The organism is Gimesia sp. (assembly GCF_048260065.1).
Taxonomy (GTDB): domain Bacteria; phylum Planctomycetota; class Planctomycetia; order Planctomycetales; family Planctomycetaceae; genus Gimesia.
This window is the reverse complement of record NZ_JBLXHC010000014.1, coordinates 115,343-219,835: the sequence shown is the minus strand read 5'-3', so window position 1 is coordinate 219,835 and position 104,493 is coordinate 115,343. Positions and strand designations below refer to the sequence as shown.

The 104,493-nt window shown below is 52.3% G+C and carries 64 protein-coding genes (1 of these 64 running past the window's edge); 25 read left to right on the top strand and 39 right to left on the bottom strand.

The window, feature by feature from the left end; all coding sequences use genetic code 11:
* On the bottom strand, window positions 1-13,608 hold a 13,608-nt coding region (locus ACN0YN_RS23630; RefSeq protein ID WP_417387493.1), incomplete at its 3' end, for a choice-of-anchor D domain-containing protein.
* 607 nt (window positions 13,609-14,215) lie between these two features.
* A complete protein-coding gene (locus ACN0YN_RS23625; RefSeq protein WP_417387492.1) occupies window positions 14,216-15,655 on the bottom strand; it encodes a sulfatase in 1,440 nt (479 codons plus the stop codon).
* 340 nt (window positions 15,656-15,995) lie between these two features.
* Here ACN0YN_RS23625 and ACN0YN_RS23620 point away from each other — a divergent pair, with 340 nt between their 5' ends.
* The 5 genes from ACN0YN_RS23620 to ACN0YN_RS23600 all read left to right on the top strand — a co-directional run bounded on the left by ACN0YN_RS23620 (window position 15,996) and on the right by ACN0YN_RS23600 (window position 25,637).
* Complete coding sequence (locus tag ACN0YN_RS23620) at window positions 15,996-18,110, top strand: DUF1592 domain-containing protein (protein WP_417387491.1); 2,115 nt, start codon at window positions 15,996-15,998, stop codon at window positions 18,108-18,110.
* 30 nt (window positions 18,111-18,140) lie between these two features.
* Window positions 18,141-19,490: a DUF1552 domain-containing protein gene (locus tag ACN0YN_RS23615; protein WP_417387490.1), complete on the top strand. Its 1,350-nt coding sequence runs from the start codon at window positions 18,141-18,143 to the stop codon at window positions 19,488-19,490.
* A 175-nt stretch (window positions 19,491-19,665) separates the two neighbouring features.
* Window positions 19,666-21,591 carry a DUF1592 domain-containing protein gene (locus tag ACN0YN_RS23610; protein ID WP_417387489.1) on the top strand — a complete coding sequence of 642 codons (1,926 nt, stop codon included), beginning with the start codon at window positions 19,666-19,668 and terminating at the stop codon, window positions 21,589-21,591.
* Between the two features lie 96 nt (window positions 21,592-21,687).
* Entirely contained in the window at window positions 21,688-23,073 is a 1,386-nt protein-coding gene (locus ACN0YN_RS23605) for a DUF1552 domain-containing protein (RefSeq protein ID WP_417387488.1), read from the top strand.
* 272 nt (window positions 23,074-23,345) lie between these two features.
* Window positions 23,346-25,637: a glycerophosphodiester phosphodiesterase family protein gene (locus ACN0YN_RS23600; protein WP_417387487.1), complete on the top strand. Its 2,292-nt coding sequence runs from the start codon at window positions 23,346-23,348 to the stop codon at window positions 25,635-25,637.
* On the opposite strand, the gene ACN0YN_RS23595 is transcribed toward ACN0YN_RS23600, so the two are convergent.
* From ACN0YN_RS23595 to ACN0YN_RS23560, 8 genes are all read right to left on the bottom strand, one after another.
* The gene (locus ACN0YN_RS23595; RefSeq protein WP_417387486.1) at window positions 25,634-27,067 is read right to left on the bottom strand and encodes a DUF1501 domain-containing protein; all 1,434 of its coding nucleotides are present in this window, start codon (window positions 27,065-27,067) and stop codon (window positions 25,634-25,636) included. The two genes, ACN0YN_RS23600 and ACN0YN_RS23595, sit on opposite strands and share 4 nt — an antisense overlap.
* Window positions 27,068-27,075: 8 nt before the next feature.
* Window positions 27,076-30,288 carry a DUF1549 domain-containing protein gene (locus ACN0YN_RS23590; RefSeq protein ID WP_417387485.1) on the bottom strand — a complete coding sequence of 1,071 codons (3,213 nt, stop codon included), beginning with the start codon at window positions 30,286-30,288 and terminating at the stop codon, window positions 27,076-27,078.
* A gap of 18 nt (window positions 30,289-30,306) precedes the next feature.
* Window positions 30,307-31,947: a FecR domain-containing protein gene (locus ACN0YN_RS23585; protein ID WP_417387484.1), complete on the bottom strand. Its 1,641-nt coding sequence runs from the start codon at window positions 31,945-31,947 to the stop codon at window positions 30,307-30,309.
* Window positions 31,940-32,464: a sigma-70 family RNA polymerase sigma factor gene (locus tag ACN0YN_RS23580; RefSeq protein ID WP_417387483.1), complete on the bottom strand. Its 525-nt coding sequence runs from the start codon at window positions 32,462-32,464 to the stop codon at window positions 31,940-31,942. Before ACN0YN_RS23580 ends, ACN0YN_RS23585 begins: the two co-directional genes overlap by 8 nt.
* 461 nt (window positions 32,465-32,925) lie before the next feature.
* Window positions 32,926-40,119: a hypothetical protein gene (locus ACN0YN_RS23575; protein ID WP_417387482.1), complete on the bottom strand. Its 7,194-nt coding sequence runs from the start codon at window positions 40,117-40,119 to the stop codon at window positions 32,926-32,928.
* Window positions 40,120-40,413: 294 nt separating this feature from the next.
* Window positions 40,414-42,861, bottom strand: coding sequence for a DUF1588 domain-containing protein (locus tag ACN0YN_RS23570; RefSeq protein ID WP_417387481.1), 2,448 nt, complete (start codon window positions 42,859-42,861; stop codon window positions 40,414-40,416).
* Window positions 42,858-44,177, bottom strand: a complete 1,320-nt coding sequence (locus ACN0YN_RS23565) for a DUF1552 domain-containing protein (protein ID WP_417387480.1) — start codon at window positions 44,175-44,177, stop codon at window positions 42,858-42,860. Before ACN0YN_RS23565 ends, ACN0YN_RS23570 begins: the two co-directional genes overlap by 4 nt.
* 333 nt (window positions 44,178-44,510) lie before the next feature.
* Window positions 44,511-45,485, bottom strand: a complete 975-nt coding sequence (locus ACN0YN_RS23560) for a Gfo/Idh/MocA family protein (protein WP_417387479.1) — start codon at window positions 45,483-45,485, stop codon at window positions 44,511-44,513.
* Window positions 45,486-45,765: 280 nt separating this feature from the next.
* Between ACN0YN_RS23560 and ACN0YN_RS23555 the strand changes: the two genes are divergently transcribed.
* Complete coding sequence (locus ACN0YN_RS23555; RefSeq protein WP_417387497.1) at window positions 45,766-46,893, top strand: SGNH/GDSL hydrolase family protein; 1,128 nt, start codon at window positions 45,766-45,768, stop codon at window positions 46,891-46,893.
* A 112-nt stretch (window positions 46,894-47,005) separates the two neighbouring features.
* On the opposite strand, the gene ACN0YN_RS23550 is transcribed toward ACN0YN_RS23555, so the two are convergent.
* From ACN0YN_RS23550 to ppsA, 9 genes are all read right to left on the bottom strand, one after another.
* Window positions 47,006-47,368 carry a hypothetical protein gene (locus ACN0YN_RS23550; RefSeq protein WP_417387478.1) on the bottom strand — a complete coding sequence of 121 codons (363 nt, stop codon included), beginning with the start codon at window positions 47,366-47,368 and terminating at the stop codon, window positions 47,006-47,008.
* A 549-nt stretch (window positions 47,369-47,917) separates the two neighbouring features.
* Entirely contained in the window at window positions 47,918-50,437 is a 2,520-nt protein-coding gene (locus tag ACN0YN_RS23545) for a DUF1592 domain-containing protein (RefSeq protein WP_417387477.1), read from the bottom strand.
* A 2-nt stretch (window positions 50,438-50,439) separates the two neighbouring features.
* On the bottom strand, window positions 50,440-51,723 hold the full coding sequence (locus tag ACN0YN_RS23540; RefSeq protein WP_417387476.1) for a DUF1552 domain-containing protein: 1,284 nt from the start codon (window positions 51,721-51,723) through the stop codon (window positions 50,440-50,442).
* Window positions 51,724-52,192: 469 nt separating this feature from the next.
* A complete protein-coding gene (locus ACN0YN_RS23535) occupies window positions 52,193-52,888 on the bottom strand; it encodes a class I SAM-dependent methyltransferase (RefSeq protein ID WP_417387475.1) in 696 nt (231 codons plus the stop codon).
* Window positions 52,885-53,346: an Rrf2 family transcriptional regulator gene (locus ACN0YN_RS23530; protein WP_417387474.1), complete on the bottom strand. Its 462-nt coding sequence runs from the start codon at window positions 53,344-53,346 to the stop codon at window positions 52,885-52,887. Before ACN0YN_RS23530 ends, ACN0YN_RS23535 begins: the two co-directional genes overlap by 4 nt.
* A gap of 146 nt (window positions 53,347-53,492) precedes the next feature.
* Window positions 53,493-56,192, bottom strand: a complete 2,700-nt coding sequence (acs, locus tag ACN0YN_RS23525; protein WP_417387473.1) for an acetate--CoA ligase alpha subunit — start codon at window positions 56,190-56,192, stop codon at window positions 53,493-53,495.
* Window positions 56,193-56,254: 62 nt separating this feature from the next.
* A complete protein-coding gene (locus ACN0YN_RS23520; RefSeq protein ID WP_417387472.1) occupies window positions 56,255-57,187 on the bottom strand; it encodes a histone deacetylase in 933 nt (310 codons plus the stop codon).
* Window positions 57,188-57,418: 231 nt separating this feature from the next.
* Entirely contained in the window at window positions 57,419-57,910 is a 492-nt protein-coding gene (locus ACN0YN_RS23515; RefSeq protein ID WP_417387471.1) for a hemerythrin domain-containing protein, read from the bottom strand.
* Between the two features lie 32 nt (window positions 57,911-57,942).
* Entirely contained in the window at window positions 57,943-60,354 is a 2,412-nt protein-coding gene (gene ppsA / locus ACN0YN_RS23510) for a phosphoenolpyruvate synthase (protein WP_417387470.1), read from the bottom strand.
* Window positions 60,355-60,722: 368 nt separating this feature from the next.
* On the opposite strand from ppsA, the gene atpD reads away from it, so the two are divergent.
* From atpD to ACN0YN_RS23460, 10 genes are read left to right on the top strand one after another with little or no spacing between them, the layout of a single operon-like run.
* Complete coding sequence (gene atpD / locus ACN0YN_RS23505) at window positions 60,723-62,126, top strand: F0F1 ATP synthase subunit beta (RefSeq protein ID WP_417387496.1); 1,404 nt, start codon at window positions 60,723-60,725, stop codon at window positions 62,124-62,126.
* Window positions 62,123-62,518 (top strand): F0F1 ATP synthase subunit epsilon, encoded by a 396-nt coding sequence (locus ACN0YN_RS23500; protein ID WP_417387469.1) that lies wholly within the window; start codon window positions 62,123-62,125, stop codon window positions 62,516-62,518. Before atpD ends, ACN0YN_RS23500 begins: the two co-directional genes overlap by 4 nt.
* Entirely contained in the window at window positions 62,508-62,867 is a 360-nt protein-coding gene (locus ACN0YN_RS23495; RefSeq protein ID WP_417387468.1) for an AtpZ/AtpI family protein, read from the top strand. The genes ACN0YN_RS23500 and ACN0YN_RS23495 overlap by 11 nt, the downstream gene beginning before the upstream one ends.
* Entirely contained in the window at window positions 62,864-63,181 is a 318-nt protein-coding gene (locus ACN0YN_RS23490; RefSeq protein WP_417387467.1) for an ATP synthase subunit I, read from the top strand. The genes ACN0YN_RS23495 and ACN0YN_RS23490 overlap by 4 nt, the downstream gene beginning before the upstream one ends.
* A complete protein-coding gene (locus ACN0YN_RS23485) occupies window positions 63,182-63,898 on the top strand; it encodes a F0F1 ATP synthase subunit A (RefSeq protein WP_417387466.1) in 717 nt (238 codons plus the stop codon).
* A gap of 11 nt (window positions 63,899-63,909) precedes the next feature.
* Window positions 63,910-64,188, top strand: a complete 279-nt coding sequence (locus ACN0YN_RS23480; RefSeq protein WP_417387465.1) for a F0F1 ATP synthase subunit C — start codon at window positions 63,910-63,912, stop codon at window positions 64,186-64,188.
* 30 nt (window positions 64,189-64,218) lie between these two features.
* Window positions 64,219-65,016 carry a hypothetical protein gene (locus ACN0YN_RS23475; RefSeq protein WP_417387464.1) on the top strand — a complete coding sequence of 266 codons (798 nt, stop codon included), beginning with the start codon at window positions 64,219-64,221 and terminating at the stop codon, window positions 65,014-65,016.
* A gap of 34 nt (window positions 65,017-65,050) precedes the next feature.
* Window positions 65,051-66,595, top strand: coding sequence for an alternate F1F0 ATPase, F1 subunit alpha (locus ACN0YN_RS23470; protein ID WP_417387463.1), 1,545 nt, complete (start codon window positions 65,051-65,053; stop codon window positions 66,593-66,595).
* A gap of 4 nt (window positions 66,596-66,599) precedes the next feature.
* Window positions 66,600-67,487 (top strand): F0F1 ATP synthase subunit gamma, encoded by an 888-nt coding sequence (locus tag ACN0YN_RS23465; protein WP_417387462.1) that lies wholly within the window; start codon window positions 66,600-66,602, stop codon window positions 67,485-67,487.
* Between the two features lie 45 nt (window positions 67,488-67,532).
* Window positions 67,533-68,039: a CBS domain-containing protein gene (locus ACN0YN_RS23460; protein ID WP_417387461.1), complete on the top strand. Its 507-nt coding sequence runs from the start codon at window positions 67,533-67,535 to the stop codon at window positions 68,037-68,039.
* A gap of 19 nt (window positions 68,040-68,058) precedes the next feature.
* On the opposite strand, the gene hypE is transcribed toward ACN0YN_RS23460, so the two are convergent.
* The 12 genes from hypE to ACN0YN_RS23400 are packed head-to-tail and all read right to left on the bottom strand — an operon-like array spanning window position 68,059 to window position 78,924.
* Window positions 68,059-69,135 (bottom strand): hydrogenase expression/formation protein HypE, encoded by a 1,077-nt coding sequence (gene hypE / locus ACN0YN_RS23455; RefSeq protein WP_417387460.1) that lies wholly within the window; start codon window positions 69,133-69,135, stop codon window positions 68,059-68,061.
* A gap of 38 nt (window positions 69,136-69,173) precedes the next feature.
* Window positions 69,174-70,259 (bottom strand): hydrogenase formation protein HypD, encoded by a 1,086-nt coding sequence (hypD, locus tag ACN0YN_RS23450; RefSeq protein ID WP_417387459.1) that lies wholly within the window; start codon window positions 70,257-70,259, stop codon window positions 69,174-69,176.
* Complete coding sequence (locus tag ACN0YN_RS23445; RefSeq protein ID WP_417387458.1) at window positions 70,256-70,531, bottom strand: HypC/HybG/HupF family hydrogenase formation chaperone; 276 nt, start codon at window positions 70,529-70,531, stop codon at window positions 70,256-70,258. Before ACN0YN_RS23445 ends, hypD begins: the two co-directional genes overlap by 4 nt.
* Window positions 70,522-72,864: a carbamoyltransferase HypF gene (gene hypF / locus ACN0YN_RS23440; RefSeq protein ID WP_417387457.1), complete on the bottom strand. Its 2,343-nt coding sequence runs from the start codon at window positions 72,862-72,864 to the stop codon at window positions 70,522-70,524. Before hypF ends, ACN0YN_RS23445 begins: the two co-directional genes overlap by 10 nt.
* Window positions 72,797-73,486 carry a hydrogenase nickel incorporation protein HypB gene (hypB, locus tag ACN0YN_RS23435; protein ID WP_417387456.1) on the bottom strand — a complete coding sequence of 230 codons (690 nt, stop codon included), beginning with the start codon at window positions 73,484-73,486 and terminating at the stop codon, window positions 72,797-72,799. The genes hypF and hypB overlap by 68 nt, the downstream gene beginning before the upstream one ends.
* A complete protein-coding gene (locus ACN0YN_RS23430; RefSeq protein WP_417387455.1) occupies window positions 73,483-73,854 on the bottom strand; it encodes a hydrogenase maturation nickel metallochaperone HypA in 372 nt (123 codons plus the stop codon). Before ACN0YN_RS23430 ends, hypB begins: the two co-directional genes overlap by 4 nt.
* Window positions 73,847-74,329 carry a hydrogenase maturation protease gene (locus ACN0YN_RS23425; RefSeq protein WP_417387454.1) on the bottom strand — a complete coding sequence of 161 codons (483 nt, stop codon included), beginning with the start codon at window positions 74,327-74,329 and terminating at the stop codon, window positions 73,847-73,849. The genes ACN0YN_RS23430 and ACN0YN_RS23425 overlap by 8 nt, the downstream gene beginning before the upstream one ends.
* A gap of 23 nt (window positions 74,330-74,352) precedes the next feature.
* Window positions 74,353-75,645 carry a Ni/Fe hydrogenase subunit alpha gene (locus ACN0YN_RS23420; RefSeq protein WP_417387453.1) on the bottom strand — a complete coding sequence of 431 codons (1,293 nt, stop codon included), beginning with the start codon at window positions 75,643-75,645 and terminating at the stop codon, window positions 74,353-74,355.
* Window positions 75,638-76,438, bottom strand: a complete 801-nt coding sequence (locus ACN0YN_RS23415; protein WP_417387452.1) for an oxidoreductase — start codon at window positions 76,436-76,438, stop codon at window positions 75,638-75,640. The genes ACN0YN_RS23420 and ACN0YN_RS23415 overlap by 8 nt, the downstream gene beginning before the upstream one ends.
* A 2-nt stretch (window positions 76,439-76,440) precedes the next feature.
* On the bottom strand, window positions 76,441-77,307 hold the full coding sequence (locus tag ACN0YN_RS23410) for an FAD/NAD(P)-binding protein (RefSeq protein ID WP_278469109.1): 867 nt from the start codon (window positions 77,305-77,307) through the stop codon (window positions 76,441-76,443).
* Window positions 77,304-78,428, bottom strand: a complete 1,125-nt coding sequence (locus ACN0YN_RS23405) for a 4Fe-4S dicluster domain-containing protein (RefSeq protein WP_417387451.1) — start codon at window positions 78,426-78,428, stop codon at window positions 77,304-77,306. The genes ACN0YN_RS23410 and ACN0YN_RS23405 overlap by 4 nt, the downstream gene beginning before the upstream one ends.
* Entirely contained in the window at window positions 78,421-78,924 is a 504-nt protein-coding gene (locus tag ACN0YN_RS23400; RefSeq protein WP_417387450.1) for a Crp/Fnr family transcriptional regulator, read from the bottom strand. The genes ACN0YN_RS23405 and ACN0YN_RS23400 overlap by 8 nt, the downstream gene beginning before the upstream one ends.
* Window positions 78,925-79,247: 323 nt before the next feature.
* On the opposite strand from ACN0YN_RS23400, the gene ACN0YN_RS23395 reads away from it, so the two are divergent.
* A complete protein-coding gene (locus tag ACN0YN_RS23395) occupies window positions 79,248-80,408 on the top strand; it encodes a hypothetical protein (protein WP_417387449.1) in 1,161 nt (386 codons plus the stop codon).
* Window positions 80,409-80,538: 130 nt separating this feature from the next.
* Here the strand turns inward: ACN0YN_RS23395 and ACN0YN_RS23390 are convergent, their stop codons facing one another.
* The 4 genes from ACN0YN_RS23390 to ACN0YN_RS23375 form a co-directional block, all read right to left on the bottom strand.
* On the bottom strand, window positions 80,539-81,282 hold the full coding sequence (locus ACN0YN_RS23390) for a Sir2 family NAD-dependent protein deacetylase (protein WP_417387448.1): 744 nt from the start codon (window positions 81,280-81,282) through the stop codon (window positions 80,539-80,541).
* Between the two features lie 64 nt (window positions 81,283-81,346).
* On the bottom strand, window positions 81,347-81,760 hold the full coding sequence (locus tag ACN0YN_RS23385) for a hypothetical protein (protein ID WP_417387447.1): 414 nt from the start codon (window positions 81,758-81,760) through the stop codon (window positions 81,347-81,349).
* Between the two features lie 9 nt (window positions 81,761-81,769).
* Window positions 81,770-84,391 carry a right-handed parallel beta-helix repeat-containing protein gene (locus tag ACN0YN_RS23380; protein ID WP_417387446.1) on the bottom strand — a complete coding sequence of 874 codons (2,622 nt, stop codon included), beginning with the start codon at window positions 84,389-84,391 and terminating at the stop codon, window positions 81,770-81,772.
* A gap of 263 nt (window positions 84,392-84,654) precedes the next feature.
* Entirely contained in the window at window positions 84,655-85,185 is a 531-nt protein-coding gene (locus tag ACN0YN_RS23375; RefSeq protein WP_417387445.1) for a hypothetical protein, read from the bottom strand.
* A 291-nt stretch (window positions 85,186-85,476) separates the two neighbouring features.
* Here ACN0YN_RS23375 and ACN0YN_RS23370 point away from each other — a divergent pair, with 291 nt between their 5' ends.
* Both ACN0YN_RS23370 and ACN0YN_RS23365 read left to right on the top strand, forming a co-directional pair.
* Window positions 85,477-86,022, top strand: coding sequence for an ECF-type sigma factor (locus tag ACN0YN_RS23370; protein WP_417387444.1), 546 nt, complete (start codon window positions 85,477-85,479; stop codon window positions 86,020-86,022).
* A complete protein-coding gene (locus ACN0YN_RS23365; protein ID WP_417387443.1) occupies window positions 86,015-88,549 on the top strand; it encodes a serine/threonine protein kinase in 2,535 nt (844 codons plus the stop codon). Before ACN0YN_RS23370 ends, ACN0YN_RS23365 begins: the two co-directional genes overlap by 8 nt.
* A 157-nt stretch (window positions 88,550-88,706) precedes the next feature.
* Here ACN0YN_RS23365 and ACN0YN_RS23360 read toward each other — a convergent pair whose 3' ends face one another.
* A complete protein-coding gene (locus ACN0YN_RS23360; RefSeq protein ID WP_417387442.1) occupies window positions 88,707-89,021 on the bottom strand; it encodes a hypothetical protein in 315 nt (104 codons plus the stop codon).
* Window positions 89,022-89,406: 385 nt separating this feature from the next.
* Between ACN0YN_RS23360 and ACN0YN_RS23355 the strand changes: the two genes are divergently transcribed.
* The 4 genes from ACN0YN_RS23355 to ACN0YN_RS23340 all read left to right on the top strand — a co-directional run bounded on the left by ACN0YN_RS23355 (window position 89,407) and on the right by ACN0YN_RS23340 (window position 95,884).
* Window positions 89,407-89,970 (top strand): RNA polymerase sigma factor, encoded by a 564-nt coding sequence (locus ACN0YN_RS23355; protein ID WP_417387441.1) that lies wholly within the window; start codon window positions 89,407-89,409, stop codon window positions 89,968-89,970.
* Between the two features lie 100 nt (window positions 89,971-90,070).
* Entirely contained in the window at window positions 90,071-94,183 is a 4,113-nt protein-coding gene (locus ACN0YN_RS23350; RefSeq protein WP_417387440.1) for a protein kinase domain-containing protein, read from the top strand.
* A 201-nt stretch (window positions 94,184-94,384) separates the two neighbouring features.
* Window positions 94,385-94,756, top strand: a complete 372-nt coding sequence (locus ACN0YN_RS23345) for an STAS domain-containing protein (RefSeq protein ID WP_417387439.1) — start codon at window positions 94,385-94,387, stop codon at window positions 94,754-94,756.
* A gap of 189 nt (window positions 94,757-94,945) precedes the next feature.
* Window positions 94,946-95,884: an SMP-30/gluconolactonase/LRE family protein gene (locus ACN0YN_RS23340; protein WP_417387438.1), complete on the top strand. Its 939-nt coding sequence runs from the start codon at window positions 94,946-94,948 to the stop codon at window positions 95,882-95,884.
* Window positions 95,885-96,027: 143 nt separating this feature from the next.
* On the opposite strand, the gene ACN0YN_RS23335 is transcribed toward ACN0YN_RS23340, so the two are convergent.
* Both ACN0YN_RS23335 and ACN0YN_RS23330 read right to left on the bottom strand, forming a co-directional pair.
* Window positions 96,028-96,480: a DUF5958 family protein gene (locus tag ACN0YN_RS23335; RefSeq protein WP_417387437.1), complete on the bottom strand. Its 453-nt coding sequence runs from the start codon at window positions 96,478-96,480 to the stop codon at window positions 96,028-96,030.
* Between the two features lie 83 nt (window positions 96,481-96,563).
* Window positions 96,564-97,814, bottom strand: coding sequence for a mandelate racemase/muconate lactonizing enzyme family protein (locus tag ACN0YN_RS23330; RefSeq protein ID WP_417387436.1), 1,251 nt, complete (start codon window positions 97,812-97,814; stop codon window positions 96,564-96,566).
* Window positions 97,815-98,386: 572 nt separating this feature from the next.
* Between ACN0YN_RS23330 and ACN0YN_RS23325 the strand changes: the two genes are divergently transcribed.
* Window positions 98,387-99,652 (top strand): endonuclease/exonuclease/phosphatase, encoded by a 1,266-nt coding sequence (locus ACN0YN_RS23325; protein WP_417387435.1) that lies wholly within the window; start codon window positions 98,387-98,389, stop codon window positions 99,650-99,652.
* A 131-nt stretch (window positions 99,653-99,783) separates the two neighbouring features.
* Window positions 99,784-101,622, top strand: coding sequence for a C1 family peptidase (locus ACN0YN_RS23320; protein WP_417387434.1), 1,839 nt, complete (start codon window positions 99,784-99,786; stop codon window positions 101,620-101,622).
* 128 nt (window positions 101,623-101,750) lie between these two features.
* Here ACN0YN_RS23320 and ACN0YN_RS23315 read toward each other — a convergent pair whose 3' ends face one another.
* Window positions 101,751-104,493: the 3' portion of a choice-of-anchor tandem repeat NxxGxxAF-containing protein gene (locus tag ACN0YN_RS23315; RefSeq protein ID WP_417387433.1), read on the bottom strand. It continues 134 nt past the right edge of the window; only the last 2,743 of its 2,877 coding nucleotides appear in the window; its start codon lies beyond the right edge, outside the window; the stop codon is at window positions 101,751-101,753.

Below are 104,493 nucleotides of genomic sequence, written 5' to 3'. Positions count from 1 at the left end.
GGCGGCTACCTGGAACGTACCGAATGTTTCCCAGTCCACACCAGCGGCTGTAGTATCGTTGGCCGCAAAACGCTGATCCAGGGTGACCGTGATATCGCCCCCCTCGATTCCGGAAATCACATACTGAGCATTGGAAGCCAGACCGCTGTGGGCAGCCCAGTGAGCAGAGACCGTGTAGCTGCCTGCTGCCAGATTGGTGAATTCCCAGCTGGCCGTATTCGTACCGGGCTGATCTCCGCCGTAGAGCTCATCCTGATCATTTTCGTAGTAATCGTAGATCGTCGTCGCAGATCGTGTAAGCCAGTCACCACTGGTAGTGTAACCCAGATCGCCATTGTCGATAATCATGGACCCCGCTGCCGAACCGGAAACGGTAAAGTTGAACGGATTCGCATCGGCAGAATCGACGCCGAAGGAGACCATCCCGCTGAAGCTGGCTTCGGAACCGGCATTCATCTGCAGCGTAAAGGTCGTGGAGGCCCCTGGTGGCAGGTTCGTTGATCCAAATCCACTGACGACACTGAATCCGGAAGGAACATTGATCGTCGGGCTCAGGGCCATGTTTCGTTCACCGTAATTGGTCACAGTGAATGTTTTAATGACGGGAGCACCCACGATCGTATCATCAAAGTTGACAGTCCCGCCATCTTCCACCGTGCCGCCGTCCACCTCGACTTTGACCACAGGGTCCACAACGCGATAGATGCGGACTTCATCAGCGTAAATGATCCCATTTGCCAGATCAGATAACTGCACGGTCAGTGTTGTATTGGGGTCTGAGACCACATAGGGATCGCCAATGTATTCCCAGAAGAGTCCATCATCCAGGAAATCATTGGAACTGATCGATTGATTGATCAGGACCGTGACTGGAGAAACTCCGTCTGAGATGACATAGGGAGCGTTGGTGGCGGCACCCTTCCCGTTCACGGTGATGTCGGGATTGACATCCCAGTGAGCGACAACCTGATAGCGGCCCGGTTCTACATCAAAAGTCCAGGTCGCGGCGTTCGCACCGGTTCCGGTCTGGAACAATTCACCGGTATGCAGGAACAGAGGGTCGCCCACATTCCCTGGAGTATAGCCTTCCCAGGTTCCGGTTGTGGAGAAATTGGTAGCATCGTTCACTCCCACAGTCGCCGGTCCCGCTTCTCCACGAACCGTGAAGTTATACGGGTTCTCATCAGCATCACCGGTCGTAAAGGAGACTTTACCAAATGCGGTGCCGTTGGTTCCTCCGTCAAACTGAATACTGAAGGTAATACTGTCACCCACGCTGCCGTTGGGGGCCAGGACGTGTGTCGACGTATCCGTACCAAAGTCTGAACCGGGCAGGATACTGAATCCTGGTGGGAATTCCACCAGTCCCGTCACACTGACCGTTTCCGTTGTCGACAGGTTGGTAATCGTAAATGTTTTGATCACAGGGATGCCCGGCAGTGTGCTGCCGAAGTCCACCACGCCGGTGTCGTCATCGACGACCGTGCCACCATCAACGGTAATTTCAATATCCGGTTCCGGCAGATATTCGATGCGAATGGCATCTGCAATCACACCGTTTGACAGTGAGAAGTGATCGCGAATGAAGTTGCTGGCTTCGTTAGTCAACGTGACCACAAGCTGGCCGGAACCATCGACGGCGAACGAGGTGCTCAGATCAAACCAGGCCGTTCCATCTTCGATGAAGCTGGAAGGGGCGACACTCTGATCGACGACAACGTCAAACGGGCCCCCTCCGCCGTCCAGCGAGTAAGGAGCATCCGTCACGCGATTGTAAAACTGAGACCAGGTCGTCGAGACACGGTAGTTTCCTGCTGCCAGGCCGGTAAAGGTCCAGGTTGCCGAACCCGCTCCCGGTGGGGTCGTACTGCCGGGAGCATTGGGAATCCCTGCTGTGATATCACCTTCGTAACCGAGTGAACCCCCATTGACCGGGTCGGAGAAGCTCACAAAACTGCCTGTGGCAATAAATTCTCCGACGTCCCCATCGTCAATGATGACGACATTGGAAACCTGACCGTCCAGCAGAATATTGAAGGTCGCTTCATCCACATCGTCCGTATCGAATGAGAGAATACCGGACCGGTCACCAAAGGTATCAGAGCCCATGGTAATCGTAAATGTGGCAGAACTGTTCGCGGCGACAGAAGCGGGGAAACCCGACACGATATAGCCAGTGGGAACCACCAGATTACTGAGAGTCAGTGAATCCGTTAAGCTGGTATTTCTGATCTCAAACGTACGCACCACATCGGTCTTCAGTTCCGTTGGTCCGAACTGAATTCCGTCGGGATCACCGTCTACGATCTGTGCCGGAGGAGCCAGGGCGTCCGTTATATCCACCAGTTCAACCTCAGGGCCCACAGAAACGCGTTCAATCCGGATCGCGTCGGCGGTAATCACTCCGTCGGCCAGGTTTGTCAGCATTACGGTCAGCGTTCTACTGCTCACATTGAAGGTACCCAGGATCTCCCAGGTGGCGCCGTCGGCTGAATAATCATCCGGCTCCAGCTGCTGATTCACATCAAAGGTTCCCAGATCAGCGGCTGTGGTACCGATATCGTTTCGCGAGCCATCATAGACGGTATACGGAGCATCCGTTGCCGCATGCTGCACGCCTGACGGATTCGTAAAGACGGGCCAGGTAACGGAAACCCGATACGCGCCCGGAGTCAGTCCATAGAATTCCCAGAAGGCCTGAGCAGGACCGGTCGTATATTGAGACAGCTGGTTCACACTGTAGAAGTCGTCTTCATAGCCTGCACCGGTAGTCAGATAAAGGTTGCTGAGCGTATAGTAAGGCCAGTCGCCTGTGAAAGTGAATCCGGGATCACCGTTGTCCACGATGAAGGCAGGATTGTCTTCGAAAGGCGTCACATTTTCGAAATTCAGATACTGGACCGTTCCCACGCCGTCTGCCGTCAGGGAGAAACCGGTATCGATGACTTCCTGTCCCTTGGAGTCGAAGTCCAGGAAGTCTGTGCCCCCCAGACCATCGGCTGAACGCAGTACGGGAGGTCCGTCGATCGGGTAGTTCCCATCCTGGGACAGCGGATCAATGTAGATATAGTCGTCGTACTGGCTGCCGACCACATTTTCCATGAAGCTGGGGTTCGTAGAAGGCTGCTCGGGCTGAATCTGTCGCAGTTCGACCGTGCTCGTGCCGAAGACAGTCTGTGCTGCGTTGATGATATCCACGTCAAACGTGACACCGGCACCGGCAAAGCGGAAGTCGATGGTATCATTACCGTGAATGTCGGTAATCACATCGGCACTGCCGGCATTTCCGGGTTCGATCAGGAACACGTCGTTGCCGCCGTTACCGGAACCACCAGCTCCGCTACCACCGCCTGCACCAAATCCACCCCCATCCAGGTTATCACTGCCGAAACCGTCACCCAGGATGTTGTTGTCATTGTCGCCGGTGATGTTGTCATTCCCGTTACCGCCGAAGACGTTCTCGATGCTGTTATCATCGTCGACACCACCGGTGCCGACCACCAGACCGCCAATATTGGTCGCTGTTCCCTGGAACAGGTTGACGGTCACACCTGTCGTGTAGTCCCGGTAATCCAGGCTGTCATTCCCCAAACCGCCGTCCAGAGTGCCCGTCAGGCCTGCTCCGTCCGACAGATCGAAGCGATCATCCTGCGAACCACCAATCAGGTTCTGGAAGTCAGTGAAATCCAGACGCTGTTCGGGAGGTGTTGCCACCCCATCCTGGAACGGACCAGAGACGATCGTCGGACGACCACTGTTCAGATTGACCCGGTCGGCAATGATCAGGCCTTCATTGGTGGAAGTGATGCCCCAGTAGTTCCTCAGATCGGGGCCTTCCAGGATATCATCATCACTGAGAGTACCCACCAGATTGTCGATATTATCGAATCCCGTGGCCAGCAGTGTCTCCAGAATACTCGTGGCTTCGGTTCCCCGGAAACCGTCATCCGTACCCAGGGCATTTAAGACGACATGAACCGGCACGGCATAGCCACTGTAATCAATCGTGTCGTAATCCAGGCCACCGTCGATGACCCCCGTCAGCACGCTGCCGGGCGAGAAGATGAAATGATCCAGCCCCGCATTACCATTCAGGCGGGTATCAACGCCCGCTGGCGTACTGTTCTGCAGATTGAAGATATCATCTCCACCCGCACCATTGATGGTGACCTCATTCAGATCTTCCTGTGCGCCCAGATTCACGTTGATGGTGTCATTGCCGCCAGACGCCGTTACGATCAGCTCATCAATGTCCGTAAACGTCACATCGACAACAGGACTGCTGGTGGTATCTTCAATGGTCGTGGATGTCACTTCATAAGTATGACCACCGACAAGATCACCCGAGTCAATGAACGTCAAAGTATCAACGTCTGTGTCACCGAAGCCTTCACCGAAGACCTGTATCGCGGCGTTAATATTATCCACGGTATTACCGGCATCATAAATCTGGAAGAAATCATTGCCGGCTCCGCCCAGTAATGTGACATTGGCCACAGTTCCCGCAGGTGTGGACCGCACGCGAATCGTATCGCTGGCGGTATCCGTACCATTCACATCATTGGCATTCAGTTCCACATCGGTCAGGCTGGTGGTCGTGTCCAGACCGATCAGATCCAGCAGTTCTCCCCCCGTTCCGGAAACGACCTGTAGTTCATTAAACCCTCTGAACAGCATGTCGGTAAACTGCATGTTACCGTCGATCAGTGAAACCCCGTCGTTATTGGGTCCGACGTCGCTGATCGAGATATTGTTAGTGAGTGGAGTAGAAGAGGCATCCACGCGTAATCCACCGCCGGTCGTCGTACCATTGATCCCCACCCCTTCCAGGTGAACGAACGACAGCCCCAGATCGATGTCAGCCCCCGCGGTAGTCGCTGCGAAAATATTACCACTCCCCTGTTGACCAGCATTGACGTCGGCAAAATAACCCGCATCATGATCGGTCGAGAAATTCACGTTGACTCTATCGGATCCCAGACCGCCATCAAAGTGCATCGTGACGTCGTCAACGGTAAACGGAGCCGCTGGTGCGACATATTTACCATCCAGGAATGTCTTGGCGGATGCATTCAGGTGCGAACCGTTGGAACCAGCGATGCTCGCGGGCGCGGCTAACTGGAAGAACGGCAAAAAACCGTTCGCATTCTCGTTGATGTTCAGCGTGTCCGCATCTTCGGAACCGAGTACCGTGAAGGACAGGATGTCGGCTACCGCTCCGGTAAAGAAGTTGTTTCCATTGATGTCCAGCAGCAGATCGGTGTTTGTGGCATTATCGACTGAAGCGTCGATTGTATCGGCACTCCCGTCCTGGAACCCGGATGTGAGCATGTTGAGCACCAGGTGATAAGCGCCGGTGCTGGTATTGACGTTTTCGATCCCCGTGTAATCGACAGACTGTTCGCTATCAGAAGGGAAGTCAAACGTTCCCGAGCCGGGAGCTGCTCCCAGTGTCAGCAGGGGATTTGTGATGGCGTTGAAATCCATGTTCAACACATCACCAGGCCCCGGGAATGTGGGAAGACCACCGTTCACGGTAATCGGCGAATCATCTGTCGGCAGAATGTTGAACGTGTCAGCATCGGAACCACCATTGATGGTTGTCTGCGTCGCATCCACATTCCCCAGCAGGTCGACGGTAGCCCCGGCTCCATCGGTAATCGGATCAACGTTGATGGTAATCGTTGTAGCTGCGATCACTTCGCCCGTCAGTGCGAGCAGGAAGTCATCACCGGAGTTCAGCACGACGTCCGCGCCGGTTGACTCGACGGTCACACCCGCGTTGATCGTCAGGTTGTCCCCGGGACCGGCAGCGTCCGTTGAGGTCAGCGTCACATTACCAGCACCGGTCACATTACTGGCGACCGTCAACGGACTGGCAGTGGTCACAAGCACCCGGTCTCCGGCATCAAGGCCGACTAGACCATTCACCGTGCCCAGTTCCAAGGCTCCTGTGTTAATGAGGACGATATTGCCAGTGGCAGCTACTGCTGCAATTCGACTGACTGCCAGATCGATGTCATTTGCACCTCCGCTGACTCCAGTACCAATGTTCGTGTCTGCACGCAGTTCGACTTCAGTACCCGCACCACCACTAATCAATGCTGCCTCACTAGCCGTGTTGTCGAGGATCCCCTGACTGGAAGAAGTCACGCGAATCGTACCGCCGGCACTTCTCAGGTCGGCAAGCCGCACATTGCCAGTAGCCGTCACATTCAGAGCACCACTCTGGGCATTGACCAGCGAACCTTCTGTTTGTGTGAAAGAACCACCGCCGCTGGTGTCACTGTCGGCTGTCAACGTCACCACTGCTGCAATGGTAGTATCGATGAGAGAAGTCGCCCCCAGATTCAGGTCATTATCAGCCAGCAGGTCGATGGCTCCGCCATTGGAGATCACACTGTCATTCACATTGATATCGACTGACGAATCAATCAGCACCGTAGCGGCGGCTCCCGTCGCTTCGACTTTGTCATTGATCGTCACAGTACCGCCGGTCACCACGGAAATATTTCCGGATGCTGTAATACCTTCGAGGAGATTAACCGTGCCTACCGCAAACCCGGCAGCACTTTCAAGGAAAATAGTACCGGCCGTTGTGACTGCGGACACTGTTCCGACCGCCAGATCGAGGTCATTACCAGATTCACCAATGTGGCCAGCCGCACTCAGAGCCACAGTGTCAGCGGTGATGACTGCCGCCTCACTAAGAAAGGTATTGTCATCAATCTGACCACCGGCTGCTGTAACCTGGACTTCCCCACCTGTATTCACATTCGTGAGCAGAATATGGACGGCCGCATCGAGGTCAATCGTACCGTTACCACTGCTGGTAATCTGGGTGCCAGTATCGGTCATGACAATCAAACCAGCGGAATTGATCTGAATCAGATTACTTCCATTGTTTGAAATGATAGCTCCAAAACCGACGTCGAAATTGCCAGCCGCATTGGACAGCTGCAATGTCCCGCCGGTGACAGCGAGGTTTTCATTCACAACGAAACCACCGCCTGACGCAATCGTAGTATTGCCGCTGACTGTGAGCCCGTTGATGACGCTGACATCCCCAATGATAATCCCATTAAGCTCAGCCAGTTCCAGGCCGCCGCTGATATTTCCTTCGAGATTTGAAATAGCCGTTTCCAGCGCATCCCCTACTCCGGCACCAGTGCCTGCAGTCAGGATCGCGCTGGCCGCGGTAATGTTATTCCCGGTAACGGTATCCCCGGCATTCGCATCGCTGATCGCACCCGCAGTCGCGGTGACCGTAACGCTGCCAGACGTGGTGATCTGTCCCAACTGGATATTGTTCCCGGCAGTCAGATCGATGGTATTCGCAGTTGCATCGATGACACCTGCTGCTGCAAACGTAATCTGGTTGCTGGCATCGACGTCGACTGAGCCAGTCGTCGTAAAGGTACCATTCACGTTGATCTGGCCTGCATTCAGGTTCAGAGCTCCCGATCCGATATCTACGGTTCCCGTGTTGATCGTATCATCGGCACCGGCGATCACTGTCAGATTTGCTGTAAAGCCAGCATCGACGCCTACAAGGTTAATGGTATCTGCACCAGTCCCCAGCGGTAACACAGCCGGATTTTCCGTATGAATCGTAACGGTTCCCGAGGGATTAACAAAATTGACTGATTCTCCCAGTGTCGAACTGATCAATGTTTCACCGGGAGTAGCATAATTGGAAAGCGTGATAACCTCATCGGCTCCTGTGAAACTGAAGATACGATCTGTGGCAGAAATCTGATCATCAATAGGCTCCAGGCCGGTATAGGTGATCGTTGCTGTTGCTTCCCCATCCAGGAAAATACTGCCATCACTGGCGTTGGTGAAAACGTGTTCTACCGAGTTGATAGTTCCCGAGCGTTCCAGAATGAGTGTGTCATTTCCGCCGGCTCCGCCTCGGAACTCGATCTGAATGTCCGTAGTATGATCGATAGTGTCCAGATCAATGGTCAGTGTATCGTCTTCACCATCTTCGCCGATAATTACCAGCGGACCGTTTATGGCAGCTACGGGAAATGTCGAGATGATCGTGCCCGAAACGGTTTCGCTCAGAACAAAATTCCCTCCGACAATACTCAGCGTATACTGGTCTGCCACGTTATTGTCAGGTACTGTGATTTCCGGCGTGGAGTCGACCATATGAATGACAACATCGTTGCCGTCCCCCCCCACGTAGGTGAGGTAGGCATTTAACCCGCTACCCAGGAAATTTGTGAACTCATGACCTTCAGGGTAGCCAATGAACTCTCCTGTGATTCCGTCGGCAGCGTCATTGTCGATCAATGTGAACTTATCACCATCGACTGGAGTATAAGTATTGGTCAGATTCAGAGCGGCATCGTTCAACACAACAGCTCCGTTGACGATAAACTGATCGTAACCGGAACCAACAGTTTGCCCGTTAATTTCGAAATCAAAAGTATCATCACTATTTAAAATCAGATCGCCGTTAATCACGACCTGACCGGGACTGTTGCCAGTAGCCAGGGTTACACTCTTATCGATGCCCGTGGCTGTTGTATTCACATTTTCGTTATAGGTTCCGCTGTTGATTTTGACTGTACCACCGGGAGTGACGGCTGCAAGGGCTTCAGCGATTCGGTCAGGAGAACCAGTCTGGGCCCCCAGTGCAGTCACATGCAGTATCGAAAAATCTCCCTGAAAGCCCGCGGTGATTCCATCTGTGTCTGTGCCATTATCCAGGTAGAAAGTGAAGTCGACTGCCCCAGCACCAGCACCATCCAGTTTGAGAACTACAGCGTCATCGTCATACGTGGCCCACCAGTTGCCGCTGAAGTCGACAACTTCTCCGGACGTCTCATTATTAAACACGGCAACAGTACTGCCGAAGCTGTTGTTGAAAAATGTGTTCGTCGAAATTGTGCCGTCAAACTGGTCGTCCAGACGCACATCCCCATACCCGGCAGCAGACGTTCCCGCACCATTGTTGAGGAATATATTTTCTTCGACGATATTGCCTTGCGCGCCGCGGGTTGCGTCACCAGTACCGCCAAATCCGGTGAACCGCAGTCCGGCACGGTCATTGGTATCGAATGTGTTCATTGTGATCAATGAATTCTGAATACCGCCCTGCAGGCCATCGAAGTCATTATTGCTGAAGACGTTGTTCTGGACGACGGCATTTTCGACACCGAAGCGGCCGAAGTTCGCACCGGCACCGTTCCCATCGAACAGGTTGTCTTCAAACAGCGGGTCTCGGCTGGCACTACTGCTGACGTTCCGCGTCCCGTCGACGAAAAACCCTGTGGCACCATTGAGTACCCAGTTGGAGGTAAAGTGGAAACCGTCGAACGTATCCTGGTCAAGGTGGAAGATACCGCCACTGCCAGTCTGGCTCATGCCGTCGATCACGTTTTGGTGCACGGTGATATCGTCACCAGAGTTATCTAAAAAGACCCCGGAACTGGTAAAGCCGACGAACTGGTTGTTCAAAATCTGCAGGTCATCGATCGATCCGGATGTGGAGACAATTCCTGTCGTTCCGCCTGAAAAAGTGAACCCATCGATCGTAGTTCCCGCTGAACCGCTCTGTAAATCCAATGCTGTACCAGCAGCGGGGGCGATGATTGACGAGAGCGCATCGTCCAATGTGCCGCCACGACCACGCGCGTCGACTCCGGACTGAGCTCCCAGCAGATCAACCTGCTTGGAAAGCGTGATATTTTCCGCATACGTGCCAGCCGCAACATTAATAGTTGCCCCTGAGGCAGCCAGATCAATGGCGTCCTGAATCTCGGCGCCACCGGCAGAACCTGTGATATTCACAGTTGCCGCCGTTCCTGTAATCGCATCTGCAGTCACGTCACCCGTCAACTCGACAACTTCCGCGTTAAACTGGATCGTCTTTCCTGCAGCCAGAGAAACGGAAGAGTTTACGTTTATCGTATCAGTTTCATCATCGCCGTTGATGATAATGTCGGCGGTGTAGCCGGCAGCGAGCGAATTGATATTAATCGTATCTGCACCAGTCCCGGCATTGATGGTCAGTGTTCCCGTCGGGTTGAGAAAGTCAGTCATTTCTCCGAGAGAAGAATTAACACGGGTCTGTCCGCCACCCAGATCGGAGATATTGATGATCTCAGCGCCCCCGGTGAAGGTCAGCGTCACGTTGGTGACGTTAACAGTGGATGTAACCGGCTCCAGACCGGTATAGGAAATGAAATCTGAGCCTGAGCCATTCAGCCTGATGCTTCCGGTACTGGGATCCACATAGCGAAACTCCATGGAATTCAGGTTACCATTGACCAGTTCTAAAGTATCATGTCCACCAGCCCCGCCATTAAAGATTATCTGGAGATCAGTCGTTTCATCGATGCCGGTCATGTCGATCGTCAGTTGATCGTCCACACCAGCCTCGCCATTGATAACCAGTGGGCCTTCCAAAGCAGCAAGGTGATAAGTGGAAATTACATTTCCTGAACCCACTTCAGTAATAACGACGTTACTGCCTATGATCTGGAGGGTATATTCATCCGCAGCACCATCATTGGGGATTGTCACAACAGGATTGGGGACCTCAGTATAAATCGCAACATCATTACCATCTCCGCCTGAATAAGTCAGAAAAGCAGAAAGCCCGCCAACTCCCAGGAAATCTGTAAATTCGTGTCCTTCAGGATATCCATTAAAGGTTCCAGTAACAGGATTAGGCCCATCATTTTTGATCAGGATATACGACTCTGCAACATCTGGGGTATGACCATCAATCAGGTTCAGCATCGCACCACCCAGTGCCAAATCTCCGTTGACGATAAACTGGTCGTATTCTGTTCCGGCAATAGTTCCATTGACTTCAATATCAACAATGTCGTTGCCGTCCAGTTTCAGATCACCATCAATCACCACCTGCCCCGGGCTGCTGCCGGGGGCCAGCCTCACATTTTTATCAATTCCCGTTGCTGTGGCATCAACGTTACCTGCATAGGTTCCACTGGCAATATTAATCGTTCCGCCGGGATTTACAGCCTCAACCGCTTCCTGAATCCGACTCAAAGGCCCGGTCTGTGCTCCCCAAGCAGTTACATTCACGATATTGAAATCACCTTGAAATCCAGCGGTTCCACCGTCTGTATCTGTGCCGTCACTCAAGAATGAAGTGAAGTCAACCTTCGAAGCGTTGCCATCAAAACCGTCGCTCTTCATGGAATTGGCAATTTGTGTTTCGTCCGTGATGCCCCACCAGTTGCCGGAAGCGTCGACAGTATCTCCACCGTAATGAGCGATGAGGTTAGTGATCGTTAAGGAGTCAAAAGAGTTGTCATGAGCGGCTACATCGGGCGTGCCATCGGAAATGTTATTGAAGACGCCGATACCTTCCAATGAGTTGCTGAAGGCGTTGCCTACGATACTGACATCAGTAACGAAATCATTGGCGACGCCTGCGACCACGTCATGGATGTTGTTGCCGAAAATGTTTACATTCGTGTTGCCCTGGTTATGAATACCGGCGGCCCAATAGGAAATTTCGTTGTTCTGGATCGTGATGTTGTCGTTATTTCCATTAAATGTGGAGAGCACACCACGACTTGCGACTCCCGTTCCCGGGCCTTCCAGAATATTGTTCTCGATCGTATGCCCCGTGGTGTTGGCGGCCATAAAGACGGCAGATTTATCGCCAATGCCGGCCGGACCGGCCCCATCGACGATCTTGAATCCGTCAATCACGACATCGTTCGCAAAGAGACGGAACCCGCCGGTCAGTTCACTTTCCGAGCCGCGGACACCAGAGCCAACCCCCGCAGCAATCCCGGCATTGGCACCCTGAAGAATCACGGAAGTATTCACGATCACATCTTCGGCATAAGTTCCTGCGGCCACGTTGATAGTTGCCCCTGATGTTGCCAGATTAATCGCTTCCTGAATTCGCCCCACAGGTCCGGTCTGCGCTCCCAGAGCAGTAACATTTACTATTGAGAAATCACCCTGAAAACCTGCGGTTCCACCGTCTGTATCTGTATCGCTATTGAGGTAAGAAGAAAAGTCAACCCCCCCGGTCATCAGAGCAGCGACATCCCCCTCATCAAAGCTCCCCCACCAGTTGCCGGAAGCATTTACGATTTCTCCTGTACCGCTGGTGACACCTGCTGCGTTACCTGCCAGCGAATTATTTGTGACATTCACTTGAGCGCCAGTAGTCAACCCGCCTGGAGTGGATGCCTGCAAATCATAGAGACCGATGGCAGCGTCGAAGCCAGAGATGAAATTGTTTGAGATATTAATAACGGCTGTCGGTGAGATGGCACCCGAATATGCATTGTCTGTGGCGATGAATATTCCTGTTGTTTCATAACCGACAAGGGTCGTGTTGTCTGTCAGCGTATTCCCACTTATCGTGATTGCATCCGAACCACCCGAAAGCGAAATGGCAGAGGTACCTGTCGATCCAGCACTCGCGCTGCCGGTGAAAGTGATGGAGTTGTTATTAATTGTAACCGGTGCATGGGAGTAACTCGAATTCAGGTTCACATCAATTCGAGTCCACGAATATGTCAGCGTTCCAATATCACTGTCGAATGTGTTATCGCTGATTGTAACGGCGCCTGTTATTGCTTCTGCTCTGCTGTCTAGTTGAATCGCTGGTCTGTCGGAATTTGAGAATGAGTTATTGGTGATCTGAATGTTGCCGAAAGCCATGCCATTGGCGGAATACTTGTTATTCAATACGATGTCACGTTCAGAATCACCCGCCGGGTTTCCAAAAAAATCATTGCCGCTGATGTTGGAATCGCGCATGTCTTCTGCATAGATACTGACATCACTGATATTCTGGAATGTCGAATTAGTGACCTGTAGATCGCGAAGATGGCCGCCTGTCACAGTATTATTGCTGGCCTCATTGATGGCATTCTTCATCCCATCAAACTCAGTATTATTGACATGAATGCCATCAGCGACCGCAGTCGACGCCATTCTAATCCCAGTGCCACCGGTACCTGAGAAGAAACTATTAGCAACACTCAGATTCGTTAATACAGCATTATTATGGATCTCAATACCATAGGTACCGGATACAATGCCCTCGAAACTGACATTATCAACCTGCAAATTGTCTACAACAGAATTGACCCGAATCCCCTGGGTTGCATTCTCTAGAGTCATATCTTGAAAACGGACATCATCGGCAGCCACGGTAAACAGAATTCCGCTTCCAGTGACAGTAGTAACGGCTGTCCCTGCACCAATAAATTCGATTGATGTCCCAACGGTGACATTCTCATTGTATGTACCGTCTGCAATATAAATGATGTCACTCAAATCGCCACTGGATGCAGCAGCAGTAACCGCGTCCTGAATAGTCGCGAATGCATGAGTTCCAAAAACTCCTTCTTGATCTCCGACCGTTACAGGATCAATGTCCGCAATGGTAGCCCCATTAGTCAGTCCAGAAAAGTTGTCATCCACAAGGAACGTTGTCAGCAGCGTGCGGTCTTCGAGCGCTTCTGTTGTGGAGATCTGATTCTTGACGATTGACTGCCAGCGTCTGCGGATGTCGCGGCGGTCGCGGGAACGAAATACTTGGCGTTTGCGGATACGGGAAGTGAGTGTGTTGAGCCAGTTCGTCAGTAGCATCCTGTCATTCCTTCGTAAGTGAATCAATTGTCGCTGGGGATGAGCCTAATTCGTCTCAGTCACGCTTCGTTGCTGAATGTCCAATTCACACAGGTCAACCTGGCATTTTGAACAATCAAACCAGTCAGATATAACTCAGTTCAAACCTTAATTTCCTCTAACTGCGCATTTGTTGCAAATTCGCACCAGTTTTCGGATTTCATGTGAACATAAACAACTTAGATAAAGATTTCCAATACATAATGGATTAATTATACAAGTTTTATCAATTTAGGCATTTTTGCCAATCTAACGAATTTGTGGAATATTCGCCACACCTGCTCATCAAGACCGTGATTAAACCGAGAGTAGTCCAGGCCGAAAGTGTCATGAAAATAAACACGCACTTCCTCACTGGCGCGAGATGGGGATCAAGCATTTCATTAAAAGCTGAGCCAGGTAAATCCAAAACAGAAATCGTCTGGTTTTGTCAGCTCATCCTGGAAATCGATTCCTGGAACTTCATGTTCTTTGCTGAGAACGATTTAACGCCCTGATCTGGTGCTGCTTGAACCTGGCTGGATTCAGCAAATGAGATGTAGAAAAAAGCTATATTTGAAAATCACGGTTACCGGTAATCTTCCCAGAGGTCGGCGTTTTCATAACTGTCGCGAATCCGCCATTCGCGGAGGATCGCCAGAAGTTCCTCCTTCTGTTCGGCGTATTCGGGTGCATCCCAGAGGTTGTTGACTTCCAGAGGATCGGCTGTGAGATCAAACAGTTGTCCCCACGGTTCGTCCAGAAAATGAACCAGTTTCCAATCATGTGTCCGCACCATGGTCATAAACTTGCTGGTCGTCAGAATACCGTCTTTGGCCTGCTCCGCGAACACAACGTCACGTAAACAGGCTGCAGCTTCAGCGTCTGATTCAAGTAACGGCAACAGGCTGCGGGCCGCCATTGGTTCTGGAATGGGGATGTCAGCCAGGTCCATCAAGGTGGGCCCCAGATCCATCTGCTGCACCAGACCGTCAATCGCACGCGCTGCTCCAAAACGGTTGGGAGCCCACATGATCATCGGCACTCGGGTAATGATGTCATACATGGTCCATTTCTGGCTGTGCCCATGATCTGTCAGGCAGTCGCCATGATCGGACGTGAAGATCACTATCGAGTTGTCCAGCAGCCCCTTCTCTTCCAGCGCCGTCATGATCTCTCCCACCTTTTCGTCAATCATTGTGACGTTCGCCAGATAATAGGCGCGCTGCCGGTGTCGCTGTGCTTCCGTGGGTTCCAGCAGATGCACGACCGAATCGTGATCGACCTCGTTATTATGAATGCGCATCGCCTTTAACGGTTCCGGCTGGTTTGCCAGATCACTTTCGAGCACGGGAGCGATGTTGAGATCTTTCTTCAGATACGACTCGGTATACCGGGGAATTGGATCATAGGGAGGATGCGGGCCGGGAAAACCAATTTCCAGAAACAGAGGTTCGCTGACGGGGTAGTTCCGGATCCAGTCGACCGCCATGTTCCCCACAAACATGTCGGGATGCATGTCTTCATCCAGCAGCCATTCAAAGGCGCCCAGGCTTTCTTTGTAATCGGGTAACTGGCGGTAGAGTTCCCGCTGCTGTTTGACCAGGCCGCGCGCACGTAATGCTTTATCCCACTCATCGTAAAAGTAGCGCCCTTCCAGGTAGCGATCTTTGTTCTCCACCACGTACCGTTGATCGAAGCCCAGCGGAGTCGTGTAAGGCCAGCTGTGCATCTTGCCGATATTGACGGTCTGATATCCACCGTCATGCAGATTTTCGATCCAGCCATGCTTCCACGTATCGGCATTTTTCAGAATCCCCGTCGTATGCGGATAATGACCTGTAAAGAGGGATGCTCTGGCCGGCGCACAGGAGGCGGCTGTGATGAAACAGTTGTTGAAAACTATTCCCTCACGATGCAAACGATCCAGGTGTGGCGTTTCCATGTAATCATAGCCGGCCGCATGAATCGTATCGAAACGCTGCTGATCGGTGATAATGAGAATGATGTTGGGTCGTTGATCTGTCATTGGAATGCCCTGCGCCCTGCTCCATGATTGTTATCTGTATTCAGTTGAAGACGTTCATTATCTCACCTCGGTATTATTTATCTACCAGATCAACGCCGACAGAAGCAAGTACGACACTGGGATGGGGCAGGTATCACACGGAAATTCGTTGTGATCACTGTGTGTTCAGCCCGCAATCTGATTTTGAGAACTCCTTTAAAAGAACTCCCTTAAAATCTGAGGAATGACAGACCGTAATAGACACAGTGGGGGTGATTGAGTTAATATATAAACGACAGATTATACATACAGCGATCTCTGACTCACCCCGCCCATTGTAGAACACAGGTAAGAATCCACTTTGATCTCCCGATTCTGGTACATCATCGGTTTTGCGGCTGTCTGTCTGACTCCCCTGTTGAGTCCGGGAACTGAGCGTACGCCCGCTTCGCAGGCAGATGTTTTCTCAACCGTCATCCTGCCCGTCTTTCAACAGAATTGTGTGAAGTGTCACGGCAAGCAGGAAAAGGTGGCCGGTGAACTCAATCTGCTCCAACTGGAAAATGCCGATCAGCTGCTCAGCACTCCGGAAACGTTGAAAAATATGATCGAAGCGGTCGACTCAGGTTACATGCCCCCCGAGAGCGAAACGCCACTTTCTGAAAAAACGCGCCAGCAACTGGTCGCCAGTCTGCAGGTGTATCTGAAGAAATCAATTGCATCAGCGAAATCCTTGCCGGCGACGCCGATTCGTAGAATGAATCGCTTTCAATACAACAATGCCGTTCAGGATCTGTTCCAGCTGAAAGTGGAAGTCTTTTCGCTTCCCGAGCGGATGATGCGGGAGCACGACAATTACTTTCAGCCACAAACCGGAAAAATGCCTCAGCAGGTAACCGTCGGCAGTCGTCCGCTGGGCAAGTCCCAGTTGATTGAAAAACGACTGGGCGGAGTCGCTGCCTTCCCCCAGGACCTGCGTGCCGAGAACGGGTTCGACAATCGAGCCGATCACCTTTCACTTTCCCCGTTACTGCTGGAATCATTTCTCAGACTGAGTCGTTCCATTGTCACCAGTTCAGACTTCAACAAAAAAACCTGTGGGATCTGGAAGGAGTTTTTTGCGTCTCCGTCAAAAGGAACAACGAAAGCAGAAACGCAGGCGATCGTTGCAGCTCGCTTAAGAAAATTTCTGACACGCGCCTTTCGACGTCCCGCCAGCGACGAACTGGTAGAACGCTACACCGCCTACGTCATGCAGCAGATTCAACAACAAAGGCCGTTTACGGAAAGTATGCAGGACGCGGCAGCCGCGGCACTCGCTTCGCCTCAGTTTTTCTATCTGTATGACCAGTCAGCTGACAGTGAGATTCCACACAGCAATGGCATTGATGATTTCGCTCTGGCTTCGCGGCTTTCCTTTTTCCTCTGGGGAAGTATTCCTGACGAGACACTCCTCGATCTGGCGGCAGCCGGAAAACTGCATGAGCCAGACGTTTTAACCGAGCAGGTTTCCCGCATGCTGCATGACGATCGTCTCAAGCGATTCTGCGACAGCTTCCCTGTCCAATGGCTGCAACTGGAACGGATCATCTCTTCCACTCCGGATCGTCAGCGGTATCCGCAATTCTACTTTTCCAAGTACCGTGCCAGCATGCATATGATGCTGGAGCCGTTACTCCTGTTTGAGACGTTGCTGATTGAAGATCAGTCCGTGCTGAAGTTGATTGATTCCGATTTCAGTTATCGAAGTGATCTGCTGGAGGCCTGGTATCGCGATGGTAAGCAAGGCAATGCAGGCTCTCCTGTAACCGTGAACTTTCGCCGCGTGCCAGTGGAAGACCGGCGACAAGGTGGCGTGATCACCAATGCTGCGGTCATGACGATGACCTCCAATGCGACCCGGACGCAGCCGATTACGCGCGGTGCCTGGATCGCAGGCGTCATTCTGAATGATCCTCCCAAGCCGCCCCCTGCTGATGTCCCCGTACTCGAAGACAAACCGAAGGCCGGCGAAGAAAACCTGACGTTGCGTGAGCGGTTCGCTGCCCATAGAGAGCATGCCAGTTGTGCAGGCTGTCACCAGCGAATTGATCCCTTAGGGTTTGCGTTGGAAAATTATGATGCCGCAGGCCTGTGGCGTGAAACCTACCCCAACGGGCGAACCGTCGACGCGAGTGGCAAGCTGTTCAGCAAACATGAATTCGCGAATATTGTCGAATTCAAAGATGTATTACTGGTTGAAAAGGACCGGTTTACCCGTGCCTTTGCAGCGCATCTGCTTTCATTCGCTTTGGGACGCGAAATGGGAGTTGCAGATTCACTGGCGCTGGAAAAGATTGTGGAAGAAACAGCAGCGGCAGATTACCGGTTCCAGTCGCTCATCAAAGAAATTGTGTTGAGCCCCCCTTTTTTACAGAGCAGAGTCAGACAGGAAAACGAATCCGTTACTGAAACCTCAAACGCGACCTCAAAATAAATCCATAACACGTCAGCTTGGAATGGCAGAATGATGATTGAAATCAATCGGCGATCTTTTCTCCGTGGAGCAGCAGGAGCAACACTGGCATTGCCCTGGATGGAAAGTCTCGCGAACTCGGAAGTCCCTCCGCAACCGGCACAGCGCATGGCGATCTTTTATGTGCCCATTGGTGTGGTGCGTCGCGGTTTCTTTCCGGGTGAACAGAATGCAGAGATCCCCAAATTCACCAGCAGCCAGAAAGAGATTACCCGGGAAACCGGTCTGAAAGTCGGGATGCGGCCTCTGGAACAACTGACGCCCACTCAGCAACCTCTCGAAAAAGTAAAACAGAAAGTCACGCTGATCACCGGCATGGACCGGTTCTACAAACATGGAAGTGACGTTCATGCGCAATGTGCCTCCTGCTTTTTAAGCAGCGCCACTGCCCACGCAGTCAAGTCGTCGGTCTACCCTCTGGCCCGGACGCTCGATCATATCATTGCCGACCACGTCGGAGAGAAAACGCCGTTCCGCACTCTGGAACTGAGTTGTAACAGCCATCGGGACAACAAAGAGTCAATCTATTTCGACAATATCTCCTGGTACGGAACGGGACATGTGGCCCCCTCGATGCGTGACCCGCGTAAAGTCTATCGCCGCATGTTTGGCACTCAGGAGAATCAGGAATTTCGCGAGATCACGGGACTGGTTCTTGAAGATGCACGTTCATTAAACAGACGACTCGGCCGTGCAGACCGTGAGAAATTTGCAGAGTACTTCGATGGCATCAGGACAATCGAAGAACAGATGGACAAGCTCGATCTGATCAAAAATGAAATTGGCAAAGCCTCAGTCAAAGAACCAGATAACTCACAACTTCCCCGCGGCCAATATATTCGACTGATGGGAGATCTGATGGTCGCCGCACTTCACGTCGGTCTGACCAATGTCGCCACGTTGATGATTGGCCCCGAACGCTGGGACACCCCCATGCGTTACGAATCGCTGTTCGACAAACCGATGAGCCATCATCAGATGTCACATAATCAAAATAAGTTTATGAAAGAACTGCTGCAGGTGGATCGATTCCATATGGAACAGTTTGTTTATCTCGTACAAAAGATGGATGCGATTCGCGAAGCAGACGGAACCACATTACTCGATCACACCATCTTCACTTACGGCTCCGGACTGGGGGATGGTGCCACGCATCAATATACCGACCTGCCCATTGTCGTCGCCGGTTCGGGAGGAGGACGCTTAAAAACGGGGCAACATCTGCACTGCTCAGACGGCACCGCTCTGGCAAACCTCTGGCTCACCCACGCACAAGCCATGGGAATCAGGCTCGATCGATTCGCCGACAGCACCGGCCCCGTGCAGCAACTGTTGACCTGATACCATCGCCAGCTTGTTCGATCGATGGGAGAAGTTTGCCCCCCTGTTTGACATCATATTTAGAGCGGAAAATCCCCACCCCGGCAGATCCATCCTTCCCTGCCCCTTATTTACACTGACACAGGCAGAAACTATAATACGTTAGTATATGAATTGCTGTCAGAGGAGTTTTTGAATGTCTATTACAGAGACGCGTTTTATACGCGCCGCGATTACCATACTGCTGTGGTGCGTCCTGTTAATCAGCCCGAATATTGGTATCGCTGCGTCAAAAGAGAGCGATACCCAGGCTGTTCAAAAAGCCGAAGCGGAGAAGTTTTTCAAAAAACGGGTCACCCCCTTCATCAAAAAATACTGTATCGACTGCCACCAGAACCGACGACCGACAGAAGCCGGGCTCAGCTTTGACCCGGCACTGCAGACTCCTGGTCATGCGGCTTTCAGTGAGAAGTGGAAGAAATCAGCCGCCCGGGTGAAAGCACACGACATGCCGCCGGACGGACTGGACCAGCCGACCGATGAAGAACGTCAGATGTTCGCAGAATGGCTGGAGAAGGTGAAATATCTCAGCCCGAAAGATCCGGGCACCTTTGTCATTCGGCGGTTGACCAAAACGGAATATGGCAACACGCTGCACGATCTGTTAGGCGTCGATCCCAACATCGTCGCCAGCCTGCCCGACGAAGTCAGCGGCGAAGGATATCTCAATTCGCTCTCTCCGCTGCAACTCGAACAGTATCTGTCAATCTCCCAGCAGGCGCTGGATCAGGCGCTGGCGCCGGAAGGCAAGCCCCCCACGAAAATTCAAAAGCAACTGTTTGGTGAACCGCCGGCCTCCGGAACTGATATCCAGGCAACCGCACGCAAGATGGCCGGGACACTGGCGCGGAAAGCCTATCGACGACCTCCCTCCGCTGCGGAACTGGAAGTCCTGCTGAACGTGTTTGATCTGGGGCAACAGAACGACCTCAGCTACTTCGCCTCCAGTCGCCTGATGCTCAAAGCGATTCTGGTCTCTCCCCAGTTCCTCTTTATCACTCCGGCGAAGGAGATCAAGTCGGAGAAAGGGATTGTACCGCTCGATGATTATCAGCTCGCCTCGCGCCTGTCATACCTGCTGTGGGCGACCATGCCCGATGCTGAGTTGATGGCGTTGGCTGATCAGGGAAAACTCCACGAGCCTCCAGTCCTCAAAGCACAGGTCACGCGCATGCTGCAGGATCCCCGATCGCGAGCCCTGTTTGATGGTTTTGGTGCGCAGTGGCTGAAGCTGGGCAATCTGCACGAGCGCACTTTTGATCTTGAGAAATTCCCACAGATGACTGACGACATGCGGACGGCGATGTACGACGAAGCCCGCCTCTTTTTCGAAAGTATCGTGCGTGAGAACCGCAGCGTTGCCGGCTTTATCGACAGCGACTACACCTTCCTCAACGGAGACCTGGCTACGCTTTATGGTCTGGAAAAAACGGTCACCGGCCCCGAGATGCGTAAAGTCAAACTGACGAATGGCAATCGAGGCGGGATCCTGGGAATGCCTGGCGTGCTCGCTGCAACCTCCTTCCCCAACCGTACCAGTCCTGTCAATCGAGGCGTCTGGGTTCTGGAACAGGTACTCGGAGACGAAGTGCCAGCGGCTCCGCCTAATGTTCCGGCATTGGAGAAACAGGACCAGAAGCAGGTCAAAAATCTATCGCTCCGCGAACGCACGGAACTGCACCGCGCCGATCCTGTCTGTGCCAACTGTCATCGCTTGCTCGACCCGATCGGGTTCGGCCTGGAGAACTTCGATGCGATTGGACGCTGGCGTGACAAGGACGATAACGGTCAGGCCATCGACGCCTCCGGCGAGCTTCCGGGGGGCAAGCATTTTACCAACCCGCAGGAATTAAAAAATATTATCGCCGGGCACAACGCAGAGTTTTCTCGCAATCTGGTCGAACGCCTGTTAGCCTATGCATTATGCCGACGCCTGGAAGGTTATGACGAAATTGTGGTAGATCAGTTGATGCAGAAGATTGCCCAGGATGGCTACCGCATGCAGACCCTCATCACTGAGGTCGTTACCAGTTATCCCTTTACACATAGACGAATCGAGTAACACACGAACAAAATATTTTACGATTATGCATGACGGAATTGCAGCCCGTCCTGCCTCCCACTTACTTTCCTCTGCAACCCACCCAAAGGCCCACCCATGACCAAATACACAACAATCAATCGTCGTACCTGTCTGAAAGGATTAGGAGCCGCACTGGCTCTCCCCCTGCTGGATGTCATGGGCTGGGCAGAAGCCAGCGAGAAAAAAGAGTTCAAGCCACCGGTCCGGCTCGGGTTCATGTACATGCCTCACGGCGTGATCATGGATCAGTTCTGGCCTAAAGATGCGGAGAGCTTCCTGACTTCGCCTCCCCCGGCTCTTGAGTCACTGCGGCCCGTGCTCGATCAGTGTCTGCTGATGAAGGGCATCGCCGGCGTTTCCAACGGCCCCTATCGGGGCGCACCGCACGCCCTCGAACTCTCAACGTGGCTCACCGCCGCTTTGCCCGACCCGGACAAACGGGATAAGATCAGCATCTCGATCTCCGCCGATCAGATTGCCGCGAATTCTCTGGGAGCGTTCACCGCATTGCCCTCACTGGAACTCGCCACGATGCCCCAAACGTGGAAGGAAAACCAGGCCGGGCTCAACGAAGCCTACTATTCGCACTGCAGCTTTCGTTCTCCCACCCAGGCGGTTCCTGCCGAGACCAATCCCCGCAACGTGCTGAATCGCCTGTTCAACAAAAAGGAACAGGAGGACGGACTGACATCAAACGGGATGAGCGGCTTAGACCGCAGCATGCTGGACCTGGTGATCGGCGGTGCCCGCGATCTCAGACGCACCCTCTCGCAGACTGACCAGAAGAAACTGGATCAGTACCTGGACAGTGTTCGCTCGGTGGAACGCCGGATTGCCGCCATTGAAATGCGCCAGAAAGATGCGGCTCTGGAAAAAGCGGGAGTCCGCCCCAGCCGCAGTCACAAGACTGCTCCGCCCATCGAAATCAAGATTCCGGAAGGTGACAAACGCAGCGAGTACATGCAGGTGATGTGTGACCTCAACGTGCTGGCCTTCCAGACCGACACGACCCGCGTCTGCACCTACATTGGTTCGACCCCGAACGGCGTCTCCTATCCGGAACTCGGATTCAAAGACCAGCATCATTCCCAGACCCACCATAACGGCGAGAAGAAGAAGGTCGACAAAGTCGCCGCGATCACGAAATTCAATATCGACCAGTTCGCCTACATGGTCAACAAAATGCACAGCCTGCAGGAAGGGGACGGCACGCTGCTGGATAACTGTATCATGATGTGGGGCTCCGGCCTGGAAGACGGCGACAGGCACACCCGTGCCAACCTGCCCTTCATTCTTGCGGGTAGCGGAGGTGGTGCCATCAACACGGGACGTTTCCTGCCCGATGTCAAAGGCAACCAGGGGGACCTGCTCACCACCCTGCTGACATGCGTCGGCATTCCACTCGACCGCCCCGTCGGGATCGCCACAAAACAGATCAAAGAGATTCCCGCCCGATCCTGAAACAGGGTCTGGATTCATCCTTCTCAGTAATTCATTCGGCTGCTGACACCTGCGTGAGCAGCCGCTTTGATTTAACTCTCCTGCGCCCTTCGTCAAAATCGCTGTGTATCCCGCATGCTACAGCATGAAGACTCTGTGAATACCACACGTGAAAGTCAGGTCCTGATTTGCTCAAAAGCAAGATCTTCGGTACCGTATTAAGAACGCAAACGCTCACCAGACACTGCAGCAGAGATCTCGATCAGCAGCTTATCAATATAAAGGTCATCCCAATGCGACTTCATTCTGTGTTTGTCATAGTAGCCTGCCTGACCACCATTCAGTCAGCGTTGGTTTGTGCATTCGAAAACGAAACTGCCTCCCCCAAAACGACCGGCAAACTGGAACAGATCATTGCCCATCGGGGTGCCAGCAGCGACCGGCCCGAGAACACACTCTCTGCATTCAGGCAGGCGATTCAACTGCAAGCGACCGCCGTCGAAATCGATGTGCGTACCAGTAAAGATGGTGAGCTCTTTCTGCTGCACGATGCGAAACTCGATCGGACAACGAATGGAAAAGGGGTCGCCTCAGAGCTGACCATGTCTCAATTAAAACAGCTCGACGCCGGCTCCCGCTTCAGGGAAGAGTACCGTGGCGAACGAATCCCCACGCTCAGCGAAGCCCTGGAAGTCTGTCGGGGGAAAATTGACGTCCTGCTGGACCTTAAGGAACAGGGCACTACTTACGCAGAGGCAGTCGCAAAGACGGTTCGCGAGCATGGTGACCGGCTGCACACAATCGTCGGCGTCAGAACGGTAGAACAGGCGCGTCTGTTTCGGAAACTGCTGCCTCAGTCGCCTCAACTGGGCTTCATTCCCAGTCCCGAAACAATCGATGCCTTTGCCAAAGCGGGCGTGGAAACCATCCGTCTCTGGCCCCGCTGGCTCGTTGATAAATCACTCGTCCCCAAAATCAGGAATCTGGGTCTCAAACTGCATCTGAACGGCTCCACGGGAACGCCCCAGGAAATCTTACCCTTGCTGCAGCACAACCCCGACTGGCTGCTGGTAGATGACGTCGCCACATTAATGACCACTCTGCAGGAACATCAGCACAACGGGAAGATCTCTACGAAACTGGACCAGTTGATTGACAAGACAGCTGGTCCGGCCCTGGTTCCGGGCATCAGCCGCCCGGATGCTGTCACGTTTCTGAATCGTGATTACAGGATGCTGGAATTACCAAAAGAACTGGAGGGGCAGCCCCGATATCTGTTTGATGGCGGCAGCGGGAATCAAGTCGAGATCACATTCAAAAAACCGGCAGTGATCTTTGCGGCGTTCGAATACAACAATACGGGCGCCTGGTCTTTCCCTCAGGGACGCTCCCCCGTGGATCATGGCTGGCAACTCCTCAGCAAAAACGCCTATCGTGGTTCGAGCAATGACAGGCAGAAAGACAAACCGCATTTCGCTTCGATCTATTTCTGTGAGTTCCAGGCCGGGCAAAAACTCTCCGGGCTTCCCCCCTGGTGGGTGTGCCTGGCGATCACCGATCCGGATTCTGCTACACAGATCCCCGGTTTCAAAGTGGGAACCTCAGGGCAGGTCCATTTCCCGCCCACTTTCTCATACGAAGCAGAAGCCACACGCGCCCGACCGCTGCAGGTTCCTGAATTCAAAAATGCACAGCAATGGAGCGATTGGCAGGCGGAACAACGCCGCACATTTCAAGAGCAGCTTGTCTTTCCTTATCAAGGGAAGATCGAGATCACACCAGTGGGCGCAGCCGTAGATCGGGAAACGTTCCAGCAGCGCGAATTTGCCGTGACCAATGATGGCCAGAGAATTTTCCGTTTCTTTCGGCTGACTCCCCGGTTGGCTCCTCCCGAAAAAGTTTTGCCGACCATTGTCTGTTTCATGGGCCATGGGAAAGTCCGTCAGATCCTCGAAGATCGCAACAGCTATCAGCATGCCTGTGCCGCCCGCTTCGCTGAGCAGGGATACCTGGTCTATGCGATGGAAAACGTCGGCATGGAACCGGGCAGTGACCGGCATCATGAGCTGGACCATCTATTGCGTTTAGATGGATATAGCTGGTACGGCCTGCTGTTTGCCCATCAGCAAATCCTGCTGCAGCACGTTTTTGCAGATCCACAGGTGAACACAAAAAAAGTGGGCGTCACCGGTGTCTCCACCGGAGGTTTACTTGCCCTTTCGGCGGCTGCCTTTGAACCACGCATCGCTGCCACTTCCGTGCAGGGAATTTTCGGGAGCATGCGTGTCTCCTTCATTCGCGACCGTCACCGACACTGTCATTGTGGTGCCATCCCTGGCCTGCTACCTCAGTTCGATCTGCCCGAGATGGCGCTGCTGGTCACACCCCGCAACATGCATATTTCGAATGCCGTCTCTGATGGTTTCAGTCCTGCCGAAGCCAAACGCTGCATCAATCTCATCGCCCCCATTTACGAACAGGCGGGGGGAGAGACTCCCGAGTTCAGTGAACCGCCGGGCAACCATGAGTACGCCTTCGAAGCAGCGTTGAAGTTTTTCACGAAGACGATCGGAAAGCCCGATTAACCGGTCACCAGTTTCTGGAGAAATTCGCCTTCATTGACAGTGGGACGTTCGGGGCGGCCGTTGTATTCGTACGTGAGTTTCATCCGATCCAGGCCCAGCAGATGCAGAATCGAGGCGTGCAGATCGTGAACGTGCATCCGGTCTTCAATCGCCCGCAGCCCCAGTTCATCGGTGGCCCCGATGGTTTGTCCCCCTTTGATCCCACCGCCGGCCATCCACATGGTGAACCCGGTCGGGTTGTGATCGCGTCCGTCTCCTTTTTCCGACATGGGCGTCCGGCCGAACTCGCCTCCCCACACCACGAGCGTCTCATCCAGCAATCCCCGTTGTTTCAAATCCCTGATCAGTCCGGCTACGGGCAAATCCATCGCCTTACAGTGCTGGGTGTGATTCTTCTCAATCCCCGAATGCGCATCCCACTTACTGCCGGCGCCATGATACAGCTGCACGAAACGGACGCCCCGCTCCACCAGTCGGCGTGACATCAGACAGAGTCGACCGAAAGACGATGTTTCCTGCTGATCCATCCCGTACAGCTGGCGGGTGGCAGCGGTCTCCTGGCTCAGGTCGACCGCCTCGGGTGCTTCGGACTGCATCCGAAAGGCGAGTTCGTAACTGGCGATGCGTGCGTCGAGCTCTGTCTGCCGGGCATGCTGACGGGCATACCCCTGGTTCAACGATTTCAAGAATGACAGTTTTTCGCGCTGCCGGGCTTCTGTTACACCTTCCGGATTATTCAGGTTCGGAATCGGCTGTTTTCCCTCCTGCAAGCGAATTCCCTGGTACACCGCCGGCATGAATCCGGTCCCCCAGTTCCGCGGACCATTTGTAACCGAGGAGCGGTTATCCTGCATGACCACGAACGAGGGGAGGTTCCTGTTTTCCGAACCGAGCCCGTACGTCACCCAGCTCCCCAGCGAAGGCCGCCCGCCGATCAGCGAGCACGTATTCATCTGGCAGACACTGGAGGAATGATTCAGCCCATCCGCCCAGCAGGAGCGAATGACGGCAATATCGTCGACGCAGGTCGCAATTTCGGGCAACCAGTCCGAGACCCAGGTTCCCGCTTCGCCATGCTGTTTCCACTTCCGCTTCGAGATCAGCAAGGGAGACCGGGATTCCCCGGCGGCGGTCAGAATCTCACCGAAGCTGTCGGGCAGAGTCTGTCCTGCCAGCTTGTTCAACAGCGGCTTGGGATCGAACAGATCGATGTGGCTCGGTCCCCCCTCCATGAACAGGAAGATGATATTCTTCGCCGTCGGCTTGTGGTGGGGCACCGGCCCTGCAGTGGTCGCAGGCCGACTGGCTGCAGATGCCGCGTCCGCCTGCGCCAGCAGACTGGCCAAGGCAACGGAACCAAAGCCAAGCCCACTGCGTTCCAGAAACTCGCGTCGGGTACGTGGTGTTTCAATATGTGGTGTAGAGAACATGGAGCGCCTCAATCAACGTATAAAAATTCATTCGAGTTCAACAGAATGTGACAAAGATCAGCAAACGCCGCACGACGGGGATCACTGGCTGCTGTCGGCCGGTCATCCCGCGTGATGTCATACTGATGGGACGAACTGTCCTCAAACATGCCCGGTACGGGATCGAACCTCCAGTACCCCAGCGTCTGCTCAGTAATGGATTCCTGCGTATACAGAAGGGACGGAACATCCAGAGCCGCCGATGACAGGCGGACCTCGTCAATCAACCCGTCAAACAGGCTGTTCTTATTCTGGACCATGCGGCCGATGGCCAGCGCCAGACGATTGTCGTGCACCTCGACAGTCTGGTGTTGTTTCGTAATCTTCCCCAGCTGCTCATCGTCATTCGAGAGGTCCTTCAGGAAGAAGTCGATCGAGCCGGCCCGTTCGCCCGTCACATGAAAACTGACTGCGGCATAATAGGGCGTATTGAATTCAATATGCTGATCTGAAAAGACAATCTCATCGCCCAGCTTTCCGTTCCGCTTTTTACCGTAAGTCCGAAAGACCAGCGTTTGCGGCTTGCGGCGCGAACCACGGCCCGTCACGCCGAACAGCCAGCCCGGCTCAGAGACCTTACCGCTCCACTTCGAAACGATCGTCCGCACCGCCCCGGAGTCATAGATCGACTTAATCTGGAAGTAGGCTTCAATGGTAAAATCATGCGGCGTCAGCTGCTTATTATCGGCGACGTAGAACGAAGAAGGCTTATCGGCGTGAAACACTACCGACTGCCCATTGCGGTAAGGCATCGTCGCGGTTTCGAACTGCTGCAGATCGACGGTCGGTTTCTGTTCCGCCAGCAGTCTGGATTCACGATCGAGAAACTCCCGGGCCTGTGACAGTTCACCGGAGGTCACCGGTCTCCCGAAGGCGATTTGCCACGCGCGCCTCAGAGCCAACTCTTCCTGATCGGCTGAGGGAACTGTGGCCGCTTCCTGTTCGGCTCGTTGCGCGAGTTGATCGGCGAACCGCAGCATCTGCTGGCTGTTGAACAGCTGCAGTGACTGCACGGGAGAGGTTGTCGTATCGCGGGCCGACACGCTGGTGAAGAACCGGGGCAGGTCGAACACCTGCAGTAATGGATCACGGCTGTTGCGCATCATCCGCAAATAGATGGAGCGGCGGGGGACGCTGGGAGTCACACCGGGACCGCCCGCCTTGAGATCCAGTTGGCCGGTCACCGCCAGGATCGAATCGCGAATCTGTTCCGCATCCAGGCGGCGTGTCTCTGCACACCAGTATAATTTGTTGGCAGGATCGAGGGCGAACATCGACGCTTCCTGAGGATGCTGAGTCGACTGTCGATAGGTGGCTGAAGTGACGATCAGACGATGCAGACTCTTGAACCGCCAGCCTCCATCCAGAAACTGCTGTGTCAGCCAGTCCAGTAATTCGGGATGCGAAGGTGGGCCACCCAGTCGACCTAAATCGCTGCTGTGTGGCGCCAGCCCTTTGCCAAAGTGATATTGCCAGATCCGATTGACGATCACCCGCGTCGACAGCGGATTACTGTCCTGCGTGAGCCAGCGGGCTAACGCGGTTCTGCGACTGGTGGTCCCCTGTTGTGGCGAACCATAATAATCGTCCGCCGGTGTCTCCAGAATCGTCAGGAAACCAGGGTCGCATTCGGTCCGTTTCTTAGGGATCCTGGTCTGTGGTGCCTGCGCCCCGACATCCCGGACCTGCTGTGCCAGCGGCAGCGGTTCCGGCTTCAGTTGATCGAACTTCGCCAGCTTACGCCTCAATGCCAGAATCTTTTCTTTCGTTTCTCCCTTCAACTGTTTGTCGAGATTCCGGTAGTTGTGCTCTACCTGCCGCCATGCCAGTTCGACAAGTTGCTGTTCCCGCGGAGTCCGTTTCTCTTCCGGTTTGTGAATCATCGCCTGGATGTCAGGCGGAAAGGAGATGATGACAGCCCGGGCTTTCTTCCGATACGGGGCTTCCAGCTCCGCAAGCTCCTCGCGAATCGCTTTGGTCGCCTGCTCCCAGGCACTCAGTTCACTATGGTATTGTTCCAGTTGCTCCGGCGTCCCCACTTCCTGGGCAGTCTCAATCAGAATTGGTTCAAAGAACGCACGTAACTGGAAATAGTCCTTCTGCAGGACGGGATCAAACTTGTGATCGTGACAACGGGCACATTGCATCCCCACGCCGAGGAAGACATCGCCGACCGTGTCCGTCAATTCATTCAACATAATATCCCACTGACCGGCGACATCACGGCTGTTCCACTCATAAATCCCGTGCGTCAGAAAGCCGGTTGCAATCTGGGCGTCGACGTCACCAGGAAACAGCTCGTCTCCCGCCAGCTGTTCCTGCACGAACTGACTGTAAGGCTTATCCTCATTCAGCGACCGGATTACATAATCGCGATAGCGCCAGGCATTCGAACGATAGCCATCAGCCCGGTAACCGTCGGAATCCGCATAGCGGACCACATCGAGCCAGTGCCGGGCCCAGCGTTCGCCATAACGGGGACTGGCCAGCAGACGATCGACCAGCCGCTCATAAGCATCGGGACGCTGATCCTGCACAAACTCCTGCACTTCCTGTGGCGTGGGAGGCAGGCCGTGCAGATCGAAATAGACCCGCCGGATTAACGACTCCCGATCTGCCTCCGGTGCCGGCGTTAACCCCTGCTGTTTTAAACGAGCGAGGATAAACCGGTCGATTTCGTTTTTGCTCCAATCGCCGGTCGCGGCAGGGACCGTCACAGACTGCAGAGGCTGAATCGCCCACCAGGCACGGTCTTCTGCGGTAAACCGGGGGCCCTGCTCTTTGCGGAGCGGAACCGTATCGTCGGCACCAGGCCAGGGCGCACCCAGCGCAACCCATTTTTCGAGGATCTTGATCTGCTGCTCGGGCAGTCTTCCCGCGGGCGGCATCTCGTACGATTCATAACGCACGGCCTCAATCAGCAGACTTTTCTCCGGCTTACCCAGAACCATAGAAGTGCCCGACTCGCCTCCCAGCAGAATGTGGCCGCGTGTATCGAGCCGCAGGTCGCCCTTTTGTTCCTTCTCTCCATGGCAGGACCAGCAATGTTCCGCCAGCAGTGGACGGACTTCGTTCTCGAAGAACTTCATCATTTCCGGCGAGATATCAGCAGCGTTCGCCGCAGACATCGTCAGCAGAGTCATGAGAAGCCAGCATACGGTTGTTGTGAATCGATGAAGCATAATATTCCAGGGTGAAAATTATTTAATGGGAGGAAGTCCAACAATGACCACCGGGTCAATCCGGTCGGCGTCGTCCTGGGCATCCTGCAGGAACAGTCCGGTAATCGATTCGCCCGGCGGAATCTGCATGTCATCCAGATCAATCCCGACGGCAAACAGCCGCGAAGGAACCTGATGCACCAGCTGCGAACGCGCCACGATCGGCAGCGGCGTTCCATCGTCGGCGAAATCGGGACTCAACTGGGTCAAACGGCAGCCGGTCATAATCTGTGCCTGCTCGGAATGACCGTCGATGTCATATGTCCGGACCGTCATCGGCCGGGCAGTCGGGTGATCGGTCTGCGGGTACAAATGGAACACGTCCCCCTCCAGCGAGTGGGCGATCGACTGGGCATCGAAAATAATCAGGTCAGGGCCAGGTCCGTTCACCACCGGTTGTTCGAAAACCAGGTTCATGCCGGGAGTGCCGTTGCGTCCCAGTTGAAATTCGCCCTGGTGCACTGCTTTTTCTCCGCCCGGGTTGATGAAACCCGAAGCAAACAACAGATTCATCGGACCGAAGCGGTTCAATTCCTCAGCGGGCGCCTCGGCGGGAACGACCCCGAACGCATGGGAGCCGGGCCGATAATGATTCACGACAGGCAGAATGAAATCGTCAGCCTGATAAATGCGTTGTGCTCCCGCCCGCTGCACGGAGACAGACGCCAGCGACTTCGCCCGCCCCTGTTCGTCCGGAATCGATTCATAAGCAATCAGATGGTCGGGGATGGCGTCGATATAGTCTTGAGTCGACTGATCGCGGTCTCCATCCATTACATTCAGGTCGGTGCCCACATAAGCGGTCTCCCCTTTGAGCAGACGCTTTTTGCGGGGATCACTCAGTGAGGAGACTTCCGCCTCCCCATCCACGACGGCCACATTCGAGGCACCGTCTTCCGCAACCGTCACGGAAAAACGCGTCCCCAGGTCAACCACATTACTGGTCGGCGTGCTGACTTTAAAACCTTCTGCTCCGTCGGGTGCATAGACCGAGCATTTGCCGAGGTTCACCACCAGTTCCTCTTCTTGTGCCACCTGGAACAGTGCGGGTGCCTGGAGAATCACTTCCGCTCCCGAGGCAAACCGGATTTTGACCATGCCGTCCTGCAGCATATAGTTCTCAGCGAACCGCAGGCGACTGCCCGTCAGCGTGGGAGAACGTGTTCCCCGAAAGACCGCCCGGTGTCCTGCGATCAATGTCGCTTTAGAAAACTGTTCCTGTGGCGATTGATTGTTCGCGGTCTGATTTTTTTCTTCCTGTACTGCCGGGGCTTTCTGTTGTACTACCAGCTGCCGTTCATTACCCGTAGAAACAAAGAGGACTGCCGCCACGACCAGGCAGGCCACAGCACAGACTGTCAGCATCCACACGCCCCAGGGAACCGATTTCTTCTCTTGCGGGTGACTGATGTGATAGTCGGGAACACTTCTGCTGATTTCCCCCAGTTCCATCAGGGATGCATCGAGACACATCAGTACCAGGTACTGTGTCTGCCGTTCCGGCTGATCCAGCAGCAACGACTCCAACTGCTCTGTTTCCGTCTGATCGAGCGGACCATCGGCGAGCCGGTGTAACAGCCGCTGAAATTCCGCGTCGTCCCGTTGATCTTTTTCAGGCATGTTCCACCTCCGACACACGTCGCAGCACACAGTCTCTCAATTGACCGCGGATGCGGCCCACCCGGTCATAGAGGGCGTTGATTTTCATTCCCATCTCCTCCGCCACAGACGCACATTTTCGTCGTTCCCAGTAAACCTGCTGCACCAGCCACAGATCTTTCTGACGCAGAGACTTTAAACATTTCTCCAGCGATGAGAGTTGCACATTGGGAGCACTGCTGCCCTGCATCCGCTCAAAGAGCTGGTTGAGCAACTGTTCGGAGAAATGGTGCCGATCACGGGACGAGACGCGCAGGAAGTTTTTCACTTCATAATAGGCGATGCCCATGGCCCAGGGCAGAAAATCGCATTCCGCGTCAAATTGATCGAACTTGTCCCACAGGATCATGCTGCAGCGCTGGTAGACATCTTCCGCGTCCGTATGGTCGGTCAGCAGCGAGTAAATAAACGCATACAACTGACGACGATGAGCCGTCAGCAATGTTGTGAACTGCAGTTCCTGTTTTTTCTGTTCCATGAATTATGTCAACGATCATTCGAGGCAAGCCAACTCGCGATGTTTCGGTTCTATAAGTAATCGTACACTCAATGTGGATTTCAGGTCGCGTTTTGAAAAGAATCTGCAGATTTCTTCGCAATTACCTTAGACTGTGTCCAGTATTACTGCAGCGTCTCCAGTTCCATTTGGATCGAGTATACCAGATTGACAGAGGCGATGATTAAATGTGATGCGCTCTGGAATCGACGTGCCCGCACTTTAAAAAGCCCATATCCCATTCCCAGGATACAACTTACAGCAAACAGCACTACCGCGTGACGGTTTGGAGAAAGACCTGAGTTCACTTCATCCTCAACTGGTCCAGAATCCGGATAAATATCAATTTCTGGATGAGGTTCAGCGACAGGTCGAAGATGATTGAAATGTCGTTTTTCGCAGTGATACAAAAAACTCACTCGCAATTACTGTAGAATACGACCTCAGAAAGAGAGTAGTTCGGTATCTTCCTGCAATGAGGCAAAAAATCCATCTGCATCCTCACTCCAGTCAGCCAACTTGCGTTCGCCTGGATCCAGAACGTCTTCCATCAACCCAGAGTCTGCATGTTCGTACCCCAGCAGATGCCCCAGTTCATGGTTGATCACCGTCCATAGATCGACCAGCCCTTCAGCCTCACTGCCTGGCAATGCGATGAGACTTAACTCGCTGTTGTACTGAAATTCGCTGAAATCAAGGGGTGTCTCATCGATGAACCAACCAAAGCCAGCAGCATTCACATCCAGATAGATCGTGCCAACAGCAGCCCTGCCCAGTGTCGCACCTGCCAAATCAACGACTTTGACTTTGACATTTGCCAGCAATTCACTCTGCTCAGATGTAAGCTGCTCACCAATCTGACTGACTGCTGTCTCTAAAACCTCATCTGCCACATCCTGTGTGAGCTTACCGGGGCGTGGTTCAGATTGCGGCTGGGTAGAAACCTGCAGTAAATTGCCCCAGGAATCAGGATAACTGGCGGGATAATTCACATTCGGATCAGTTGTTTTATTTTTACCGTAATTCGAAACAAATGCGATTAAATCCCGATAATTGACCAGATCATCCTGATTCAGGTCAGCAGCCCAGGCATAGTTTGAATCTGACTGACTCGGAATCACTCCGTAAACGCTGACCAGAAGAATCAGATCTCGATAATTCAATAAGCCATCATCGTTCAGATCCAAAGGATTGGCATAAATACCGGTGCTCTCGGGTGGATTGAGTACCGTACTGACCAGGTTATCAGAAACTGCATCTGCCAGTGGTGAGCTGACTGAAAGCCCCAGATCATAGGGACCGATTTGTTCATTTACCTTATCGATATCAACTTCATCTCCGGTTTTTGACTCGAATTTGATGCGAGCGAAAAGGAGATAGTCGGAGATGCCCAGACCAGTTGTATTCGTTTCTGCATAAAGGTTCTCCACAACTCCGGTAGAGTCTTGAATCGTGCCTGCCTGATTGAGAGAAAACGCGGCACCATATTGAATTGCCGTTGCAGAGGTATATTGCGTCAGATAATTCAGATCCAGACTGACTGAAGAAATCCCCTGGCTGGAAGTGCTGTCAGTAGTGACCCAGAGTTCCACCCAGTAAGTGGCCCATTCTGAAACCCAGTCCTGATGATCAGCTAACTGAGAAACTTCTCCATTCGAATCAGGAACCGTAGGATTATTTACAACCCGCATCTCGATATCGACCCGAGTACTGACCGTCACAGTAAATGTTCGCTGGATGATGTCATTGTCTTCTGTGGTATCCAGATCACCGTCAAGCCCACCTCCTTCAATTGTCACCGTAATCGTGGCAATGCCGGTCAGGTCTGCCACCGGAGTAAATGTCAAGCTTCCGGTAGAACCCGGTGATGTATAGGACACGACTGGATCAGGAATTAAATCGGTATTACTACTTGTCGCTGTCACACGCAGTGGAACAACCTCTTCGTAATCAGCGCTGATCCCGGTCAGGCTAACCGTTTGCTCTGCAGCGTTCTCATAGAGAGCGAGATTACTTAAATGATCAATATGTAAGAGAGGTAATTCTGCACTGTCCGAGAAGACCCGAACCGATTCCTCATTCCGAAATACGACCAGAACCTGACTGTTAATTTCATCATGGATGATATCGTGAATATTGGCAGGACCTGTTACCCCGGTGACACTGTTATAAAATGAAACACGTCCGCTGACACCGTTGTCTCCATCTCCGATCGTGACTGCCCCGGCATCGGCAGCCGTACCATTATCCCAGGCAGAACTGATTACCAGATAGTTCCCGTTGGACAGCAATCTGATCCCATCAATGCCGAGATTGTCATACCTGGTAATCCCAATCAGGCTGTTCGTTTCAGTTATAATGCCAGTGATTCCTGTAGTCCCGTCTCCAAACGTGACAGCGCCAGCATCTAAAACGCTGCCGTTGTCCCAGTAAGAACTGGTCACGACGTAATTCCCATTCGAGAGAGGAGTCACTCCCTGAAAACCCAGATTGTCATAGGGAGATGATCCAACCAGGCTGTTAGAAGCTGAAATCACACCCACTACACCTGAAGTCCCGTCTCCGAACGTGACCGCACCAGCGTCTTCTATCGCACCATTATCCCAGTAAAAAGAAGTGACAACGTAGTTCCCGTTAGCAAGCGCAGTCACAGCGGACGTACCAAATTCACTGGTCCCCAGATTGTCATCTATCGTTTCTCCTACAAGACTGTTGGCCGCCGACACAACCCCGGTCACTCCGGTCGTACCATTTCCAAATGTCACTGCACCGGCGTTGTATGCATATCCATTTATCCATCTGGAGCTGCTGACCACATAATTACCGTTGGTAAGAGCTACCACACCATCGGAACCAATCTGGTCAAAAGAGGACAATCCAATAAGGCTGTTCGTTTCTGTCACAGCACCGGTTACACCGCTGGTACCGCTTCCCCATGTCACAGCCCCCGCTTCAATTATCGTGCCATTATCCCAACCAGCACTGATGACAACATAGTTTCCGTTCGAGAGTTCTGTAATACCTCCATAACCGACCTGATCGTAGTAGGATGTCCCGACAAGACTGTTGGAAGAGGACACCTCCCCTGTCACTCCGGTCGTGCCATTTCCAAAAGTCACAGCTCCGGCATCAGAGATTGTGTTATTGTCCCAGTTGGAACTGTTAACCACATAGTTTCCGTTAGCGAGTGCTGTAACTCCAGAGGCACCGTAAGCAGTATACCCCAGGGAGTCGCCGCTGGATGATCCCACCAGACTGTTCGCAGTGGAGATGACTCCTGTCACACCAGTAGTACCGTTACCAAATGTCACTGCTCCAGCATCTTCTACAGAGCCGTTATCCCAGACAGGACTGCTCACTACATAGTTGCCGTTTGTGAGTTCCGTCACACCAGAAACACCGACAAAGTCTCCAATACTGGGATCATAGATTTCCTTATACCCCACGCGGTCATAGTCGGATGAACCAACGAGACTGTTGGTTTCTGAAATCACACCAGTCACCCCGGAGTCACCATCACCAAACGTCACTGCCCCCGCATTGATCATAGAGCCATTGTCCCATTGCGCACTGGTAACCAGATAATTCCCATTCGCGAGCGCCGTGATACCAGAAGAGGTACTATCCGTATCGAGCAACCCTAACTGGTCATAGAAGGATGATCCGACGAGACTGTTCGTCGACGAAATGACTCCACTCACTCCAGTGGTACCATCTCCGAACGTCACTGCCCCGGCATCTATGATTCCACCATTGTCCCAGTAAAAACTGGTGACGACATAGTTGCCGTTGGCGAGCGCGGTCACTGCTGAATAACCGTAATCATTGAAACCGACATAATCGTCGGTGGTTTCTCCAATCAGACTGTTGGCCGCGGAAACAACTCCAGTGACACCGGTAGTGCCATTTCCGAATGTCACAGCCCCGGCTTCCGTCTCCGAACCGTTATTCCATTCAGAACTGCTCACTACGTAGTTCCCGTTGGTAAGGATCGTCACACCGTCAACACCGACATAATCGAAGTTTGATGATCCCACGAGACTGTTCGTTTCGGACACCACACCGCTGACGCCAACAGAACCGTCTCCAAACGTGACCGCTCCGGCGTCGATGATCGAACCGTTGTTCCAGTCAGAACTGATTACCAGATAATTACCGTTAGGGAGCGCTGTAATACCAGAGACGATGCTGTGATCATACTCTTCTCTTAAGCCCAGATTATCACTGTCGCTTGATCCAACGAGACTGTTAGATGCCGAGATCACCCCGCTCACACCAACAGAACCGTCTCCGAATGTGACTGCACCCGCGTCAACGATTGAACCGTTATCCCAGTCTGGACTGCTCACAACATAGTTGCCATTGGAGAGTGCGGTGACACCAGAGACACCGTAATCACTGGTGCCCACATAGTCACCGCTCTTTGATCCGACGAGACTGTTGGCCGCGGAAACAACACCACTCACACCGGTGATTCCATTCCCAAACGTCACTGCCCCGGCTTCGGTAGCCGCACCGTTATTCCACTCGGAACTGCTCACCACGAAGTTGCCGTTAGAGAGTGCGGTCACGCCATCCATCCCCACGTGGTCATAATCCGTGGAACCGGTAAGGGTGCTAATCAATTCTCCCGTGACACCGTTAAAGAGATACACTGCCCCGGTATCAGTACCGCCAATGTCGGCATAAGGAGAAGTGATCACAACATTGCCGGTACTCAGCAGTACAACGGTATCACCAAATCCATTTCCGGCACTTTCATGCGGATCAACAAATCCCGGGAATCCTGCAGGAAGTAAAGTCTGATTGTCCTCTACCAGTGGATAGACAGTCACCTCAAACGTGCGCTGGATGGTGTTGTTGTCTCCTGTTGTAGCAAGGTTACCATCCAGACCACCATCTTCCACGGTGACTGTAATAGTGGCGACACCGGTCTGGTTTGCCACAGGAGTGAATGTCAGGCTGCCGGTGCTGTCCGGCGAAGAATAGGACACGACCGGATCAGGGATCAGACTGGTATTACTGCTCGTAGCAGTCACCTGCAGTTCGTTGGGCACAAGGCCACTGGCGGAAATACCAGTCAGATTCACAGTTTGCACTGATGCGTTCTCATTCAAGCCGAGATCACTGATCTCTGCGAGAGTGACGGAAGGGCTGGGATTGCCTTGTGAGAAGACGTGGACTTTTCCCTCATCTGAAAAAACAACAAAAAAGGTGTTATTGACATCATCTGGAATGAGGTCAGGAAAAATGGTCGATGCCATCTGCCCGAGTTCGCTGTTCGTTTCAGAAATAACTCCTGTCACTCCAACAAAGCCATCCCCTAACGTCACTGCTCCCGCGTCGTAGATTAAATCGTTATCCCAATACGGACTGACCACCACATAGTTACCGTTGGAGAGTGTAAGAATCGCAGAAGATTCATAATAACCCGACCCCACATTGTCAAATTCACTCCCACCGATCAGGCTGTTGAGTTCCGACACGATCCCTGTAATGCCGATGGTACCATTTCCGTAGGTCACGGCACCGGCATCATATGTCATACCATTATCCCAATAAGGAGTATTGACAATATAATTCCCATTGGAGAGCGCCACCACTCCAGGGGTACCACCGCCGTAATTTCCGGAACCCACATTGTCATATTCAGAGTTTCCGATGAGGCTGTTAATCGCCGAGACAAAACCGGTCACACCAGTCATACCATTTCCAAACGTGACTGCACCGACATTATATTTCGTACCGATACTCCACTGAGGACTGCTCACGACATAGTTGCCGTTGGAGAGCGCGATCACACCTCCGTCACCAATCACATCACCCTGGGAGCCCCCGACCAGACTGTTGGCAGCAGAAATGTAACCACTCACTCCGGTAGTCCCGTTTGCGAATGTAACAGCTCCAGCACTTTCTATTGAGCCGTTGCTCCAGAAAGGAGTAGAAACCACATAATTGCCGTTGGAGAGCGCCACCACAGCAGGGGTACCAGCGTTATAACTGGCGTAGCCCAGATTGTCATAGGTAGATGAACCGACAAGACTGTTCGCAGCAGACACGGCCCCAGTTACTCCTGTGGTACCATTTCCGAACGTCACCGCACCCGCTTCAGCGATATTGTTATTATCCCATTGCGAACTGCTCACCACATAGTTTCCGTTCGTCAGTGCGATCACACCATCACTGCCCACAGAGTCGTAATAGTTTGACCCGACAAGACTATTGGCAGTCGACACTTCCCCTGTGATACCTGTCGTTCCATTCCCAAACGTCACTGCTCCTGCGGAATCGATATCACCATTCTTCCATTGCGAACTGATCACCACATAGTTGCCATTGGAAAGCGCAGTGACACCATCATATCCCACATAGTCAGATTCCTGTGTCCCGACAAGACTGTTTCCAGCCGATACTTCCCCTGTGACGCCTGTCGTACCATTCCCAAATGTCACTGCACCTGCGGAATAGAAATCACCATTCATCCACTGCGAACTACTCACCACGTAGTTGCCATTGGAAAGCGCAGTGACACCATCACTGCCAATAGAGTCATATTGCTTCGCCCCCACAAGACTGTTGGCAGCCGACACTTCCCCTGTCACACCTGTCGTTCCGTTTCCAAACGTCACCGCACCTGCGGAATATAAACCACCATTCCTCCATTGCGAAGTGACTACCACATAATTGCCATTAGAGAGCGCAGTGACACCACCATATCCCACGAAGTCATAATCCTGAGACCCGACAAGACTGTTGCCTGAAGAGATACTGCCAGTGATTCCTGAACTTCCATTTCCAAACGTAACTGCGCCTGCATCAGTTACATCTGCTTTGTCCCAAGAGGGACTGATTACCACGTAGTTCCCATTGGTAAGTGCCGTAACACCATTCACACCTACGAGGTCATGCTCGGTTTCTCCGACGAGACTGTTCGTCGACGAAATGACTCCACTCACACCAGTGGTGCCATCTCCGAATGTCACTGCCCCGGCGTCAGTTAAAGAACCATTATCCCAGTACGCACTGTTCACGACATAATTGCCGTTAGTAAGCGCTGTAACTGCGGAGTATCCATAATCGCTGGCCCCTACATAGTCGCTACTGGTCGATCCGACGAGGCTGTTCGCTGCTGAAACAACGCCGCTTACGCCAGTAATCCCGCTTCCGAATGTGACAGCTCCCGCTTCCGATTCTGAACCGTTGCTCCATTCAGAACTGCTCACCACGAAATTGCCATTGGAGAGGGCTGTCACTCCATCGATGCCTACATAATCATAATCCGATGAACCGGTAAGGGTGCTGATCAAGTCTCCTGTAGCACCGTTAAAGAGGTACACTGCCCCGGTATCAGTACCACCGATATCAGCATAAGGAGAAGTGATCACAACATTGCCTGTGCTCAGTACGACTACAGTCTCACCAAAACCATTGTAATCGCTCTGATTCGGATCGACGAATTCCGAAAATGCAGCTGTCAGCAGCGTCCGATCCTCAAGCAGTTCGATCTGATTTGCTACAGGCCACGTTCGATGTTTTACAGCCGGAGAAGGATAACATCGCCACAATTGGAAAAACTTATCTTGAATGCTTCGAGAGAAACAGAAAACACGCTCTTCCAACCGCTCTTTGATTCGCATTTGACCTGGCCCTGAATGGAAACATCGAAACAGAATAAGATATTCACATCAGTCTAGCGGTATCATACTTGAGTTCAAAGAAACAAAGATATCCAATTTAGAGAATAAAATTAATCTATGACAATGCGGTATTTTTGGTTGATATTTCGATTCTGACTTGCTCTGACGAAATTCAAAGCAGGCAATAGCGCTGTGTATGACAGGTCTTTGCGCCCCATGAATTCTGCTTTGACAGGCACCTGGAATTCAATGTGAAGAGCCAGAACACGCTTATTTTGATTCAATAAACGCGGCTCAATTTCTGGTGCGGTAGAGAAATGCATCCGAGGTCAGCAGCGAAACGAGCAGCGCATTCATGCTGCCGCCGTTGTCTTTGTAGGCGCGATAGGCATCCTGAAGAACGGGGGCATCGTTGAGCGTTTCATTGCGGCCCATCCAGAATCGGAACGCATGACGGACGAAAACCTGTTCGGACCGCTGGCTCTCTGCGAGCTTTTCGATCATTTCGATTGCGTTGGCAACTTTGCCATCCAGAGTGGGGTCACCAGAATCAATGATCTCGCCCGTGGTATCAACGGGCTTCTCAAGTTCCAGTTCGCGATACAGGCCGGCATGATTAAACATTTCAAAAGGCAGTCCCAGCGGATCCATTTTCTTGTGACAGGTCCAGCAATATTCCTGCCTGGTAACCCGCATCCGTTCGCGGAGCGTATTTTGCGGCTCGTCCGGCAGCATGGCATCCACGGTGATCGGCACATCGGGAATGCCGCCTCCCAATAATCGCTCCCGAATCCAGCGTCCGCGGCGGATCGCGTGATTATCCATGGCATCGGAATGCGAAACGAGCCAGCTGGGATGCGTTAGAATTCCCAGTCGTTCCCCTGCGGGTACCGTCGCGAGAATACGCTCCGGCTCCATCGATCCGGTACCGAAGCTGCGACGACTCACGCGGGCATAAACTTCGGGGCCAGACAGTTCCGCCGGGGTGACACTGTGATTCACTTTATCCTGATTTCTTTTGGCAGGCTTATCAGGCTTCTTACCAGACTTTTCCGCCTCTTTACGGGCAAGTTCCTCAGCGGCTTTGCGGGCGGCCACTTCTTCCGCACGGGAGCGTCGCTTGCCAAAATAGATCTTATCGGCTTCCGTGGCGACAACACGATCCGTTGTCAGTAACTGCTTTAATACATCCCGATCTTCTTTCAGAATCTGCTCGATCAACCTGTCCGTACTCGCCGTTGAGTCGAACATCGCCCGATAATGAGACTGCCCCCGATTACTCACACCGGTTTGTGCCAATGCCCGGGCGTCTTTGCAGATGTAACCGCCCAGGTCATAATCAAAGTAATCGCGGAAGAAACGCAGCACACGAGGTTTACGGATACTGTCGTCCGCCAGCATGCGTTCCACTTCCCGTTTCACATCGGCCCGGGTCCGCATCCGCCCTTCGACAATCGCTGTGCGTAATTCATCATCGGGCTTAATGTAGCGCAGTGCATGATTGACGGCCAGCCCCAGTTCCCAGTCCTGCAGCATGACACGCCCATCCTGATCGGGTTGTCCGGCTTCTGCCAGTTCGGGTCTGAAGAGGGCATCGCGTTCGAGAAAAATGGACGACAATCCAAGAACCACACCATCTTCTTTACCGAGCTTCTCGATAGACTGTTTCACGATCGCCGTGTAGTCGTTCGACTCTTTTTGACTCGGCGGACGGAACGTCAGCATTTCAAACAGATAATTGACGGCCGCCTGCAAATCCTGATCGGTATATTCTTCCTGCCGCATGAGTTCATAGACCGGCGTCAGGGGGCGCACAACTTTTGTGCTGTAAACGATACTCGTAGGCAATCCGCGAATGTCGCCTTTCATTTTGTCAGCGATGGATCTGGGATTATCCGTGATCTGATAAGGCTTGGCAATGCTCAATGGACCATACGCCATATAGCGCAGAATGTCTTCGGAAATCCCCAGGATCTGCGTCGCTTCTGCACTGTTGACTGAGTAGAAATCGGGATAGTTTTCCAGACCATGAGTCCGGGACGATGAGAGCACAGCGGGAACACTCTTGACCGCCGTCGCATAAGCCACGGTCCCCCCCTGCCACTTGATGATCCGATCCGTGCCGAAATAAAGCTTGAGTTCGCCGCCGTGGTTTGTAGGAACGTCGTCACCATGCGTTCGCAGGCCAGGCTTTGCCGGATCGTACTTCGGCTCTGTGTTGATCAGTTCATTCAGACGTGTGATGTGTTCCTGTGGCGTCAATCGCCAGAGGCGGGCCGGCGATGAGGTTGGCTTGAGCTTGATGTTCTCCGGCAATCGACCGAACAGCAGCTCATGGTCAACATAGTTCCCTTTATTCGGATCAAGATGATCATGAAAGCCCCCCTTGTCGTGCATCACGCGTGTCAGTTCACCGACAATCAGATCAGAGAACTGCAGACGTTCTACCACGTCAGGCTGATCCATGTCCCGGGGAGGCATCTCTTTCAGAGTAACCTGAGCCCAGACACTTCGCCAGGTGGCGGCATTCACTTCATCTACGGGTCCCAGATCATGCAGCGAAAGATTGCCTTCCGGGTCTGTCTCACCGTGACAGTCGATGCAATGTGTCTTCAAAAACGTCTTGGCAAAGCTTTTAAAGTCTTTGGAGACAGTATGCCCGGGCGTGTATGTCTCCCCCCTTGCTGCAGAGAGCAAGCTGCCGAACAAGGTGAGAACCAGAAGGAATCTACAGCAGGTCATACCAGCAGATCCTGCAGAGGGCCTGTGCCGGAATCGAACTTCCTGGCGAGCTTCTCATTCATATTAAAGTGATCGCAGGGGACTCCTGCGATCTCCAGGAGCGTTGCATAGAGCGAGTTGATGGGGCGTTTCCCGTCCAGTTGCGTAAAGCAACCCGTTTTGATTGCCCCATCGAAATTCCCCAGCAGCATCACCGGCCAGTTGGCACCGCTGGTGTGCTGCTTGTCGGCATTGTTGCTGGTGTAAACGATCAGGGTGTGATCCATCATTGTACCACTCCCTTCCGGGACGCTTTCCAGTGTTTCCATGATTCTCACCAGCATGCGGCTGTTGTACTGACGAATCTTGATCCAGATGGGATTTCCAGGCTGCGCCATGTGTCCCAGGTTGTGCCCCTGTTGATCGATGCCCAGTCCCTTCCAGGCACCAAAGATTTCGCCGCGCCCCGAACCAATGGTCAGCGTATTGGTGATGCCCGAGGTGAGGGATGAAATTCCCAGATCAAGCAGAACATCATGCCAGTCTGTTTCGAACTCGGGGCTGGTATAGCGCGCGTCTACTTTGGGAGCGAATTTCCGCAGGTGATCTGCAACCGAATCAAGACGATCGCGCAGGCCATTGACTTCTTTGAAACCATCAACGAATTGACCGTAGCGCTGCTGATCGGCCTGAGGAAGTGCTTGCCCTTTTGAGGCAGCCAGTTTTTCAATCTGATTCAGCACATTGGAACGGGCTTCATGCTGCTGACGAATCTCTCCGGTTGAAATACCGCCATACAGCATCTGGTAGAGATGATTCGGATTGGAATGCATAAAGATTGGCTGACCGGCACCGCTGGCTGACAGTGTTGCAATCGTGGGTTTGGTCCGCATGTTCTCAATCGAGTCCATGCCGATACACAAGTGAGGCAACAGTGTTTGAGGCAGAACCTTACTCAACTCGTAATCGATGGTTGAGGCGCTGGGGGGCACTCCGTCACTGCCACGATAGCCCCCCAGAGCACCGAAGAAAGCGCTATGCGACGGACTGGTGTGGATACCATGCAGACCATTGATGATGTGCAGTCTATCCTTATAAGGTTCCAGCGGACTGATTGGCTCGGGGAGCTTAACTTTCGCCAGAGAGCCACTCCGTTTCATGCCTTCCGGAATACAGGTCGCCGGATCGAAACCCTGGTTCTGCATAAAGAAAATGATACGCTTAGGCGTCTCTTTAACAGCAGGCATTGCCAGCAGTCGTTCGGGATTCAGCGAGAGGCCGAATGCGGCTCCAGCGCCGGCGGCTAAACCTTGAAGCATTTCTCTACGGTTAAGCATGATCGTTCTTTCAGTGAATGAAATTAACTGTGGTTCACGAATCAGGCGGGATTGATTCCATCCGTCATGGCGAGCAGCGAACTCTGTGTCACAGGTATGGTGGTTGTGGCAGGTAACCTCGCACCAAAACCGGGTGGTATCATGAGCTAAGATCGCTTAATGATGCGCTTGAGGATATTGATCTATTTTAACTGATTTTGGAGAGACCGCAAGCGAATTTCAGGCAGGCAGGCCACAATTGACTGGTCCTACCCAATGGAAATGGAACGATCAGTGTAAGGGAACTGGATTGTTAAAATGGGAACACAGGTAGATTCATCCCCGTTATACGAATCAGACAAACGCGTTGAGCTTCTCCATCCAGCGTTGTACCTGCATCGCATCTGTATAGGTCGCTCCCACAGGGACCGCTTCCAGGTTCCGCACAACCCGACAGAAGCAACGTAACTCCTCAGCCATCATGCCACTGGGCGGATTCGCACGCACTTCCAATGCCAGCGGCCAGGAAGCGGCATCCTCCCAGACCGAGATCGGTCGCGGGTTCGGTTCAATCCGGGCCGACCAGCCCTCACCAAACACTTCAGTTCTGTCAAAACCACGTGGCGGCATTCCTGCGGGCGTTAAATACGAGGCAGCAAACGATGCCAGCGGACCACCGTTCCACTGCAATTGTGCCACAGCCAGATCAATGGCGCCTGAGGCAGTCCGATGAAACTGGGCACTGAAATGATCCGGCTCCGCACAGTCAAGCAATACCTGTGTCGAGTACAGGTCATGCACCATGGCAGCATGGAGCGGGTTCTCACCAGGAAAGTCCTGCACGATGCTCGCCGGTCGATGTCGTACACAATCAATAAAGGAAATCGGACCGCGTGCACGGGCCACCTCCCGCAGCTCCTGAAACTCGCTGTTAAACAGCAGGATGTGTCCCAGCATCAGGTTACTGGAATCCGGCTTCACCAGGGGCGCCAGGCTTTCCGCCTCCGTGAGACTCTCCGCGATCGGCTTTTCCAACAGCACTGCTTTGTCCCGTGCGAGCAGTTCTCGCGCGACGGCCACATGCGACTCTGTCGTACAGGCGACAACCCACGCTTCTGCGCCAGACCCCTCAATCGCCTGAGTCAGATTCGTCCAGCCTGGGACATCGGGAAGTTCTTTGCTGAGGGCAGCAAGACTCTCCTGACGGCGCGCCACCACTCCCACCAGTTCTGCTTCGGCCAGGCGAGATAACGTCAAAGCATGCAATCGCCCGAACCGCCCCAGGCCAATGACGCCTGTTTTCACGGGCTTATAACTCTTCGCAGTCATCGGTTTTCCTTAAGTATCTCTGATAGTTTCTCCGCAGCGCGCCGCAGGTTTTGTGGAAAGATCCATCATAGCGAAACCTTGATTTCACCAGCAAGGCTTAAAGAGACTGACCAGGATCATGAAAACAGCGCGTCAGAAATTGCCAGAAATATCGCGAGGCACTGGACGCAGAGGGGGGGAACGATGTTACGATAGGATTCTGGTGATGCCTGATGTGGTTTCAGGATCAACCCGAATGGGAATACCCGACTAGTACCAGAAGAAGTACCCCGTGCAAAACATGAACTCTCCCCGCCTGTTGAACCGTTTCTCTCTCCTCATTCTGCTGCTTCTGTCGTCATTGCCTGCAACTGCTGCAGAGAAAACAGAAGCTCTGGAACTGACATTGCCGCCTACCTTTTATGCAGTGCCCGGCGTGGAGATAAATATCTACTTTGACAACATCGTTTTGACAGAAACACCTGAAAAATATCAGTTTGAAGTCAGTTGCAAACTTGGTAAGACAGAACAGAATCGCTGGACACTCACACCGTCAGCATCCGATGCAGGCGAACATCCGCTAGCGGTCAAAGTGACTGACGCCAACGGTAAGATGCTGGGGAAAGCAAAAACCACACTGCATGTATCAGCGGCGAATGCAGGTTCTGAGCGTAACACCGTCTGTCGACTCTTAATTATCGGCGACAGCTTAACCAACGCGACGACATACTCTAACGAAATTGCCCGGCTCCTCTCCGCTCCCGGCAATCCAGACTGGCAAATGCTGGGAACTCATAAGCCGAAGTCAGCCGCTGAGGGTGTCGCCCATGAAGGTTACGGCGGCTGGACCTGGCAACGGTTCGTTTCGCAGTATGAACCGGAACCCGATGGCACCAATCGCAAACGCAGCAGCCCGTTCGTTTATCTCGGTGAGGATGGCAAGCCGGCACTCGATTTACCTCGCTATTTCAAGAAAGAATGCAACGGTAAGACACCCGACTTTGTGATCATTATGCTGGGCATTAACGATTGTTTCTCAGCGAAGCAGGACGCCATTGATGAAAAGATCGACGGCATGTTTACTCAGGCTGATATTCTGATTAAAGCCCTGCAGGCAGCTGCACCGCATGCCGAAATCGGAATCTGTCTGACTACCCCCGGAAATTCGCGTCAGGAAGCATTTTATGCCAACTACAAAGACCGTTACAGCCGCTGGGGATGGAAGAAAATTCAACACCGTCTTGTACAACGGCAGATTGAAAAATTCACAGACCGCGAAAAGCAGAACCTGTTTATCATTCCGACTGAGTTAAATCTCGACATCGTGGACGGCTACCCTGTCAACAACGGAGTTCACCCGAATAAGGTCGGCTACGATCAAATCGGAGCGAGTATTTATTCGTGGTTGAAGTACCGGTTGGAGAATTGAAATCAGGTACTCTCCCCCGGTACAAGTACCTGTCACCCCAGTTATTGATTGATTCAATCTGACTCAGAACTTTTATTTGCTGAATTTAACTGTCAGGCAGGAAGCGATCTGTTCAAGATGGCACATTCAGCTCGCGTTCCACAGACCAGAATTCATCTATCGACTGGATTGGTTGAGTCTCGTATTTTCCAGGCAGCAGAATCACTTCCCGACCAGAGTGCTTCGAGACTATCTGGCTGATTTCTCCAGGAGAAATATGATCCGCTGCTATTGGAACGGATTTCAGCTTTGCGTTCCGATATTTTTGTTCCGCTTTACCATACTCCTGTGGCGGCAGATAAATTGTGCCGTTGATAAAATCAACAGCAAATGCGATCACTCCCGGTACAAAGAAAAATAACAGACCGATTGAATTCAGGCCAACAACTCTCCAGTCAAGATCCCCTGCAGGCTGTCCTCTGCGCTCAGGGTACATGATTGTTCCGCAGCCAGTCAAAGAACCAGTCAGCACACTGTTGATCCCATAAAATAGTAAACGACGCCGAGATATCCTAAGCAATGTTTAAGGCCTCCAAATACATCACTGCCGCTCGGCCCGATAAAAGCAGACAGCGCATATCTTCGGTAAAGATGAGGGGGAAATAAAATGATGTGAAAGGAAGATTCAGGTAGGAGGCAATAAACTACTGGATTCAGCGATTGAGGAAAAGATTGATTTTTTTCATCGACGTGACTTTCTGTCTCGTATAGTTCTCAATTAGTTAAGAGCTGACCTGCTCCAGTTGAATTGCAGCTGCCGGCTAACGGCAAATGTCCAGCACGAACGAACCTGGACTGCCTGCTGAAGCGAATGATTATTCTCCAGGCTAAGCCGGGACAGAAGTAAATGTCTACTATTTTTCAGACAGGTGAATACCAGAGATAACCCGGAAGATCGCTTCAGAATTCTCTGATTCAATCTCCCCTGCTCTCAGCCCGGACAACAGCTTCGTGCCAGCAATTCCATTTGATCTATTGAAGCATTTCAACGCGAGCGGAAGATCCGGGAGGTCAAAACTTCGATCACGATAGTCTGCAGGCCGTTGTCTTCAGCTTTGACACGCTGCTGGATGTCTTCGATCTCGTACTGGTCGGACCGTTCCATCTGACGTCCCGTTGAGTAGGTGAGCAGCTTTTCAATCAGACAGTGCGTGAACTTATCAAGGCGGCTTTCGAGCAGTACATGCTTAAAGCTGTCGAAATCTTTGAATGTTTCACCAGAAGGGAGTTTGCCTGTCGGATCGACCTTCGGGCCGCTCCCTTTTCCTTTCGGATGCGGATACTTTTCCCTCCAGCGGCCGATCGGGTCAAATGATTCCAGCGCGTGACCGTGTGGATCGATGTTGCGATGACATACGTAACAGGTCTGGTCTGTGCTGTGTTTTAACAGTTTCTCACGAATGGTGGTTGCTCCACTGACGTCCGCTTCGATGGCAGGCACTTCGTCAGGCGGAGGCGGTGGTGGAGTGCCGAGCAGATTTTCAAGAACGTACACACCGCGTGTAACCGGCGATGTATCAACGCCATTGGCGCTGACGGTCAGTACGCCGGCCATGCCTAACAACCCGCCGCGCCGTTTCGTGCCAGAGAGCTTGACTCGCTGAAAACCATCCTTCAGACGCAACTTGTCTTTTTCGGGCAGGTCGTAGAGATGGGCCAGTTTCTTGTCGACGAAGGTAAAGTCAGCGTCCAGAAAATTCTCGACCGATCCATTCTCATCCAGCAGGGAACGGAAAAACAGACGTGCTTCCTGCTTCATCGATTCCGGCAGATTCTGTGCATAGTATTCCCATGCCGCTTTTCGCGGTGGTGGCAGATCCCCCATGGCACGCAGATTCAGCCAGCTGTCAAGAAAACCGTTGACGAATTCATCCGAACGCGGATCTTTCAACAATCGTCGAATCTGCTTCTGTAATTCCTCTTTTTTCGTCAGTTGACCGGAAGCAGCCGCAGCGAACAATTCTGCATCAGGCGGCGCGGTCCAGAGGGCATAGGAAAGTCGTGACGCCAGATCGTACGGGTGTAATTCGAGTTTATCCTCGGGAGTGATTTCGCTGAGGTATAAAAACGAGGGAGAGCAAATAATCATCTTCACGGCATCGAGAGCTGCCTGGCGTGGCGTCGCCTGCTCAGACAATCGCTGTTCGTAAAGCGTTTTAATCCGACGCTGGTCAGCTTCGTTCAACGGACGCCGATAGGCTTTTTTCGCAAAGTCAAACAGCTGTACCAGAGCCCGGTCTTTCTGAAAACCCTCTTTCCCAAAGACAGCAAGTTCTTCTTTACTGCCGCCAGGCTCTGCAATCGGACCATGGATTTTGATTTCACTGATCCTGATGTGAGGCAGCTCTCCTTCGCGAAGCAGCGCACTACGTCTGACTCCCGTCTCCGGTTTTTTAAATTCGTCTTTGTAGCGTTTATTCAGCGTGATGACGGACGCCCGTGACTCATAAGGCCCGTTAGGAAAAATAAAGCGGGGTGTCTGCCCGGCTTCCAGCCAGACGCGAAACTTGAGCCACTCTGGTTTGTCATCCGGAACAACGGTGCTCGCCAGAATCGGTTCGATCGCCTGCGGATAATGGATATGGCCTTTGGTCACATCGCCGGGCACAACCGCCAGTTGAAATGGTTCGGAAAAGTCGATACGGAATATCTTCGGATCATAGTGCGTGTCGCGATGCAGCGCCTGGGCCTGCACCTGAATGTCATACAGCCCTGAGACCGGCACACCTGCCAGAAAATCTTCAATGTGTCCATAACCACCCTGTCGCGTGTCAGTATTAGGCTGTTCGTAGAGACAGAGATACCGATATTTGAACACACTTTTATGAGCCCCAGAGAGTTCTTCGTACTGTTTGAAATTGTCTTTAAAGTGCCACGACTTTGGTTTCATCTCAGGTTTACCCAGACGGGCTTCTACCAGTCGGGAGGCTGCCTGGAAATACTGATCCAGCAGAAACCCGGATGTCACCAGCGACTCACCGATATTGTCCATATGCTGGCTGGTCTCTTCCTTCGGGAAGTCCGCCGTCAAACCCAATGTATCGACACGACGGTCAAACAGGGTGGCCAGGGTGTTTTCATACTCCCGATTAGAAAGGCGACGCATGATGGTGCGCGACCCGGTACTTTCAAACTGGCTCCGCGCTTCCTGAATACTGTCGCGCAAGGCACCGATTAAAGCGAGTCGCTCTTTGTCGGTCGGCTGCTCCGAGTCTTCGGGTGGCATTTTCCGCAGTGTCATCTGGTCGATGATCCCATCAGCGGTGATCAGCTGCTGCTCCGATTTGAGCGGCAGTGAAAATGTTTCAAACTCACGTTCACCATCAGCGGTCGCCACGTCATGGCAATCCAGACAGTATTTTTTCAACAGCCTGGTGACTGTGGGAGCGTGTTTGTGCTGCGGCTCCGCTGCAGCACAAGGCAGCAGCAGTGAAGTACAGAGAGCGATTCCACAGACGGTGCGAAATGCACGCCTGCTGAGAGTCTTGATGGGCCGCGTATTCATCTTCAGGAGAACCTTCCGGTGCTCGTTCCGAATGCTTCCTTCTCCACACCCATCTTCTGAGCGATATCCAGGAAGAGATTACACAACGGGACCTTGCCCGGGCCTTTTGAGGGAGCCTTTCGGAATTCACCAGTCGCATATCCACCACCAGCCATGATAATGGGTAAGTCAGAGTTGGTGTGTGAATTGGCATTTCCCATACCGCTCCCGAACAGGACAGCGGTTGAATCGAGCAGTGTCTGCTCGCCGTCAGGAATCCCAGCGAGTCGGGTCAGGAATTTTCCAAACTGCTCGATCTGATATTTCTCCAGAGTGACCAGATACCCGATCGTTTCTTCATTATTACCGTGATGTGACAGACCATGATAGGACTTATCGATACCCAGATGTTGCGGCAAAAAGCTGCCGCCAATTTCCAGCGTGGCAATCCGTGTGGAATCGGTCTGCAACGCCAACGCGATCAATTCGTAGAGCATAGGCAGGTCTTCCACAGTGTTCTTATCGGCCGGCTTGTCGAATGGTGCTTTCGGCTTGGGCTGATCAGACCAGACCTGGCGGAGCTTCAGACGTTTTTCGACATCGCGAATCGAGCTGAAATACTCATCGAGTTTTGCCTTGTCTTCACTGTTGACTCGTTTCGAAAGCGAACGGGCTTCATCGTGAATCGAATCCAGAATCGATGCCTGCAGCGAGTTCTCTTTTACTTTCCGTGCCTGTAGCTGTTTCGAGTCTGCGACGAAGAGACGGTCAAACAGTTCGGCAGGCCCCGTAATCGGCGGAACGCGAACACCCGACTTCGTCCATGAGAGTTGACAGCCACCATGGATGCCCCCTTCCGAACCGACCGTGAGTGACGGAAATCGCGTCTGATTGCCGATTTCATCAGCGATGAATTGATCGATGGTGACGTTGCCGTCTGTACGGTTTTTAGATTCGTGATGCAGTAGACCTGACAGGAATGTATGCACGGCAAAGTGACCGCCACGCAGTCCGTGATCGAGACCACGATAGACTGTCATCTGCTTGCGATTCGCGGCGAGAGGTTTGAGCAGTGTTGTTTCTTCAAACTCTTTACCGGTTTTCTCAGGGAAAAAATGCTTCAGCTGAAACCCGAGTAAGTTACCCACTGCGACAAACCGTTGAGCGCCTGCTCCTGCCCCGCGAGACTCGGCAATCGCTGAATTCCCTGCAAGAGCGCCAGCCATCAGAGAGGGCAGCCCGGGCAAAGCCAGCGATCCGGCAACGGAACGAAGAATGAATCGGCGACGATTAATTTTATTATTCATGCTAACAGTCTGTTCAATAACAAAGGGAAACTGACAGTCCTCTTGAAAATCACTTCTTGACGCGATTAGAAGTATTTTTCAATATGTGTGGAGCCTGATCAAGAGACAGAACCTCACTATCCGATTTTACCCGAAACGGTGACTCAACGCCATGTATCTTTGTAACAGGACACTTAATATTTATCGGTGATCCTGGTTGTCAATCCGTCACATTTTTCGACTTTCACTGCTCAAAACGAATATTCAAGATCTCCAGATGCAGCAAGTTCTCTTCTTTCGACTTCAGAACGCGACAATAGAAAGAACAGTAACGCCTGATGAAATTGCAATCGTTTTACCTTCTCAGATCCAGAATCTGAATCGGGATCGTTCATTCGGGGGTCCGTTCAAAACGCGCTCACGCTCCCTCAATAAAACATCGCATTCCATTGAACTGATTCAATTCTCGATCCATGTTGACCGAGGAGTATCAGGCATATGCCACCCAGCCACGAAAAGCAAACCCAGCGTAAAACAAACTGACATGAGAGAACCCTGCTTCACGCAAAATCGCTTCGTCCTGCTCGGGTGTGAGTATTTTCAGGTGTGAATTGATTGCGGCGCGGGCAGCATCCGCATTATGGGCTTCCACACCGGAACTGACGGCAAACGCAGCGTATCGCGACAGCCATCTGTCCCGCTCTCCTTCATGCTGAGGAAAACTCAAGTGGACGACAACTAAGGGTGAGCCAGGCCGCAAGCGACGGTGAATCTCCGCCGCTATGCGTTGACGCTCTTCCTGATCTATGAAGTGCATGGTCAGAAGACAAGTTGCTGCATCGAACGGTCCCTGCGGGGCAACGTCAATTTCTCCCTCGTACAACTGGACGCGCGAATTGAGTGATCCTAATGTCTGCTCTGCAAGCCGGATCATTTCCGCGGCCGGGTCAACGCCATCAAAGGTCCAGCCAGATTGAGCCTCTGCGAACGTCTTCAACTCCAATCCACCCCCTGCTCCAACAACGAGCACGCGTCCTGTTTCGGGAACACACTCCGTCAGTAGAAGAGTCGTCATGCGTTGCATGTCATAGAACCCGGGAACAATGCGCGGTGGTCCCTCTGCATAGCGCGCGACGACACCGGCATCCGTAAAGGGAGAAGGAGGTTCGACAGGGTTCTGAGTCATTCACTCACTCCGCGACTGGCAGGGGAACTGTCACGAGCGATGAGCCGGGCATGATAGTCGGCGCTCAATATAGACAGTGTAATTTCGCCAAAACGAGTAAGCAGAAGTTCCTCTGCATCATCAAATGCCTGCTGCAGGGTCGCATTCACGGCCTGTTCCACCAGACAGCCCGGCGCTTCAGTCCGATTGCCGATCGCCAGCAGCGCAGGACTGTCGAGCGCAACATAAACATCCCGTAATGTCACCTTTGACAGGTCACACGACAGTATCCAGCCGCCGCCATGTCCCTTGACCGATTTCACGTACCCACGCTGCCTGAGGCCTGCCATGATTCGCCGAATCACAACCGGATTGGTATCCATCATTCTGGACAGGTCTGCAGAAGTAACGAACCCATCCCGCTCTGCCATATGGAGCAGGATGTGAAGAACTCCAGATAATTTACTGTCGCGTCTCATGCAACTTATAATATTACATGATAGTAATACAGTCAAGCATCACGGTAAAAGTAACGCATTACAGATATCTCTGAGATTAAACGACCCCTTCCACTGCTAGAAAGCCAAGACGGCCAGCGGCTGCCAGTTATATGTGTTCAAGATATTCAGGGAGAGCTGATGCCGAGATTTTTCATCAGCAGAATGGTGTCCATGGAATGCGTATGCTGTTTTGCGAAGTCACGCTTTCGAAACATTTCCAGCATGCGATAGTTATCGGGGGCCGTTTCAGCCACGATCCGTTGCACTCCCCAGATACGACAGACATCCAGACAGTAATCCGTCAGAATTGATCCCAGCCCCTGTCCCTGCCAGCGATCTCCCACCAGTACAGCATACTCGGCTTCCTGATGATCCGCGTCCGCCACCATGCGTCCTACTCCAATCAGTTGCCCAGTGGGATCTTCCACTCTCTCTGCGACAATGGCAATTTCACGGTCGTAGTCAATAAAACAGAAGCGGGTTGCCATGTCATGTGTCGTCCCTTGAAATGAAAACCGGAACCGGGCGCGAATTGATTCGGGAGAACAGCCTCGCAGCAGTTCGTGCCATTTATCTTCATCCTCCGGTTGAATCGGACGCAGTCGCGCCAGGGTGCCATCCTTGAGTGTCACGGTTTTTGAATACTCTTCCGGAACAGGTCGGATCGCCAGATGCGAATAAGGGCGCGACGATTTCTGACTCTGTGCCCGGTCAACCACAATCCGTGCATCCAGGGCAATGGAATAAGCGGGTGTTACCATGAGAGGATTGATATCCAGCTCGACGATTTCCGGCATATCGGCAACGAAGTAGGACAACCGGATTAACACTTCGATCAACTGATCCTGGTTCACAACGGGATGCCCACGATAACCGTTCAACAAAGGCCAGGAACGCAGCGACTCCAGCGCGTGCCGCGCCAGTCGTTCATTTAAAGGTGGCAATTCCAGCGCACGATCCTGATAGAGTTCGGCGGAGGTTCCTCCCGCTCCCACCAGCAGAACCATCCCAAACACCGGGTCCCGTTTGACACCCAAAATCAGTTCGTGGCCTTCCGGCTCGGAAACCATCTTCTGAACAGTCACTCCTTCCAGATGCGCATCCGGTCGCGCCGCTTTCACGCGCTGCATGATGCGGTCATACGCTTCGCTGATTTCATGCTCATCGTACAAATCCAGTTCGACTCCCCCCACATCTGTTTTGTGAGTAATCTGTTCTGAGAATACTTTAAGCACGACCGGCAGCCCCATTTCGTGAGACAACTTCACAGCTTCTTCGGCACTGCGGGCAATTTCTGTTCGATTGACTGGTATCCCATACGCTTCCAGAAGCCGTTTCGAAGTAGATTCAGAGAGAATGTCACGCCCCTCCTGCAACGCAGCTTCAGCCAGTTCCCGCAGGTGGCCGCGATCGAGCGAATACTGAACCGGCATCGCCCGCGGCATTTCATACAGAAACTGACGATTCCGGGCATAGGTCACCAGGTACATAAAAGCCCGCACGGCCTGTTCGGGAGTATTATAAGTCGGAATGCCGGCGCTGTTCAGCTTCCTTGTTCCCTCCAGGACTTTACTCCCCCCCATCCAGGAAGTGAGTACGGGTTTCGATGTGGACTTCGCGGCTTTGATCACCGCATCTGCAGCCCCAGTTGGATCGGTCATTGCCTGTGGCGACAATACCACGAGCACCCCATCCACGTGTGAATCAGCGAGCACAATCTCCAGCGCGTCCCCGAATCGTTCCGGCGGCGCATCTCCCAGAACATCCAGCGGATTCCCATGAGACCACGCAGACGGTAACACACCATTCAGCCGTTCAATGGTGTCTTCCGAAAGCGTTGCCAGAACTCCCTGTCGCTCCAGCAGCGCATCGGTGGCCATGACACCCGGACCGCCGGCGTTGGTGACAATCGCCAGACGATCTCCCCGCGGCGTACGTTGTCGTGCGAGCAATTCAGCACAGTCAAACAGATCATCGAGTTCAAAAACGCGGACAATCCCTGCGCGGGCAAACGCCGCTTCATAGACAGCATCCACGCCGGCCATCGCCCCCGTATGAGATGCCGCCGCTTTGGCAGATTCCTGAAAACGTCCCGCTTTATACGCAATGATCGGTTTATTTTTGGTAAACGCCCGCGCCGCCGACATGAACTGACGCGCTTCGGTAATCGACTCAACATACAGAATGATCGACTTCGTCTGCTGATCCAAAGCAAAATAATCAATCAGGTCCGCCATACCGACATCCAGCATGTTCCCCACAGAGACGAAGTGAGAAAAACCAACCTTTTCCTGTAACGCCCAGTCCAGTACAGCAGTGCAGAGCGCACCAGACTGCGATATGAAAGCGACATTTCCCTTGAGAGGCATATCGGTGGCAAAACTGGCATTCAGATTGAAGTAGGGAGCCATGATCCCCAGACAGTTCGGTCCGATAATTCGCATGCCCGAGAACTGTCGGGCTATATTCAGAACCTGTTGTTCCAATTCTTTTCCTGCGGCACCTGTTTCACGAAAACCGGCGGACAGAATCACAATGCCCCGGATCCCCGCTGTCCCACACTGCTGGATCACTTCAGGAATCGTTTGTGCCGGAGTGCAGATGACCGCCAGATCGACAGGTTCAGGCAGTTCCAGTACCGATTGATAACAGCGATGTTCGCCTAACTGTGTATGCCGGGAATTCACCGGATAGATTTCTCCAGCAAATTCTCCCGCCAGCAGGTTCTGAAACACCGTCTGTCCGACACTCAGCGGACGTTGGCTGGCTCCCACCACAGCAATCCGGCGGGGACGAAATATTTTCTCAAGGTTCCGAATCGGCATAAGAAATTGTCTTTGCTTTTTACTTTTTATATTTGATCTGCCTGAACTGCATTAACCTCTGATCAGACAGACGCCAGTTCCAGTAAATGATGTTCGATACATTCTGCCAGTGCGCCGGGATTGTACCCCCCTTCCAATACGCTCACGACGCGACCATTGGCATGCACGTCTGCGACTTCAAGTACGATCCGCGTGAGCCTGGCAAAATCTTCACTCTCCAGCCCCAACGATCCCACCGGATCGTATTTATGCGCATCGAAGCCGGCACTGATCAGCACGAGTTGCGGTCTGATGCGAGCGGCCAGTTGTTCCACAGTCGAAGTAAACATTTCACAGTATTGTTCCCGCGACGTTCCCTCTTCTACCGGAACGTTGCAGTTTGTCCCCAGTCCCTTCCCGGCTCCTGTCTCGGCAGCAGTTCCTGTATTCTGGTAAAAGGAGGCACGATGAATCGACAGAAATCCGACCTGTCCATCTTCCCAGAAGATTTCCTGCGTGCCATCACCGTGATGCACGTCCCAGTCAATAATCAGAACCCGGTCCAGGCCCAGTTTCTCAATCGCCAGACGCGCACCGACGGCAACATTGTTGAACAGACAAAACCCGAGCGCCGATTCCGGTGCCGCATGATGCCCGGGAGGCCTCACGAGACAGAATGCCCGCTCTGCTTTGTTTTGAACGATCTGCTCCACCGCATCACAGACAGCGCCTACAGCCATTCGTGCTACTTTGTATGATTCGGGGCAGACAACGGTATCTTCCGAAATAGCCCCTCCCCCCTGTGCACAGAAGTCTTGCACATAGCGAATGTACTCACGCGAATGCACGCGTTCCAATACAGCATCTGAAACTTCGGTCCACGACCGTTGACGGTAATGTGCATGCATGGCAATCTGGCTGGCGCGTCTCATCGCAGGAATGATCCGTGCCGCATTTTCCGGAAGATCTCCGGTTTCATGTTTCAGAAATACAGGGTCTGAATAAAGCAAGCTCATAAAATTACTTTTCCGTATCCTGTCTGAATCATCATCCAGTCGCGGCACGATGCGACAAAGTTGGCAGTACAATTCAAAGAGGTTTTTCGTGATGGAATGGTATGAGCATACTATAGAAACCAGGGTGAGGAAAAGTCCCGCGCACTTCATATATACCGGACTTTGACGGCGGTAGTGTGATTACTGCGAAATGTCAGCCTGCCCTACGCAGTTCAGTCAGCACCGGGTTCTTCATGATGACTGGTCGGGGGAGGAATTTTCAAACGCTTCACGGACACGTTGAATTTCCTCGTTTTCATTGTTGCGGAGCTCATCCAGCAGTCCCTGCAGTTCCTGTAAGGCTTCATTCCAGTTCTGAAAGGGGGGCTCTGACTGCTTCAAGCGTGTACTGAAATCATCAATCCGTGTCAGAAATTCCTTATGTTTTTTCTGAAAATCCGGCACCATGATACAGAAGCCCGGCGATTCATCCATGAGCGGTTTAAAATAGCCCTCCTGCTCCTCATCACAGAAATGCTTTGAGAGCAGCTTTTTTAATCCTTCCATGCGGGTTCCCATTTCTCCATATTTGGGCATACCTCGTTCATCCAGTTCTTTCCACCAGTCATTCAGTTGCCTGATGTGCTCCAGGATCTCTTCGTGGCTATCCAGCAGAAACTGTAAATGCTCGTGTGACTTTTTTTTCGCATCTCCCTCAGGATTCATTCGATCTCGATGTTTCATATCAGTTTGTCACTTTCTATGGCTCAATCAGATTAACACGATGCCAGGTCGGATTCGACTTCCGCGATACGCGTTACCGTCTTCACGACGGCGTCCGGATTCAGTGAGATACTGTCAATCCCCTGCTTCACCAGAAATTCCGCGATTTCCGGGTAGTCACTGGGTGCCTGGCCACAAATACCGATCTTTTTACCGGCTGCTTTCACACGTTGAATAGCACTCGCGAGCGATTCCATCACAGCCGGGTCCCGTTCATCAAAGATTGACGCGACGACTTCAGAATCGCGGTCCACTCCGAGCGTCAACTGGGTCAGATCGTTGGAACCGATCGAAAATCCATCGAAGATTTCTGCGAACGCTTCCGCCTGAATGACATTACTGGGAATTTCGCACATGATATAAATTTCCAGTCCGTCATCCCCCCGATGTAAGCCATGGCGTGCCATTTCCTCCAGCACTTTTCTACCTTCCGCTACGGTACGACAGAAGGGAATCATCAGCTTCATATTTGTCAGGCCCATCGTCTCGCGCACCTTGCGCATCGCCTGACACTCCAGACCAAATGCGTCCCGGTAACGGGGATGATAATAACGCGATGCCCCCCGGAACCCGATCATCGGATTCTCTTCGTCAGGCTCGTATTGCGCCCCTCCGATCAGGTTGGCATATTCATTCGTCTTGAAGTCACTCATCCGCACGATTACTTCGCGTGGATAAAAGGCGGCGGCAATCATACCTACGCCCTGCGCCAGTGTATCCACAAAAAATGCGGGTTTATCAGAGTAGCCGGGTGTCAGGCGCTCAATCTCTGATTTCAAAATGGGATCTTTCAACTGATCATATTCCAGCAACGCCATCGGATGGATCCGAATAAACGAATTGATAATAAATTCCATCCGCGCCAGACCCACGCCATCACTGGGCAACAGGGAAAGCCGAAATGCTTCATTCGGATTCCCGACAATCATTTTCACACTGGTTCTGGTTTCAGGTAAACGATCCAGGTTGACTTCCTGAATCTCGTAATCCAGTTGTCCTTCATACACATGGCCGGTATCCCCTTCCGCACAACAGACCGTCACCATCTGCCCCGATTGAATCGCTGTGGTCGCTGTTTCTGCGCCGACAATCGCCGGTACTCCCAGTTCACGGCTGATAATGGCTGCATGGCAGGTTCGTCCCCCGCGATTGGTAATAATCGCGGATGCGATTTTCATCACCGGTTCCCAGTCCGGATCAGTACGGTCTGTGACCAGCACATCACCCGGTTGTACTTCATTCAGGTTTTTCGCGCTCTCAATCACCCGGGCAATACCATGGCCGATGCGTTCTCCCACACTGTGACCGGAAATCAACACACGCCCGCGTTCTTTCAGATGATACGTCTTGAGCGTCTGCGACTGCGGATTCCCGTGAATAGTCTCCGGTCGGGCCTGTACGATGAACAGTTCTCCGGTCTTCCCATCCTTCGCCCATTCGATATCCATGGGACAGTAGCGCCCCTGCACCGACGAATAATGTTCTTCAATCCGGGTGGCCCAGCGGCTGAGCGTGAGAATCTCTTCCTCTGTGATCGCAAATCGTTTCCTGTCGACCGGGTCCACGGGTACGTTGCGTGTCATCTTGCCGCCCCCCGCATCGTAGATCAGTTTGAACTCTTTGGAGCCCAGCGTTTTTTTCAAAATCGGTTTGAACCCCTGCTTCAACGTCGGTTTGAAAACGTAAAATTCATCCGGGTTCACACTCCCCTGGACAATGTTTTCCCCCAGTCCGTAGGCAGCATTGATCAGCACGGCATCCTTAAAACCGGTCTCCGTATCAATGGAAAACATGACTCCCGAAGCCGCCAGATCCGAACGCACCATCCGCTGAATTCCAATGGAAAGCGCGATGTCAAAATGATCGAACCCCTTCTCGGTTCGATAGGAGATGGCCCGATCCGTAAACAGCGAAGCAAAGCAGCGACGACAGGTTTCCAGCAGAGAAGCTGCTCCACGTACATTCAGGTACGATTCCTGCTGTCCGGCAAAACTGGCATCCGGCAGATCTTCCGCAGTCGCACTGCTGCGGACAGCAACATCGATTCCTCCGGGCAACGCTTCACTCAACTTCTCATACGCCTGCAGGATCTCAGTCTGCAACGCTGCCGGCATCTCAGCCGAGAGAATCGCGTGCCTGACTGCCAGGCCGTGCTGTTGCAGATTGGAAATATCAGTTGTGTCCAGATCCTTCAGAATCTCTCTGATCTGCTGATCCAGACCGGTTTCTGCCAGAAAAAAGCGATAAGCAGCAGCCGTCGTGGCGAAGCCATTGGGAACGGCAATCCCTTCCGAATTTAAGTGACAGTACATTTCTCCCAGTGAAGCGTTCTTCCCCCCCACCGAAGGGACGTCAGCAATACCGATATCATCAAACCACAGAATCAGCGGCTCCTGCAACGCCATGCTCTCACTCCCCGTTTTTATCTTCCGTCTGTAAATAAAATATAGATCGACTGAAACTGCGCAACACCTTTTGAGGTGAGAGTCATACCGGACTCACTCCTTTGTATGGATAAAGTACTTTACCAGAACCCAGCGGAAACCAATACGGGTAGAACCCGGTTCAGCTATAGGGGAATCCACCAGACTGAAGACAACAAAGCAAAAAATCCTGAAAAGCGAACTGATTGATTTTCCACACTCTTGAGTTCTCTCGCAAAATCAATCATTGTCAGAGATAATAACAAGGAATATGACAGCAACCATATGAGAATCCCTCCCGCTGGATTATTTTGAGAAACTCCGATTCGGGAGTAAGGATGCCTGATTTCATGCAGCAGTTGACCGAGACAGAGGAACTGAATTTCGGAACGGTACTCTCGATTCGGGGGAGCGTGGTCGATGTCTGTTTCCCACGGAATTTACCCCCCGTGCAAAGTGAACTGCATACCGGTGATCAGCAGGAAATCGTCATCGAAGTCCTGACTCAGTTAGACGACCAGACAGTCCGCGGAATCGCTTTGAATTCAACGCGCGGCCTGGCGCGCGGTGCCAGGGTTCTGAACACCGGACATCCGCTCAAAGTCCCTGTCGGCCCTCAACTTCTGGGAAGAATGCTGAATGTCTTCGGCCAGACCGTTGATACCGGCACCCAGTTGGACTGTGACGTCTGGCGGTCGATCCATCACCAGTCTCCCGCGCTGGTGGAGCGTCCTCCCCGTTCAGAAATATTCAGCACGGGAATCAAAGCCATCGATCTGCTTTCGCCTCTGGAACGAGGAGGAAAAGCGGGCCTGTTTGGTGGAGCCGGTGTCGGCAAAACCGTTTTAATCACAGAACTGATCCACAACGTGGTCGGGGCTCATAAAGGGGTCAGCCTCTTCTGCGGGATCGGCGAACGTTGTCGCGAAGCGGAAGAACTCTACCGCGAAATGCAGGACGCGGGAGTCCTCGACAATACGGTCATGGTTTTCGGCCAGATGAATGAACCGCCGGGCGCCCGCTATCGCGTCGGGCATGCAGCACTCACGATGGCAGAATATTTCCGCGACGATCAGCGACAGGATGTCCTGCTGCTGATTGATAATATCTTTCGATTTATACAGGCGGGAACCGAAGTATCCGGGCTCATGGGTGAACTTCCTTCGCGGGTAGGTTATCAACCGACCCTCGCTTCCGATCTGGCGGAACTGGAAGAACGCATCTGTACGACCACCAGCGGTTCGATTACCTCAGTACAGGCCGTCTACGTCCCGGCAGACGACTTTACCGACCCCTCTGCAGTTCATACGTTTGCACATCTTTCCACGTCAGTCGTGCTCTCACGCAGACGGGCCTCGGAAGGCCTGTACCCGGCAATCGACCTCTTGAATTCCAGCTCAAAAATGCTGATGCCCCCGATCGTGGGAGACCACCACTACCAGGTCGCGCAAGGGGTCCGTGAAACACTGGCGAACTACGAAGATCTGAAAGATATTATCGCCATGCTCGGGCTCGAAGAACTGTCACGCGAAGACCGCCGGATTGTGAATCGTGCCCGACGCCTGGAACGTTTCCTCACACAACCATTTTTCAGCACGGAACAATTCACCGGTTATCAGGGCAAGTTTGTGACGCTGGAGGAAACGTTAGACGGCTGTGAACGCATTTTGAATGACGAGTTCTTTGATGTGTCAGAGCGCGCCCTGTATATGATCGGTTCGATTGACGAAGTGAAAAAAGGCAGCCCCTCATGAACCTGAAAGTGCTGTTACCGACTGAAATACTGATTGACCAGCCCGTCAGCAAGGTCATTGCGGAAGCAGAAAACGGTTCGTTCTGTCTGCTGCCCCGGCACGTCGATTTCGTATCCGCCCTGCTCCCCGGTATCCTGACTTTTGTCGATGATCAGAACTGCGAAACCTATCTGGGCATCGGTGGAGGCATTCTCACAAAAACCGGTGCCGAAGTTCGTGTTTCCACAATCTATGCCGTCCAGGGAGAAGACCTGGGCACACTCCGTCAGAAAGTCGCTGATCAGTTTGAAGCACAGCACGAAAGAGAGCGTCTGGTACGTTCAGCCATTGCAAAACTGGAAGCCGATATCCTCAGGCACTTCGTGAAACAGGGGGTGGGCAGTGATAGTTGATAATCAAACCGATAACGGAGACGAATTTGACAATCACGAATTCCAGAGAGATTCACTGCCTCTGCATGAGCAGTCGCATATTGAAAAACGAATTGCTTCTCAGGAAGCACGGAAACTGAAAGCACAACGTGAAAAACACCATACCATCTGGTTTGGATTCGGAATGTTCGGACTGATCGGCTGGTCCGTCACCATACCGGCGGTACTGGGAGTGATGTTGGGAATGTGGATCGATTCCCGCTGGCCTGGTCCCTATTCCTGGACATTAATGTTGCTGATGGGAGGCATCACTCTGGGCTGTCTGAACGCCTGGAAGTGGATTCATAAAGAAGGAAATATCAAAAAATGAATTTGACACTGCTGTTACAACTGCTTGCGAGTCTGACCTGTGGCCTGATTCTAGGCGCGCTGTTTTTCGGCGGACTCTGGTGGACCATTCGCAATTTACAGAAGTCTTCGCATCCCGCATTCTTATTCCTTGCTTCGGCCCTGGTCCGAATTTGCCTGACCATTTCCGGGTTCTGGTTCATTGGCGTCTGGCTGGATGAATCTGCACGCTGGCAACGCCTGATGGTCTGCCTGGCTGGTTTTGTTCTGGCCCGGATGATCTGCACACGCATGATCAGAACAGATCAACCTGCTTTCACAGGAAAATCTGTGTAAATGAATATTTCCCCCGATGAACCACTCTGGCAGTGGGAATTTCTGATTCTGAACAAAACGATTCTGTTTACCTGGCTGGTGATGGGACTGTTAACCTGCGGCTCCTGGTTCATCACGCGCAGGCTGAGTTACAGCGCCCGCCTGACGCGGGGTCAGAACCTGCTGGAAGTCCTGGTATCAGGCTTACGGAGTCAAATTCAGGATGTCAGCCAGCAGGATCCCGGCCCCTTCCTCCCTTTTGTCGGAACGCTGTTTTTATTCATTGCCTTATCCAATATTCTCTCAATCGTCCCCGGATACGTAGCGCCCACCAGTTCGATTTCGACCACTGCAGCGCTGGCGACCTGCGTATTTGTTGCCGTCCCCATCTATGGGATTGCACGGCAGGGACTGGTCGCTTACCTGAAGCAGTATCTGCAACCCTCGTTCCTGATGTTGCCGTTCAATATCATCGGCGAACTGTCGCGAACGCTGGCACTGGCAGTGCGACTGTATGGAAACATCATGAGCGGTAGCGTCATCGGCGCGATTCTCCTTGGATTTGTCCCCCTGTTTGTTCCCATTCTGATGCAGGCCTTTGGACTGCTTACCGGGATCATTCAGGCTTATATTTTTTCGGTACTGGCGATGGTCTACATCGCATCAGCGACACAGGTATCGCATGCGTTAAACGAATCACCTCAACAAACAGACGAACATACAATACAGGATACATAAAGGAGCAGTTTATGGACTCAAATACTGTCATTGCCGCAGTTTCTATTTTTACAGCAGGAATTACCATCGCCGTCGGATCTATCGGTCCGGCTCTCGGAGAAGGGAGAGCCCTCGCCCAGGCATTAAGCGCCATCGCACAACAGCCCGATGAGGCCAGCACGATTACACGGACCCTGTTCGTGGGACTCGCAATGGTGGAATCGACGGCAATTTACTGTTTTGTGATTTCCATGATTCTGATCTTTGCCAACCCGTTCTGGAATCACTTTCTGCAGGCAACCGCCAAATAATCTTACTGACAGATTCAACAGGAAAACGGAATGTCCATCGACTGGTTTACTTTTACTGCTCAGATTCTCAACTTTCTGGTCCTCGTCTGGCTGTTGACACATTTCCTCTACAAGCCGGTGCTGAATGCGATGGCAGAACGGGAAAAACAGATCACGGCAGAACACGAAGCAGCCACCACTGCGCAACGTGAGGCAAAATCGGAACTGGCCCGGTATCAGCAACAGACCGAAGAACTCACTCATGCGCGAGAAGATTTACTGGCAGAGGCAGGAAAAGAAATTCAGGCCTGGAAAGAACAGCATCTGGAGCAGGCGCGAACCGAAATCGATCAGGAGAAATCAGAATGGTTTCGAGCTCTGCATCGGGAACGCGAATCTTTTTTACGAGAAGCCCGCTTGCGCATGGCAGTACACATCCATCAGATGAGCCACCAGATTCTCAAAGAACTGGCTGACACTGATCTGCAGGAACAGACGATTGCCGTCTTCATGAATCGGATCAGACAGATTGATGCCACACAGAAAAAGGAGTTTCTTGCCAGACTCGAATCGACTGATCCCAAAGTGCTGGTCGAAAGTGCTTTCGAACTGCCCCCCACCGATCGCAAAAATATCGAGGACCTGATCCACGAAGATCTCAGCCCGGATGTGGCGATTCATTTCCGGGTAAATCCGGATCTGATTTGTGGAATTGACCTCCATCTGGCTGGCTACAAAATCGCCTGGAACCTGCAGGAGTCGCTGGAGGAACTGGAAGAAGAGTTTATTCATTCACTCAGAGATGTCATTTCGATCGACTCGGAATCAAAAATCGAACCGCAAGCATAATTATCGTGATTTAAAAACCACTCAGGCAAATCCTATGAACGATCGTCCCGACATTCATTCTTTGATCGACAACACGTTTAATCACTTTGGCAATGTCTTAAATCAGCATGAATTCACACCGCGGCTGATCGAAGTCGGGAAAGTCACTTATGTCGGTCGCAGCCATGCCCGCATCAGCGGCTTACCGAACGTGCAGTCAGAAGAACTGTTGCAGTTCCCGCATCATATTCTCGGACTGGCGTTGAATCTGGATGAACATGAAGTCGGAGTCGTCTTGCTCGATCACGGCGAACAGCTCACTGCCGGAGACGAAGTCAGGCGCACGCACCGCTTACTTGATGTTCCTGTAGGCGAATCGTTAATTGGGCGTGTCATCGACCCGGTTGGACGTCCCCTGGATGGCCACGGTCCGATCACGGCTGCCGAACGCAGACCCTACGAACGCGATCCCGCCCCCATCATCAACCGGGCTCCTGTCACCGTTCCTCTGCAGACAGGTTTGAAAGTCATTGACGCCCTGATTCCCATCGGTCGCGGGCAGCGCGAACTGATTCTGGGAGATCGTCAGACAGGTAAGACTGCAATCGCCATTGACACAATCCTCAACCAGAAGAATAAGGATGTCATCTGTATCTACTGTGCGATCGGGCAGCGAAATACCGCGGTCGCCAAAGTGATTGACGACCTGCGGAATCAAGGCGCGCTCGAATACACAACAGTCGTCGTTGGTGAGAGCGACGCCCCCCCTGGTCTGCAGTTTGTTGCCCCCTATGCGGCGACCACCCTGGGAGAATATTTTATGGACCGAGGCCAGGATGTCCTCGTGATCTACGATGACCTGACGTCACACGCCCGCTCTTACCGGGAATTATCGCTGCTGCTGAGACGTCCTCCGGGACGCGAAGCATTCCCCGGGGACATCTTCTACCTGCATTCCAGGTTGCTCGAACGTTCGACCCATTTAGCAGACCGGCTCGGAGGAGGTTCGTTAACCGCGCTACCGATCGCCGAAACGGAAGCGCAGAACCTGTCTGCTTACATCCCGACGAATTTAATCTCGATCACCGACGGCCAGATCTACCTTTCGCCGCAGCTGTTTCAGAAAGGGATCCTGCCTGCTGTCGATGTCGGTCGCTCCGTCTCCCGCGTCGGCGGGAAAACACAACTCCGCGCTTACCGGACCGTCGCAGGCGATTTGAGGTTGTCTTACAGTCAATTTGAGGAACTGGAAGCCTTCTCCCGTTTCAGCAGCCGACTCGATTCCGAAACCCTCGCCACTCTCGAGCGTGGCAGGCGTGTACGTGAAATTTTTAAACAGCCCCAATATCAGCCTCTGTCCGTAACCGAGCAACTCTCTGTGTTAATCGGTATGGCGGGGGGCGCATTCGACAAAATCGACTTGCCACAAATCCATCAACTGGAAGATGCGGTACAACGCATACTCGACAATGACTTTCCCGAATTGAGCGAACAGATCCTCGCCGGTCAACCTATCACAGAGACTGAGCAGAAATCGGTTCTGCATGCTGTGACCGAATTAATTCAGCAATCCCAAAATCCACCTTCTGAGACCGACTGAACTGATGCAGGATTTCGAAACACTAAAACGAAATATTGAAAGCACCAGAGATCTGGAATCGGTCGTGCGCACAATGAAAACGCTGGCTGCCGTCAGTATCAGGCAGTACGAGCAGGCAGTCGATTCCCTGGAAGACTATTCCGATACTGTTTACTGCGGACTGGAAATGGTGCTCTCCAGGACACAACCTCGCTGGAATTTACCAGATGGTGCGGGTGCAGGCACAATCGGTGTGATTCTGTTTGGTTCCGATCAGGGAATGTGCGGTCAGTTCAACGAACAACTGGATTCCTATGCCGCAGACTATTTCGCTGATACCAGTTTCCAGACAAGAAATCGGGTCTGGATGGTCGTCGGGTCACGAATGCTGGGGAAAACTCTGGATTCAGGCCATGACGTTGATTTCGATTTCAACCTGCCTGGTTCTGCTACAGGAATTGCCCCCCTGGTCTCTGAAATGCTCGCTAAAATTGATCAATGGCGGCATGAGCGAAGACTGAGTGAAATCTTTATTTTTTATAACCAGCGCGAATCAGCTTCGACCTATAAACCGCATGTCGTGCAGTTACTGCCCGTTGACCCGACGAAGTTTCACCGCAAGCAGGAGAGCCAGAACACATCACGCTCACTCCCCCTCTACACCATGAATCGCACAACCTTACTGTCCCGACTGATTCAACAGTACCTGTTCGTATCACTGTTTCGTGCCTGCGCGGAATCGCTGGCGGGTGAAAATGCCAGCCGGATCGCTTCCATGCAGGCGGCAGAACGAAACATCAAAGAACGCCTGATCAATCTGCAGGCAGAATTTAATCAACGCAGACAGACGGCTATCACCGAGGAGCTGTTAGACGTCGTTACCGGATTTGAAGCTTTGAAAGACAAAGAATAAGTTTACCAAGATCCACTCAGATCAATAATCCAGGAGACAAATCCCATGAATGAGCAGCAGAAAACCCCATGCGCCGAGGATTTCATGAATCGGCATGTCGAAGTTGTGACCCAGGAGATGACGTTGACGGAAGTCATTCGTTTTCTTTTGAAACACAAGATATCAAATGCGCCTGTGGTCAATAAACAGGATCAGAAACATACTCTCATCGGCTTTGTATCCGAACGGGACTGTCTGGATGCCCTGTCAAATGAAATGTTCTTTGGCAACCCCAGCCCGAAACAGACGGTCCGCACCATCATGAGTTCACACCCCATCTGTATCAGCCCCGATACGGAACTGTTTTCGATCGTCTCCATCTTTATTAATCACCATCTGCGACATCTGCCTGTGGTTGAAGACGGAATTCTCCTGGGGATCGTCAGTCGGCGTGAGATTCTGGCAGCCATGGAGACATACTACGATCACTCACTCCATAATCAGGAACACGAGCGACAGTTACGCGATACCTCACAACCCATGAACCTGCGCTTTACAATTGACCGCAGTTAAACGGGAAGCGATAAACAGGTCAACAGATGCGTGGCAAAGGACTGCCCAGTGGATCGTGGAGCGGCTGCTCGGGACCCAGTGTCCGTTTTATCGTCACCGGAACAAGCCCCCGGGGCTTGACGGAACCGATCACCCGGGCATCCGCTGTCTCGGAGAGCGACTGTAAAACAGAGACAGCTTCCTGACCGGCCCCCTGTCGGACGGCAATCAGCATGGTCCCCTCATTGGCAATATGCAGGGGATCCAGCCCCAGCAGTTCACTCATCCCCCTCACTCCGGGTGTGACAGGAACAGCACGTTCATCGATACTCAGCGTCAAACCGCTGGTCTCCGCCCATTCCTGCAGCACCGCCGCCACTCCCCCCCGGGTCGCATCCCGCAGACAGCAGATTCGGCCCCCGATTCTCGTCCGCAACTTCTCAACACTATTCAACAGGGAACCGCAGTCGCTCTGAGGCACTGGATCAAACTGCAACTGTTCACGCGCTGCGAGCACAGCCATGCCATGCTGTCCGATCGGACCACTGACGACGAGTTCATCGCCCACTTTCAGAAACGCAGGGCCCGGCGGAACGGGTTCAATCAGTTCGCCTGCTCCTGCCGTATTGATAAACAGACCATCGACGGCCCCGCGGGGAACCACCTTCGTATCACCGGCCACAATCTTGACCGCCGTACTTCGCGCTGCTTCAGCCAGGCTGTGCAACACACGATCCAGCACAACCAGGGGAAACCCCTCTTCCAGAATCAACGACAGTGTGAGCCAGAGCGGACGCGCCCCGTTGACCGCCAGATCATTAACAGTTCCATAAATGGCCAGGCTGCCAATATCTCCTCCTGGAAAAAACAGGGGGGAAACCACAAAGCTGTCTGTCGTCAGAGCCAGCGGCCCCTCGATCTGAGGCAGTCGAGCGGCATCATCCGATGTTTCCAGAAACTCATTTTTCAGAGCAGAGATAATGCGTTCCTGAATTAGTTTGCGAGACAGCCGCCCACCCTCACCGTGTGCCAGCGTCACGCAATCCGTTTCGGCTGGAATCGAGACCGGACAATTCAGCTGCCAGCTGCTGGTCTTATTCTGATGCTGGTTTTCCATCCTGCTCCACATTCACTTTGGACGATTGATTTATTTCTTCAGACACCGGCATAACGAAAGTAAGCAGCACAGGCACCTTCTGAAGAGACCATGGGTGCTCCCAGAGGCGTCTCAGGTGTGCACTGCTTCCCAAAACGGGGACATTCCGGCGGCTTGATCTGGCCAGTCATCACCTCATAACTGCAACACTCAGAATTGGTAATGACCGGCAAACCACAATCCGGAAAACGCACGCGTGCATCAAACTGCAGCCACTTTTCCTGCAGTGAGAGCCCTCCGGACGGAATAAAACCGAATCCGCGCCAGCGACAGTCCGCGATCTGATAGACCTCCCGCACGAGATCCTGCGCGGACTGATTTCCGGCCAGTTGAACGGCGCGAGAATAACAGTTTTCCAGCCGTGCTTCACCTGCTTCCAGCTGTCTGACACCTGCCAGAATCCCTTCCAGTAAATCGAGCGGTTCGAATCCGGTCACGACAACAGGCAGTTGATAGCGTTCCACAAACCGATCATAGGATTCATATCCCATCACCGTGCAGACATGCCCGGCTGCCAGAAAAGCCTGTACCCGGTGTTCCGGTGACTCAACCAGCGACTCCATCGCAGGCTGCACGCGCACATGCGAAACAATCAGACTGAAATTAGCCAGCTGATCCTGCGCAGCCTGCATCACTGCCAGTGCCGTCGCGGGGGCCGTCGTCTCAAATCCGACGGCGAAAAACACCACCTGTTTTTCAGGATGTCTGCGTGCCAGCTCTACTGCATCCAGAGGCGAATACACAATCTTCACCTCTCCCCCCCTGGCCCGGGCCTCCAGCAAAGAACCCTGACTGCCGGGCACACGCAGCATGTCGCCGAAACTGGTCATGATCACGTCAGACCGTTTTGCCAGCTGGCAGGCAAAATCAATATCTGTCTGATCGGTCACACAGACCGGACACCCGGGACCGTGAATCAATTCCACGGTCCCTTCCAGTTCAGCGGCAATCCCATGACGTAACAGGCTGTGCGTCTGCCCGCCACAGACTTCCATCAAGGTCCAACAGCGAGTGGAAATTCGTCGAATTTCATCCAGTAACCGCACTGCGGCTGCTGGATCTCGATATTCATCCAGATACTTCATGGTCGCAGCTCTCCCCCATCAGGTAGAGTTCCATGCCAGCCCTCATCTTCCCCCCACTCAGCCAGTGTCTCAAAGATCCGCTGTGCCTCTCTCTCATCGATCCGGTTGATCGCAATCCCTGCATGTACCAGAATATAATCCCCCACTTCAGCCTCGGTCACACAGGCCATATGCACTACGCGGCGGACGCCATCGAATTCAATCTCCGCCTGCGAAAAGACGCCCTCCCGTTCGATCCACCGCACCAGTTGACCAGGAATTCCTAAACACATGCGTCTCCCCCTTCCTGTCTGAAGCGGGCAGTCGCCACCGCCAGTTGACCGGCGGCCAGCCCGCCATCGTTGGGAGGAATCCTGCCAGGTAACCCCACTGGTTGATCATTCTGCTGCAGCTCTTCCACCAGTAGTTCGACCAGGCAGCGGTTCTGAAACACGCCCCCTCCCAAAACGACAGGCAAATGAGCAAACTGCCGACACAACTGCGCCGTGCCTCGTGCCAGTCCTCGATGAAACCGCATGGCAATCACTCCTGGTGACACTCCCGCTTCCCGGTCTCGCAGAATCGCAGAGAGACAGAGGCGCCAGTCCAGCTGAATCGGCGTTCCCTGTAACAGAGGCATTTCATAACTGCCTGCTTCCGCTCGATCACAGCTCGCTTCCAGCAGCATCGCCGCCTGCCCTTCAAATTCAGAGTGGGTGATTCCCAGGACCAGGGATGCGACGCCATCAAACAACCGTCCCACACTGGAAGTGAGCGGAGAGAGACTTATTGAATTAACAATCTGCAAAATGGGTTTCGCCAGTTCCGCTTTAAACCCTGCGCGTAACGCAGCCTCCGGTCCCACTGCTTCTGCCAGTAAAGAGACAGCAATACGATACGGTTCTCTGACAGCCGCTTCTCCTCCTGGCAGACAGAACGGTCTGAAATGCCCGACTCTGGTATAGTGAGAGGCCGACGAAAATAAAAATTCGCCTCCCCAGATGGTCTGATCATCGCCCCAGCCTGTTCCGTCAAAAGCGACTCCCAACACCTGCCGATCCAGCCAGCCCTGCTCCAGCATACCCGCCACAATATGTGCATGATGATGCTGGACTCGCTCGACACGCGAGCCTGTTTGAGTTGCCCGGTTTGAAGTGTAATAATCAGGATGCGTATCACAGATGAAGTCTGACGTCGCGAATCCATACAGCTGCTTCAGGGATGCCAACTGCGCTTCGTATCGTTCACAGGCTGCCAGATTTCCCAGATCTCCGACATGAGGCGCCAACACAGCTTGAGCACCATTGTTCAACGCAATCGCGGCTTTCTGATGTCCCCCCAGCGCAATGGCTGGTCGAGGATGTTCCAGATCCAGAGCCAACGGAGCCAGCCCCCGCGCCAGCCGTATGGTCACCAGCTGTCCCGCCATCCAGCGAACCACACTGTCATCAATGGGTCGTTCAATGGGACGATCATGTTCCAGCCAGCAGTCCGCCAGCCCATTGAGTGCTTCTGATTGACCTCGATCCTGAAAGTACAACGGCTCCCCTTCCCGATTGGCACTGGTGACCACCAGGGGAAAATCACATTGCTGGAGCAATAACCAGTGTAACGGTGTCGTCGGCAGCATGACACCCAATGTGTTCAACCCCGGATTCACGTTACCGGCAATCGCTGAGTCATTCCGCGCCTGCAACAGCACGATCGGTCCCGCGGGGCTGGTCAGCGCTGCTGCTTCCGCATCATTCACTTCTGCCAGTTTTCGCGCTGCAGCAAGGTCCGTCACCATCACCGCCAGCGGTTTGCCCGGACGTTGCTTCCGAGTTCTTAACTGTTGAACAGCTGACTCACTGGTGGCATCAACCAGCAGCTGATAGCCGCCCAGTCCCTTCAGACCGGCAACCTCTCCCAGCTGCAGTGCACGGGCCGTATTCCGAATTGCCACTGTACCGAAACCCCTGATTTCTCCGGTAGCACTGGTACTCCAGACGCGGGGACCACAGTCCGGACAGGCGATGGTCTGGGCATGAAAACGGCGATCAATGGGGGACGTGTATTCGCTCTCACAGCGCGCACAAAGTTCAAATCTCGACATGCCCGTTTGATCGCGTTCATAAGGCAGCGAATGCAGCAGGGAATACCGGGGGCCACAATGCGTGCAACTGGTGAAAGCATAGTCAAATCGATGATTCGCGGGATCAGCAAGTTCCGCCAGACATTCCAGGCAGACAACAAGATCGGGGGGAACACGAGCCGCCAAGGGGCCACTGGTCTGTTTCTCGATGATGTCAAAACGCTTCAACCCGCGCAGTGCAGTCGTTTCAGTGATTTTCTGATCAATCACCGTTTCTTCAGGCAGGTATGTTTCCAGGTCGCGTTCAAAGTTGTGTACCACATTTTCGGGACCTTCAATCAGCAGTTCAATCCCCGCTGTTGTATTACAGATCGAACCTGCCAGTCGTAATTCACAGGCCCGCCGCGCGACTGCAGGACGCAAACCGATCCCCTGCACGCGACCACTCAAGGTGATTTTGATCGCGACATTCCGCTCCGTACTTTTAATGATTGTTCGCGGGTTCATGGCAGCCAGCCAGTTGAATTCGATATTGATCTTCCAGGAAATCACACCATTTCTGAATCCCGGCTCCTGTCAGAGAACAACAGGGAATCACCTTCAAAGCAGATTGAATCCTCTGGGCATCTGTAGAAACCGCTTCTACTGAAAAAGGAACGTGCGGCAATAAATCCAGTTTCGTGATTAACATCGCGTCGCTGGTGCGAAACATTTTCGGATATTTTCCCGGCTTATCGTCCCCTTCTGTCGTGCTGATGAGAACCACCCGCACGTGTTCTGCCAGATCATGCGAAGCCGGACAGACCAGGTTCCCCACATTCTCGATAAACAGAAAATCGACTTCAGGATCACCCAGCGCAGCCAGCCCCCGTTGCACCAGTGGCAGTTCCAGATGACAGGCACCCCCCGTTGTCAGCTGTGCGACAGGAACCAGAGGCGCCAGCCGCTGCGCATCGCGGTCTGTTTCCAGATCCCCCACCAGCACCGCCATCGACCGTCGGCCAGCGAAATGTCGCGCCGTCGCTTCCAGTAAACTGGTCTTCCCCGATCCTGGTGACGACAGCAGATTCACTACCAGTGTTCCGCGGCGGCCAAGACGCGCACGTTCTACTGCCGCATCGGCCTTTTGCTCTGACTGCAGATCACGTTTGACGATGATGGTTTGCTGACTCATGCTGACACTCCTTCATGGGAATCAATGGACTCCATCGTGATACTCATCAGTTGCAGGCCATCCCCCTGAATGACATCAACGGTTCCTGACTGACATTCAGGGCAGTGAAACTGGAAATCAACGACTTCAAACTGATGCTGACAGTGAGTACAAACAGCCGTGACGGAAACCAGATCCAGTTTCAATCGGCACTCCGCGGAAAACACATCCACGACCATCTCCTCAAATGCGGAGGCAAACAACAGCGGTTCGACCCCCGACATTTCACCTGCCTGGACACAGATTTCCGATACACGACCGCCCCCCTGATCGGCGACGATCTGCCTGACCTGTTTCAACAGATTCTGAACCAGAGAACGTTCATGCATGTTCCATCTCCCCCTGTCTGACAGAGTGATTCAAATTCTCGCAGATCGATTCGACAGCAGCGATCACTCCTGACTGCACAATGTCTGAAACCGTTTCTTCGGAATGATCTGACTGCAGTTCGATACCATAAATCTGCACATGCTCCGGGTGTTTTCCCAACTGTTCTGCCAGCGCGAGAACTCCTACGAGTGACATCTGATGCGTGCCCGACCAGCGAATCTCATGCAGTTGACCGCACGGCCACTCCCAGTGATGCACACTCCCCGCTGCACCGGCTCCCCGACAGGCATCACAAATCACGATATCCATACCGGTCTCAATCCAGTCCAGTAAATCAGCCGGCGTACGTGCCAGTTTCACACGAACGTGTGTCAACCCGCGCCGTTCAATCTGTCGGGCCACTTCCCAGCCCGCCTGATCGTCACCGTGCGGACTGCCAATTCCCGCAACCATGATTTGTGCCCCGTTGTTCATTCCCTCGTCCTTCCTGCCGACTCTTACCGTCGATCGACTGTGACTTTGAGAAAATGAGTCGAACAACTGATACAGGGGTCATAGGCTCTCACCAGATTTTCGCATTGTCGCGCCAGATCTGCTTCCTCTCGATCAATAAACTCAGATACCAGATGCTTCAGCTCGACTTCAATCTGGGCCTGATTCTGTGAAGTGGGCGGAACAATACAGGCCTCTACGATCTTGCCCTGATCATCAATTTCATAGCGATGATACAGCGTTCCCCGTGGTGCTTCCGTCGCTGACTTTCCAGTTCCCACCTGCGGCGCATATGATTCTCTCGGTTTACCAGTCGGATGCTGATCGCGCAGGATTGCTAACGCTTCCTCATAGGCGTGAACGAGTTCCAGCCCGCGTGCGATAATCGCTTTATGCGGATTTCGACAGACCGGTTCGAAACCGATTTCGTCTGCCAGCCTGCGCGCCTGTGGAAACAGTTGCTCCCGATTCAGGTTGATACGCGATAACGGCCCCAGCAGATAAGGACGCCCCGTCGACTTTCGGAAGGCCTGCAATGCGGTCGAGTGTGGCACCTGCCGCTCTTCGAATTCCGCTTCGTACTGTTCGACTTCAATCACATCTCCCCGACTGGATTTCATTTCGCCGGCATTCATTGGATATTCATCAGGATGCGACAGCGAGACAAATTCGCAATCAGATTCCATTTCCGGAAATTCAAAACCAGCCACCCAGCGTGTGGTCTCCAGCGCAGCGTTCAGGCCCCATTCAAAATCCGGGATCAGTTTCTGAAATTCATCCCGGCGGGGAAAACGATAGAAGCCCCCCACGCAGACATTCACCGGATGAATGGCCCTGCCTCCCAGCAGATCGACCAGCTGATTGCCATGTTTTTTGAGTCTCAATCCACGATTGACCTCGTCGGGAAACTGCTTCGCCATTTCCAGTCCGCTCTCGAAGCCCAGAAAATCGGGGGCATGCAGTAAATGCATATGCAGGCCATGACTTTCAATCCATTCGCCACAATAAAGCAGTCGACGCAAGCGGCGGATCTCCGGGGAAACAGTCACTTCCAATGCAGACTCCAGAGCATGCACACTGCTCATCTGGTACGCCACCGGACAGATGCCACAGATACGGGCTGTGATATCCGGCGCGTCTTCGAGCGGTCGTCCCCGTAGTAACGCTTCAAACAAACGGGGCGGTTCATAAATTTCCAGGCGGACTTCTTCAACCGTTTCACCACTCATGCGGATGAACAGCCCCCCTTCTCCCTCGACCCGGGTCAACGTTTCCACCTTGATCCTGCGGTCACTCATCAGTCTGGCTCCCCGTTCCGGTCCTGTCCTGTAAACGCCGGCTTTCCTCACGAAATGCGGGGGCATTATTGTTGAAATTCTGCAGGCTGTTTGAAATTTCCTGTTTCGTGGCCCCCTCCTGTTCCATCTGTGAAGTCAGGCTCACCAGATTGGCCTGCGAGGCTGGACCAAAACACCCGTAACACCCCCGGTTGTAACTCGGACAAAGCGCATTACACCCCGACTGCGTCACAGGTCCCAGACAGGCAATTCCCTGAGCCACCGTCACACACACGGTTCCGCGGCGTTTACAATCCAGGCAGACACTGTGCCCGGGAGTGCGCGGCGTCCGTCCGGCCAGCAATGATTGAATGACTTCAATCAGCTGATATTGATTGATTGGACAGCCTCGCAATTCAAAGTCAACAGGCACATGATCCGCGATGGGCGTTGATCGTTCTAATACCTGGATGTATTCAGGACTGGCATAAACAGCCTGCATGAACTCAGCAGAATCGGCACTGTTTCTCAAAGCCTGGATGCCTCCAGAAGTCGCACAGGCACCGATGGTCATCAGAAAGCGGGAGTCTCTACGAATCTGCTGGATCCGGTCTGCATCGTGAGGCGTCGTCACAGATCCCTCAATCAATGCAATATCATACGGCCCCGCTTCCATGCGACTGGTGGCTTCGGGAAAATAGACAATCTCCACTGCATCAGCGACGGACAACAGCTGATCCTCGGCATCCAGCAGAGAGAGCTGGCAACCATCACAGGAAGCAAATTTGAAAACGGCCAGTCTGGGTTTTCCCACGCTCAGAGTCCTTCCACTTTCAAATAGGGTGAAATCTGATCGTAGCGGAAGACCGGCCCATCCTTACAGATGAATTCCGGTCCCAGCTGACAATGACCACATAAACCAACCGCACACTGCATATTTCGTTCGGTCGAAACCCAGATCTGCTCGCTGGTCAATCCCCGCTGAAGTGCAACACGGGCCGTAAAACGCATCATCAGATCCGGACCACAGATCAATAGAATCGTCTGAGCAGGATCAAATCTGGAAAGCCGTTCCAGTAACTGAGGCACCACTCCCACATTTCCGCGCCAGCCGGGGCTCGAACGATCTACGGTTTCTCTGATGTCCAGCCCCCCCGCTTGCCAGCGTTCATACTCCCGCGTATAGACCCGCATCTCAGGCGTACGCGCGCCGTACAATAAATGCAGACTCCCATAATCGTCTCTCTGCGCCAGCAGTTGATAGATTAAGGGACGCAACGGAGGCAGTCCGATTCCACCGGCTACCAGAACAACATTTTTTCCCCGACAGTCTTCACGCGGCCAACTGGTACCAAAAGGCCCGCGCAGTCCCAGGGAATCTCCTGTTTTTAACGCAGCGATTCCACGCGTCACATTGCCAGCAACTCGAATCGTATGCAGCAGGGTCTCACAGTCAGCCGGATCTCCGCTCATGGAAATCGCCGATTCTCCCGCGCCGGGAAGATACAGCATGTTAAACTGACCGGGTTCAAAACGATACGACTGCGCAGCGACCGCATCGGTCAGCGACAGTCGGTACGTGGCGACCCCGCTGACTTCCGCAGTGATCTCACGGATGACCGCCGTTTTTGCGACCCAGAAGCTGGCTGGTTTCTCAGTCTGTTTTCCAACGATTGAATTCATGACTGCGATTCCCGTATCGCGTGCACTTCCTGTGTCAGATCGATACCGACAGGACACCACGTAATACAGCGCCCACAACCGACGCACCCTGATGTGCCGAACTGATCGATCCAGGTTGCCAGTTTATGTGTTAACCACTGCCGATAACGATTGCGAATCCGGTTACGAACCAGTCCTCCGTTCATGTAACTGAAATCCAGATTAAAACAGGAGTCCCATTGCCTCTGCCGTTCCACATGCTCGCCCGTCAGATCACTGACTTCTTCGACGGAACTGCAGAAACAGGTCGGACAGACCATCGTACAGTTCGTGCAGGATAGACAGCGTTCTGCCACATCATCCCACTGGGGATGCTCCAGGTTGGACAGCAGCAGATCCTTGAGATCCGTCGTATCAAACCTTCGCTCAATCTGGTCGACGGCCTGCTGCCGCGCTGCATCTGCCCGCGTTTCCTGTTCAGGCGAAATGTCTCCCGTATCCAGGTCCTGCAGAATCTCGGCACCGACTGCAGTTCCCACTTCCACCAGAAAGCCGTCAGATAATTCTGTGAGTGCCAGATCAAATCCTGTTTTACAGCGGGGACCGGTCTGCATCGAAGTGCAAAAACAGGTCGAAGCGGCCTGAGTACAATTCACGGCGATGACCAGTGCCTGCCTGCGACGCTGATCGTAGATCGAATCAGTATAGGGTCCCCCCGTGAAAACACGATCCTGGATCTTCATGGCAGCCAGTTCACAGGCACGAACCCCCAGGAATGCATAGCGGGGCGTTTCTTCTTCTACCTCCTGAAACTGCCAGCCTTCCTCGGTTCGGTCGGCGCGCGTCAGTGTGGCGACCGGTGGAAACAGTTGTTTCTTCCAGGAACTCGGACCAACTACGTAACCAAAGAATGCATTATCATCGCGTTTCACCAGTCGGTATCTGCCTGGCTCCTGCTGATCGGTCCAGCCACGCGGTAAATCATCAATCGATGACAGCGGACCGTAGACGATGGCTTCCTGGTCAATTGTCGGTCCGATCACTTCATAACCGCGGGAAATCAGCACTTCGAAGAGACGGGCAAATTCATCCAGCTTTAAAAAGCGTGTTTGAACGTCGCCTGTCTGCAGAGATTCACTCATTTGTGCCTCCCTGCTTCAGAGGATGTGCTTCTTCAGCAACAGCATATAGATCGAGCACCTGCAGACGACTGGCAACCAGTCGTTGAGATAACGCCAGCGCCACCCGTCGCATCATCTGGTAACCGATATCGTGGTCCTCATCGCATAAAGCGGCCAGGTCATCGGCGTCGATGGCAATCAGACGGGTCTCCTCCACTGCAACCACGGTCGCGGTCATCTCTCCCTGTTTGAGAAAGGAGGACCAGCCAACCAGATCCCCCTCTTCCAAAGTCAAAACAGGCAAACAGCCACGAGCGGGAATGGTCATGCAGATCTCAACGCGACCGCTGAGAATGATATAAAGATCCCGATGCGCGGTTCCTTCCGTAAAGATCGTCGCATTATGGGCATAAACCTGAAAACGGGAGATGGCAGCCAGCTGCTGCAGTTCCTCTGCCGACAAACCGGAAGTAAAACGAAGTTGTTGCAGATGTTCCTGAAGCTGTTGAATCTCCATTGCAGCCTCTCAGTCAGTTCGCAAAACATAATAGGACAAGACGCTTTGATTCTAACCTGCCTGTTGAGGATCGTCTAGCGACCAGAATTCTGGATTGATTCCCTGAATCCGGTTCCCGACTGACATCGGGAATTTCCCCATCTAAAAACACGACATCATCCCATCTCGGATCACCCTGCTCTCCTGATTGCAACATCGATTCACGGATATAAACTGAATCGCGCAGGCAGACTCTGTGAAGATCAGCCTGTTTAAAACGAAATTTCTGAAAATCCTCAACTGCGAATCAGGTTCACAAGAAATTAATCAACAAGGAGAGTTCGATGCAGACATTAACACTTGATGAGCTCAAAACCCTCACCGAATGGGAACAGGGCCCATGCGTTTCCCTATATCTCCCTCGACATCAGGCAGTCTCAGAACTGGGACAGGATTCCATTGAGTTGCGGAACATGTTAGATGATGCGGAAACAACGCTACAGCAAATGGGGCTCGGCACTGCGGAAGCGCATCAGTTTCTGAAACCGGCGCGTATGCTGCAAAATGATCCCGTCTTCTGGAAACAGGGGTCCGCACAGGGTCTTTGCCTGCTGATCGCTCCGGGAGTTTTTCATCAGTATGACCTCCCCTTTCAATGCCCTGAAATGATGTCCGTGGATAATACTTTTTATCTCAGCCCCTTATTCTATAAAGTCTTTGAAGACGATCGATTTCATCTGCTCGCGATCTGTCCGAAATCGATCCGGATGATCCGCCATCAGAATGGTGAATTCAAAGAAGTCGAATTACCTGAAAATATCCCCGCAAATCTGGAAGAGTTTACGCAGGGCATTGAGTTCGAAGAATCCTTGCAGTATCACAGCACAGCTTCCGCAGGCCCTGGTGGAGATTTCGCCGGGATGCAACACGGACATGGTCTGACGAAAGAACAGAATGAAAAAGTCCTGACAGATTACTATCAACTGCTCACCAGGCAACTGGAAAACTACCTGGAAAACAATGCGCCTCCTCTGGTTCTTGTCTGTGCGGAAAAACAGCAGAATCTGTTTCGCAAGCACTTCCATGGAAATCAACTGTTACCGGAAGGAATAGCCACTTCGCCGGACCAGCTCAGCGCACGCGAACTGGTAGAACTTGCATTGCCAGTCGTTGAGTCACACTTCAAGACTTCTCTGCATAAAGCTCGTGAGCGGTTTCAGAAACAGCTGGGAACCTCTCGCATTTCGCATCAACTGGAAGAAATCCTGCAGGCTGCTGAACAGGGGCGTGTCGAAACGCTGTTTACCCCCCTCGGATCAGAACTCTGGGGGCAACCACCTGGGGATGGTGAATTAATAAAAACACATGCCCAGCCGGAATCTGGCGATATCGCGCTACTCAACCGGGCCATCCGGAACACATACCGACACGGGGGAACTCCCTACGTGGTTCAACCGGACGACATGCCAGATCAACATCCGCTGCTTGCCAGTTTTCGCTGGTAAGCAGCGTGTCTCAGTGATGAGAAAACGGCTGTTTTGTTTCTCGTCCCCCTCTGCAAGCTTGCCTGGAAGCATTCGGCTTAGACAGCGTTATTTCCACAAAACAGGAATGCGCCGTATCACTAAACACGAATTAAACGGCCGACATGCCTGCCAGCCAGCGATTTACGATCTGAGGCACATGTTCGACCGCGGTCCCTTTGATCCAGTGGAATGCGACCGGCTCCGATTCCAGGTCCGGGCTGACAATCAGTTTTTCCGCGCTCGAACGTGCTTTGGTCAACAGACCGGCAGCCGGGTAAACCGAGAGCGAGGTGCCGACCACGAGCACTTTCCCAGCGTCACTCACATGTGCTGCTGCGACTTCATAGTTGTGAATCAATTCTCCAAACCAGACAATGTGCGGCCTTAACTGGGCTCCCTGTTCGCAGAGATCCCCGAGTTGAATATCCTTTCCACCAATTTCATAAATGAGAGCAGGATCTGCTGTGCTGCGGGCTCTTATCAGTTCCCCATGCACGTGGATCACATGGCTGGAACCTCCGCGCTCATGGAGATCATCCACATTCTGCGTAATCACGACGACCTCATATTGGCTCTCCAGTTCTGCCAGGGCCTGATGCGCCGCATTAGGTAAAGCCGCAACCGCTTTCCGTCTCCGTTCGTTATAGAAATCGAGCACCAGTTGCGGATTCGTTTCCCATGCCTGGGGTGAAGCCACTTCGGTAATTTCATACTGTTCCCAGAGACCTCCCATATCGCGAAACGTCGGTAATCCACTCTCGGCACTGATTCCCGCGCCGGTCAGTACGACGATTTTATGGGGATCGATGGGATCGGACATGTCTGTTCTCTCTCTGGTTTTCACTGGATTCATTTGGATTTCACCTGCACGATGTCAACCCTGACACACGGATCGAGCGGAAAGTTCAGTCTGTCTGTTACACATCCTGTTCGCCGCCATCGGCGTCATAAGCTTCTCGCTCAAACGGATTATCGCGATAAAACCGACGACCAGACAGCCACATATAGATGGACGAAAGATAATAAGCGGGCAGCATAAACGGCCCCCAGCGCTCATACTGTCGGACATGGACCAGTTCATGTGCTCGCGAAATCTCGAGGGACGCATCAGTCTGCCCGAGTATCGTATGCCCCAGCGTCAATGCGAGTGTAAACTGACCATGGGGCAATCGCTGAATGAACCACTTCGTGCCCCCCTCATAGAACTCAATTGCCCGTCCCTGAATCCGGGCCCGCCCGCCGAAGCACATTCCCACGCCGCCAATCATTAAACCAATGAGAGTATTGGGGGATGCCCACAATACCCGAATCAGAAATGAAATGCGGTTCATTGATTCCACTCACTGCGACAGTTCAAGATCATCGACCCAGATCTCAGCATCCTGGTCTCCCTGGCTGATAAAACCCAGCCAGTCGAGCGACTTCCACTCGGGATGAACACAGGTCAGGTTTTTGTAACGCCGTGGCCTCTGTCCCGGTAAAGTCACAGTCAGATCCCATTTGCCCGCCTGCTCTCCCAGCGGTGCCGTGATTTCCAGGTTCACCCACTGGTCGACCGGGAAGTTCAGCAAATCTTTCCTGTTTGCAGCGCTGAGCTTGCCTTTTTCAATCCAGAGTGTGGGTCCAATGCGATACGGGTTGGATTGATCGCGCCACTCATGTTGAAAGACGGCAGCGGAACTCAGTTTGACGGCAAACGCACAGCGACCGACGCCTTCACTATAATGCGGTGAAACCACGAACATCGGATGATAGCGATGCTTCTGTCCCGGAGTATCGAGCATTCTCAGAGCCTGAGAGCCGGACGGAGCCCCCTTCACTTCCCTGACTTCGACACCGCCGCGTTTTTCATCTTTACTGACGGATGTACTCGGCGGCAGTTCTCCTGCTTCGAAGTCTTCAACGAATGACAGCAAAGGCGTTGCCGGCGGATTTTTCATTTCCGGCAAGTCCAGTGAATCCGCGCGGGTTGTCCAGTCAGTGTCTCCATAGAGGCCTGCTTTTTCATAGTCGAATTGTTCGAATCCGATTTTGAATGCGGGGGAATCTTTCATCAGATGAAAATTGTCATTCGCCGGATCAATGAAACCGGGATCGGCAATGATCGAACCCTGGTCTTTCCCCATAGCCTTCCATTCAGCGAACGTCATTCCCTGAAAATCGATCGGCTTGCCATCCGTTCGCCAATACAGATTGTGATTCAGTTTCACATTCTTGTCTTTCCAGCTTCCATGAAACAGTTCACCGGAATCAAACACGACAATGTTCCGCTCGAACGTGAAAGAGAGATGCTCCTCCACCCGGCTGCGTTTCACCTGGTATTCGCGTGAGAAAGCAAAGATATTATTTCGGATCAGATTATTCCGACCGTAGTGCTGGTGATATCCACCCGACCGAGTGCGATAGACCAGGTTATTCTCCATCACAATGTCCGTGCTCCCTTCGTCATTGTAGAGCCCCCAGCCGCCGTAGCTCCAGGAGAGGATATCATGAATCACATTATTACTGACGGTCGTACCGGGTGAAGGTCCGAGGGTATAGACGCCTCCCATATCACTGAGCCAGCCCCAGCCCAGATGATGGATGTGATTAAATTCAACCTTGTTTCGCACAGCGAGGCTGTCACTGTAGCCCCAGCGCCAACCGACTGAGATGCCCGTATAATAGAAGTCTGCAATCTCATTATGTGTTACCGTGTTATCACCGGACTGACCAATCCACACACCAACGGCACAGGGAAAAAGGCGGCCTCCGTGCCGAATCAGGTTGTTATCAACCTTGATTTTGCCAGTCCGTTCGGCTTCTTTGGAAGCAATTCCGGTTTCGCCGACGCGCACGCCGCCGGCCCCCAGATCGTGCAGATCGCAGTGGGTGACAACACTGTCGCGACACCCCTTGCGAAACCAGAGTCCATAAGTGGCGACATGACCAATTTCACAATCTTCGAATTTCAGATCGCGTCCGCCATCAATCATCACTGCCGCTTCGATCGGAGATGCAGCCTGGGAAGGTTCGAACCCCTGGGGTGGCGTGCGCCAGTCTGTGTGGCGAAAACTGAGTCCGCGAAAGGTCAGATGTTCGACAAATTTTCCCGCAGCGGGATCTCCCTGCAGGACCAGTAATTTTTCAGCAACCGGCGCAAACGCCTCCGCTTTTTCAGGCGTCTCCCCTTCCCGGGGAACATAGTGCAGTTTGCCTCCCGGCGCCAGATACCATTCTCCGGGAGAATCGAGGGCAGCGCGATAATTCTCCAGGAAATATGCCGTATTTCGAGTCAGCGGATTCCACTGTTTCATCTGCCGACCAGACGTCAGAAGTTTCCCCGTTTTGACATCGAACCCGTCCAGATACTTTCGGGTATTATCCCACTTGTGAAAGAAGAGAGCCTGCACTCCCGCCCGCTCTGATTCCGGAACCTTCGCTAAAGAAGCCAGGTCCGCGGGATCTGCATACAACGTCTGTCGGGCAATCTTCCCTGGCTTGGGTCCGTCGGTGGTTCCCATTTTCTCCCGACCATTGCGGAGGTAGAAGAAAAACTCATCGGGCTCTCGCGCGCGAATTGCCCGCTTTCCATTGACCCAGAGTTGTTCGAACTTCCATTCAGGATCAACATTCACAGACCAGGTGCCATCAGATTCGAGTTTGAAACCAGTGATGGGTTTTCCACCTGAGATCACCGGGCGGCTTCCGGGAGCTGCCTCATATGTAATCGGTGCAGTCGCGGTGCCTGAATCTTCGGGAGTAAAAACGAGCGGCTCTGTAATGAAATAAGTTCCCGCCTGGATGACAACGCGCGTCGGTTCTTGCGGCTGCCGTTTGCGAAGTTCATCGCGGGCAGCAGACAGCGAGCGGACAGAACCTTCCGGCGAGACTTCCAGAATCAGTTCTGCATTGGCTTGCGAGCCGGTCAATGCAGAAATCGTGACAACAACAGCAAACAGGAATGTCTGAGACTTTTTCATTTGATATCCAGTCGATGCATCTCCGGGGTCAGCATCGGTAATTAAGATTGCATTTTGAGTTTTAACATCCTCCTGTCATATGATATTTTCGACCTGTTCTTCAAGAAATCAACGCCCCAAAATAATAGATACCTTACAACTTTTGATCATCCGCCTACTTCTGATCCATTTCTTCACCAACTTAATTAACAATACCTCGTGCGTGAGCCAGCTGTGTCGATCCAGGTACTACCAGGGATTTTCAAAGATAATCGCGTTGCCAACTATGCAAACAATACAGCGAGGCCATAGAAGACTCCGATGACTGCTCCCACACCTGATGCCGCCACCAGAACGACAAAACTGAGATAGAGCAGAGTCAGTGATAAATAAACGGTCAACTGCAGAAGCCCTGAGAAGATTCGAGGGGCAAACCAGCCGGTCCCAGTGACGAATAACAGTCCCCAGCCAGTGAATCCATAGTTTACACCACCTGTCAGAAACGCGAAAACGCAGAGCACCTTCAGTACCATCCCGACCCAGGAGGGAACCCATTTGAAAACCGATGCCACATAGTCAACGATGGTTTCAGTCCACTCAGACGCGAAGTCTCCGGCACTTTGAAATGCTTCATCCAGTATGCCTGGTCCGCTGGAACCTGGCGTGTATCTCATACTGAGGTTCTGATCGCGCTGTTTTTGTTCATAGCGGAAATGCTCTGCCCCCAGCGAACTGTAAACGCTCCCCGCGTACCCGGTTGCTTTCCCTAATAAATAGTCACCCAACTTATGATCGGTCGAATCGTAAACAGCCATCATTGTCTCCCCAAAAGCCCCTGTTAATTGCCCGTGTATCCGCTTCACAAGACTTGGCGTTGCCTGGCGGAGAAATGTGCAATGAGAAATCTTTTTTTCGAAAAAACAGGAAATGCGAAATTTCAGACCGACAACAGATATTGAAAATGTAAAGTTGCGTCAGCAGATAGACCTCCGTAAAATCATAACCGTCAGAGGGACATAGACTTCTGTGGAGGAGACCTGTTTCCGCTAGTCACTGATGCGATTCTGGAACAACGAACACATCACGATCGACAGGCAAGATAGATCATGGCATCTCGTGACAATGACCCAATCAGTTGGCATCAATCGATTTACGACCAGCTTCATGGACTGGCCGAGAAAGCGCTGAACCGGGAAACTCCAGGACATTCGCTGCAGCCAACATTGCTCGTGAATGACGCTTACATGCGTCTTCAAGACCAAAACAACCTCGATCCAGCCGACCGCTCACAGATGCTGGCAGCGGGTGCAACCATTATTCGTCGCCTGCTGGTCGATTATGCGCGTGAGAGAAAACGCCTGAAACGGGGAGGAAAAGCGGGACGTGGAATTCCGTTGCACATTTCTGTTGCAGATGACGCCAGAGAGTTAGACATCCTTGAATTGAACGATGCACTGGAGGCACTCGCTAAAGAGTTCCCCAGAGCAGCAGGGATTGTAGAACTTAAATTTTTTGGCGGCTTGACCGGCGAAGAAATCGCGGAACAACTGGATATTTCATTACGGACAGTCAATAACGACTGGAAGTTTGCCAAAGCCTGGTTGTATCGCGCACTTGGTCCGGGAACAGAAAGTGATGATGCAAATGAGTGACTCTCACGCGGAAAGAGTACAACAGGTTTTCCTGAGTGCGCTGGAGATTCCGTCTGAAAAACGGGATGAATGGCTGGCAAATGAGTGTGGCTCCAACATCGTACTGCTGGCGGAAGTTCAGTCGCTGCTCAAGCACGCAGATCCTTCTGTCGATCTGCTGGAACAGAACCTGGATGAAGTCGTCTCTAACCTCCCTCATCTGGACGAGCCACTTGAAGTACAGCAGCCACCAGAGCAAGAATTGCCGGATGATGTTGACTGCGATCACTTTCTCTCCAAACTCTCGGAAGTCGGGGTCCTTTCGCCGGATGAATTCGCATCCGTCAGCGACTCTGTAGCAACGGGAAATCCTTCAGCGGACGCGCGACAACTGGCATCACAACTCGTCACCGATGGTAAACTCACATCTTACCAGGCATCGGCGCTCCTCAAAGGAGAACCGGAACTGTTGATCGATAAATACCTCATTCTTGATCTGATTGATGTCGGCGGCATGGGAATGGTTTTCAAAGCCATTCATCGTACGATGAATCGTCTGGTGGCATTGAAGATGATTTCCCAGCAGATGCTGGCGTCGGAAGATCAGGTCAGACGCTTCAAACGGGAAGTCCGCGTTGCAGCAACACTGGAACATATCAATATTGTCCGTGCTTACGATGCCGACGAAGCGCGCGGCGTCAATTTCCTCGTCATGGAATACGTGCGGGGAGATAACCTCAGCAGAATCGTGCGCTCCTCGGGACCGCTGTCTCTGAGCCAGGCCGTTGACTGCATTCGACAGGCCGCCGCTGGTCTGCAACACGCCCACGAACGTGGTATCGTGCATCGGGACATCAAACCCGGAAATTTATTGCTGGACGATCAGGGAACGATCAAATTACTCGACCTGGGTCTGGCCCACATCGACGATTCCCTGAGACATACTCCTGCCGGCTCCGAAACGACCGATGATGAGAGTGGCCGACCGTTCGTCAGCAAGTCCGAACTGACGGCGGCGGGAGCGATTCTGGGTACTGCTTCCTTTATGGCACCGGAACAGTCACTGGATGCCCACCTGGTTGATTTCCGTTCCGATATCTACAGCCTGGGGTGCACGCTTTACTTCCTGCTGACGGGCGAAGCCCCCTATTCCGGAAACACGATCTTCAAGGTCTTTGTGCAGCATCGCGAAGCGAAAATCCCCTCTCTGCAGGAGCAGCGTCCTGATGTTCCCAATTCTGTGGCGGCTGTTTTTGAGAAAATGATCGCCAAGAAACCGGAGGACCGTTATCAGACTGCCCGGGAGCTGATCGTGGCTTTGGAGGACTGCCATATACCGCTTCCGGTCAAGGAATCGCCCCCACGTTCCTCACAACCATCTGACATCTCAAAAGATCCCGGACCGACGATCAGTGAACCAGGAACGGCGAAACCTGCTGACACAAACAGACCTGCTCAGAAACGATACCTGGTGGGAACGGCATGTGCGATCGTCCTGCTGGGAATCACAGCCCTCCTCTGGCCGCGCGATTCTGATCAGCCCGATGTTCTTCCGTCTCTGGAATCCTCGAGTGAACCCGCAACACCAGTTGCTGATCTCGTCGCAGCGCCTGACAAAAAAGAACAACATCTCAATCAACCCATCACTCCCCAAACCTCACTTGCCGATCTGCTGGCTTCGGGGGAATGGGAGTGGCAAGTGACAAAAAACATGGGGCCCCTGATTAACTCGCATGATTTTGAGTTCAGCGGCGATATGACCGCCGACAAATGCACTCTTGTTTTCTCGACAGCCCTCAAGAATCCGGAATTTGAACGTCGTAACTTATGGATCTCGACACGTCCTGCTAAAGATGCTGAATGGAGTGAACCGACCTTACTGCCTGCGGAGATTAACACCAATGGGAATGCAGAAGTCCCTCAGATTTCGGCAGACGGTCTGAGTCTTTCATTCCGAAGGGATGCACACTGGTATCTTTCGATTCGGAAAAGTCTGAATGATCCCTGGCAGGAAGCGATCCCCGATCCCATCGCCGTTGGTGACAGACGTGATTATCGGCTCACCCCTGATGGTCTGACCGGATTCCGCCCCCGCATCGTTTCTGCAGACAAGAAATCCCCCGGTCAGGAAAGCGGCCTGATGATCTGGCGACGTGATTCGCTGGACAGTCCTTTCGGAGAGCGATCCGAGCAAACACTTCCCGTTGACCAGTGGATCAGCAACGGTTCCCTGAGCGATGATGGCCGGTTCTACATGTTTTATCAGAAAGAGGATTGGGAAACCGATGCGGACGATGCTCTCAGCAAGCTCCACTACTCAACGCGATCCGACTGGAATTCGGACTGGTCAGAACCGGTACTCGTTTTTAAAGACGACCCAAATGCTTCGGGACGCGCCCGGTTATTACGGGATGGCAGAAGCTTTCTGTTCGTCGCGAAACGCCCGGGTGGTTACGGCGCCAGTGACATCTGGCTGGCAGAGCTGGTCAAAAAAAAGGATCAGAGCGAAGCAACCACTGCGAATGACAACTCATCCTCAGCAGAATAGTATTGATTTTTCAATTGAATCTGTCAGTTAACCGGTTCCAACTCAAACAGAGCCAACCTGTCAGTCAGTCTGACCTGCAGGAGAATCCATACTCTGTTTATCACCTCCAGCGACTCAGCAGCCTGAGCAGGAATTTTTGAATAAAACGGGAAACCGTTTAGTGCCTGTAATCGGTCTGAACCAGGGAATAGTTCTCATCCTCGCGCAGTTCATACAGCAACTTTCCATCGGCGTCATACTTAATTAGATAGATGCATTCGCCATGATCATATTCTCCGAGATCCAGCAGATTCCCTGCTTTGTCGTGCACAGTGTATCGACCATGCAATCTGCCATTCTGATCATATCTGCCGGTCGAGACATGCCCTGAAACCTGATTCACATGTTTGAATACGGGATAACCCTGCAGGGTGGGAATGACAGAAACAGAAATGATGATCAGCAAAAACAAGAACAATACATTCGCCCGCATGTGATTACCCTTTTACTGATTTTGAACGCAGCAAATCGTTGCGTCGCCAAAGTTTAAACTGAAATCTCCTGTCAGCTTTCATCACGGATGGATGGTCCCTGTTTGATTTCCGCCTGACATGAGAGTTGGATTTGCAAAATCTCCACTCTCTTCTTGCACTTAGAGTCATGCATGGGTAAAAACGTATATTAAAGGACGTATAAACGGCCCCGCCAAATATTCACCAAAACAGCCCTCTCATGAACAATTACCAGTCTTTTCAATTTCATTTGACGATTGTCCACATGGAATAGGTGTTGTTTCGAACTACCGTTGTGACAAAAAAATGACTCCCTCGAACATTTTCTTAAATAAATAACTCCAATTAGATCGCAGTACACGGGTTATGGATATTGATTCAATCTCGACCACTCTGATTCAGCGCGCTTCACTTGGAGATCCGACAGCGTCAAACAGGCTGATGGAGCTCTCGGCATGGCTGTTACGACGTATGACAAACCGGATCATCGAAAACAGGGAAGATGCGGAAGACGTTGTACAGGAAGCATTAACCGCTGTACTGGAAGTCATGAACAAAGAAAGTCTGCGACTGCAGCATGGCCGCCACAGCTATATCAGACTGCTTAAAATGTGCCTGCGGAACGTCTGTTCTAACCGCTTTCGCAAGAAACAGGTGATTGCCCCCGGGGGCACAGACAACCTCAACCACATCCAGAATCTGATTGATGACAATATTGAAACGGTGGAAGAAAAAAGAGATATCGCAGAAGGAGTGATTGAATTCGCTGGATTAAATGAGAGGGAAAAACAGGTTTTGAGATTGTTTTTCCTGTCCGGGATGCCCACCAGTCAAATTGCAGATGAATTACAGATGACCGCTGTCAATATCAGGCAGATTCAGTCCCGCGCACTCCGCAAGATTCGCGATTTACTGGGAGAGGACTTATAAAGTTTATTTTTCGGGAAATTTGTTGTCACATTTTCCGGTGAACCAACACATATACTGGTAAGCACGCGTTGGTACTATCGAACTTTCAGGACACATTTTCGTGGTTGACTCAACCTCTTCTACCTGCCCCAATCTTCTGGAGATCTCAGATTACAGTCTGGGCAAACTCGATTTTGACCAGATCGAGACCCTCTCTGAACATTTTAATATCTGTCCGCTTTGTCGAGAGAAGCTGGAAAGACTGGATGATGAACCTGATGAGCTGATCAACCAACTCAAAGTCCCCCCTCTCTCGATAGGCCAGATCTCGCTTGAATACGAGATTGGCTCTGGTGGCATGGGCCGCGTTTTTAAAGGCTACGATACAAAACTGATTCGACCGGTTGCAGTGAAGCTCATCAACACAGAGCGGCAAAAGGTATGGAAAGATCTGGCAGAACGATTTGAACGGGAAGTACAAATTCTTGCCAGGGTGGAATCCCCCTATGTAGTGAAAGCACTTTTCGCGGGTGAAGAAAACGGCTTTACCTATTTTGTGCAAGAGTACGTCGACGGAAAAAACCTGAAGGAAAAAATGGATGAGCTTCGCTTTTCCATGCCCGCACGTGCCTCGGCAACGATTGTGTATCAGGTCGCATCCGGACTCACAGCAGTCCACAAACTGGGGATCGTACATCGAGATATCCATCCGGGAAATATTCTGCTCAATAACAGGGGATTCGTACAGATCGCTGACTTCGGGCTGGCCTTTGAAGAAGGTCGCTCGGATGGTTCGGAACTGACTTCGATGCGCCAGGGTTTCGGGCAGGTCAATTATGTGGCCCCGGAGCAGTGGAGTTCAGCGCGAAATGCAACAACGAGTTCGGACATCTATTCTCTGGGGTGTGTCTGGTTCTTTCTGCTCACAGGACTCCCCATCAATCGGGACTCGAAAACACTTGAGATCATCCATCCTGCCAGCCAGTTTCAGATGGTCAATCGGGCGGATCGAAAACTGTTGAAGTCCATGCTGCATACAGACCCTCAGCAGAGACCTACAGCGGAACAGGTCGTAGCGGCATTAAAGAGCCGGGGGGAGGCTGTCAATTCGATTGAAGTGTTACTGAAAAAACAGACTGACCATGCTCCAGAAAAATGGAAACGTATTGCGTTCATTTCGGGAGTCAGTCTGCTCATCTTGTGTTCCTTTCTGTATCTAATGATCCCTCCTGCTGAGAGTAAACTCTCTGAAAAGGCCAATCCTGCTGCTCCTGTTGTACCAGTTCCTGAATCGACGGTGGTGAACCAGGATCAATATGCATTAAGGTTTGACGGCATTGATGACTTTGTGGAAACATCGTTTGTATACGGAAGCGGGGCTCCCATTACGTTCGAAGCCTGGATTACTCCCGACTGCCAGGAACGTCCCAGGACGATGGAGATCATCTCGAATGCGGAGACTGCGGGTATTATCGTCAGACTGAAAGACGGAAACCGGCCTGAATTTCTGTTTCACGAAGGAACCAGCTACGCTGCTCACACTCGTTCAAAGCAGATCGGTTGCGGTAAACTGGTGCACCTTGCTGCTGTCTACGATGGAATCAGTGTTGGCATGTATGTGAACGGAAAAAAGCAGGGGCTGAGTTTCCCCGTAAGGCGTTTACATCGGCACTCACCCATTCCCATTCACCTTGGTGCCAATCCGGACCCGGCCCTCATCGGACGCCCTGTTGCAGAAAAAAAAGACTGTTTTGCCGGTTTACTCCACCAGTGTCGCTTCTCAAGAGGAGTCATCTACCAGGAAGACTTTTCACCGGAAAAGCTGCTGTCCTCTTCTGATTCCACCCTCCTGCTGTACCACCTGAATGCAGACTCCGGCAAAATTGTGAAAGACAAAAGTGGTAATGGTCATGATGGAAAAATCGTCGGAGCGACCTGGGAAAAATATGATCCCCAGAACGTCCCTGAGAAAACGGAAATCTATCAATGGCCGGCCGACACTCCTGACCACATTTCCGTGAATGACAGTCCAGATCGTATCAGCCAGTTACAACAGGCATGGGCCGAGCATTTAAAACTCCCCGTACAAACCTCAGTTCCTCTGGGACAAAACATAAGTATCGATCTGGTACTGATTCCCCCGGGCGAATTTATGATGGGAACACTCGAAGAGTCTCTACAGGCACCTGATAGTTCTATCAAAGAGGACGATTCCTTACCTCGCAAAATTTCTGCTGACCTGCCTCAAAAGCTGGTCAGGATCACACACCCGTTCTATTTGAGCAGAACCGAGGTTTCACGAAAGCAGTTCCGCCAGTTTGTCAATCAGACTAAGTACAGGACAGACGCAGAGCTTGACGGTTCAGGTGGGACTGACTTTGAGTCCTCAGAGACAAACCCCAGGTTCACCTGGGCCAGTGATCTGAATGGCGCCATCAGTGAAGATCATCCCGTAGCGAACCTGAGCTGGTTTGATGCCAATAATTTCTGTGGCTGGTTAACCCGGAACCAGTCCCAATTTGTATTCAAGCTTCCCAGAGAAGCACAATGGGAATTCGCCTGCCGTGCGGGGACGTCCTCAGACTGGTTCACATCCGATGAATCAGAATTACCAAAGTATGCCTGGTTACAATCGACAACCACTCACCCCTGTGGAAAGCTACAACCCAATGCCCTGGGGCTCTTTGACATGCATGGCAATGTTGCCGAATGGTGTCAGGACTATTTCGCTGACAGAAACAGTTTTTCCAGCTCGGTCAATAATCCGTCAGGTCCCAGTTCAGGCAGTCATCGCGTTGTACGAGGCGGTTCAGCAATACAGAAAGCGTTGAACTGTCGGTCTGCATCGCGCGAAGGCCTTAAATCAGATTCACGAGATGCTCTCACCGGCTTTCGCGTATCTGCTGCGATCAATCCCCTGTCAGATGATATCGAAAAAAGTGACCAGTTTTCCCTGCACTTCAATGGCGTGGATGACTTTGCGGAAGTCGACTACGACTATCGAAAAGCATCGGCCCCCCTGTCTATTGAATGCTGGGTCGATATTCCGGAAGTAACTATCAACGACCACTTTGCCTCGTCGGTTATTTTTGATATGCATTCCCACCTGCGAGTATTTTATTGTGTACTTCGCAATCACCGCATCCACATGTATTATCACGAAGGTGAGTGGATCTGGCATGCCTTCTCTGCCGAGATTTCTCCCGGGAAACATCACATTGCCGGCGTGTTTGATGGAACCAGTCTCAATGCTTTCGTCGATGGCAGCATACCCGAAAAAGTAACGAAGAATCGGGCAGATCGTATGGCAAGGTTTTTAAGATCAATGTTTCGAATCGGTTCCGGTTCGACTTTAGAAAATTCGCAGCACCGGGGATTCCAGGGAAACATTTCACAGTTGAGAATCAGCGAGCAGACGGTCTATCAGGATGAATTCCAGCCTCCCCCCCTGCTCACCAGACACGCTTCCACTGTAGCGTTATATCGTTTTGAAGAAGGGAAAGGCAAAGTTTTGCACGATCTGAGCGGTATGTTCAATCATGCCAGAATTACGGGAGCCGAATGGTCGATTTCACTGCAACCAGACAAGGAACTTCTCAAACGAGGCCTCCAGTTTGACGGCGACGACTGGGTCGAATCCCGTTTTCCGGATCCCACTGCAGAACAATTCACAATCGAAGCCTGGGTCACTCCCGAAACGGACAGAAAACTGGCACATCAACTGGTATTTCAACTGGGTAGTCTCAGTCTGAAATACCATGTCAATCATGGCGAATACTGGACCTGGTCGCTACTGGACCCACAGTCTCAGGAAATCCCGGTCTCCACAGTTTCCAGCAAGGATGTTGCCCTGAATCATCCGGTACACATCGCCTGTCAGTGGAACGGAACCATCTGGAAGATGTTTTTAAATGGACTCCCCTGTCGTACTCTTCCCATGCGGGCCATTCAGCAGGAGCAACTGGCAGAGATCATCAGCTCAAGCCTGAATGAAAAACTACTCATCGGAGGTACTTCTACCACAGAAAATGCCCAATCGCATTGTTTTGAAGGTAAAATTCATGCCTTTAAAATCTCCAATGTGGGGCGCTACAAGAAATCATTCACACCACACTCCAATTTTGCAGTAGATGAAAATACGCTCCTGCTTTACCGCTTTGATGAAATGTCAGGAAATACCGTTCAAGACTCATCTGGCAGTAAGGCCCATGGAACTCTACATGGTGCAAAATGACTCAACCATAACTCACTACCTCACTAATCAAAACAGTAACATTTTTCCTGAAATGTTCTTCTGAACCGTGATTTCCTTATATATTTCATTACAGTACAACTAACAGAATCAAATTCGATTTTCTGAAGGCATCACTTTAAAAATCAGACTAGCGTCGATTTTTCAAGTCTTCTCAAGACGATGTTCAATCTGGATCCATTCATGGTAGATCAACTGGAAATTTTCAAAGTGGAGCTTTCTGCTCCTAACCTGATTGTCATCCCTCAGGGATCGACGCTGCATTTTCTCTACAGCAACGTTCAGATCGAATCGAACAAGGTCATTAAACTCTTCAGCAAGCCGGAATTAAAGAATGTAATTATTGATCTTCACCGGGTTGATCATCTGGATTCCATCATCATCAGTTCCATCATTCGCCTCCTGCAGCAGGCGAAACAGACTGGCGGGCAAGCCGTCTTCTGCAATGCCTGTGAAAACATGCAGGACCTGCTCAAGTGCGTCAAAATAGGATCCTATTGGCCTCTGTTCGACTCACGTGAAGCAGCACTTCAGGCTGTTAACTCTTCGTCCTGAAGCAGAATCCTCATCAAACGCAATTAATCAGTACTTTCAAGACGGATCCCAGAACTGACAATCTGGGTTTCAAAGACAGGGTTCTGTATCTCATACCCTGATCCTTCCCTGGAAAATGGAATTCGGGTACCTTGGTGATCAACAGAATCTCTGTGATTCCCAGTCCATTAACAACAGGAGTGACTACTGATGAAAGCGTTCTTTGTATTGACCCTTGGCGCGATGTGCCTGATGAGCAATATCGCTCTGGCTCAGAAGAAATCGTCTTCAAAACCGTTCCAGGCGGGACAACCGCTGGGAGCCGTCAACGAAGCCGGCAAGTTCGTTCCCCTCTCAGACAATGTGAAGGTGTATGGCAGTTTTCGTTTTGCTGAGAGCTGTGTTTACGACCCGACTCGCGATCTGATTGTTGTCATGAATGCCGGGGTTCCACAAACCCAGGAAGAAAATGACGGCTACGTCTCACTCTTGAACCCGGATGGATCGGTTCACACCACGAAATGGATCGGCGCGACGCGAGATGGCTTAACGCTCAACCATCCACTGGGCAGTGCCATTCAGAACGGCACCCTGTATACCGCTGACATCGACGTCGTCCGCACGTTCGATCTCGCGACAGGCAAACCGGGGAAAGCCTATCCTGTCGAAGGTTCCACATTCCTGAACGGGATCGCCGTCAATAAGGAAGGGACGATCTTTGTTTCCAATTCGCGTCCTGAGTTCCGCGTCTATAAAATCACCGCCGACGGTAAAGTTTCGCTCTTTGTAGATGGTGCCCCCCTCAACATTCCCAATGGCGTAGCAATTGACCAGGACGGAAACGTTGTCGTCGTCAATGTCGGTAACAACGATGTGATGACATTCGATCCTGCCAACGGAAAACTGATCCGCACCGAACATGCCGCCGAAGGGGGCAACGACGGACTGGTAATTCTCCCCGATGGAACGAAGTATGTCAGCAGTGTGCGCTTCGGAAGTGTCTCCAAAATCAGCCCCGGGAAACCCGCTCAAGTCATCGCCTCGGGAATCCCCAGTGCCGCATCCATGGGCTACGATTCAAAACACAAGCAGTTAATCATCCCCATGAACAACAACAACGCCGTGGCGTTTCTCAAACTGGAAGATTAAAACTTTCACAATCCGCGATTTTAAAAACAGCTGTCAGGTCTATTTATAAATGGGCCTGACAGCTTTTGTTCTATTCCAAAGTTGTCTGCTACTGACTTTGATAGATTTGAAGTTTTTATCGTATGCTGCTCCTGACTGAAATTCTACAAATTTCCATTATGGTAGTTCTCTCTGATTGTCAGTAATACGGCTTCGCTGGCCAAGTCCTGATGCCACCAGTGCCGACAATCTGGAACACATAATTCAGCACGGCGCTGATCAGCGATTTTGAACAGCGCAATTAATAAGCGAAAAAGTTTCTGATACTCTGTTGATGGAAGATGAAGTGCCTTCGAACTTGCGGTTCGTAGTTTCCCTGACTTTAACATGACACATGGTGTAAATGTCGGTTTCAGTCCTGCATCTAAAATGGCTAATGGAACGTCAGCCGTCATTGGTCCCGCTTGCATACTCATATAATTCAATGTACAGAGTACAGACTTTTGTTCTGTACCTTCGAGACCAGCAAACCATTCCAATCCATCCTCGCCTGTGATTACACCCTGGCGAATCTGGTTGAGTCTGATTTCACATTCTATACCGTTCGTAGTCGGCATTTCTAACTTCTCATTCATGCATTGAATAATAAAAGGATTCAGGTTTCTAAATAGTAATTACCTGGCATCCTTCTATTTCATACTTAAATCGCATACCGCTTGACGATCGCTTCATCCACCTCAATACCGAGCCCGGGACGGGTGGGGACGTCTACAAAACCATCCTTTAGCTGGAATGGTTCTTTGACGATCTCAGTCCGCCAGGGATTCTCCGACTGATCCAGTTCCAGCATGGGGGTGTCGGTGGGAAAGCCCCAGTGAGGATCAGGCATCAGAGACAGTGTCTGCACGGTGGCCGCGATGAGAATGGCTCCTCCCCAGCAATGTGGGATACAACGGATGCCTGACAGCGCCGCCATTTCAGTGATAAACAGGGTTTCGCCGATGCCGCCACACAGACTGACATCCGGCTGGATGATGTGCATGCACTGCCGGTCAATCAGTTCTTTAGCACTGCCCCGCGAGTCGACGCCTTCACCGGCGGCCAGAGGCAGAGGGAGCTTGCGTCTTAACTCTTCGTAACCGGCATAGTGGGGAGATTGCGGCAATGGCTCTTCAAAATATTCAAAATTGAGATCGTGCAGTACCTCTCCCATCTGCAGTGCTGACGAAAGCGTATAAGCGGCGTTCCCGTCCGCCATTAATTTGATATCAAGCCCGACTGCTTCACGAACCGCAGCAGCCACCGCTGCTTCGCGTACTACCGGATAACGACCGATGCGCATCTTCAGTGCCTTGAACCCCTGCTTTACCAGTTGTTCTGCTTCGCGGGGATACTGTTCCTCGGGCTGTTCATTTTCCACGTAATTCATCGCCGAGGCATACGCGGGAACGCGATCGCGAAGTCGGCCGCCAAATAATTCAGCCACCGACAGATTCAATGCCTGTCCGCGGATATCGTTGATCGCCATATCCAGCGCAGCCACTGCCAGTGCATTACCGAAATTCGGTCCCCACATCATTCGCCACAGTTTGCGTTGTTCCAGCGGATTCTGACCGATCAGCCGCGGTCCGATTTGATCGTCAATCGTTCCCCGGGCTCCACCGACCGGAGCCGTCTCCCCCCAGCCGGTCAATCCGGCGTCGGTCTCAATTTTGACTAACAACGTCTTCCGGAACTGATCAAGAGGAACTGAAACCGACACCCCGAACCGACGCTTCAGTTTATGTTGCAGGAGATACGTTTTGACGCCGGTTATCTTTATTTTTGCAGGGTCTGCCTGGTGTTCCGAGTCAGCCGCCTGCAAAACAGCAGGCCCTCCCGCCAGACAACCGGCCGCCAGCAGCGCCCCCTTCTGCAGTAACTCCCGCCGGTTCGTACGCGTTTCTGACATCAAAAAACTCCTTACTGACTGACATTCATAATAACTGATCTGCAGTGAAATCGACTGACATCAGCTGTTACCAGCGGACATGTATCTGGGAGCGATCAGAGACAAGTTCAGAATGCTATCCATTCTAACAGAGAGTCACCCACATAAGCCAGCACGGGTGATCGCAGTCTCAGGTCTCTCACATTACCAGTTCGATTGTCAGAGGCAACTTGTTTATGGACTGCCCACCGGACAGTTCAATCGAAAATTACGGATTGCCCTGCCCTGACATCTGCCAGAAGAAACGAACGATTCAATCTCCCGGATCGCTCTCAATGGATCTCCAATGGCAGTCTGAAACTACAAGGCGACAGCAAAATATAATTTCACAACAAACTTGTGGACAGGAAAACCCATGTGCTGTTTAATACACGTAACATGAGTATACACAACAAGACTGACACCTGTTACTTAAACCAGCTCGGTTCCTGCAGTCTCAAAATAAAACTCAGCACACTCTGAAACACCTTCTGCCAGAACACGAGTCCGCCTTCCCCAAGGGGAGAACCACTAAATCCAGGAGAATGTTCAGCATGGCAAAGTTCAATAAAGATGAATGGAAATTGATCCGCGATAAATTGAATTCAAATCCGCAGCGCTATGGTCTGCCAGCGCGCGTCTATGGATCAGCCGTGGTTGGTTCTGCGAATATCCGAAAACTGGGGGCGAAAGATAAACGAGATCCCGATACCTGGCAGTTTTTTGCCGACGTGTTCCGACACTTCGACCTGCTGGCGGTTCAGGAAGTGCTCGAAGATATGGGAGGGCTAAAGCATCTCAAAAATTTGATGGGTGATGATTTTGGGCTGGTCGCTTCCGATACCACTGGCTCGTTTCCCAATGAGGGGGGCTTATCCGAACGGCTCGCCTTTATTTTCAACTGGACCGTGGTAAACCGTAAAGAGATGGTCACCGATGTTACTTACGACCGCTCCAAAGTCCTGCAGATTCTGGGAGAAAATGCGGAGTCGATCGGCGAAGCTGTCAACAAAGCGATTGAGGACAAAAAGTACTTAAAAAAGCTGGATAAATATAATAAGGCACTGGCTGATTTTCAGGCAAACGGCGGACGTGAACCGCAGAAGCCAACGCTGCCCCTTAAGATGCCCGTCTTTTTATCTTTCATCCGCACCCCCTTCGCCGTGATGTTCGAAATTCATGGTCATCCGGGCGCCGAACGTTACACATTCATGGCTATCAATGCGCATTTATACTATGGGAATTATATCGATGATCGTCGCCAGGAATTTGATGCGCTGATGTCCTGGATCATGGGACGCGTTTCGGAAAAAGAAGCAGACCAGTCGTTCAATATTGTTCTGCTGGGAGACCTGAATCTGGACTTCGATCAGCCCGACAACGATCGGCCCCGGATTCTGAGACTGATTGAAAAATTGAATAAAACAGGGGGGAAAGAAGTCAACGTTTATTTCCCCTTCCTGAATGAACATCCCCAATGTCCTGACCAGCAGTTGCAGGTGGAAAACGGCATCCTGACGACCAATGCCAGGTTAAGTGAAACCTTCGATCAGATTGGCATCTTTTCGCGCGATCCGCGGTTAAAGAAATTCAAAAATCAGGATGCGGGCAAGCAGCCGTGTGGCCCGGACTTTGGCGTCTTTGATTTCGTCAATCTGTTCAGCGAGGCTTTACTGGGTAAGCAGTTTGGAAAGTTACCCCCAAAACAGGCTGCTGATTTTGTCAAGCGCTTCGAGCATAGCGTCAGCGACCATATGCCACTCTGGTACCGCATCCCCTTACCCAAAACAGACCATGCCAACGTAGTCACTGCGCCATAATCGACAAGCTCCACAGAGAGAAAAGAGTGTTTGAAGCAAGTCGTCCACACGAGTCTGCCGAGTTCGTTGAATCTTAAAGCAGCGGAAAACAATTCATCGTCAAAGTATTTATATTTCAGGAGAATGGGCCCATGGCTGAATCAAAAATGAATAAACTGGACGGAAAAACGCTTAATGTTCAGGAAGACGTTCCGGATTTCCGGGATCGCATGTATGAACCCTCCCTGCTGCAATTAAAGCCGCACATTTCGCCACCAGGAAATCTGACCATACTGAACCAGGGTCAGGAAGGGGCCTGCACCGGATTCGGTTTAGCAGCGGTGATCAACAAGCTCAACAGTGATCGAAATATCAATGTTCGCGTCAGTCCCAGAATGCTCTATGAGATGGCAAAGAAATTTGATATCTGGCCGGGAGAGGAATATTCAGGATCAAGCTGCCGGGGCGCCATCAAAGGCTGGTACAGCATGGGGGTCTGCGAAGAGAGCCTGTGGCCTTATAAAGTAAACAGTAAAGATAAGCACCTGACAGTAGAACGGGCTAAAGATGCGCGCCGGAACACAATCGGTGCCTATTACCGAGTGCGAAAAAACATTGTGGACATGCACGCCGCGATGAATGAAGTCGGAGCCATTTATGTCTCAGCAAGTGTGCATACAGGCTGGTCTAAAGAGGCCACGAAAAAAGGAGTCATCAAACAAAGCAAAGAACTGCTGGGAGGCCATGCCTTCGCAATCGTCGGCTACGATGCCACCGGTTTCTGGGTTCTCAATTCGTGGGGAGAGGACTGGGGCCGCTCCGGCATCGCTCACTGGAGTTACGAAGACTGGCAGGACAACGTGAAAGACGCCTGGGTCTTCCAGTTGGCTCTGCCTACGCCTCAACTGGGGGATCGCGAACATTCCGGGGTATCGGGAGCCACAGCCAGACAGACGTTTTTCTCCAGGGAACCCCGCAGGGAAGAAATTGCCGGTCACTTCGTCCATGTTGATGATGGCGAATTCCACGACGAAGGCAGGTACTGGAGCAATTTCCAGGACATCAAAGAGACTGCGAAGCTGATCGCCGACAGTAAGGACTACAAACACCTGCTCTTTTATGCCCACGGCGGATTGAACGACACCAAAGCCTCCGCAACCCGCATTGCCGCCATGAAGGAGACCTTCAAGAAAAATGGAATCTATCCCTATCATTTCATGTATGACACGGGGCTGATTGAAGAAATCAAAGACGTCATCATTGGCAAAAAAATTGATACAGAAGAAATTGTAGGCAGCTTTACCGACTGGTCGGATCTGCTCCTGGAACGGGCAACCCGCCGCCCGGGCCGAGCTCTCTGGAGAGAAATGAAATCCGATGCAGAAGCTTCGTTTCGCACGAAATCCAGACCAGGCAGTCTCACGATGAAAACCTTTCTGGATGCTTTAACGGCTCCCGATGCCGTCCCCAAAAAAATCCATATGATTGGTCACAGTACGGGCGCAATACTCCTCGCGCACCTGCTCCAGGCGCTCGCAAAGTCGAAAACCAAAACGCGCATCAGTTCTGTCAACCTGCTTGCACCAGCCGCCACAGTTGATTTATACCATTCTCATTATCTTCCGTTGCTGAAAGCGAACAGCAAAAACTTCGGGATCGACACAATGAAGATCTATAACCTGGAAGACAAACTTGAGCTCGAAGACAACGTTGCCCTTGTCTATCGCAAATCTCTCCTGTACCTGGTCTCGAATGCATTCGAAGAAGAGCTGGAAGCACCGCTGTTAGGAATGCAGAGATTTTCAGAGGACATTCGACATCAGCGTTTGTCGTTTATCTACAGCCACGGCAAAACAGATGCTCCTGCAAAATCCCAAAGTACCACGCACGGCGGTTTCGATAATGACCCGGATACCATGAATGACATTCTCAGAACAGTACTCAAAAGGAGCCCCCGAACCCCGTTTACGGAAGACAGTCTCAACTATTAACTCTTGCTGTTCCAAATTTGAATCATGTTCCGAAGGGCATGGAACGGATGACTGAATACGGATTCTGTGCGCATTCCTGCTGCCTCATTCGCAGACGAATGGAGAAAACGCATGCTTTAAAAACCAGATTAAAACGGAAGTAAGTCTGTATTGTCTTTGAGGGAGGCAAAAAACAGATCAGCTTCCTCGTCCCACTCTGCCAGTTTGCGTACTCCTGGAGACAGCGTTTCTTCCATCAGTCCTTCTGAAGCATGTCCGTATCCAGCCAGATGACCAAGTTCGTGCAGGATCACAGTCCAGAGATCAATCTGCCCGGCTGCGTCACTGTCGGGCAAAGCGATCAGTGAGAACTGACTCTCAAAGGCATATTCGCTGTTGTCAGTGGGAGTCTCGTCTATAAACCATCCGTAGCCGGCGGCATTCACATCCAGGTAAATGGTACCACCGGCAGCCCGACCTAATGTGCTCCCCTCCAGGTCCACCACCTTGACTTCTACGCCGGACAGCAGCTCACTCTGTTCAGAAGAAAGTTGCGGACTGATCTGAATGACTGCCTGCTCTACCAGTTGTTCTGCCGTCTCCTGTTTCAAACCAGTCGTAGTTGTCGTTTCAGACGGCGGAAGTGAGACCAGCAGTCTGTCAGCCCACGCTTCGGGATAATTGACGGGATAAACGATTTCGGACTGGTTGGCTTTTGATTTTCCGTAATTAGAAACCAGTGCGATCAGATCACGGTAATCGATGCGGTCACTCTGATCATAATCGGCAAACCAGGCGTACGCAGACTCCGATTCACTGGGACGTGTATTGTACATGCTGACCTGTTGAATCAAATCTCGATAATCGATCTTATCATCATCATTCAAATCAAAAGGGTTCGCCCAGATACTGGCTCCGCTGAAGGGTACGACGGTTAATGTTGTGGGAACTTCCGCCACAACATCAACCTGTGGTGAGACCAGCTCAAAGCCCAGATCATAAGGGCCAATACTCTGACCTGAAATATCCAGTGCCACCTGATCTGTGGACAGTGATTCAAATCGAATCCGGGCAAACAGCAGACGATCGTTGAGACCCAGTTCTGTCGCTGTTGTTTCCGCTGACAGGTTTTCAATCAGTCCTTCTGTATCATTGATGGTCCCCGACTGATTTTGTGTAAAACTTGCCCCGAATTCGATCTCAGTCGCCGACGTGTACTCGGTGTTATACTGGAAATCGAGATCGACGGCGGCGATGCCGTTGCTCGCCTGATTGGCAGAGCTGACCCAGATCTCTACCCAGCAGGAATCCCATTCGCTGATCCAGGTCTGACTCTGAGGCAGCGAAGCCGCTTCGCCGTTGGCATCGGTCGCCGTCGGTTCATAAACAACACGCAGGCTGACTGCTTCTGCTAAATCGCCATCGATCATCGCAATCCCCAGCTGCCCGTTCTCCAGCTTATAGGAAAAAGTGACTTCGCCGTTGTTGTTGATTCCATCCCCGTTCGCTGCCAGAAAGATCGCATCACTATTCCCGGCAAAATAGAGATGGGTGATGGTAGAGCCTTCAAAGGCCTGGCCTGTGCGGGCGATTTCCTTAAGACCATTGAGATCGTCATAATAGAACAACGCTTCCTGTCTGGTAAAAGAGTCGACGCCATCCCAGATCGTCGCTGAGATTGCCAGTTGTCCGGCATCATTCATCGTATACTTATTGATTCCATAGATAACCTGATCGCTGTCGGGAACCGCCTGTCCTTCACGCACGATCTGTTTGAGATCGCCTCGACTACTGCCGGCATCATACCGAAACAGCACTCTGTCATTAGATATGTCTCCTGTAAATGCTACATCTCCGCGATTATTCAGCACCAGATCGTTTTTTCCACTATGATCGTATATTTCTTCACTTGCAAGCTGGTCGTCCGTACGAACAATCTCTCGCAAATCACCATTTCCCGAGCGAATGAATACTCCCAGCACAATACCCGCTTCGCCAATATCGATATTGCTGCGAAAAGCCACGGCCCCTGACTCATTGATAACACTGTTGCTGATTTTACTGTTCCAGTGAAATTTGTCGCCGTCGGAATTAAAGACCTGTTCATTCTGCATCACAACGCGGAGTGGTGAACCATCTCCGTCACTCACATAAATGCCATCTGGTACGGAAGAATTTGATGTCTCTCCATAAAATGCGATTTGTCCGGCATTGTTGATCGATATCGAATAGAAACTGCTAAAGCGATGAACCTGAGAGCCGGGGATCAACTGCCCCTTTCGGGCAATCTCGATCAGGTTTCCATTGGCGTCGGTACTGAAGACAGTCTGGTTATCAGCGCTTCCATTATCGGTATTAGATAAATTCGCGATGAAAGCGATTCGCCCAGCATTGTTCACTGTCACATAGGTTCCCTCCAGTCCATCAAACTTTCCATTTGTACTTCCATTCGTCGCACCGGGTGCATCACTGCCTTCCTGAACCAGTAAGAGCGGTCCGTTGCCATTGCTGCCGAGAAAGATACCCGAGTCTTCCCAATAATTGACTCCATTGAAGCGATCAACAAACACTGCCTGGCCACTGTCGTTGAAGGGTAAGGGAATAGAGGATGCGGCTCCTGAGATCCCGTCGTAGAGTGTCCCATCTTGAATCGCCGGAACCGGTTGTTTTTGACGTGTGATATTTAAAATTGTGCCCGAAGTTGAAACTTGAAAGAGTCCCGAATTACTTGACGTGAGAGAGCCCGTGACATTTGCCTGAAATAAAACCAGCCCGGTCTCGTTGATAATCGGCTCCTCACTGAACTTACTGAAATTGCCATCGTTGTTTCCCGTGTCAAGATTGGGGGCATTATCACCCGAGCGAACGATTACATCGTCGGACGTCAACATG

Bases quoted from the DNA above. Each gene is read 5' to 3' on its own strand.
- ACN0YN_RS23625 (WP_417387492.1), bottom strand. From the start codon at position 15,655: ATGACAGATCAACGACCCAACATCATTCTCATTATCACCGATCAGCAG.
- ACN0YN_RS23615 (WP_417387490.1), top strand. From the start codon at position 18,141: ATGATGATTGAAATCAATCGGCGATCTTTTCTCCGTGGAGCAGCAGGA.
- ACN0YN_RS23610 (WP_417387489.1), top strand. From the start codon at position 19,666: ATGTCTATTACAGAGACGCGTTTTATACGCGCCGCGATTACCATACTG.
- ACN0YN_RS23605 (WP_417387488.1), top strand. From the start codon at position 21,688: ATGACCAAATACACAACAATCAATCGTCGTACCTGTCTGAAAGGATTA.
- ACN0YN_RS23600 (WP_417387487.1), top strand. From the start codon at position 23,346: ATGCGACTTCATTCTGTGTTTGTCATAGTAGCCTGCCTGACCACCATT.
- ACN0YN_RS23595 (WP_417387486.1), bottom strand. From the start codon at position 27,067: ATGTTCTCTACACCACATATTGAAACACCACGTACCCGACGCGAGTTT.
- ACN0YN_RS23590 (WP_417387485.1), bottom strand. From the start codon at position 30,288: ATGCTTCATCGATTCACAACAACCGTATGCTGGCTTCTCATGACTCTG.
- ACN0YN_RS23585 (WP_417387484.1), bottom strand. From the start codon at position 31,947: ATGCCTGAAAAAGATCAACGGGACGACGCGGAATTTCAGCGGCTGTTA.
- ACN0YN_RS23580 (WP_417387483.1), bottom strand. From the start codon at position 32,464: ATGGAACAGAAAAAACAGGAACTGCAGTTCACAACATTGCTGACGGCT.
- ACN0YN_RS23575 (WP_417387482.1), bottom strand. From the start codon at position 40,119: ATGCGAATCAAAGAGCGGTTGGAAGAGCGTGTTTTCTGTTTCTCTCGA.
- ACN0YN_RS23570 (WP_417387481.1), bottom strand. From the start codon at position 42,861: ATGACCTGCTGTAGATTCCTTCTGGTTCTCACCTTGTTCGGCAGCTTG.
- ACN0YN_RS23565 (WP_417387480.1), bottom strand. From the start codon at position 44,177: ATGCTTAACCGTAGAGAAATGCTTCAAGGTTTAGCCGCCGGCGCTGGA.
- ACN0YN_RS23560 (WP_417387479.1), bottom strand. From the start codon at position 45,485: ATGACTGCGAAGAGTTATAAGCCCGTGAAAACAGGCGTCATTGGCCTG.
- ACN0YN_RS23555 (WP_417387497.1), top strand. From the start codon at position 45,766: ATGAACTCTCCCCGCCTGTTGAACCGTTTCTCTCTCCTCATTCTGCTG.
- ACN0YN_RS23550 (WP_417387478.1), bottom strand. From the start codon at position 47,368: ATGTACCCTGAGCGCAGAGGACAGCCTGCAGGGGATCTTGACTGGAGA.
- ACN0YN_RS23545 (WP_417387477.1), bottom strand. From the start codon at position 50,437: ATGAATACGCGGCCCATCAAGACTCTCAGCAGGCGTGCATTTCGCACC.
- ACN0YN_RS23540 (WP_417387476.1), bottom strand. From the start codon at position 51,723: ATGAATAATAAAATTAATCGTCGCCGATTCATTCTTCGTTCCGTTGCC.
- ACN0YN_RS23535 (WP_417387475.1), bottom strand. From the start codon at position 52,888: ATGACTCAGAACCCTGTCGAACCTCCTTCTCCCTTTACGGATGCCGGT.
- ACN0YN_RS23530 (WP_417387474.1), bottom strand. From the start codon at position 53,346: ATGAGACGCGACAGTAAATTATCTGGAGTTCTTCACATCCTGCTCCAT.
- acs (WP_417387473.1), bottom strand. From the start codon at position 56,192: ATGCCGATTCGGAACCTTGAGAAAATATTTCGTCCCCGCCGGATTGCT.
- ACN0YN_RS23520 (WP_417387472.1), bottom strand. From the start codon at position 57,187: ATGAGCTTGCTTTATTCAGACCCTGTATTTCTGAAACATGAAACCGGA.
- ACN0YN_RS23515 (WP_417387471.1), bottom strand. From the start codon at position 57,910: ATGAAACATCGAGATCGAATGAATCCTGAGGGAGATGCGAAAAAAAAG.
- ppsA (WP_417387470.1), bottom strand. From the start codon at position 60,354: ATGGCGTTGCAGGAGCCGCTGATTCTGTGGTTTGATGATATCGGTATT.
- atpD (WP_417387496.1), top strand. From the start codon at position 60,723: ATGCAGCAGTTGACCGAGACAGAGGAACTGAATTTCGGAACGGTACTC.
- ACN0YN_RS23500 (WP_417387469.1), top strand. From the start codon at position 62,123: ATGAACCTGAAAGTGCTGTTACCGACTGAAATACTGATTGACCAGCCC.
- ACN0YN_RS23490 (WP_417387467.1), top strand. From the start codon at position 62,864: ATGAATTTGACACTGCTGTTACAACTGCTTGCGAGTCTGACCTGTGGC.
- ACN0YN_RS23485 (WP_417387466.1), top strand. From the start codon at position 63,182: ATGAATATTTCCCCCGATGAACCACTCTGGCAGTGGGAATTTCTGATT.
- ACN0YN_RS23480 (WP_417387465.1), top strand. From the start codon at position 63,910: ATGGACTCAAATACTGTCATTGCCGCAGTTTCTATTTTTACAGCAGGA.
- ACN0YN_RS23475 (WP_417387464.1), top strand. From the start codon at position 64,219: ATGTCCATCGACTGGTTTACTTTTACTGCTCAGATTCTCAACTTTCTG.
- ACN0YN_RS23470 (WP_417387463.1), top strand. From the start codon at position 65,051: ATGAACGATCGTCCCGACATTCATTCTTTGATCGACAACACGTTTAAT.
- ACN0YN_RS23465 (WP_417387462.1), top strand. From the start codon at position 66,600: ATGCAGGATTTCGAAACACTAAAACGAAATATTGAAAGCACCAGAGAT.
- ACN0YN_RS23460 (WP_417387461.1), top strand. From the start codon at position 67,533: ATGAATGAGCAGCAGAAAACCCCATGCGCCGAGGATTTCATGAATCGG.
- hypE (WP_417387460.1), bottom strand. From the start codon at position 69,135: ATGGAAAACCAGCATCAGAATAAGACCAGCAGCTGGCAGCTGAATTGT.
- hypD (WP_417387459.1), bottom strand. From the start codon at position 70,259: ATGAAGTATCTGGATGAATATCGAGATCCAGCAGCCGCAGTGCGGTTA.
- ACN0YN_RS23445 (WP_417387458.1), bottom strand. From the start codon at position 70,531: ATGTGTTTAGGAATTCCTGGTCAACTGGTGCGGTGGATCGAACGGGAG.
- hypB (WP_417387456.1), bottom strand. From the start codon at position 73,486: ATGAGTCAGCAAACCATCATCGTCAAACGTGATCTGCAGTCAGAGCAA.
- ACN0YN_RS23430 (WP_417387455.1), bottom strand. From the start codon at position 73,854: ATGCATGAACGTTCTCTGGTTCAGAATCTGTTGAAACAGGTCAGGCAG.
- ACN0YN_RS23425 (WP_417387454.1), bottom strand. From the start codon at position 74,329: ATGAACAACGGGGCACAAATCATGGTTGCGGGAATTGGCAGTCCGCAC.
- ACN0YN_RS23420 (WP_417387453.1), bottom strand. From the start codon at position 75,645: ATGAGTGACCGCAGGATCAAGGTGGAAACGTTGACCCGGGTCGAGGGA.
- ACN0YN_RS23410 (WP_278469109.1), bottom strand. From the start codon at position 77,307: ATGAATTCAATCGTTGGAAAACAGACTGAGAAACCAGCCAGCTTCTGG.
- ACN0YN_RS23405 (WP_417387451.1), bottom strand. From the start codon at position 78,428: ATGAGTGAATCTCTGCAGACAGGCGACGTTCAAACACGCTTTTTAAAG.
- ACN0YN_RS23400 (WP_417387450.1), bottom strand. From the start codon at position 78,924: ATGGAGATTCAACAGCTTCAGGAACATCTGCAACAACTTCGTTTTACT.
- ACN0YN_RS23395 (WP_417387449.1), top strand. From the start codon at position 79,248: ATGCAGACATTAACACTTGATGAGCTCAAAACCCTCACCGAATGGGAA.
- ACN0YN_RS23390 (WP_417387448.1), bottom strand. From the start codon at position 81,282: ATGAATCCAGTGAAAACCAGAGAGAGAACAGACATGTCCGATCCCATC.
- ACN0YN_RS23385 (WP_417387447.1), bottom strand. From the start codon at position 81,760: ATGAACCGCATTTCATTTCTGATTCGGGTATTGTGGGCATCCCCCAAT.
- ACN0YN_RS23380 (WP_417387446.1), bottom strand. From the start codon at position 84,391: ATGAAAAAGTCTCAGACATTCCTGTTTGCTGTTGTTGTCACGATTTCT.
- ACN0YN_RS23375 (WP_417387445.1), bottom strand. From the start codon at position 85,185: ATGGCTGTTTACGATTCGACCGATCATAAGTTGGGTGACTATTTATTA.
- ACN0YN_RS23370 (WP_417387444.1), top strand. From the start codon at position 85,477: ATGGCATCTCGTGACAATGACCCAATCAGTTGGCATCAATCGATTTAC.
- ACN0YN_RS23365 (WP_417387443.1), top strand. From the start codon at position 86,015: ATGAGTGACTCTCACGCGGAAAGAGTACAACAGGTTTTCCTGAGTGCG.
- ACN0YN_RS23360 (WP_417387442.1), bottom strand. From the start codon at position 89,021: ATGCGGGCGAATGTATTGTTCTTGTTTTTGCTGATCATCATTTCTGTT.
- ACN0YN_RS23355 (WP_417387441.1), top strand. From the start codon at position 89,407: ATGGATATTGATTCAATCTCGACCACTCTGATTCAGCGCGCTTCACTT.
- ACN0YN_RS23345 (WP_417387439.1), top strand. From the start codon at position 94,385: ATGGTAGATCAACTGGAAATTTTCAAAGTGGAGCTTTCTGCTCCTAAC.
- ACN0YN_RS23340 (WP_417387438.1), top strand. From the start codon at position 94,946: ATGAAAGCGTTCTTTGTATTGACCCTTGGCGCGATGTGCCTGATGAGC.
- ACN0YN_RS23335 (WP_417387437.1), bottom strand. From the start codon at position 96,480: ATGCCGACTACGAACGGTATAGAATGTGAAATCAGACTCAACCAGATT.
- ACN0YN_RS23330 (WP_417387436.1), bottom strand. From the start codon at position 97,814: ATGTCAGAAACGCGTACGAACCGGCGGGAGTTACTGCAGAAGGGGGCG.
- ACN0YN_RS23325 (WP_417387435.1), top strand. From the start codon at position 98,387: ATGGCAAAGTTCAATAAAGATGAATGGAAATTGATCCGCGATAAATTG.
- ACN0YN_RS23320 (WP_417387434.1), top strand. From the start codon at position 99,784: ATGGCTGAATCAAAAATGAATAAACTGGACGGAAAAACGCTTAATGTT.